Below are 115,343 nucleotides of genomic sequence, written 5' to 3'. Positions count from 1 at the left end.
TCATTCCTTTATCACTAGGTTCGAGACGGTATTCTACGCTGACACCATCATTTAGGGCTTTGAACCCGTCCATTTTGATGTTTGACCAATGAACAAAGGCATCTTGTCCGTCTTCACCAGTAACAAAACCGTAGCCCTTTTTGACGCTGAACCACTTAACCGTTCCCTTTGTCTTCATTTCTCCCTCGTCCCCTTCTCTTTGCGATTTAATAACGATGGTATGACATATCGCCGCGTGTATCGTAAATTAATATCCCTGCCGAATGTGAAGAACCGTACGCATCCGTACGCATAAATGACGCGCGCCGTAATGAACTTATGCTCCGGATCATTCCGCCCTGGTACGCAAAACGTGACGCGTAGACCGTCGTCCGCTTTTCGTCCGCGCATCTGACCGCCTCCTCATATCCGTAACGTAAAGTTCGAAATACCTACAACGTTCCACTTCCTCGCGCCAATACTTGCAGCGCGGATCGGATTCGGTATGTAACGCCTGCATTAATGCGCACGTACGGTCAGTGTCGATAAAGTCGCACCGCATACACACGCGCTCTCTCATCTCGTCCATTTCTCACCTCTAACTGCTCTCACAGCCTCGCGAACCTGTCCTCGTCTAACCTCGTCCCGGCAGGTAGTGCAATACTTCTGACGGTTAGACTTGCGGACAAATGGGCACTTGCATCGAACGCAATTGTCCGATTGAATCGATGCACTACTTCCCCAATAACGCGATTCCAATAACGGCTCCGCAGGAAGGACGCTCTCCTCAAAGTAGCGGCATCGAATATCGTCTGGTTTTCTGCACTCGCGGAAGAACCGGCAAGTTAGTTCGTTGTCTAATTCGAGAAGACACCGATTAGGCTCGGTGAAGTTTGCGCACTGTTCGTGGGCGAGCTTTTGAATCCGTTTAATAGTTGACAAATAATGACCTCGCATGATAATGTATTATTGGATAATAATGACCGTTTTTCTTATAGATTAAAAAAGAAAATGCTAAGAGTATAGTCGTTCGGACATCTTAGCACGGCGGATAGCCTCTTGAACTTCATCACCAGTCACATCGTAATGTAGCGCGATTCGCGTTCTCGTGTGACGCGTAACAGGTCGTTTTCCCGTTTCAATTGCGGATAATGTTTTCGGGCTAATGCCGATTTTCTCCGCAAACTCTCTTTGTGATAATCCTTCATGCAGTCGGATAGCTAGAACCGCATTCCCATCCATCCCATTAACCTCCTTTGTAATTGATTTCCGTATTTCTCTACGTAGCCCCTAAATAAAAAGCCATGCTCGGCGTATTAAGGGCTTATACTACATACTGGAATTAAGTTCGATTACACGATCGTTTGTTCGTCTGTTTCTTTCCCTAGATAACATCCTATCGCGAGTATGTTGGCAAACTGACATCTTTTTATTTTTGGGATGATTCATCACGTCACATGCGTTTTGTCGTCCCGGTTGTTTGCTATGAGAATAAAATCCGTTGCCACAAACGACACACTTTCGCACTCTTCGTAACTCGATTCGTTCAATTGCATGACGGACGTTAATCGGAGTCCGGCGCTTGCTGTCGTTGGTACGATTCCAGGCGCTTCCGTCGGCATATCTCCGGATAAATGCGTCCGGCCGTTTCTTTATCTGTGTCAGATTGGCCGCCAGTTCCTCGACTGACATCGAAGAATCATCGAACAAAACGTCTTCGATTGAATTGTCGCGGGTAATCGAGTTTTCCGATATAATTCCCTTTGCTTTCTTCGTAGGCCACTCACCCCCATCGTTCCCTTCCGATTCTTTATCGAGGATTAGCGAAACCTCCGTTTTCTCTCGTTCTTTGTTGTCCCGATATTCCTTTTCCGCATTGTATACCGGATACTCGGCGTAGTGCTCGTCCACTTGGTCGATATCCATTATGTAGTCGGCTAGTACGTCAGCTATCGAATACATCCGCGCTCCTTTCTTCTTCAATAAGTCGGGATGCCGCATTTCCCATACGCCCAATCTATCGCGATCCCCTCCGGCTTCAACTATCTGTAGGACGATTTCCTCGGTCAAGATGCGAACGAGTTCGGGACGCTCGTCGCGTGCTACGTGCTTGTTTTCGATAACAAATTCCGCGACTCGTTTAGTGATGTCAGATTTGAGTGACAACTGATCCCCTCCTAAAATTTGCGGCTCGGATACCATTGTTACTATTACTTCTTGTATTACTCCACTGAATCCGCGACTAGATATACTCACATATACTCCTAGTTCCTCATATCCTTCCTCGCGCTTCTTTTCATCTATGATCTATTCTTTGTATAAAGTGCGCACGCGAGGTATAGTGTATTTCTATACCGAGCGTTATCTTTTATCTTTTCTTGTCCGCGAGGATATGTGATCTTCATATCCGATGCGTAATGTTTTGTTTCTCTTTTACTACTTTCTCTTTTACTACTTTCTCTTTTTACAGTAGGCGCAGGACATACTATGCATCGTATGCCCAGGACATACTATCGGTAGTAGGCGCAGGACATACTATCGTAACTACACAGCCCTCCTTCCGCGCCTGCTTTGTCGATCGTAAACGGATAGATCCGGCATAATAACCTCGCCCATTTCGTCAACAACGTATCCATCCTCTGTTATCCGCGGACAATATGAAGGGAAATACCATTTAAAACGGCGCAGTCCTTCGAATCGATCCGCCACACGAATAATTCCGTTCGTCTCCAATATACTCGCGAGTGTCTTTACACGGTTCCTATCGATTCTTAACGTATCCATTATCGCTTCATATGCTAGGAAGCACGCACCGAATCGATCATTATACGAACCATCTGCGCGCATTTTATTACCGTCGATATACGACTGAAGTAGAAAATAAAAGGCGACAACGTCTCGGATTTCAGGTTTACGTTTCTTACCGGCATACACGACGTCATACGCTTCGTTTATGATTCGCGGGAAAACTTTACGGATTAACTCGCGGTTATAAACTTCGTACCCTTTTGGACTATCGAGCAAGACTTCTTTATCGTTAGGCATCGGTTTTCTATCCTTATGCTCTGGTATTGTAGGTTCGTTCATGTTCTACTCCTCCCCTTTTAGGTTTGTTTGGCGTTCCCTTTCGCATAGTTAGGAATAGATAGCGCGGCTATTCGCACAACCGCGCCTTTACGGATCGACACGAAAATATGTCTTTTATTAATTCGCCTGATTCACAACACTTTCGAAAAACTCTCTTACCGCATCCAAAAACTTATCCTCGCCAGTTTCCTCATATCGTTTGAAGTTATCCACGACCGGGGATAGTTCGTCTATGAACTCCAATGTCAACTCTCGGAGTATAGTCGTGTGCGCTAATGCCGGGTCTTTACTTGCTTTGTTTCTCATCGCATCAATTGCGGAGTAGAACTCCTTAAAATCAGTCGATTTTTTATTCCCCAGGTTGGATACAAGTGAACTCAAGGCGTACATCTCATTAAGATAATGCACGTATCGGGCAGCTCCTTCACGAGCTAACGGAATTCCATTCTGAGCAAAAGCCTCAACCAACCATCTTTCTTTTTCCTTCATCTCTGCACGATGCTTAAAATCGATTATGTTAGTCATAAATTATTGCTCCCTTTATATTCATAGTTTTTCAATGAATTAAATAGGATTTATCGGCGCAGCTAATCGTGAAAACTGCGCCATATCCTAATTAGACAGCGTCGTTTAACTCTTCGTACTCATCGTCGCTATCTATTGTTTTGAAAACGAAGCCTAACTCCTCCATCGCGCACACTAATGAATTTGTTCGTATTGTTTGCCCATCAGCCCACGACGTAATTCGATATGTAGAGTTTCCAAGGGATTCGGCAATCGCCTTTTCTGTATTGACTGATGTGCCTCCTTTCAACTCCTTCATAGCAAACTTGAATAGTTCGTCTATCGTATCAAACTCAACCCTTCCGCTCTTTCCAAGTGCATAAATAGACATCTTGCCCGGTTCCGTCCCAAAAGCGCGAAGCATAGTAGAATCTCCAAACCTCGGCGTTGACAAAATTGCATCTACTTCCGATGATATCAAATACGGAGTGTACCCCATTTTTTCAGCGATGTTTAAAGCCTGATGCGCCGCGTCCTTCACTCTATCATAGCCTGGAATGCTAAAGTACACATGTCCACTTTCGGGGCAGTACACCTCTATAGTTCCCTCATTTAAAGCCACACCGTAATATGCTTCCTCCGAATCAACGTCATCAAGCGAAGCTACTTCTTTACGCGTTGCGCGCCACTCCTCTGCAACTTCCTGCTCAACCAAGCGCAAATACATCCGGTATCCATTTTCGATGACTCTAGCCGACCTTACGGGATTCCCCTTCTCGAATCTGCTTAATGTCGAAGGACTAACCCCGATGTTCCGAGATGCTTCCGCAATTGTCACGCCAAGTGCCTCGCGTTCTTCTTTAAGTTCTCCGCCAACTTCCGCCCATTCTCCGGCTTGCTTTACTGCTACGTATTCCTCGCGAGATACCAAGTTCGTTTCCATCGTTCATCGTCTCCTTTTATGGTTGATTTCGATAATATGGAGCAATCGTTATTAGTCCAACATTACTAAAACCAGTCACTAGGCGGATCGTTGACGAATTGCTCGCCCATAACGCGTATTTTTTGAACAATCGTAAGCTCGTAATCATTGATTCCTGGGATTAAGGCGTCCTGTGACGTTGTCTTAACGTCTAGCACCTCACCCAAAACGATGATATCTGCGAGACGTTGCATGACAAGCGGCGCTTCTTCCTCTCCAACAAACTCAGCCACGAACTTAACGTAGATACTTTTCGCCTCTTCCTCATTATTCGCGTAAATGAGAGCGGGATGTGTCGGATCGCTTAATTCCGGTATGGTATACGCAGGAACATCCACGTGCGAACCGCCGTCTAACGTCTGGAACGTGTAGGGATCGCTGCTTAATACGAGTGCATACAGCTTTTTACCTTCCGGAATTGCCGTTGTTGTGCCTTTACCACCTGTAATCACTTCGAAGATTGGTTTTGTCACTTTTCATCGTCTCCTTTTATTTAAGTTTGATTGTCGTCGCCTTGATAACGTCAGCCTATCGCCAGCTTGTCCGTTACATGACGATCACCCCTTTCGGTGGAATCGTTTTGCCCTCATATTAGATAGTGCCTCCAAGTATTAGAAATTGGGACATAAGCTTCAACTACTCAATAAGATAATTCGTGCGAGAAATATCCAATTGGGCACTCTACTATATGTACACACAAAATTTATTGATTTTGCGACATCACCCTTCTCTTTATGTATGCACACTATTTTTAAAATTTGGGACACGTTATTAATACCTGCTCAATACGCAGTTTCATGGGACATCGCGGCCTATATTATATATAGGTGTACGCGAATTAAAAATTGAGACATTGCGTTCATATATAATATCCGTTCGCACCCTCCATTTATGGGACACCGCGCCCATAATAATTTATATAAGACGGGGCGACATCGCCTCGATTGGGACATTCTCGCGATTATTTTTCGCATTCACGATGACACCCGCCAGATGTGACGGAGTATTCCGTTTGCGATTCGACTGATACGAGTTTATCTATCGTTGTCCACCTCCTACTTAATATATGGTACAGGCAAGTTCATTTTTGCGACATTGCTAGCCGGATTTATCATCCGACATTAAATAGTACCGATGAGAGAGTACGCGTTGGGCATTCGTGATAAAATTTCATGCATTTTATTTTCAGTCCCTACTATACCAAACGCAGTTTTTACACATGTGGGGCATTTTATAAAAAATAAGTGCCGACCGAAATTGGCCTCCTGTAATTACGACAGGCTCGATTCTCATTTTGTACAAACATCGCAAAAATTTTCGCCCTACTTAACATATGCGTTCAACAAATCCTATCGTGGGACATGGCTCGCGTATTTTTTCGTCATTACGATAATAGACACCTCCGGACGTTATTACGTACGCCTTTGCGGAGCATATTCGCCTCTCTACTATATATAGACCACATGAAAACGCGATTTTGCGACATCCCATCCGAAAAATCTTTCGTAGTAATATACGAGGTAAATTCGATTTTCAGACACTTCATAGCGAAATTTCCCACGTAATGCATTGTACAAACCTATTTTCGAAATCGTACACCTCTAAACTGGACTTCGTAAGGATAATAGACAATGGCTCGACTTTCGTACAAAATTTTTCTCCCTAATGTATATAACGAAGCTACTTTCAATTTCGTACACTTGCCTCTACATTACTAATCGCCAAGATTCTGCGAAGATGGGACATCGTCAATGCATTATTACAAGTAAAGGTGACAATCGTACACTCGCACTTAAATAATGTATTGCCATATTCTCGCGAGTTTGCGACATCGACTGTCCCTATTTATTACTAACAGTGAAATTTGATTTTCGTACACCTACGAGAAAAATATTTTTGGTCATATTGGTTTATACGACGGTTTTTTATTTCCGCACACTTTACCGAAAAATATAGTTGCGAACATATGTTTCCAATGATAATATGGAAATAGACGGAGAGCTGCTTGTTACCCTCCGCCTACGGATCTAGTATCACGAAGCAGTTGCCGCCACTCCGCGAGTGTGCAATCAAACGTTTGCCGCCGCTGATTGCGTTGTGACCACGTTTCGCGCCGCAGTCACGAATCTATGTGAACCGGTCGTTTCCGTTCGGGCGTTGCCGCGCCCACGACCGAGGGATTTGCGTAGTTATTACCGACGGAATGTTGGCGCAGACCGTCGGCGAATACTGTCATTTCAAATGACGGCGACTTTTAGTCTTTAAAGGCTTTTATTCGAACTCCCCTCCCCGTAGTGCGTTGGCGCGCATGAAGGTTCATCGGGGAACCTCGTGCCAAGTCTGGTACAAGGTCTAACTCACGGCTTCGACAAACTCGAAGTTGTAATCGACAGACCAATCATGGTAATGACGAATGAAATCGGAAAATGATAATTTCTGCATGAAGTCGAGGACTCGCGATATGAGCGCGGGCTCATCGGCTTCTTTTCGTTTTACCTCACCGAGCCATAATCCGGCCTTCGTAGTGACGTATACGTCGGTTCCTTCCTTCTCGCGCACATGATACATCCACATGACGTCTTCCTCGATTACGACGAGGTAGTCGTCCGCGACTAAGTACCCGTTTAGATACACGATTTCATATCCGAGATCAAGTTCGAATACTGCCCGTTTCATGCCGCGCTCACCTGCTTCACGATGAAGCCGAGTCTCACCATTTGATCGTAAGTCACCGTAACCACTCCGGCGACTTCGTCGGCCAACGTCTGCGGCGCGATGTTATGTATAACGTTTGGAAGGAATACCGCCCGTTTTACGCGAGTCCGATCGAGGCACGACTTCGACGGATCGATCCAAGACACTTCGTAGTTCCCCGTCCGGCAGTTCCGGTAATATCCGACTTCGTATCCGATACCACCGCGCAAGAGGAATCGATTACGCCAGATGTTACGGACGAGTCGAACATACCGCATTCCGCCTTTGATACTACGCTCCAGGTCGTTCAAGTAAATAGCTCGCGGATCTTCTTTATAAAGAGTGATTGCGCTGCTAATCATGTAAATGCGTGCTTCTGCGGAGCCGTATTCCTCGGCATCCACTTCGAGAACCTCGTTGAGCATTTCGACAGTTCGTTGAGCCTTTTCGAGCAAGCGTGTGTAGCGTTGGTTAATTGTTGTCATATCGTTAATCCCTCCTAATTATTTTGCATAGGCAAACAAACGTTCCATATTGTGGACGTACACTACGCATGTTATGATGTATTTACAGTTAGTCAACATGGTGACATGTCAACTACTTGTGCACCCTTTGAACCCTATTATACTTATCTTTGTCAATATGTCAACTACTTGTGCATATATTTTAGGAGGATATTTTTCTATGATTAGATTTCGCCTTGGGGATATTATGAAAGAACGTAATTTGAAGAATAAAGACGTTGTTGAGTTAACGGGGATAAGCCGAAATACCGTTACGACACTAGCGGCAAACGCGACGGCTCGGATTGATTTTGAAACTATCGATAAGTTGTGTAACGGCTTGAAGATTAGACCAGAAGTCTTGTTCGAATATGCTCCAGATAGAGAATAAAAAACTCTCTATAATGCCATGCTAAAGAAGGAGGATTGTGGTATGAAATTAAAGATGAATCTCTTGGAGAATGCACATGATTTTATCAATTCCTCACTTACATACTACAGTTATGCAGAAGATAATGAGCGGATGTGGAAAATAGCATTTATTAATATAGTCCAAGCATTAGAGCTAATGGCAAAGGAAAAATTAAGACGAGTAAATAACTTCTTAGTTTATGAAAATATAGATAACCCTAAAAATACCATTTCGTTATCCATTGCTCTTGATAGGTTGATAAAAATTTTAGAGATAGAATTAGATCCTAAAGATATAGCTAATATAAAAAAAGCGATTCAATTAAGAAATCAGATGATGCATTACGAAATAGAATATTCTGTTCATGAGCTAAAAGCAAAATATTGTAGGCTTTTTGAGTTTGCTACCTCGTTTCACACGAGATTCCTTGATTCCGAATTGCACGCTTTCATTTATGAAGATCTATGGGAGATTGAAGCCGATCTAATGACGTATTTTAGATCTCGTCTAATCTTATACAACTCAGAAGAAGTAGCCCCTAAATTTGTGAGAGAAATGTTAGATGCTCAGTATATTATTGAATATATAATCGCGGGTGAAGTGTTTCCTAGAATAAAATACGGAGATGAGCCTGATAAGCGCCATTCTAGGGGAAGATGTGAAGATTGTGCCGTCAATCATGGAGAATATCACGTTCCTGGATGTGATTGGGAGCGATGCCCTAAGTGCTTGGGTCAAGCAATCTCTTGTGGGTGCGATGATGTAGGAGAACGTGAAGAAAGCGCCGCAGACGGTATACAAGTGCAAGTAAATACTTAATGTGTGAAGCCCCGTTGAATAAAACGGGGCCTTTTTCGTGTGACTTACGTTCAATCACACACGTTATAATTTAAAGTTGTTTAGTGGCGTAAATTTATTATGTTGTTCCGTAATATCATGCGAGAACATTTCGACGTATACGCGAACCATCTCGATACATGAGTGACCTAGTATCTTTTGCAACGAGAACACGTCTCCACCGCGCATTAAATACATCTTCGCGAACGTGTGTCGGAAGGTATGCGGAGAAATTCGCACCCCTTTAATATTCGCAGAATTTGCGTAATCCAGAACAGCGTCTTGGATAGTTCTCCGTCTTAATTGATCGCCTTCGATATTAACGAAAATATAATCATGCTCTAACGTACCTCTTCGATCTAAGTAGTATTCCAGGTACATAGCTAACGTATCGCTAAACGGAACAAATCTTTCTTTACTGTATTTCCCAAGTACATAAATAGTACGCTGATCCCATAGTATGTCTGTAAGTTTAAGCTCTAGTGCTTCGTTCAATCTGACTCCCGTATCTAACAATAGCAATATAAACAAAAAATTTCTCTCACCAACAAAAGTCCCTCGATCTATAACGTCAAACATCCGCGTAATCATTTTTTCGTCAAGGGTTCTTATCACCCTTTTCGTTTCTTGCAGCCTACCAAAGCCAGCTACTGGATTTGATTTAATTATGTCTTGAACTTGCAAATATCTAAAAAATGCTTCTATTGCTCTTAAATACTTATTTATGGTCGGTGGCTTATTACCCTTTTTCTTCCTTTCCTCAATAAATTCATGAATGTCTTCTGTTATTACGTCTTCTGGCACGAGGACATCGATCTCCTCTAAGAAAGTAACAAACGGCTTTAAAGTGTGTCTATAATACTCAATTGTCTTTTCACTTACGTTCTTAGTGCTCTTGGTTCGAATGAACTTCTCAACCGCTTGATAAATCGTTATTTTGCTTAAATCCTCTTTCTCCTCGACGTAGTACATTCTACGTTCACGATAGCTGCTAATTTTGATCATCTCCCCAATCATCAATACTAGAATCATTGACGCAGATTCGAGAGAATAAACGTGATTAATGTAATACGTTAGACGATATTTCGCGTGCTCTCGCTTAAAACAAGCGGCGAATTAGGCGTCTTACTATCGAGGGAATAGAAAACCATTAGCGGGAAGTCTAACGTATTACTTGCGAGGGGACTTATCCATCGCGGACAACATCGAACGGCGGAAGCCGCGTAGGCTCAGCGGAGCCGATTTGCTTTTATCTTTGCATTCTCGATGTGCTGAAGCACTGCGTAAATGCGACGTTAATATACGATATCTGTACGATCGGTTCGCGCAGAACTGCCGATGAATACGAGAATACCTCCGACATACGCAGCGACTGTGGGCGGTACGATGCACGCTGAATTTACGGCAAATTAGCGGCTTTACATGCTCGGAGGGGTAAACGGTCAAGCGGTGCATTAGAACGCCTAGAATAACGTAGAATTGACGGGTAGCGTACGGATTATGCGGGGAATTGACGAGGGTATTGTCATTTTAATAATACGCATAAATAATGCGTGTTAAATTTCGTTATATATCTTTACATACGTAAAGCTCGGTATTATAATACTAATAAAGGTATTCTCAATACCCTTTTAGATATTAAAAATATCTTGTGCATGGTTTAGAGTAATTAATAGAGACGCCACTGGAATGACGCCTCTATAGCTAAGAGATAGAATTTTTTAAATCATAACTAAGCAACCCGCCAATCCTCCAAGATTATCAGGGTTGTTTTTTGCTGTTTTGAAGTGAAATAATAGTTACAATTGAACTTATGAGTACAACTACAAATGTTCCAAATGCGATCATTAACGTAATAGATTCGAATACCGACAATTTATAATCTCTCCTCGCGGTATCTCTTAGCTAATAAGTATTATACAATATATTCTTACAATCTCCTAATCTTTTTATTCATAATTTTGGTATCCCCTATTAGTTTGTACACCCAAATTAACCTATGAGTTATTTTGAGTATACGGAAATTTTTGCGGCATCATTTACTCCCCTGGAACCAACTGAATGGGTAAATTCAGATTTGACCTGACGTATGGATTGTATGCATCAGGTTTCGTCACGTTCCCATGTTAGTGATTCGCGAATGAGGTAACACGGTGGAAACCCATGAGTTATTTTTGGTGCTCGGAAATTGCTGACACCTGTTGAGGGGGCTTTTCGAGGTGGCCTTGGGGTGCTTTGGTACGGTGGCGCGTTAATTTCACTTGTGTTCAAAATCCGACTTTTATGTATATATTGAATCGGACACCCATCGCCCGCAACCCGCACCACTACGCGATTCTTGCCGATTAGAACTCGCGCACATGTCCGACAATGTCCGGTGAACATGCGTTTATACATCGTTTATACACGTTTCATGCATAAAAACGAGCGATTCCGAAGACACCCCCGTGAGTTTTCGGAGGGGCGTCCGGTTCGAGCCTCTTGCAGAAAAAACCGCCAAAACGTACACTTTTGTAACAGGTTAATAACGCTAATTCTCCCTTGCTGCGTTAACATAAACGGCATTTTGGACGAGGGCGACCATTTGGTTACATTAGTCCGGTCAACCGAAATACGTGCTCTATCTCACCGACTGTTCTCGGCATGTAACGCTTCTGCATCTCGCGAAACCTAACGTTCATGATTCGATTAATCTCCCGCTGTAATGTACGCTCGAAGTCCGGTCGTTGTCGCCAGCGATACAATGTCATTCGGCAGACTCCGAGTTCTCGCGCGATATCTTCGTGATTCAAGTGAGTATTCGCCAACAAATCGATCGCGCAAAGTTGTAAATCATTGAGCGGAAGACGACGCGACTTCCTCCGTTTCCTCATCTCATCATCCCCAATCGTTGGATTGTCTATGTAATAAAAGCCCCGTCAACATCGACGAGGCTTCCGGATTATATTCGTTTCTTAATAAGCGTATTAACAGGTGAATAGCTATCGTGACTTCTGCGCATATCACTCGTATCCATTTGTATGTATCTGCGCATAGTCCTGATATCCTTCCACCCGCCCATTTTTTGCAATGTGAAGGGATCACAACCATTAAGCACCATATTCCGCGCCCATGTATGTCTGTAAACATGCGCCGTCATCTTCTTACCACTAATACCTGCTTTTTCTCCATAATACTTCAATCGCTTGTTATAGTTATTGTCTGTCAAAGGCTCGCCGTTAACTGACATAAAGATTCGATCCGTAGAGAAGTGATTCTTATTTTCTGTAATCAACTGCAACAAGAGTTTCAAGGTATGGTTAGAAATCGGGATAATCCGTGGTTGACGGTTTTTGTTCATCTCTCCTGTTAACGTAATGAAACGTGTTTGAAAGTCAATATCTGCCGCGCGTAATCCTAACAACTCCGACACACGCAGCCCACTGTCAAGCATCATCACAATTGCAGTATAGTCGCGAAATCCAACGTACTCCCTCTGATTAGGTTGCGCGAGTACCGCTTTGACTTCTTCATCGGTTAGACAATTTGTCAAATCGATGTCCTGGCGCAATGTCTTTACGCCATCAATCGGATTAACTCCAATCAGATTATCGCGTTCCAATTGGTTAAAGATTGCTTTGAGTACACGCAGACGGATATTGATCGTTGTATCGGACAGTCCGGTTCCATGATCGCGATGCCCGCTATACTTGTGACCTTCGTACCTCTTCGCGTCATACTTCATCCAATTAATATGGTCACGAAAGATAGACGGTGACAGCTCGTGTACATACTTGATGTCCGGATGGTACTTACTCAACCATTTCATAAAGTACCCGAAATCCTTGGCGTAATCCCTCAATGTCCGACTACGAAGCCCCTCCGCGCGTTTGACACTGACGACCATATCGAGTGCTTGATTAAGCTCGATTTCCGGATACGCTGTTTTTCCAATCGTGATCTTTTTCCTTTTTTTCAACGACAAAACAAAAACCTCCTGTAACAGTAGTTAACGAGTGTCTACCATACAAGAGGTCGTTATTAACAGTACTAAAATGCCGAAATTAGGGTTGTTATTGAACCGTTTCGGGATTGTTAACGCTCAAAATCACCACGTGATCCGCAACCCTATCGAGAGTTTCGCAATTAGCTATCGTGAAGGCTACCGTTCAGATCCACGAATGGAAAATCCGCGTAACGACGCTAGTTCTAGTCGTCACACTTCTCTGCTTTTCCCGCATCTGTAGCAGTACGGAAGCTGGAGCCGCAGCCGCATGTCGCTACCGCGTTCGGGTTGTCGATCGTGAAGCCGCCAGACATGCCAGATTCCTTATAATCGATGACGAGTCCGCTCAGGTGAGGCACACTCTCTTTGTCGATAACGACCTTCATGCCGCCAATCTCCGTGTGCACATCTTCCTCCGTTTCCTCATCATCAAATCCCATACCATAAGAAAACCCGCTGCATCCGCCAGGGCGAACACCAATACGCAGGAACAAATTTTCATTTTCTTCTTGTGCAATCATTTCCTTTATCTTTTCAATCGCTTCATCGCTGATTGTAATCATTCTAATCACCCTCCTCGTATTACTAAGTATAACCATCCCTTTCGGCATATACAAGAGAACATGCAATGCTGGTAATTTGCACCTTTACTTCCTGTAGACGTATTGCCCCACCTCTTATGCGAATGTATAATGGTACTGACATCAATTATTGTGATTCGTTTCACTGCAATCTCCGACGGAACTTATCCGCCGCGGAGTTTTTTATTTGTCAATAACAGCATTTTGGTGCTGAAAATGACATGATATCTACCTGAAGGGGGCCTGTTTATGACTACAGTCATGACACGTCATGCCGATCCACGTATGGCCGAAATCGCAGACAAAGTCGAACGCGGCGAACGCCTGACACTCGAAGATGGCATTTATTTGTATGAAACAGACGACCTGTTGACTTTGGGTCAATTGGCGAATCTTGCGAATATGCGCAAGAACGGCAAGAATGTTTATTTTATTGAAAATATGTCCTTATATTTCACAAACGTATGTGAAGCGCATTGCGCCTTCTGCAACTTCCGTAAAGATCAAGGGGAAGATGGCTCTTACACCTTGTCCGGCCAAGAAATGATCGACTATGTGGAACAGCATATTCATCCGGGCGTACGTGAGTTCCATATTGTGGGGGGTCACAACCCTCATGTACCGTTCTCCTATTATGTAGATTCGCTCCGCGCGCTTAATGAAAAATATCCGGATGTGACGCTGAAAGCCTACACAGCGGCAGAAATCGATTTCTTCACGCGCATCAGCGGCTTGAGCATTGAAGAAGTGCTCAGAGAACTGATGAATGCCGGTCTTGAATCCTTGACTGGTGGGGGCGCAGAGATTCTGTCTGATGAATATCGGAAGAAAATGCGCGTCGAAAAAGCAGGCGTTGAGCGTTATCTCGAAGTTCACCGCACCGCCCATCAGCTTGGCATGAAGACACATACAACGATGCTGTATGGCGCAATTGAATCTCATGAGGATCGCGTTCGCCATATGATCTCGATCCGTGAACTTCAAGATAAGACGAATGGCTTCCAAGTCTTCATCCCATTGTCCATGCAGCCAAAAAGTCCAAAGGCCAGCATCAAGCGGCGCAATTCCGCTTATGAGGACTTGAAGACAATTGCAATCAGCCGTCTCATGCTGGACAACATTCAACATATTAAAGCGTACTTCATCAATATCGGAACACAGTTGACGCAAGTCGCCCTTACGTTCGGCGCTTCTGACGTGCATGGCACGCTTGTGAAGGAACGCATCAGCCATGCGGCTGGCGCACTTACACCAGAAGGCTTAACGCGCGACGAGCTTGTATGGCTCATCAAGGGTGCAGGACGCACGCCAATCGAGCGTGATACGTTCTACAACCCGATAAAAATATATGAATAATTCGTTGTAATCAATCATGGACCACAATAGAGAGATAGAGGTATTGCATGACCCTATTGGATACGACAACCCAGAATCAGCAACCGTTGGCACGATTCATCTCACTGGAGACTGAGCTTCAAGCCGGCTTCATTGAATCGCGTCCCAGACAAATGAGTGGACCCATACGACGTAATCGCCGCTTGCGGCACAGCACCTACCATACTTAATCATTCGGCAACATGGGGGGAGTCGAACAGATGAAACGATACGTCATACTCGGTGGCGGCTACGGAGGATTGGCCATCATTAGTCGGTTGTTGGAGGGCGAGCTGCCTTCCGATGTACAGCTTGTATTAGTTGACCGCATGCCCTATCAGGGACTCAAGACGGAATACTACGCATTAGCAGCTGGAACAGTGTCGGATATGGATATTCGCGTTTCCTTTCCGAACGATCCACGCGTGCATCTGCACTATGGCAATGTTCAATCTATTGACTTGGACGGACAGCTCGTCCATTTTACGGATGGCGATACACTAGTCTACGATCACTTGGTCATAGGGCTAGGTTGTACAGATAAATATCACGGCATTCCAGGGGCCGAGCAATTCGGCAATAGCATTCAATCACTCGCCAGCACAAGACGCACCTACCAACTGCTTAATGACATCCGGCCATACGGTCAGGTGAGCATCGTTGGCGGCGGACTGAGTGGAGTTGAAATGGCAGCAGAGCTGCGTGAGAGCCGTCCTGATATCAACATCCGAATTTTGGATCGGGGATCACGCGTGCTGTCAGCGTTCCCGGAGAAGCTCTCTCACTTTGTCTCCGGCTGGTTCCTTGAGCACCATATTGAGCTTCGTTCCTTTGTAAATGTAAGCCATCTGGAGGAAGGGGTCATCTATAACCGGAAGGAAGACAACGAGGAAGAAATTTTGTCTGACGTAACGGTATGGACTGCCGGCATTCAGCCTGTGATTCCTGTACAGCAACTCCAAGTTGCTAAGGATCAACAGGGTCGCGTTATCATTAATGAGTACCATCACATTCCGGAATATCCGAATGTATACGTTGTTGGTGATTGCGCGAGCCTTCCGTTCTCGCCAAGTGCACAGGCTGCTGGAGCCCAAGGCGAGCAAATCGCTGATGTGATACGAGCTAGATGGAAGGGTGAAACGCCTCAACTAGGTAAAATCAAGCTTAAGGGTGTCCTTGGAGCATTGGGCAAAAAATCCGGCTTCGGCGTCGTTGGCAAGCGTGCCGTTGTAGGCTATGTGCCTCGCGTCATCAAAAGCGGTGTATTATGGATGTCTAAGCACCATTTCGGATAATATATGCAATGATTCTCCTCTATAACAAAGCATGGGAGCAGCGGCATCAATCGATGTCCAACTGCTCCCATGCTTTTATTTCATCTATTTTGTTCATAATCTTGTCATATAACTCATCTGCCGATTCCCCAGCCACGATTTCGCCATTTACGAGCGCAAACGGAAACATGTAGCACTCCCCGCAATTCCCTAGACATCCATACTCCAGCACATCATACTCTGGATTGCCTTCCAGGCGCTTCATGACCTTGTCTGTTCCATGATGCATATTATTCACGCAAAATTCTATGATTGGTCGCATTGACATTATCCCCCGCTTTCATGTAATGCCTTTGAATTCGGATAGCTTTATAATATAATAAAATCAGCATGGATGAAAGGAGTTGTCATAGATGAGCGAAAATGCACAAAGCAGCATTTACGATGAAGTGCTGGAAGTGTTGGATAAACTGCGCCCGTTCTTGCAGCGCGACGGCGGCGATGTCGAATTGGTTGATGTTGAGGACGGCATCGTTAAGCTTCGCCTGATGGGCGCTTGCGGCAGCTGCCCAAGCTCCACAATCACTTTGAAAGCGGGTATTGAACGCGCTTTGGTGGAAGAAGTAGAAGGCATTACAGAAGTCGTCCAAGTATTCTAATTGAATCATTCGGCTTCCTAAGACAAAAGGCTGTCCGCCAGCAGTTCGTTCTGCCGGCGACAGCCTTTTTTCAATCCGAATTGAAAACGATAATTGCCGCTTCCGCATCCAGCTACCGCTACGATTTCAACAGCTTCCCGAACTTTAATGCCATTCCAATATTATAGGCGGTACGCTCCATATTTGCCGATGCATGCTGCATGGCATCCTCTAATGTTGTTACCCCTGGCACAATCGTGAATACCATATCAATTCCATGCTCATGAACTGATTCATATCCTGCTGCAAGTGTACCTGCAATTCCGATAACGGGTATATCATGCAGCTTGGCAGCTTTAGCTACGCCAATAGGCGTCTTGCCGTAGATGGTCTGTCCATCAATTTTGCCTTCTCCGGTAATCACCATGTCCGCACCAGCAGCGTGTTCCGCCAATCCAGTGGCATCGACAACAATATCTACTCCGCGCTTTAATTCCGCTTGCAGGAAGGCTACAACTCCTGCTCCAAGCCCACCTGCAGCACCAGCGCCAGGCATATGGGCCACATCACAGCCTACGTCTGCCAGCACCTGCGATGCATAGTGAGCTAGGTTCGCATCAAGCTGCTTCACCATGTCCGCTGTCGCCCCCTTCTGTGGGCCAAATACAGCCGAGGCTCCGCGTTCTCCGACAAGCGGATTGTCAACGTCACAGGCTGCAATGAATTTTACCCTTGCGAGCCGTGGATCCACACCACTCATTTCGATATGCGCGATACGGCTAAGCTCACCGCCGCCATACCCGATTTCCGTACCGTCTTCAGTCATTAACCGTATCCCAAGCGCCTGCGCCATACCAGCTCCACCATCATTTGTAGCGCTGCCGCCAAGTCCAAGAATAATGGTCTCTACTCCCTCGTTCAGTGCAGAAAGAATCAGTTCTCCCATTCCTCGCGTCGTCGTTACAAGCGGATTCCGTTGTTCTGGCGGTACAAGAGCCAGTCCCGACGCCGCTGCCATCTCAATGACCGCTGACTTGCCATCACCGAGAACGCCATAGAATCCTTCCACTGGTGTTCCAAGCGGCCCAGTCACTGTCGTTCGTACAATTCGACCACCTGTCGCGTCGACTAATGACTGTACCGTTCCTTCTCCGCCATCAGCCATCGGCACATGTACCAGTTCCGCTTCTGGGAATACTCGTTCCAAGCCACGGCCAATCGCCTGGCATGCCTCCCATGCGGACAAGCTTTCTTTAAACGAGTCTGGAGCAATTACAATTTTCATGCTGATCCACTCCTATCCATGCAATCTGACTTTTTGCCTGGACGAATACGTCCATCTATCTGTCTATATCTTAATTAGAGCCTATTCACGATCCAGTGAACTTCTCCGTTATTTCTATCATTCGCTATTACCATTCAATTGGATGCCGTACGCTGCTTACAGGAACCAGCCGAAGACACCGAATACAAGCGTTGATACAATGGCGAGCACAAGACCGATTAGCGTTTCATATGGGATAAGACGAAGACGTTCCTTCATCGCCATATTTACGCTGCCACCGGTAGCATGGAAGAAGCTTCCGTGCGGCATATGGTCGAATACGGTTGCCCCTGCATGTATCATTGCTGCTGCCCCTAAGGAAGCAACACCAAGCTCCATAATGGTCGATCCGAATACCGAGCTGGCTACAGCAGTACCTGCTGTTGTGGAAGCTGTTGCTAAAGACATCAAGGCGCCGCTGATTGGTGCGAGCAAATATGCTGGCAAGCCAGAAGCCGTTAAGCCGTCAATAATGACATCCTTAAGCTGCGAATTGGAAATAATGCCAGCAAGTGTCCCTGTACCGATGAGCATAACAGCAACACCTGTCATTTTGCCAAGACCGGAAGTCGCATATCGATTAATATGCTTGAGACGTCCCATACAGAGCGCTCCTACCAAGCCTCCGACCGGAAGCGCGATAATCGGGTCAATGACAATCCCTGCTATCGGACGCAAAGCCAGCAGCGCAATTGCGGTAATTGGAGCCATCATCGCGGCTAAGAAGCTAGGAAGCTGCTCCTTGCTTTCTTCGACCTGATCAGCCAATGCGATTTTAGTCCCTTTATTCGTCAACTTCTTCGCAATCCAATAGGTGACGAACAAACCAATCAAGGCTGGGATAATACCAGCTGCCATTATGGAAGTCAACGGCACATGGAAAGCATCTGCCGCCGAAATCGCATTCGGGTTCGGCGACATAATGTTGCCGGCCTTGCCGCCCCCAATCATCGCCAGCAATATCGCCATGCGGGACAAATCTGCACGCTGTGCAATTGCAAGAGCGATCGGAGCTACCGTAATAACCGCCACATCAATAAATACGCCTACCGCCGTCAATACCATCGTTGCAAAGGCTAGTGCGAACAAGGCGCGAGTCTCGCCTACCTTGCGCACCAAGGTTTCCGCAATGGTCTTTGCACCGCCGGATTCAATCAATACTCCGGCCAGAATACCTGCTGCTAAAATCCGCAGCACCGCCGGAATCATCGTCTTCGCCCCATCCATCATCAGCGTAACGGAATCCACCAAACCAATTCCTCCGACTACGCCCCCCACCAGTGCACCAATCATCATGCCGTACGCCGGCGGGACTTTCCGCAAAATAAGCACGATAGCAACCGCCAAAGCCGCCAGTGCGCCAAGTACAGATACCGTAACTGTCATAGTCCCCATCCTCCTTGAAGATGCAGTGTTTCGTTGTTGTACTTTTACTTTACTTCTAAAATGAAAGCGCTTCATCATGCATTGACATGAAATAAAGCGCTTTATAAAGTCGGTTTTTGTTCAAATGCACAATCCAACGATCTGCGATCGACTCCTTAGGAGTAGAGGTACCACTTGAGAAAACTACCTCCTTAATGCTCAGGGCGCTGGACTTCGCGGCTGGGTCTCATCTCGTAAAGCCATCCGGCGGTCATTAAGGTAAATAGGTCGCGATAGCTCTTCGGATCCTTGCCGGTCACATCAGCAATCCGCTGAAGACGATATCGAAGCGTATTGCGGTGAATTGCCAGACGCTGTGCGATCCGCTGCTGCTCTCCACTTTCCACGAAGTACACCTGCAGCGTCTGCCGCAGCTCCCCGCTTCGATCCTCCTGTATAAATTTCTCCCACATCTGTTCCAACTCATCCGTAATCCAGCTGTGACTCACATTTGCCAGTACAGTTTCATTAGGCATATCATCACTATAATATACGGTCTGCTCTGGCAGGATCGCCTGCCCTGCCCGCATTGTATCTTGGGCAGATCGATAAGAGGCTATAAGACCGTCAATCCCTGAATAAGCTTTGCCTACAGCTATTCTTAGCGGAGCAATCTGCCTCTCTTCCAGCAGTTGCCGAATGTGCCGAATGCCTTCGCATATATCCATATTCGGCTTGCGCGGATGAAGATGCGGCTTGAAAAGAACAATTTGCCGTGTATTGCGTATGGCGATAAGCTCAATAGTTGGGCGGCCCTCTAACAGCTCAACAACTCTCCGCAGTGTCGGTACAGAATCCGCATCTTGTTCATCTGTAAGCTCCAGAATACAAGCGACACGCGGCTTGTCCGGCTTCAATCCAATCCGTTCCGCCTGCAGGCGAAGCATAGCCTGATCCCCTTGCTCCGCATGAATGACCGATAGCAGAAAATCCTCCTTCATCCGCTTGTCCCAACGCGCCTTCTCTAATAAATCTGCCTGCTCCAAATACATCTCGGCCGTCATCTTGACGAGCTCCCCATACTTTGTCACTTCCGCTGGATCGCCGGTAATCCCGATCACACCAACAACCTCGCCGCGAAATTGAATAACGAGATTCGTCCCTGGCATAACACCATGAAGATTGCGTGCGCTCTCTTCGTCGATTTCGAACCGGCCCTTGCGCTCTATGGCAATGAGTGCCCCTTCATGCTTCTGGTTCATACGAGATGGATCGCCTGAACCAATAATGCGTCCGCGCTCATCCATCACATTTACATTGTAGCCAATAACCTGCATCGTCCGCGTGACGATTTCTTGCGCCAATTGCTTTGTCAGCCAACTCATGTCTATCTACCACCCACCACGCTAAAATCGCTGGAGCATAGTCTCCTCAGAATATGAAAACGCCCTCGTTCCAACCGAGCACAGCATGCGCTGTGCCAGTCAGCCAACGGGGCGTACATGCAGCATTAAGATTTCGAGCTTATCGTTGTACGAATCGGGTCGAGTCCACCTGAGACATTAATAATATTGCCTGTAACAAAGTCCGATGCATCCTCACATAGGAACCGAATAACTCGCGTTACATCTTCCCCGCTGCCAGGACGGCCGCGCGGCGTTTCCTCATCTGTCAAATGAAGCACTTCTTCGATCTTCCGCTCCTTGTTGTCGCCCCGAATGTCGCCTGGGCAAATCATATTTACCGTAATGCCATTTTGCGCTTCCTCTACGGCCAATGTCTTCGTGAAAGACACTAACCCCACTTTAGCAGCAGCATACACGGCCCTATGCGGCCAAGAGCGAGCTTCGGAGGCATGACCAAAACCATAATGGATGATGCGCCCCCAGCCTTTTTCCCTCATCGATCCAAGTAACAAATGATCAAGCAAAATGACACCGCTTAGATTTCCATTCAATAAATACATGATTTCTTCTTCCGAATATTCGGCGAACAATCGCCGCTCCCTAATGAAAGGCCCTGCATTGTTCACCACAATATCAGCTGGACCTATGCGCTCATTCATTTCCTGAACGAGCCGCTTGACTTCCTCCGGCTTGGATATATCAGCACGAATGGCAATACAGCGTATTCCTGTTTCCTCAAGCTGGTGACGCAGTGCTTCAGCCTCTGTCTCACTATGTACGTAATTCAGAACAATATTATGCCCGGCTTCGGCCAATGCCATAGCTGTCATCTTCCCGAGGCCTTTGGCGCTCCCCGTAATAAGAGCAATTTTACGCTGCTGTTCCACGTCATAATCCTCCTTCTGAGCGCTTCAAAGAACTTCCACGTTCAGTATAAGTCATTTGTCTTAACAGAACAACTTTGCGTTAGGAACGGATCGAAGCTTCCTTACAGGAATCAGAAATACGACGCTTCCCATCTATCAGAGTGAAATAAAAAAGCCCTGAAAACACCACCTTTCTCAAAAGGCAGCTTACTTTCAGGGCATTTGTTCATGGATTACTGAATCGACGCGCCATCATTAGAAGGCAGGGACGATTGCACCTTTGTACTTGTCTTCGATAAATTTCTTCACATCATCGGACTGCAAAGCAGCAAGCAATTTTTTCATTGCGTCGCTATCCTTGTTGTCATCGCGAGAAGTCAGGATGTTCGCGTATGGGGAATCTTTATCTTCAATGAACAACGCATCCTTCGTAGGATTCAAATTTGCTTGCAATGCATAGTTCGTATTAACAAGCGCAAAGTCTACTTCATCAAGCGTACGCGGCAGCATTGCAGCTTCCAACTCTTTAAACTTCAGATTTTTTGGATTTTCCGCAATATCGTTCACTGTCGCTTCAAGACCTACGCCATCTTTCAGCTTGATAAGTCCTTGCTTCTCCAGCAACAGCAGCGCACGCCCCCCATTTGTTGCGTCGTTCGGAATCGATACCGTTGCGCCATCTGCAATTTCGCTAACCGATTTAATCTTTTTGGAATAAGCGCCGAATGGTTCTACGTGAACATTGCCAACACTCACCAAATTATATCCCTTTGATTTCACTTCATTGTCCATGTACGGCTTATGCTGGAAGAAGTTCGCATCAAGCTGCTTCTCATGCACCTGTACGTTAGGCTGTACATAATCCGTAAACTCCTGAATTTCCAGATCAATTCCTTGTTCAGCCAGCTTTGGCTTAATATGATTCAAAATTTCCGCATGAGGTACCGGCGTTGCGCCTACGACAAGCTTCACTTTCTCCGTGCCAGACTTGCCTGCCTCACCAGAAGCGTTCGTGTTATCGCCAGTATTCTTGTTGCCGCAAGCAGCGAGCACCGCTACGAGCGTAATAAGCGTCAATACAAAAGTCCACTTTTTCATGTGATTCACTACTCCTTCCAAAATCCCCGTTTTGATTATATATTTGGTGTAAGTTGAAGCTCCCAAGAGCATGCTTCCATTAAGTATTAGGTATTGAGATGCAATTTATCATGTCATCCCGCCTAAAAATGATGAACACTCCCGATAATTCCAATTGTATTACTTGGATTATATCATACTTTGTGCTGTCGGCGACCACAAAATGACCGCCTCAGCACAATAATTTTTTATTATTTTCTCGTAAAGCGGCGAACGAACGCATCACCGATCCATTGCAGCACTTGCACGAGCACAATCATAATGATGATAGCAACAATCATCATTTCGAATTCATAACGATGGTATCCATAGCGAATCGCGAGATCACCGAGACCACCGCCGCCGATGAGACCTGACATTGCCGTATACGATACAAGTGTTACCGCAGTAATCGTTGTTCCTGCAATCAAGCCCGGCATTGCTTCTGGCAGCAGAACTCTGCATACAATTTGCCATGTAGATGCACCCATTGCCTGAGCCGCTTCAATCACGCCGCGGTCGACCTCGCGAAGCGAAGTCTCAACTAGCCGTGCGAAGAACGGTGCAGCCGCGATAACAAGCGGAGGAATGGTTCCTTCTACGCCGATAGATGTGCCTACAATAATACGCGTAATCGGTATGATAGCAATCATGAGAATAACGAACGGCACCGAGCGCAGCACATTTACAATGAACGACAGTACACTGTATACCAGCTTTCCACCAACACTCTTCGTGCGGCCTGTTAAATACAGGAGCACGCCAAGCGGCAGGCCGATGAGAAACGTGAACAAAACAGAGAAGAGCATCATTTGCAGCGTCTGTCCGGTTGCGGAGGACACATCGCTCCAATTGACAGTAGAGAAATCGAGCTTCATTACGCGATCACCTCCACTTCAAGACCTTGTGCCCGCAAAGATTGCAGCGATTGCTCCACAGCATCCGTGTCGCCGTCTAGGCGAACGACCAACTGCCCGTATGGAATATCCTTCATGCGAGAAATCGTCCCTTGCAGTATTGCGAAGCTGACTCCCGCTTCCGTTAGAATACGGTGCAGTACCGGTTCATACGTAACATCGCCAAGGTAGTTGATTTTAACAACACGGGAATGAGCCGCAGCCTGACTTTTGAAGGCAGCCCAAGGCTGAATATCTGCATCGCTGCGCTCTTCAAGAATGAACTCTCTCGTGACGGCATGCTGAGGCTTCAAGAATACGTCTACAACCTTGCCTTCCTCTGCAATCTTACCGCCATGGATGACTGCAACCTTGTCGCATATTGCCTGTATGACATGCATTTCGTGAGTGATCAGCACAATTGTAATCCCGAATTTGCGGTTAATATCCAGAAGCAAATCCAAGATTGCATTGGTCGTCTGCGGATCAAGCGCCGACGTAGCTTCATCACAGAGCAGTACCTTCGGATCATTCGCTAGCGCACGTGCAATGCCTACGCGCTGCTTTTGCCCCCCGGACAACTGGGACGGGTATTTGTTCTTGTGCTCCTCGAGCCCAACAAGCCGGATTAGCTCATTCACCTTTTCTTCCACTTTCCCCTTGGCTTTTCCCGCCAAGCGCATCGGGAAGGCAATATTGTCATATACCGTCGCTGAACTAAGCAGATTAAAATGCTGGAAAATCATCCCAACCTTGCGACGCTGCTGCTGAAGTGCGGACTTCGACAGCTTCGTCAAGTCAACTCCATCGACCTCAACTAGGCCAGTTGTAGGTCTTTCCAGCAGGTTAATGCTGCGGAGCAGCGTACTCTTACCTGCACCTGAGTGCCCAATAATACCATAGATTTCGCCTGCTTCAACAGTCAGGCTTACATCATCCAGCGCCAACAGGCCTTGTGCCTTGCCGCGCGAATCATATCGCTTGCTTATATGTTCCAAACGAATCAACGAATCGTCACCTTCCTCCATGCTTGCAATTCTTGAATAGGTAGGAGGGCAATTGCAATCTCCTATATCTATTCGTCTGCTGTATCCTCTCATGAACTGTGGCCGAATATACCATTTTGCTTAACTTTCTTCTTGGTGAATGTATCAGAAGCGGTTTGGCCTGCTATGCAAAAAGCCCCCTCTTGGCAGATGCCAAAAGGGGGCGGATACTCGGTATTCTGTAAAGAAACCAGATGGAAAATCGACTCTCCCTTTCTTATCTGCCAGAACATCATGTTCTGAAGGAATTAGCACCATTGACATCTTGCAATCGTATAACATTGTTATACATCCGGGTTGCAAGATCGGTTGCCGGGCTTCGCAGGGCCTGTCCCTCCGCCACTCTTGATAAGAACACAGTTATGAAATTAAATTGAGTATATAGCAGCAGGTGAAAGTTGTCAATTAACTTTTATTCCCTTTTCAATTCCATTACTTAACGGGAAGCAACCGAAATACAAGGGTCAGTGCCCCACACACCATCTCCAGGCCATGCTGCAAATCAGCTACGTTCGCCTGAATGTCCTCCAGCTGAATCTTGCCATTCAAACTGCGATGACGCTGCCATAAATCATCTTGCATTTCTGGGTTCATATGATGAATCTCCATATTGCGCCGCTTGCGCAACCGCTGAAGCGCATCCCCATGCCCCTCCTTCAGAGCCGTGAGAGCATGCTCCAACTCAGGATGCTGCCCCTTGAAGCGCAATTGGCGGAGCACCGTAAAATAAGAGAAATGATGCTTCACCTTCTCCGTTTCCAGTGCAAGAACATTATTCAGAAGCATTCCAAGCTTGTCCAAAATCGAAAATACGCGAATAAACCCATTTTTATAAAAATAGACATACCGGTAATAATCGTCCTGTTCGGCTTGCGTCATCTCTGCTTCATAATGCTTCGATACCCGATCGGCAAATTTGTCAGATGCGTATACGCTTTGCTCCAATTCGTCTAAGGAGGTCTTAATTCCGACCGTCCACACTTCCACCTTGCGCCAGAAGTGATCAGGATCGCCTGTACCTTCCATCTGACTGTGTACGGCTTCCAAATAATTGTCCATCTCTGCCATGGCATCCTTCAACATTCCACTGTCAACACGGGGCGGCTCCCCGAACAAGCTGCGCAGCATGGAATTCACCCCCGCTTAATTCCGTTTGGGAAATAGTCTTTCCAACGACGGTCGACCAATTCCACAATATCCTCACGCGGGAATAGTTCATCTGGATACCCCGGCTTCATGCGGGCATCGATAACGATTGGCAATTTATATGAGAGATGGTGATTACGGACTTCCATTGCCGCGTATATATCAGATGCGGGGTTAAATCGCGTAAACACTGTCCACAAGAATGACAATTGAGTATTTGCCACCTGAGCATCGTCAACAAGGAAGACGAGCGGCCATTTCGTCTCTTGTGCAGCGAGACGCTGAAGCAGTCGTTCCGCCAGTTGCGGCTCTGCTTCATACGAAGCGCCGGACATCGTCAAGCAGCCGCGGCAAAATACAGCCACATCGTTAATTTCGTCGATCGGGCCTTCTTCGTACGAGCCAGGCAATTCACGAACGACTTCACCAACCCCAAGCATGATGCCCTTGCTGCCATGATTCAGCTTATGCCCCGTATAGTCAAGTGTGTCATGGGACGTATTATTAATGACGTACAAATCCGTTTCTGGCTTGAAACGCTCCAGAACCGCTTCTGTAAGCTCTGCAAAGTTCTCCAAATCGACCGGCTGATCGGTCAGCATCAAGAACTTCGTCAAGCTGAGCTGGCCCTCGCCAAGAATGCGGAAGCCTGATAGTAGCGCTTCGCGAGAGTAGCTCTCCCGAACGACAGCTGCCGCCAGCGAGTGAACGCCTGTTTCTGGATATGGATGTACCTTGCGCACCGTTGGCATGACCATCGGGAACGCCGGCGACAACAATCTGACCAGGTACTCGCCTAGGTAATAATCTTCTTGACGCGGCTTGCCAACGATTGTAGCCGGGTAAATTGCATTTTTACGGTGATACATGTGTTTCACATTTAAGAATGGAAATTCATGTGCCCACGAGTAATAGCCGTAATGGTCGCCAAATGGCCCCTCCATGCGGCGTTCATGCGGTGGAACATAGCCTTGGATAACAAATTCTGCTTCCGCTGGGATACGATGTCCTTCGAAACCGCTGTCCACAACTGGAAGTCGTTCACCCATAACGAAGGATGCCATTAACAGCTCAGGCAGCTTCTCAGGCAATGGCGCAATTGCTGCCGCAATAAGAGCCGGCGGGCCGCCGACTATAACGGATACCGGAAGCGCTTCATTGCGCAGCTCTGCCTCATGATGATGGAAGCCGCCGCCCTTTTGAATCTGCCAGTGCACGCCAGTAGTCTGGTCATCATAAATTTGGATGCGATACATGCCGAGATTGTGATCGGCGCTCTTCAGAACCGGATGTTCCGTATATACAAGCGGAAGCGTGATGAACGGTCCGCCATCCAGCTGCCAGCTCGTTAAGGCCGGCAAACCGTGCATCGGCTTGTCCGTACGCTTCACTGCCATAATCGGGGCTTGGGAGGCAGATACATTCTTCATGCCGACCTTCATCAGGCTGAACAGCTCCTTAACCGTTGAGCGCTCTTCCCACAACTTTTTCGGAGACGGGGGCATAAGACGGTTTACGGCTTCTACGCACTTATTGGCGAATTGTTCTGGACGCGTTCCGAAAGCCATATCTACCCGGCGCATCGTACCGAACAGGTTCGTCGTCACTGCAAATGGGCTGCCCTTCACATTCGTGAACAAGAGCGCAGGGCCAGCCTCTTCTATGACGCGCCGATGAATTTCTGCTATTTCCAAATACGGATCTACTTCCGTTTCAATAACGACTAGGTCATTCTCACGCTTCAGTGTGTCGACAAAGTCGCGAATATTCGTAAATGACAACTACGAGCCCTCCTTGAAAAAATAAGCATATCTGTGCTGCTGTTCATTAACAGTTACGTGGATGCCGCACGATGTCTGCAAAAAATTGCATTTACAAACGAAACGGCATTTATGAAATTGAAAACTTCCTCTCCTGTAGTATAGCTGTTTTTGAAGTGAACCTAAAGCCTGACTGGACAGACAACTTGCAACATTATTACGACATTGTAAGATAGCCGTAAGCCGATTGCATGGTACGAGCGGGATATTGCATGTACAATGAGGACATCAAAGGGAACACAAGCAAAATTAACAGGAGGTAGATTGACATGAAAAACAACAATACAGCGGTCGTAAGCAAGCCTTGGAATGTTCGCTGGTTGGCAGCAGCAAAAGCAGCAGCATCCATCGTATTGCTTGGTGCGCACTCCAATGAAACTCAGCAAGTGAAGGAAGGCGCTTAATTCAATGAATGTGTATCTGAGAAAAAGAAGCAGCTCGCTTATCCCTCGCTGACAATCCGCATTGTCCACCATTAAGCGATCTGCTTCTTTAATTTATACACACAATTCAAGCTGCTAACTCACTTGTACTTTTTCTATTTCCCTACAGAAGCGGAAGCCCCGCCATTTGTCCATTCCTGCTTACGACGCAATTGCCATACACGCACACTCATATAACACAACACACTGAACAAGCCGCAAATTAATACCGTATGTAATAAGCTTGCAAAGAGGAATAAATCTGGGTTCGTGATCGTGCTGGCCACGACTGCACCGCTTGCAATTTGGGCTGCGCATAAAATAAGCGCCCATATGCCGCACAGTTGAATCTCTCGATTGTCCTTGTGACTATGGTAAGCAAAATGAGACATAATCGCGATGACGACAAACAATAATGCTGCGGCGACACGATGCATGAAAGCAATCCCCGTTCCCCCCGACAGCTCCGGAATCCATTCGCCGTTGCATAGCGGCCATCCCATACACGCCCCCGAAGAATCCGTATGTCTGACAAATGCGCCCACATAAATCACGATGTAGGTATACAGAAGAGTAAACCATACTCCATATCGAAACTCTGCACGAATAAAGCTGTCGGCCGACACCGACCCACTGCCTCGTTCATAACGCCGTGCCACTACGCTCATCATAAAGGAAGAGGCGAAGGCCAGCAGTGAGAAGCCGAAGTGAAGCGCCATAACAGGCGGAGACTGAGTATAGACTACCGCAAGCGCTCCCATAATTGCTTGGATAACGGTGAATAACAAGGTGAGTGAAGAGTAGCACAGCGCCTCACGATGATGCTTCGCATAGCGAATAACGTAAATGAACAAGGCCAGAACAAGCAATCCCACAACACCTGTCACAGATCGGTGAGAATATTCGATCATGGATTCGATCGTATATGCCGGAACAAACTTGCCATTGCATAGTGGCCAATCCGTGCCGCAGCCACTTCCGGAGCCTGTCTTCGTAACAAGCGCTCCGTTTAACACTACGATAAACATACCGATGCAAACCGCGTAAGATAACCGCTTCAATATACGGTAGATGTTCCCGTTCACTAGTTTCACCTGACCCGTTGTTCAATTTTTTACCATTACAAATTATGAAAACAGTTCCAATCGTCCTCCATTATACAAGATTTCCTAGCTGAATGTACGGCTAAATTGTGACAAATATTACATCTTCCTTATGAAAAGCTGCCTCTAGGTTTTTCCACAAAGAACACAGATAGCTGATGAGCTCGGATACCGGTTTCATTTTTTCGGAATTACCCGCCTTCTTACGATAAGAAAAACCGTCCCAATCAATGAAGATGGGACGGTTCTTATATGTGCACTATTGACGATATTTTGTTATATTGCAGCAGATACAGCTATTGCCCGATCAACGAACTGCTCGATTTCTGTACGAGTCTTGCGCAGCTTGTTCACAAAGCGAATGGTTTCCTTGCCGCCTTTAAAGGCTACGAAGCTTGGGATACCCAAAATATGATATTGCTGTGCAACATCAAGAAGCTTCTCGGAATCGATTTCAACGAATGTCACCTTACCTGCGTAGTTGGCCTCAACTTCAGGCATGAAAGGATCGATAAAATGGCAATCTGGGCACCAGGATGTTTTAAATACGGCTACAACCGGCTCCTCTTGCGAGATGACCTCATTGAAACGCTCAACTGTTTCTATTCTTTCCATACACGCTTCACTCCCAACTAATTCACGAAATCAAACATAGAACTTCTATTTCCTACTCCCAACAGGTGCACTTCGAATACTTCCTGCTTTCTTGAACTTATAACATTTGGAGAATAGAAAAGTCAAACTGCACACATGAACGTCTACGCCTGTTTTTGGGCATACTATGAAGAAAATCATTGAATTCGGTCACGTATCGTCGTCTCGAAATGGAGGGGAACAATCGATGCTGTCCAACTTTTCCAAGCGGATGCGCCATGCGGTAGAGCTTATGCGCCACACGTTCGATACGGCATACAGTGTCGTTCGTTCAACTTGGAATGAACTATATCAACAAGTTGTACATTGGCGGGAGCGCCCATCCCTTGATTGGAATCGCGCAGCAGCCAAGCGAGCAGAAGAACAGGCCAGCAGACTGCTGAATGAGAAGATTCGCCAACATGGAACTGTCAGTGTCTTCCGAGATCGAGGAGATGCAGAATTTTCACCGGAAGAATGGAAACTCATTCGGCAAATTCAAAACTCCGTGCGTACATCCAACCGCAACAACATTTCTCGTACTGCAGCCTATGGACGGATCTATCAATCCTACCCCGAATTGCATTGGGCTTTGCTCGCACATATGGTCTCTCGTAATGGTGGCTGGAGCATGACCGATCTGCAGGGCGAATGGCTGCCGCGCATAATGAATGCGAACCATAGACTATGGACGTATCGCGTGCTGGAGCGCTCAAATGCGCTCATTTTTCACGATGCATATCCACAGTTGCTCCTGTATGCAGCGAGCCGCCGTGCTGGGAAAAGCCTGTTCCACCTCCTCCCGGCCTTCGGCGTATCTTCGTTCATGACCCCATTCTGGGATGGCTTTTGGGTGCAGCAGACAAGTTCGCTGCTCACGACGGCACTTATCATTAACGAACAGAACGTAATTGAAGGCAGAGTGATACAAAACCCTACATATCGCGCACACGTACTTAATGAATGGGACTTTCAGCTGCATGGGTGGATGCAAATGAATCAGGTTATTTTCCCGCTCGGCGTGCCTTCGCCGCGAGAAGAGGAGGCGGTTCCGCTCGTCGGGTTAAATCTTGGAAACTTTACGGACTTGGATGAACGGATTACCTTTGGCAAAAAGCTGTATGCGCTATTGCTACACACCCCTCATATTTATAACGGTGCTGTTCGATTTATGAGAGCTGTTCCGCATACTGGATCACGGGCAGATTATTGGCCGCATCGCTTTGTCAAGCATACTGCCCCATCTGACAAACCTGAACTGTCTCGTTTACACCGTGCATACAGCCCAACCTTAATCGATGTATGGAAGGACGAACCTGCCCGGCAAATTGAAGAGGGCGATTGGTTCATAGATGAGCGTATGTACCAGCATCTTCAACCGATACAGCCTCCTATGCAGGCTGATATGACTAGCTCACATGATCGGATGTGGCGGGAGACCGCATCGCTCGCTGGCTTCATTCATCCGGGTAAGAGCTGACGAAACAGCTTCCTTTCGATTGCAGCAATAAAGGACACTTCCCCAAAAGTGTCCTTTTCTGTTCATACCGCTGATTCCACGTATTCATCCGGTTTAATGCCTTCATACCGCGCAAATGCACGTTTGAAAGAATATACGTTATACGGATCGTTAAAGAATTCAACAAAGTGTGGGAAACCAACCCGTTCGCATCCTTAAATGAGAAAAAGAGCTTTCCCGGGAAATAATCCTGAAAAGCGATGATTATCCCGTACATCGAACTATAACTAAATATAAAAATATGAAGTAGAACGGGAAGCTTTATAAGGTAAAGCTGAGCTGAGGGCAGTAAATTATGAGCAAAAGATCGAGTTTGGGCACAAATGGTCCCCCTAACTCGACCTTTTCAAATCCAGATATCATTTTATAGATAATAGCCAACTTGCTTGTGAGACTTCACTGTTGAAACAAGCTCTCCTCCATCCACTTTAGCTGTGGGCTTATACGAGGCACAATGTCCATGTTGGCTAAGAGATCCTTTTCCAACGAGATGCCCTTTGCGATCTCGATAAGTTCCAATTCACCCGCATGCAAGCGGAACACGGCTCGTTCTGTTACATACAGCACTTCAATGCCGCGTTGTTCCGCATAATCTGCACAAAATGTAAGATGCTCAACCTGTTTGACGAACTTGCGGAATCGCCCTTCCTGTAGAATACGCAGCCCCCCATCAGCCAATTCCACCTTAAGCCCGCCAGCGGTAAAGGTGGAGCAGAAGACAAGCCGCTTCGCATTTTGACTAATATTAATAAAGCCACCGCAGCCGGTCAGCTTGCCGCCATACAGACTGACATTCACATTCCCGCATCCGTCCGCCTCTGCCATTCCCAGACAGGCTACATCAATACCGCCCCCATCGAAGAAATCGAATTGTGCCGGCTGATCGATAACCGCTTCTGCAAAGGCTGATGCACCGAAGCTCAAGCCTCTGGCGGGGATTCCCCCTACAGGTCCTGATTCAAGCAGCATCGTCATATCCGTCCGACCGAATTCAAGCGCTGCATAGCCGACTCCCTCCGGGAGTCCAATGCCAAGGTTAACAACGCTGTGCGGGGGTATTTCCATTAGGGTACGCCGTGCAATAACAAGACGCTCGTCTCGCGCCATCGGAGTCACATATGCAGAGGATGACTCGGGTACAGCATCGCCCGCATATGCAGGATTGTATCCCTCAGCGAACGTCATCGCATGTTCCTCTGGAGCAGCAACGACAACAGCATCGATCAGCATGCCTGGGACCACTACCTGCTTCGAATGGAGGGCTCCTTTTGGCACTACGCGCTCTACTTGGGCAATCACAATCCCTCCGCTATTCCGTGCAGCTTGTGCAAGAGCCAGCATCTCCAATGTTACCGCCTCTCGCTCCATCGAAATATTGCCCCGCTCGTCTGCCGAAGTGCCGCGTATGAATGCACAATGAATCGGGAAGGCTCGATAAAAAAGTTGCTCTTGTCCCCCGAGCTGCACCACCTCTACCAGTTCCTCCTCCGTCCTCGCATTCAATCTTCCTCCGCCATTCCTTGGGTCAACGAAGGTATGAAGCCCGACATGAGTTAACGTTCCTGCCCGGCCTGCGGCAATATCGCGATAGAGATGCACGATTACACCTTGCGGAAGATTGTATGCTTCGATGCGGTTATCGAGCGCAAGCGCACCCAGACGCGGTGCGAGCCCCCAATGCCCTCCAATAACCCGCTTCACCATTCCTTCATGCGCAAGATGATTAGCACCGCGCACAGCACCATCGCCTTGCCCTGCTGCATAGACAACCGTAAGCCCAATTGGTGCAGCCTCGTTCAAGAAGCGGCGCTCGAGCGCTGACGTCAGCGCTTCAGGATTCGCGCATCCGGCAAAGCCGCCTACCGCAACTGTTGCATGATCAGCAATGAGCGCCACTGCTTCATCTGCACTCATGACACGTGTCCCGCAACGTGAAGCGCGCTGTTGATTGCCTCCTTGATCGATCCTATTACCTGCCAAGCTGAGATGAGCGTCTACTCCATTCAAATGGACAACCCTCCGTTCACTTCCAGCACCGTTCCGTTCACATAATCAGCCGCATCTGACGCCAGGAACAGATACGCCTGTGCAACATCAACTGGCTGTCCTAGACGACGCAGCGGCACTTTATCGCGCATACCTTCAATGATTTTTTCAGGCATTTTTGCCACCATTTCTGTAGCAATGAAGCCCGGTGCAACTGCATTGACGCATATGCCTTTATAGCCTAGCTCGCGGGCCCATGTACGCGTCATGCCAATAACGCCTGCTTTCGTTGCTGCATAGTTGGTCTGCCCAATATTGCCTTGAACGCCAACGATTGATGAGGTGTTAATAATCTTGCCCTTGCCTTGCGCAGCCATATAAGGGGCGGCGTGCCGGGTACATAAGAATACTCCGTTCAAATTCACATTAATTACATCCTGCCATTGCTCGGGAGTCATTTTCAACAGCATCGCATCACGCGTGATTCCGGCATTGTTAATCAATATATCGATACCGCCGAACTGCGCAACCGTCTGCTTCATCAGTTGTCGCACACTTTCCTCATCAGCTACATTGGTCTTTACGAATAATGCGCGATCACGCTGTTCGCTCGCCAGTCCTTCAATCACTTGCTGTCCTGCCGCCTCATTGAAATCAGCGATGACAACATTCGCCTCTTCTTCTAGAAATAAGCGGGTCGCCGCAAGTCCAATCCCATTTGCTCCGCCTGTAATAATTGCCGTTTTCCCTGTAAGCTTCATGATTAATCTCCTCTCTCCCTTTATTCTGTTTGGCCAACTGAGGCAGCTGGGGCAGTTGAAGCTTCCGGTGCTGCATCTGATGTTGATGTCAAGAAAGACTCCATCTCATGCAACAGCTGTGCAGAATCATCAACTAACGGAGAATGTCCACATCCCGATAAGGAAATGAACTCCGCTATGTCTCCCAAATCGGCCAGCGTCTCTTTCGTCATCGCCTCAGTAATGACGAAATCATGCACGCCCCGCAGAACTAAGACAGGGACTTTTATTCGCTTCACTGCCCCGCTTCCCGCTGATGCCTCGTGATCGAATACGCTTACGTTAAAGGTGTTCAGAGCATGATACACGTCCATCAGATTGCGCTGCGTCAAAATATCGTCTAAATAGGTTTCGTATCGCGTCTCATCCGGCTGATTGCGATCATAGATGACAGCCTCATACAGCTGCTTCATAAACTGGCGATCCCGGCGCATATTCGCAGATTGAATAAGTTTATTGCGAGTCAGTGATCGAATGCCCTCTATCGTCGTAATACGACGTGTAACATCAGGCAAGCCGTTCGCTCCATCCTCATAGAATGGATAACCGCGCGTCGAGACACTTGCCAGCAGCACCAGCCGTGATATATCTTCTGGATAAGCGGCGGCATATTCCATTGCCACCCCGCCGCCAGTCGACCAGCCGACAAGAGCAAAACGAGTTAAACCGAGCATATCAGCCCATTGCTTCACATCTGCTGCGAAATCAGACAGGGATTCAATCGGTGTATGATAGGTGGAAATCCCAAATCCACGGAGGTCGACTGCATATAGCTTATATCCCGGATCCATCTGTTCCAGCACAACGTCCCAGTGGCAGGAAGAATTCATATTGCCATGAATCAGCACGACAACTTCATTGCCACCGTCTCGTTCACGGTATCCGAGCGTTTCCCCATTCGGCAATTCAACAGATTTCAATTGAACCTTCATGATGCTTGATCCCCCCATCGTAAAGTAAGTGCCCCCCATGCATAGCCGATGCCCGCAGCTGCCAGTACAACAATGCTGCCTGGTTGAATCAACTTGCGGTTTACGCCTAATTCAATACATACTATCGGATCGAATTGACCGATATGTCCATAGTCCTCTAAATAAACGGAACGGTCTTCGGGAATCCCCAGGGAACGCAGCACGAATTCATGCGCGGATCGCTTCATATGAAGCAAGCCGATGAAATCAATATCCGAGATCAGGTATCCGCTTCCCTGAATCGACTGCTCCACCACTTGGGTGAACCGCTGCATCGATACCGCATCAAGCCGAGATTTCATTTGCTCTGGATCAGGTACACGGAAACAAGCCTGCCCTTGAGCCAGAAGCTCTGCCGTCAATGGCTGCTTCGTTCCTCCGGCTTGAATAATGACATCCTTCGCAAATGATCCGTCCGTAATCATTGCCGAATCCAACACCTCAGGATACGAAGACCCCGCCCCCCGCTGCAGCAGCATCGCCCCGCCGCCCGCACCTAGATTCGCCATAAAGCGTGTGTTCGGATCCGTTAAGTCAATCAGGTCGCCATTGCGATAACCGCCTGCAAGCAGCACAGTCCGAATGCGGGAATCTCCCAGCATCATCGACTTCGCTGTCTGAACAGCCATAATTGCCGTACAGCATCGTGAGCCCATATCGAAGCCCCACGCCTTGACAGCTCCAATCTCATGCTGCAGATGAAGGGCTGCCGTCCATACTGGGTATTCCTTATATTCTTCACCGATATAAATAATGAGATCAATATCCTCAGGTGCGATATGGGCACGTCGTATCGCTTCCTTCGCTGCTGCCACCCCCATTGCGCAGGGATGGTCATCAGGCCCTGGAACAGGCTTCTGCCTAATTCCCAGCTTCGACTCCACAATATGCTGCGGGATGCCTGATGCTTCCGCGATGTCGCCACTGGTCATTTTCTGCTCAGGGATGTAAGTCCCTACAGACAACAGTCGGATGATCGACTGTTCATTCATTTCGCTTTCCTTCATTTCATTCTCGTTCATGCGCTTCGTTCCCCCGCTTCATCATCAGTTGCATAAAGCCTACCGCTTCCTCCCATGAAGCAACGGTCTGCTCTTCCTGGCCTTGCACATAAGTAATCCGGATGCGCCAGTCGCCTGCCCCATCCGCATCCTGCCGTACCCGGCAGCGGACGACAAAAGAACCGACGGTCGATGTATCCTCTAGCAAGCGGCTGCAACAATGGAGGCTGCTTCCATCGTGAGGCTCTAGATGCATATTCTCGTTGGAATGTCCAGCAGATGCTCCATTTCGATTATGAGAAGTCACCCTGTCCCCTCCTTCCCATACTCAGCTGCTGTCTCTGTATGAGACGATGAGACTCTCCTTCCCTTTCGCTTCATCCACCATAAGCGGAGCGTGCCTGTAATACCGGCTGGGAAGATGAGCACCACAACAATATAGAGAAGGCCAAAGAAAATGATCCATCTCTCGAATATGGGATGAAACTTGGCCAACTCGGTTAAACCATGATGCGCCCATTCAATAATTGCGGAGCCAATAATCGCTCCGAATAATGTGCCTACCCCGCCGATAATCGTCATCAGCAGTGCATTCAAGGTCATATCCATCGCAAATACTGTCGTATTTACGAATCGCAATGTCAGCACATACATCGAGCCGCTAATGCTGGCCACAATACCTGCGACTACACTCGCAAACACCTTGTAGTGAATAATCTCATAGCCGAGTGAGGCGGTTCGCTGTTCATTTTCACGAATCGCAACCAATACTCGCCCGACCGGTGATTGTGTAAATCTGCGGAGCAGCATGTAAATGACGACCATCACCACCAGCGATACCATATAAAGCACCGTCCGATCCTTCAGCTCCGCTGGTATTGGAAATGTGAAGCCGTCATTTCCTCGCGTCAGAGTCCGCCACTTCTCCGCCAGAACAAGCAGCAAGCCCGAAAAAGCCAACGTAAGCATCGCATAAAAGTGGTTTTTCAAACGTAGAGAGAGCATTCCTACTATATAACTGAGCAGCGCCGATAGGACTACACCTGCAGCAATCGAAAGCAGCAATACTCCGATGTTGGCTCCCATACGATCCAGCATGATACCGCTCGAATAAGCGCCAATCCCGAAGAACATACAATGACCGAATGAGACAATCCCTGTGTAGCCTAGTAAAATATCGTAGCTCATCGCAAAAACCGCAAATATGCAAATTTGCGTCATCATAATGAGAAAGCTGCGAGAATCATTGATCCATGGCAGAACGGCAAGTACGACAACGAGCAGAAGGAACCATCTCGTTCCGATATTGGTGCTTCTCATTACGTTCCCCCCTTCGCCCCGAACAAGCCTGACGGCTTAATGAGCAGGACAATTACCATTAACAGCATATTGCCCGCAAGTGACAGATCCGGTACATAATAAGCCATAAATGCCCCAGACAACCCGACCAGCAGCGCCGCAAGTGCAGAGCCTTGAATGCTTCCCATACCGCCAATGACCACGACGATGAAGGCGAGAATCGCAAATTGCATGCCCATCTCGGCAAATATCACGCCTGAATAAGGAGCGAGCAGCACCCCTCCCAGGGCGGCTAAACCAGCCCCAACCATAAATACAAGCGTGAATACGCGCCGAATTGGAATGCCGAGTGCTTGAACCATTTCCGGATTCATGACGCCTGCACGAACAATTAGACCTATCTTCGTACGTTTTAATATAAATAGAAGTCCACCATAGACAAGCGCGCCTACAACAATGATAAAAAGTCGGTATTTGATGAAAATGATCCCTTGGACTTCCCAGCTTCCACTGAGTAGGGGCGGAGCGTCTGCCTTAAGCGGATTCGGTCCAAACACGACCTTAAGCAGCTCGCTCAACACAAGCATGACGCCTAACGTGACCAGAATCTGCTGCACATGATTGCCGTACACAGGACGGATGACAATGCGCTCCATCAGGAAGCCTAGCAGCATGCCAGCTAGTATCGCTCCCACAATCGCTAGGACGAATGATCCTGTAGCGGCGTACAGCCACACTCCCGTATAGGCCCCCCATGCAAACAAGCCTCCATGTGCAAAATTGAGCACGCTCATAAGTCCAAATATTAATGTCAATCCCGACGCAAGCAGGAAGACGAGCATTCCGGTCGCTAGCCCATTGACAATCAGATTGATGAACCCGTTCAATACATACTCCCTCCTCTCTAGCGATCGGTTATGCGATGCCCAAATACTTCCGTCGCGTCTCCTCATCGTGCCGCAGGTCATCCATCGTGCCCGCCTTCACGATCCGTCCTTCATCCATCATGTAATACGCACTGCCAATTCGGCTCGCCATCAGGAAATTTTGCTCGACTAGAAGCACAGTCGTCTTCTCCTTCATCTGCTTGATGGCTTCCATGAGCTTCTCCACCATAATAGGGGCAAGCCCTTTGCTGGGCTCATCAATGAGGAGCAGTTCATTGTCGTTCACATAGGCGCGCGAGATGGCCAGCATCTGCTTCTGTCCCCCGCTCAACAGTCCGCTCTTGCGGTTCCAGAAACGCCGAAGATCCGGGAATAGTTCAAATGTCCATTCGAGCCGCGCAGCAGCCTGATCGCTGCTTCCCCGCAATGCAATTCGCATCGTCTCTCCCACGGTCAAATCGGCGAATATTCCCTGATCTTCGGGAACGTAGCCAATCCCTTTGCGGGCAATTAGATGTGTCGGAAGCCGATCTACACGCTCGCCCTTATAATGAATCTCTCCTCGCGATGCCGGATTCAATCCCATAATAGAGCGAAGAGTAGTCGTTTTGCCTGCTCCGTTGCGGCCAAGCAGAACCGTAATATCGCCAGCTTGCACTTGAAAGGTCACTCCTTGCAAAATGTGAAACTGTCCAATATACGTTTCAATTTCATTCACCTGCAGCAGCGTCATCATACAACCCTCCCAAGTAAGCCGACTGTACCAATTCATTGTTCATAATCTCATCCGGATGCCCGTCTGCAAGCAGCTTGCCATTGAACAGAACGGCGATTGAATCCGACAGATCAAGCACCATGTCCATCTTGTGCTCGATCAGCAGTATCGTGCGATCCTTGGCATCCTTAACACGACGGATAACCTCCATAATCGCGGGCACCTCTTCTACCGATATGCCAGCCGTAGGCTCATCCAACAGCAGAATAGAGGGTTGAAGCGCCAGAAGCATCGCAAGCTCGAGCTTGCGCTTCTCTCCATGCGCCAAATGCTTCGCCGTGGAGCCGCCCCTTCTCCCGAGCAGCACCATATCCAGCCAATGCTGTGCTTCTTCCTCGAACTGTCGGTATGCTCGAAGCGACCGATACCAATTCATCCGTACGCCATGTCTGGATTGGACAGCCAGCCGGACATTTTCCATAACCGTCAAATTGGGAAATACATTCGTAATCTGAAAAGAACGGCCCATCCCCAGTCTCGTCCGTTCAAACGGGGGCAGCGACGTAACATCGCGCCCCTCGAATCGAACTTGACCTGACGTTGCCCGCAGTTCCCCGCTTAACAAATTAAATAACGTCGTCTTGCCTGCCCCATTCGGTCCTATAATGGACTTAAAACGATTGCGCTCGACCGTTAAATCTACTTCCTGCACAGCGATATGCCCGCCAAACGCAATCGTCAGTCCTGTCGTTGCCAAAATCGTATCTGCAGCCGGGGACGAATGGGAGCCGCCAGCTCTATTCGTCCCTTTTTCAAGCAGCGAATCGGCTGTATGGCGCTTGTTCTCCGCTCCGCTCATGTCCCGACCTCCTTGTTAATGTTTGTTGTGAATCGGCGGTGCCGTCTCTTCCGGTAATAATTCACGGATAAGCACAGGAGCCGGATAATCGGTTCCGTCCTTCATCTCCAGCTTTACTGCGTACAGTGTCTGCAGCGCTTGATGATCTTCCGCACGGAATGTCATTTTGCCCTTAGGCGCATCAAATGTCATTCCCTCCATCGCTGCGATCATCTTGTCGGCCGAAGTATCTCCGTCTGTCTTCTTAACTGCTTCCACGATTGCGATCGCCGCAGACATGCCGCCAGGCGTGAACAGATCAGGCAATTCGCCATTAAATCGCTTCGTATGCTCTGATACAAGCCATTTGTTCACCTCATTGTTAGGCAGGGAATGATAATACACCGAGAAGCCTTCCATACCCTCCAGCTCATGCATCGTTTTCAGAGCCGCAATATCTGGAGCACCGGTTGACAGCTTAATGCCTTGCTCAGTAACTTTCATGTCCTTGATCTGCTTCCACGGGGTATTCGCTCCGGCCCATACGACGAACAAATAATCCGGCTTCGCACTAACAATCTTCTGGATGTTCGCTGTAAAATCCGTAGCTGTTGCATCAGCGTATTGCTCTTCTACAATTTCCGCGCCAAGCTTAATCGCAGCTTCCTTAAACGCCTTTATTCCATCTCGGCCGAACGCTCCGTCAGGTGCAAATGTTGCAATTTTAACGCCCTGTTTCGCAATTGCTGCAGCGCCTGCGATCGCATCCTGCGAGGAATTGCGAGCTGTGCGGAATATATATTTGTTCCACATCTCGCCTGTGATGCTGTCTGCAACAGCAGGTTCTACGATCATGACCTTCTCATATTCCTCAGCAAGCGGCAGAACCGCGAGCGTATCTCCTGAACTGGATGATCCGACAAGGAAATCCACCTTATCCGTTTCTAGCAGCTTGGTGGCCTTTTTCACTGCCACATCCGGCTTCGTTTCAGTATCTTCCACAATAAATTCGATGGATCGTCCATCGACCGTCTTCGTTCCCTGTGTTGCGTAGTCGATGCCCAACTCGAATCCGCGCACGGTCTGCTTACCGTAGCTCTCCAGCGCTCCCGACATCGACGCAAGCACGCCGATCTTAATCGGAGTCTTGTCCCCATCCGATTTCTTCTTTCCCCCTTGATTGTTCTTATTTTCGGACGAAGCTGCTTCATTGCTCTCCTGCTTCACAGTCTTCCCGCCTGCCTCACTGCCGCTGCTTCCGCATGCAGCCGTCAACAGCAGGAGAAAAGACATAAAACTGAGCAGCAGTAGTCTTGTCATCTGAATGCGAACCGCTGGCTGCTTGCCATGAATGCGCTGCGATTGTTGCTTATGGTTGCCTGTTTCACGATTGAATAGTTGTTTCATAGACACACCAAAAAACCCCCTTACGAGTCATTTTCATTCATCATAAGAGGGTATAGTTGCAAATGAGTTGCATCGGGTAACCATTCGCTGCACATTTGCTGTTCGCTTTATCTAGTCATGTAAAACAAGCAGTATTCAGCAGCAGTACCCTCTTATTCATAGGGAAGCCCGCCCGATATTTCCAGAATAAGCGCTTGGATATCCTTCATCGGCTCAATGCCAAGTTCTTCTTCCAGCGCCTTGCGGCACTTCTGATACCAGCGCAAAGCTTGATTGCGATTGTTCATCTGCAAATAGCAAGCTATCAAAATCCGATATGCCTCTTCCCAGCAGCGATCCTTACCTACCATCGACTCTGCCCATCGGATGGCCTTGTCGAACGTGTGCATGGCAGCATAATGGCAGGACAATCTTTCTGCCCCGCGCATGAACAGCACCTGAAGCCGTTCTCGCTCCTCGATGCACCAATCCTCATATCGCCGTTCAGGCATATAGTCTCCTTCATAGAGAAGGAGCCCTTCTTCGAGCAGTCCAATCGCCTGCTCTGCTTCATCCGCTTCAAGTCCTTGCTCGATTAATTGCTCGAAACGAGTCGCATCCATTATCCACCCTGCGTTCGGATTCAGTTGGTAGGTCGTTCCTCGCCTAATGATGTAATACGGGGTTGAACGAACGCGACGATGCGGCTCCAAGGCGGTATTCAATGCATTAAGCGCTACCTTGAAGTCCCGATTGGCCGCCTTCTCTTCCGCTTGGGGGAATAACGACTCCAATAATTCCTCCTTCGTCAGCGGGCGATTACGTCTAGTCACAAGAAGCTGGAACAACTCCTTTGCTTTCCCTCGCTGCCAGTCCTTGTCGGATAATTCAATATCGCCAAGCTGAACCGCGAAGTTGCCAAGCGTGTGGATATACAGTGTATATCCAGGATGGTACGTAAGCTGATCCAATCCCAGTTCTGTCAGCAGCATAGATGCATAGGAGCGGCCTATATCAAGCCGAACCGCCTCAATGAGCAGTGGTATAAGCTGCTGCGTGTCACTAGGCCCGAACAAAGTACGACGCGTAATAAGAAAAGCGTAGCCTTCTCGCTCCGTCCGTGCCAAAAAACGCTCCATTGCGACCGCAAACTTACTGTTCTGCCCTGTCCGATACGCACATAAGGCCAGCCACATCTCTACGGCGGCACTGCCGAATCCATCCCCGCAAGCAAGGAAGCGCTCGCTGCACTCACGGAATACATCCTCTGCCTCTGCATACCGATTCGCATTGAACAGTCCCATGCCCATGCTTAGCCGAATGAGCGAAGTAAGCCAGCCATCGTTGGCATATTGTGTCTTTTCCCACGCGTGATGTCCGTACCGCAGTGCCGTATCGGCGGAACGGGCCCGGCCGAACAACAGACACAGCCCCATGTACGGTTCTGCACTGCCGCGCTTTACATCAAGTCGTTCCATAATGGACAATGCCGCTTGGTAGCAGTCTGCAGCCACTTTTGCATCATACTTGCCGGTCAATTGTGCAGCATGCCCCATTCGCATCCACCCGCAGGCTTCAACGAAGGGCGCCTTGAGACGAATGCCCTGCATCATCCCCGCTTCCGCAGTCTGCTTCGCCGCAATCGGCTCGCCGCATATACTGCTAATCAGCGACAACAGCAGGTCGATCTCACGATGTGAGCGGGACAGCGTCTTCGAATGGTAGCTTAGACCACGGAACAGCGAGCCCTGCTCCTGCTCCATCGCCTGGGCCTGCATCAGCCTCGCCTTCGCCTTATGCAGCCTGCCTGTACGCAGGAACAGCCTTGCCTCCAGCAGCCAGTCCCTTCCCTCTGTGTGAATATGAATGGCACGGTCATACCAGAGCTGCGCCTCCGTACCTCTGCCCGCATTAAGCATATTTTCAGCCATCAGTGTATATAAACGACCTAAACGCTCACACTCCCCGGTTCGCACTTTCCTGCCTGCTTCATGGATAGAAGCTCGCAAGTGAACACTTTCAATTCCATTTATTTGCGCAGCACGCCCTCCATAAAGCGACTCTGCAAGTGCAATGGCTCGCTCCAGCAGCGGCTCTGCCTTGCCAGGCTGAATCGTATCCAAGAACAAGAGAGCCTGCCCTTCAAGCGCCATCATCTGAACGATACGATTCCCGGCACTATCCGCCTCATACTCCGCTATGCGATATTGGACAGAGGCCTCCTCATACTGGCAGCGGTAACGCAGGATGTCCCCATGGAGCACATGCAAATAAGGATGCCTGCGCATCGTACGCTCTGGAATCGTCAGCAGGGATGCATGGACAAATTCCAAATGACCTCCCTGAATCAGCTCTTCGCCCCCATCCTGCAGCAGAAGCGCCGTCTCCTCGGCATCCTGTAGCACCATTGCCTGCGCCATCGCCAAATCATAGCGGCTGTGCGACGCGAAAATGTGGATCGCCTGCTTCGCCAGTGATACGTATCGGTCTTGCTGTCTTCTGAGTTGATCCAGCAGGAATTCACGGAACAATGCATGGTAGCGAAATTGTTTGTCGTCGACTGCCGTCAGGAAGCCGCCTCCGCATAGATCGGACAGCAGCGCGTGCGACCCGCTTCTTCCGCATACAGCATCACACCACTCGCCTGTAAGCTCGTCAAAGATGCTCGTCTCCAGCATGAAGGCGCGCATCGATAAGGATTGCTTTTGGAACAGCTCCAAGGCAAGGAATTGGAACAACTCCTCCATCGTATCTCTTGGCGCCCGCAGAAGCTCTTCCAGCGAGCCATTGGAAGACAACTGCCGCTGCCATATGAGCTGCACTGCAATAATCCAACCCTCCGTCTGTCTATATATCCGCTCAAGCTGCCGCTTAGTAAGCGGGTATCCATAATAATCACTATAGAGTACATCAATTTCTTCTTCATTGAATGCAAGCTGTTCCTTGCCGATTTCCAGCACATGACCTCGGATGCGCAGTGCTGCAAGGCCATCCCACTGCGGTCTAGCGCGTGAAGAGATGACAATGCCCAGCTTGTCGCAATCCGGCAAATAGGACACGACATACTGCATCCACTCGTCAACGCTTGTATTCGGCTCGACAAGGTGGTAATCATCAATGATAAGCACCGTTTTCTTTGTAAGCGATACCAATTCATTCAAAAAAATATCCGCCAATGCAATGATGTCCTCACTGCTGTTCCGATTTCCGCCGCTATGCAGCTCAGCAAGCAGCGATTCCCCAAATTCAGAAACCGACTGCCGCAACGTATAAATGATATGGGAAACAAATGGGATGAAGTCGTTATCTTGAGGAGATGCTCCGTACCATGCATACGTCATGTCCGAGGAGCGCAGATAGGCAGAGAGCGCCGTCGTCTTGCCGAATCCCGGGCCAGAGGTCAATATTGTAAGCGGGAAGTCCATGATGCGGGATAATACCTTGGCAAGGCGAGGACGATGGAGCAGCTGCTTCTTCAGAGGGGGCGGCATTAATTTCATTTTCAGCACGCGGCCTTCTTTCATGCAGAACCTCCAATTCCTCCATTTTCCAATGTTGTCCTGACTATTGTATCATAGTTGCATTCGCTTCAAGCATTTTTACAAAAAAATGAGCGGCTGACCTCGGTCAACCGCCAAACCATACCTTCATTTCCTTTTTGTCAAGCTTGCCAACCACCGTCTTCGGGAGCTCTTCCGCGAGAACGAATCGCTTAGGCACCTTATATTTTCCAATTCTCGCTAGACAGAATTGCTTGAGCTCTTCCTCCGTCAATTGCGCAGCTTCTCCCGTACCGACCGCAGCCACGACAACCTCGCCCCATTTCGGATCTGCGATCCCAAGCACCGCAGCCTCCAGCACCTTCGGGTGACTTTCGAGAATCTGTTCTACTTCAAGCGGATACACATTCTCGCCTCCAGTAATAATCATGTCTTTCTTTCTGCCCACAATATAGTAATAGCCTTCCTCATCCCTTCGGGCCAGATCCCCAGTCAAGAACCAGCCATCCCGCATCGCTGCCTCTGTAGCTTGGGGATTGTTCCAGTAATGAGAGAACAAGTGACCACCCCGGAGTGCAAGCTCACCCACTTGCCCCTTTTCCAGCACATAGCCGCCATTGTCTATAATTCGGGCTTCTCCAAGCAGCATCGGCATTCCGACCGATCCCGGCTTTGCCCGCGCTGCTCCCGGTTCTATGACGAAATTGTTCGGGCCAGTTTCTGTCGCGCCATATCCTTCTTTGAAGGGCAACCCTCTGGCATGGAATGCTTCATACACCGGGAGCGGACATGGAGCTCCGCCAGAAAGGAAGGTGCGCATATTCGGGAACGTCTCATTTTGAAAAGAGTCGCATTGGACAAGTAGATGATACATCGTCGGTACCATCAACACGATCGTACAGCGCTCTTCTCGGAGGAGCCGAACCATATCATTCGCTTGAAAGCTTCGTACAAGCACAACCGTCCCCCCAGCCATAAGCATAGGGAGAGTCAGCGCATTAATCCCTCCTGTATGGAACATGGGCAGGATGGTTGCCGTGACGTCCAATTCGTTCAATTGCCAGCTGATCACGGTATTCGCCGCATTCCAAAATACAGAGCCATGTGAGAGGACAACCCCCTTTGGCTTCCCCGTTGTCCCTCCGGTATAGATCATGAGCCACGGATCGGCAAGGCGGATCGCGGCCTGCGCAATTGCCTCGCCAGGCTGTACATGCTCAACTGTTGAGACTCCGACGGCAATCTCTGCCGCAGCTTCATCCATAGTCTTGTCCCCTGCATTTACACGCTGCTCGTAACTAACGTCGGACTGTGCATACAACGGAATCGATACATCCAAACGTTCAATTGTATCCCCCTGAATAGCTTCAGAAATGACAGCAAGCGAAGGATCAGTTCCGTCATAGAGCAGCACCTTGGGAGAGCAATCGCGTACAATTTCATTAAGCTCTGATTCGGCAAGCCTCCAGTTCATCGGAACGGCAATCGATCCAAGCAGCCGGCAGGCAAGCAGTGCATCCACCATTTCCACTTGATTCAGCAGCAGCACAGCGACGCGATCTTCTGCACCGACACCATGATGCTGAAGGACAAGAGCCAGCCGCCTTGCGCGAAGGGCAAGCTCCCGATACGTGCACCGCTCCCCCGTATGAACATCTACAACTGCGATTTTATTCGGCGTCTTCTCACATCGATGCTCGAACCAGTATGCGGCGCTGTCTCCTTGTTCAAGGAATCGCCCGAGAACTTGACGTTCATGTTCAGCCCCGTTCGACGATGACTGCGACACCATGACCGCCTCCTACGCAGAGCGCAGCCGCGCCGTATTTCACATTTCTCCGTTCCATCTCATGAAGCAGGCTCACGAGCACTCTTGTTCCACTGGCGCCGATCGGATGGCCGAGAGCAATCGCCCCGCCGTTCACATTGAGGTTCTCTGTATCAATGCTCAGTTCCTCGGCAACAGCCAGCACCTGTGATGCAAAAGCCTCGTTAATCTCGAACAGTTCAATGTCCTGCATGCGAAGTCCCGCCTTCGCAACTGCCTTTTTCAGAGCCGAGACAGGCCCCAACCCCATCCATTCCGGCTCCACGCCAACTGCCGCGTAGCCGCGAACAATAGCAAGCGGGGACAGGTTCCGCTTCACACCTGCTTCTGAGCTGCACAATACAACTGCCGCGGCCCCATCATTGATACCTGATGAATTGCCTGCCGTAACTGTTCCATTCGCGATGAATGCGGGCTTCAGCTTACTTAACGCCTCAAGTGTCAGCCCATTGCGAGGGTGTTCATCTGTGTCCACTATCCGGTACGTTCCCTTGCGTTCAGGCACACGAACATGAACCAGTTCCGCCTCGAATTTCCCTGCACGCATTGCAGCTTCTGCACGCTGTTGGCTGCGCAGCGCATAGTCATCCTGCATGTCGCGCGTAATCTGATAGCGCTCAGCAAGCCGCTCCGCTGTAACGCCCATCGGCTGCTTTAAGAAAGCACAGGTCAGCCCATCATGCAGCACGGTATCCAATAGCTCGCCATGCCCATACTTATATCCCTGTCGCGCTTGCTTCAGAATGTAAGGGGACTGCGTCATATTTTCCATGCCGCCGGCTACAACGATGTCCGCATCTCCTGTCCGGATATTCTGCACGCCGAGCATGACTGTCTGTAAGCCGGAGCCGCAGACAAGGTTCACCCCTGCGGCAGGCGCATGAATCGGGATACCTGCCTGCAACGCAGCTTGACGTGCTCCATTCTGCCCAACGCCAGATTGCAGCACCTGTCCCATCCACACTTGATCCACCTGTTCCCCCGCTACGCCAGCGCGACTGCAAGCTTCTTGAATCGCAATGGTTCCCAATTCCACTGCGGTAACCTCTCGATAACTCCCTTGAAACGATCCAATCGGGGTGCGCGCTGCACCCGCTATCCACACCTCATTCATCTGTTCCACCCCACGTTCAGGACTTGGATTGACGCTTGCTAGAGCAGGTCAACAACATATTCACAACTCAGAATTACATGCCATTAGTCATTAGACCGTGCATGAAACCTGATTTTGGATCGTGCACCCGCAAGCCTGTATATCCACCATTTCCAGTAAACGCGATAGCAGTTACAAATCAGTTGCATGGAACAGATTTCCCATTCGAAATAACAAAAAGCACCTGACCCGCAAAAGCGAGTCAGGTGCCGTATCAATGCAGTATTTCATTCTCGTTCCAATTATCAGGGGATCCCCATATCAACAGTTATGCCTTGAATCTAGCAGCAAGCTGCTGCAAATCATCGGCAATCGTAGCAAGATGGTTGGCGTACGAAGCCATTTCCTGCATGGCTGCATTTTGCTGCTCGCCCGCCGTCGCTACATTTTCCATCTCAAGCAGCGTCGTATTTGTCATTTCACTTGCTTCATCGAACGAAGACACTATTGTGCCATTAGCTTGAGCAAGCTGTGTGCTCATTTGAGCAATATGAGTTAACTGAACGTTCATTTCATCGACTGCTGCGAACATATCGGCAAAGCTGCTCGTCACTGTCTTCGTGACCTGCTGACCTTCCTCTACGGAAGCTGAACCGTTCTGCATCGCAGACCATACTGCTTCAGAACGCTCATGCACATGCTGAATCATGCCTGTAATTTGTCCTGCAGCCTCATTGGTCTGCTCTGCCAGCTTGCGGACTTCGTCAGCTACTACCGCGAAGCCCCGTCCATGTTCGCCCGCATGCGCAGCCTCAATGGCTGCATTCAAGGCAAGCAGCTTTGTTTGCGCGGACAATTCTTGAATGAATACGACAATGCGGCGAATATGCTGCGATTGCTCCATTAGCTGTTCTGTCTCATTTTTAGCCAGCTCTGTATGCTCCGTGATGGCATTCATTTGCGAGCGTACATTGCTCAATGCCTGCTCGCCTCGCACTGCCCATTCACTCATATCATTAGCAGCCTCGGAGGACAGACTTACCAGCTCAACAACTTCCTTCAGTTGTCTTCCTGATTGGTGGGCATCGGATCGTACTACCTTCAGTCTATCATTCAATAGTGACGATTGGGCTGACACCTCTTGATAAGAAGCTGCAACCTGCTGCAGGGAAGCTACATTTTCCTCTGTATTAGCAGAAAGCTCCTCAGCAGAAGCGGCAACTGTCTCGGATACTTCGCGAATACGCAGCAAGACATCGGTCAAAGACTGCGCCATTCGATTGAAGTTTTTCTCCAAACTGCCAATCTCATCACTGCGATTCGATTCTTTAATCCGCTCTGTAAAGTCGCCTGCTGCAATTCGTTCCGTCAATTGCTGCACACGTACAACTGGACGAATTATGCTCGTTACAAATCGCCATAAAAATAATCCCATTAAAGCAATAAGCACCGCAAGGAAAATCGAAGCGATGAGAAAGATGTTATTCGCTTGACTGTTAATTTCCGACAATGCGACAACAGATACGATGTTTAATCCCATTTTGTTCCGTTTATCGTAGCTGACGAACTCATTGCGGCCGGCCGCATTCGACTTATAAGAACCGTGGTCGTTTGCCGTTACCAATTCACCATATGTTGCTTCATCTAGAACCGTTCCCTGCTTGTATACCGGATGCGTTACGACCTGATTATCCTTGTCAACAAGGCTGATATAACCGCTTTTTCCTACTTTGTATCTCTCTACGGCCTTGTTAATCCGATCGATTGCCACATCAATGGCAACAACCCCGTTCTTCTGTGGGAGCTCCTGAGCGAACGTAACGACCAAATCATTCGTTATCGCATCGCGATACGGCTTTGTTACAATGACTTTGCCGCCGTTATTCATTGCCTGCTGATACCAGCCCCGCTTCTTCGCATCAATCGTCTCATCACTGTCATTAGAACTGTGTATGTATTGATTATTTACGAAGACATATGCCGCATAGATATTGTCAATATCTTTGGCAGTATCCAGCATCCGCTCACGGATCCAGTCCTTCTGTTGCGACTTCTTGCTAATGCTTTCAGCCAGACTGTTCACCGTATAGGCATTCGAATCATACATGTCATCCAACATGCCGACAATAGATTCGGTAGCCTCATTCACTTGATTGTAGAACATGTCCTTCGTATTGCTAGCTGCCGTTCCTGTTAGGATAATAATAAGAATGATCGTCGGAACGACAATAAATAGTGCAAGCAAGCATATTATCTTTTTGTGCAAGGAACGTTGTATTCCTGCAGTCCATTGAAAAGTCCTCTTCATGCTGACTCTCCTTTACCGATTCTCGTTGGCAAAATACGTTTGGTATATCGGTATAAAACGGTAAAAGATTAATACATTGTTACAAAATCAGCGCATGGTAATTCACACCAAACTTCTTTTGGCTTAAAATAGCAGGGTTTGCAATCTCGTGAACAAAGCCAAATATAAAAAAGCCCATTGGGAGCGATGTACAAAATATGCACATTCCTCCCAATGGGCTTATCATGCTTTTATAAATGAATATGGACTATCCTCGTTCTCCCTGCAATCTCATTAATGGTCGCAGTACCTTTTGAACCGCACGCGGATACCCAGACAATTCATCATGTCGAATTACACGGAAGGCAACTAACCCAATTACAAATAAGGCCACGACCACGACAGCTACGATTCCAGCGGTAAACATAAAGGCCAGCTTAGCCGGCAATATGCTTACCAACTGCTCTCCCAGCCATTCGCAGGCATACCCGACTCCACCTGACAGCATAATTGTTAGCAGGAAGCCTATCCAGCTATTGCCCAGCACGGAAAACGGAACAACCTTCTTCATGACACGAAGATTGAGCCACGTAATGAGCAGGAAGCTTAATGCAGTTCCCCCAATAATTCCGTAAATGCCGAAGAAATGAACAAGCGAGAAGCTGGCAATAAGCTTGATAATAATACCTAATGTTACACTGATCATGGCGATATAAGGTTTGCCAAGACCAATTAGAATCGAGCTTGACGTCATCATCGTTATCTGGAAAATCGTGCCGAGCGTTAATGCCGCGATAATTCCTGCGCCGTCCAACGTACTGAACAGGAAGCCGTTCACGGAGTATGCCGCTACCGATAATGCCAATACGATCGGCATGCCGCTCAATACAGAAATTCGCATCGCCAGAGTTGTCTGCCGCTTCAAGTGAACCATATCCCGCTTTGCGAAAGCCGCGGAAATAACCGGGATGAGCGACGTGCTTAACGCTATCGCCAGTATTGGCGGAATGCCAGCGATCGACTGTGCGCGCTGACCCAGGATACCATACAGATGCTTCGCCTCATCTAATCCTACTTCTGGATTCAGCAATGGGATCGTTATGGAAGTATCAATAAAGTTAACAGCCGGCACGGCAAGCGATGATAATACAATCGGTACGGACATGGCAAAAATGGAACGGAAAATATCAGTAAGCGGTACTTTCTTCGCACCTCTGCGCCGCGCGCGCACGCCCGCTTCGCGATCTGCCTGCCGCAGCTTGCGCAAGTAATACAGCATAATGACGAAGGCACCAATGCTTCCCAATACTCCGCCGAAGGAAGCTCCAGCTGCGATCCAATCTTGGGTCTGCCCCGTACTCATCAATATATAAGCAAGGCCAATCGCCGTAAAGACACGCAAAATCTGTTCTACAATTTGCGATACACCGCTTGCCTGCATCATATTGCGTCCTTGTGTATAGCCGCGCATCATGGCAATGACCGGGAACAGCAGCAGCGCTGGGGCCAGTGCGCGAATAGCAAGTGCGGCTTCCGGCAATTGAATCATGTCCGCATACACGCCTGCAAACGCGATGAGCAGCAAGGTTGTGATCACACCAGATATGAGACCGAACAGCAGTGCAGCATAATAGACTCGCTCTGCTTCGCGCACCTTGTTCAGCGCATAGCGTTCGGATACCATCTTACTTAATGTGCTCGGGATACCCGCTGTCGCTATTGCAAGTATCATCAAATAGACTGTCTGTGAGGCAGCAAAAGAGGCGTTACCCACAGAACCGAGCATATGCTCAAGCGGAACGCGCTGGAATAGCCCTAAGACGCGAGCGACGAGGGTAGCCGCTGCAATAATGAGCGTTCCTTTAATAAATGATTCCTTTGCCAAACGTTTCCCTTCTTTCTGTATGCTAGCCCGCATCCTTATCAGTCCGAACATACTTCATTCATTTCTATTCATCGTGGCAGCTGCCACTATACCTTCACCATAAAGAAGGAAAAAGCTGCTCCATAAGACAAGCCCTGTCTCATTCAGACAGCAGCCGTCTTATGGAACATTTACTATTAGAACACAAACAACCAGAGGAAGAACAGGACAATCATCACGATTTGCAGCGCAAATTTGACGACAATACTTGTAAATAGACCGACAACCGCCCCGATGGCTGATTTTGTCGATCTTTCCATACTCGCTCCTGTTATGATCTCTCCGATGAACGCGCCTAAGAGAGGCCCGAGAATAAGACCGAACGCCGGAATGACGAATGGGCCAATGATGACCCCTATCGTACTTCCGATGATCGATGCTCTTGAGCCTCCGAACCGCTTGACGCCCCAAGCATTGACAACGTAGTCGGCAATAAACAGCACGGCTACAATCAGCGTCTGAATCGTCCAGAACCAGAATCCGAATGGTTCAAAGCTAATGCATAGTCCATACACAAAGAATGCTGCATAAATTGCCAGCGCACCAGGCAAAATCGGATAGATTGCCCCTGCCATCCCGACAAGGAACAACACAATCACACTAATCCAACCAAAAATAACCATCCGTTCCACCACCTTGCACGAGGATAACCGCTCGTGAACAACCTTTTACAGCAAATACTCTTTAATCACTTGAGCAACACCATGCTCGTTGTTCGTTCGTACGACGACATCCGCAGATTGCTTTACTTCGTCCTGCGCATTTCCCATTGCTACACCAAGCCCAGCGGCTTGAATTGCCGCCATATCATTCAAGCTATCCCCTACAGCAACCGCTTGGGATATGTCGCAGCCTATAAGCTCGCATACTGTCTGTATCCCTGTCGCCTTATTAACGCCGGCAGGGTTAATCTCAATATTATGCGGCGAGGAATTCGTCAATTCCAAGCCTCCCATGGCACGCAGCTCGCGCCAGAGTATTTCGCGCACATGATCGTCTTTTGTAAAGTAACCGAACTTGAGCCATTCCTCCGCTTCAATATCCGCTCCCCAATTCTCCTTGTTGTACAGCCGTTCCGTCGAATATGCCCAGAACCAGACATCATGCTCCTTAGACATCGCGTACATGCGCTTGATGGCCTCGCGATCCAAAAGATGGCGCAAGTGCAATTCACGAGGATTTTTCCACACTTCACTTCCATTCACTGTGATCATGGGAGAATCCAATCCCAGTTCTGTCGCATAAGGAAGTGCGTTAACGAACGCACGGCCAGTGGAGAACATAACCGTTATTCCCGCATCGCAAGCACTGCGAATTGCATCGGAATTTTCCTTCGAAATTCGCTGATCATCATCCAATACCGTTCCATCCATATCGAGAGCCAATAGTCTATATTTAGTCATCTCATCCGTCACTCCTGTCCCTGATGCGTTCTGCTTCAGACGAGTTGTGATTCGTTATTTGTCGAAGCTTGTAACACTAATGTCATTCATTGTCATGCACAAAATTTGCATAACGACATTGTATCATACGGAGGCATTTACAACAAAGAATTCCTTTCCTTCACCTGTGTCGATTCAGGCACTCTTTTTCTTGCGAATATAACAAAAACACCCCCATCTCCGAATTCAGGAGCAAGGGGGTGTCTACAGGCAGCTACATTGCCGTCATCTCAGCTATGCGGCGGCGCTTCAGCAGTCGAGCAAGCATGCCGTGAGACGGGGACAACACAAAGGCAAGCACGAACAATGCACCAGCCACCGTTACCATCATCCCTGCAATTGAGGCATCCAACAAGGAGGACAAATAGTATCCCGCAATTGCGCATGTAATCCCAATCGCCACACTGTACATAATCATGAGACTCAGGCGCTCTGTCAGCAAGTAGGCCGTAGAAGCCGGGACGATAAGCATGCCGACGACAAGGATAGCACCCACACTTTCAAATGAAGCCACCGTCGTCATGGACACGAGCCCCATCAGTAAATAGTGGAACAGCGCGACCGGAATGCCGCAGGCAATGGCCATCGCCGGATCGAAAGCACATATTTTGAATTGCTTATAGAACAGCCCGATAACGAGCAAAATCACAAGCAGTGTAAAGCCGAGTATCCACACTGCCTTTGGCACAATGTCAATGCCGAACAAAGTCATCGTATTCCAATGAACATACGCAATTTCACCAAAAAGGACACAATCCAAATCCAGATCCACATTGCGTGCATTCAAACTTACGAGCACCACTCCAACCGCGAACAATGCGGTAAACACCACACCGATCGATGCATCGGATTGGACACCGTTATGCTGGAACAGCTGAATAAGAAATACAGTTAGTAATCCTACTGCGGATGCGCCAAGCAGCATGATGAATGAGTCACGCGAGCCGCTCATTATGAATGCAATGACGATGCCCGGGAGAACCGAATGACTAATTGCATCCCCAATCATCGACATTTTGCGAAGTACAAGGAAGCAGCCCAATATGCCGCAAGTTGCAGCCACTAGCGCTCCGGTTAGTATAATCCATAGGTCTGTCACAGAGACGCCTCCTTTCGCAATCGAGGTTCCGTCTCCTCCAGACGGATTCGCTCCTCCATCCGAATCGTTTGATGATTGCGGATTCGACGAATCCATTTCGCAAGCACACCGCGGCGCGGTGCGATTATTACCGAGCAGCAGAAAACAAAGGTAGCAGCCAATACACTGAGCGGGCCAGTAGGCAAATTGCTCGTCGTCGTACTAACTAGCGTACCGATAATACCACTGACCGCTCCAAACAACCCGCTTAGCAGTACCATCAATCCGAGCCGATCTGTCCAATAGCGCGCAGATACCGCAGGCGTAATCAACAGTGCCGCAACAAGCACAACGCCAACCGCCTGAATGCCAACAACGACAGCAATTACGGTAAATAACATGAGCAGCTGCTCCAGTACGCCGACCGGAAACCCAAGCCCGCGCGCAAATCCTGGATCGAAGCTAAGCAGCTTGAACTCTTTAAACAACAGGCTGCATGCAACAATGATTAACACCGACACACCCGCCATTGTGTACACATCACTTTGTATCATAGAGGCCGCTTGTCCAAAAAGGAACTTGTCGAGTCCGCTTTGGTTCCCATAGCTGGAATGCTGAATTTGCGTCAGCAATACAATGCCTACACCGAAGAACACCGACAGCATGATGCCCATTGCCGCATCCGCTTTAATGCGCGTATAGCGCGTCACAACCGAAATCCCCGCTGTCGCCAGCATCCCGGACAAAAAAGCGCCGAAGAAGAATAATGGCAGTGACTTGACCCCTGTCAGCATAAAAGCAATACATATGCCCGGAAGGGCAGCATGGGCGAGTGTATCTCCAACCAAGCTCTGCTTCCGCAAGTAAGCGAAGCTGCCGACGATGCCACTCATCAGACCGAGCAGCAAACAGCCAACGAGTATCCATTGCGTATTCGGATCGCGCAGTATATCCCAAGATATTCCGAACATTGTACTCACCTCGATCCTACCATGACGGCGCCCGCATTTTGATCCAGCACGGTAAGTCTGCCGCCATAGGTTTGCTGCAGCATGCTTGTGTTAAATATTTTCGCTGTTTCTCCACATGCAACCAATTCCACATTCAGCAGCATCACCCAGTCGAAATATTCCTTCACCGTTGCCAAGTCGTGATGAACAACGAGAACGGTTTTTCCCTGACGCTTCAATTCATTTAATAACGTAATGATTGCCTTCTCCGTCATCGCATCCACACCGACAAACGGCTCATCCATAAAGTATAAATCCGCATTTTGGGCAAGCGCCCTTGCTAAAAATACACGCTGCTGTTGACCGCCGGACAGCTGGCTAATTTGCCGATCCGCAAAGTCCGCCATCCCTACCTTTGCTAAACAATCCAGCGCGATCGCCTTCTCCTTCGCCCCTGGACGCTTGAACCATCCTAAGTGACCGTAGCGGCCCATCATTACGACATCAAGTGCATTCGTCGGAAAGTCCCAATCCACAGATTCACGCTGTGGGACATAGCCTACCCGTTTGCGGCTTTCCGAATAAGGTTTGCCGAATATGCTCACCTCTCCGCTAACTCTAGGAATCAGACCGAGGACGGATTTGATAAGTGTCGATTTTCCTGCACCGTTCGGTCCAATAATACCGATCAAATTGCCCTCCGGTATCGTAAAGCTCACATTGCGTAAAACTGGCTTCTTCTGATAGGCCACAGTCAAGCCGCTCACGCGAAGCGGCGAGTTCCCCTTCTCTTTCATTCTTATTCGCTCCTCTCCTGCTGCGTTATCCAATTGAAGTTATGTACATTACTTCAGCGCATCCACAATCGTGTTGACGTTAAAGCGAACCATGCCAATATAAGTACCCTCTTCTGTTCCAGGCTCGCCCATTGCATCCGAGAACAATTCGCCGCCAATGGCGACATCATGTCCCTTTTTCTTCGCTCCTTCAATGACCGCTTCAATCGCCTTCTTCGGCACGCTGGATTCAATAAATACGGCCTTAATCTTATTGTCTATCAGATAATCGCGAAGATCGGATACATCCTTACTTCCATACTCAGATGCTGTACTAATTCCTTGAAGCCCCATAACCTTCATACCGTATGCCTTGCCAAAATATCCAAACGCGTCATGTGCAGTAACGAGCACACGGCTGCCTTCCGGAATTTCTGCTATCCGCTTGTGCACATACGCATCAAGCTCCTGCAGCTTGTTTACGTACGCCTCTGCCCGCTGCTTATATGCTTCAGCATGTGCTGCATCGTATTCAACTAGCGTGTCACGGATGACCTCGGTCGCCTTGATCCAATTTTGTACGTTGAACCAAATATGCGGGTCATGCGATTGAGCTAATGTCGGATCCGCCAGCAGCTCAGTTTCTGGAATCGTTTTGGAGACAGGAACCGTCGTCTTGCTGCCGCTCATTTTCTCCAAAATATCGACCATCTTGCCTTCCAAATGCAAGCCATTGTAGAATACGATATCCGCATCATCTAGCTTCTTAATGTCCCCTTGCGATGCCTTGTATAAATGAGGATCAACCCCTGGCCCCATCAGACCAATCACATCAACGCGCTCACCGCCCACTTCCTTCACTGCATCGGCGATCATTCCAATTGTAGTCGTTACCTGAATCGGCTGATTTGTATCCTGCTTATTTACATCTTCCTTCTTGCCTTCGCTTGTACTGCTGCACGCAGCCAGACCTAAAGCGACGCTCAAAAACAATATGGTCATCACCAATCGCTTTAACGCCGAGTTCATTTTGAATTTCCCATTCGGTCTTACCACTGTCTTCGCCATCTTTTGTCCCTCCCATATGATAACCTGCCACTTTTTGTAATGATTACGTTTATCAATGATCATGTTTAATATACACAAATATGTTTCCTCAATGCAACTATTTTTGTATAAAAAAAATTCTTTCCCCAAATAATCATTTTTGCAAAAAGAAAAGACTTTTCCTTATCGTATGCAGTGTATGCCTCCATCGGTGACACCATGTACGATATGAAAAAGTCTTAAAAAAAAGGTTCAATACGTTCGGACTTCTAGCTCTTGTCCAAACGCATGAACCCCATTTCGTTTATTGATTATTTCCGCTCTCATCCGTAGACTCATTAGCTGCATTATGATTCTTCGGCTTCGGCGTTCCAGTCAAACCGTATACTTCATCGTACGCATCGAACATAGCACGCGCGATCGGCGCTGCTCCGTAGGAGCCGTATCCACCTTCTGGCACGACAACAGCAACCGCAAGCTTCGGCTTATCTGCCGGCGCATACGCGATGAACACCGCATTTTCCAATGTTTTGCCCGCTATACTTTGCTGCGACGTACCTGTCTTTCTGTAAAACGGGTAAGGGAAACCATCGAAGCCATGAACGTTAACCTTGGACATCCCTTCTTCGACAACGCGCCAGTTCGTATCGTCGAACTTTGTTTCGTTCAACACTTCACGTCCGAAGGTTTTTACTACCTTGCCATCGCCATCCGTAATTTTGCTTACGAATTGCGGCTTAATGCGCTGGCCATGGTTCGCTAAGGTAGCAGCATATTGAGCAAGCTGCAAGGTTGTATACTTCCCTTGCTGTCCAAAGGAGGCATATACGAGTGCGGACTGTGCGTTATTGCGCTCCGCCTCCACCAGATAGTCCTTCAATCCGGCGGATTCACCAGGCATACCGCTTTCCGTCTTCACGCCGAGTCCGAAGGCATCCATATATTTATCCCATAACTCTAATCCATTCCGGTCAGAAAGGGAAAATAGCTTTTTACCGATCATATCGACCATAAAGGCGTTGGAGGATACCTTAAGGGCCTTAGCAGCATCCATATAACCGTAAGAAGTTCGACTCGAGTTCCATACCTTCGTCTCATAACCTCGGCGACCGAACTCCCCGTAGCCCTTATCATAGTATTCTGTCCATGGGCCAAACAGGTTTTCCTTCAGACCAATGAGAACGGACAATGGCTTCATTGTAGAACCCAGGTATACAAGTGACGTAGGATGGCGTCCGCGCTCCTTGTCATCATTGTATGGTCCATAAACCTCGCGAATAGCTCCGTTACCCATGAAATACTGAATCTTTTCATAGTCCTCACTGCTAATTTGACCGTTCCGCCATACGTTCGGATCATAATCCGGCATACTAGCGATCGATACAATATTACCTGTGTCCACTTCCATCGCCACCGCATAGCCAGTGCGTGCATTTGGTGCATACTCGGTACGGTTTGAGGAATTGCGAATCTTCTCCAGCGTTTTAACGATGGACTCTTCTGTTGCCTTTTGAATGTCGCGATGAACCGTTAGATGTATATTATTGCCACGTTCCGGCTTCGTCAGCTGCATCGGCCCGATAATACGGCCCGCCACGTTGACCGGGAACTTCTTCACCCCGTTTAAACCGCGCAGCTCGTTCTGATACATCAATTCGATGCCATCGACGCCAACATCCTCGTACTCCAGATATTCCTTTTCTGTAGGAAGTTTTTCCTGATTCTCGTACTGTTCCTTATAGAACGGCATCCGCTCGCGAACGCCCTTGAACTTCTTCAAGTAACCGACCGTCTGCACGGCTATTGTATCCTTATCATAGTTGCGGACACTATCCTCGACGATGTCGATTCCTTTGAATTGCGCCTTATGCTCTAAGAAGTAGGCGACTTCTTCCTTCGTCAAACCCGTCTTGATCAGTCGAGGAACGAAGACAAAGTTCATTCGTCCACCCAAGTCCATTCGTTTTAAGATTTCCTCTGCCGTTAATGGCTTATCCTGCGGACTGCCCAGCTTTTTGAAAATCTCCTCAAGATCCTTTGCAAGCTGTTCTACTTCAGTACGGTTCTTCTTCTGCTCATCCGTCATGTTCTTGCTCGGATCCCCATAATTCTTAACCACATTGAAGTAGAGCGATTGTGATGCAGTGGAATAGGCAAGTCGCGTATTCGAAGCATCATATATGGTTCCCCGAAGCGGCGGTATCGCGGTTTCCCGAAATCCCAACTGAGACTCCTTCTCCTTCAGGGCGGGGCCTTCAACGAACTGCAAAATAGCCAACCTTACAATAAGCACGGTAAATATTAAAAACGTAATAAAAAAGAATAAGTTCAACCGAAACGAAAAGGTACGTCGGTTCTGTACTTCCCGCTTCTGCGGATCATCCGCATGTGGATGACTCAATGCCAATCATCCTTTCTTGCTAACTTTTGCTGTACAATCTCATTTATTTTACCATACTAATTTGCCTATATTCAAAGGCTCTGCAGCTTCAATTTATATCGCAATGAATTATCTTATCGTCAAAGGCTTATCGGGAATGTGAGTGGCATCGAATTTAGGAGGATTGAACCAATCTCCTGATGATGCCCATGTCGCATCGAGCGGTATCCATTTTTTCTTTTCACTCAACCACACCTCATTCCAGGCATGTGGACCGTAGCCGCCATTTCCGTTATATCCGAGACCGGTAACTACCTTGACTTGGAGACCTGACGAGCGAGCCATAACCGCATATAGACGCGCATAATCGATGCATACGCCCTGCTTGGTTGCAAAGGTATCCTCTGGCGTCTGCTCCTTCCATATTCGCTTCGTCTCATACTGCTTGGCCTTGTCCCAGTCGTACTGAACCCGGGAACCAACCCAATCATACAAGCGCCGGGCCTTCTCTTCATCCGAGTCAGCTCCCGCTGTCACTTGACGCGCAGCCTGCTTCACATCAGAAGAAATCTGATTATCAATCACTTCATATCGGCGCTGCAGCAGTTCGCCCAGCTCCTGCCCCATTTGAGAAGTGAACACAGGCAGGCTCTCTGTAATCAACGAACCAGCAAGCGGCTCGATCACTTGGTTCGCCACTGTCCGATAAGCGGAAGAGGATTGAATGATGTCACTGGCCTTCGTAGCCGGCTGCAGCGCAACATAGACGAACAAAACCATAATGATAATAAAGGCACGTACGCCGCCAATTAAAGCGCCAATGGCACCTCCCGTTAACCAATTGGCCACGCGGCTTATTGCCAACATGACACCAGAGCGAGAAGATGAGCTGCCTTCCTCTTGCACAGAACCAGAAGTCCCATCCCATAACACTGCCATGAGCCAACCTATAAGTCCTCGGACAACCATGTAGACAATACCAAACAAGATCGCAAATCGCAGAAGTGCGAAGTCCCTTATCCCTGTTACTAACGTATAATAAATTCGCTCCCACCAAGCCAATGCATGGGAGGGGATTTCAATACTCCATTCTATGAATTGACGCTGTACAATAGGCGACAGCCACATTGCTGCTGCGAAAGATACCATGAGCGAAACAATTGTGCAGACCGACTGAGCAACAAATAGAAAGAGGTGACGCATGGACCCCGAAGCGCCTCTCGCCACCCCTTGAACTGCGGATAGAAGCACGACCGCAAGCAGCACCAGCGTTATCGCGTTCCATTCCCATTGCAATCCGGTACTCATTTGTTCTGCTTCGCTTCCTTCACGAACTGGCGAATCGTTTCGTTCATGCTCCACTCTCCTAGAGAGACTCCATTGAACGACAGCTTCACCTTATCACTATTGGGTGTTCCTGTAAGCTCCAAATTCGGCGACTTTACCGTATAAGTACCATCCTCATTGCTCTTGAACGTCGCCTTCTTCGCTTCTTCCATCATGGAGGTGAGCGCTTGATCCTTCAGCTTTTGCACCGTTTCATCCTTCACAGTTGTTACTGCGTTATTCACATCATCCCACGTAATTCCGCTGTATACAGCAACAGCAGCGACAATCACGACAACAAGCGCCCATTTGATCATCGTTTTCACGAAGCTAACAATTACGAGCAGTACGATGAGTGCAATAAGGAAAACAAGCCAATTTTGCTTAATAAATTCAAACCACATTTCGAGTTGACTCACTTCTTCGATCACCCTTTCCAAAGCGTATTATACATCATTCCCATATGATGTAACAGTCAGACCCGCCAGCATCATCAGCCAAATTCGGGTACTAAGTTCGTCCGATATGACGTACAAGTATACCATAGCGATCTGGAGGTGACTGGCTTGCGTTCTGTCTTTTGGCTCTACTTGTTTTTATTCGTTGCGTTTTTTGATTTGCATGCGCAATACCCGATTCTGACCCCATTTGCAATTTCGCTTGGTGCCGCTCCATCCTTCATCGGGTTAATGATGGGCATGTATTCATTCACCCATCTTCCTGGCAACGTCATGGCCGGTTATGGCGTCGACCGCTTTGGCAGCCGTATCTTCATCGTGTTCAGTCTCATTGGAGCCGGAATCATCCTCATGTTGCAGGCTCATGTCGTCAATCCGTGGCAACTGCTGATTCTGCGCTCGATTAGCGGATTTGTACTCGCGTTCCTCTCCCCTGCCTGCTTATCCTTGCTTGCACGCATGGCACGCGATCATGTTCATCAAAGCAAGCTAATGGCTGGCAACGGGCTTGTTCATACACTTGCCTCTGTGGTATCTCCTGCCGCTGGTGCTTATCTCGTGTCCAAGATTGGCTTCGTCATGGCATTCCAAGCACTGGGGATTGGCCTTATTCTTGTAGGAGCAATGGCATGGCTGTTTATTCGGGATGTACAGGAGAACTCCTTCTTTAAGACGACAACACCAAGCGTCCCTACGTCAACAATAGCCCCATCACCTGCTATTCCATGGCGCTTTTACTTTATGCCGCTTGCCATCGCCTGTTCGCAGGGCATTTTATTTTTCGAACTGCCATTTATGACTGACGCACTTACCTCCATTATGAAGACAGGCGTACTATTCTCGGCTGTCAGCCTCGGTGCGCTGCTTACGTTAAGCATGCTGTTCTTGAATCAATACTCGGCTTATATGCGCACATGGATCGGCTCCTTTTCATTAGCGCTTCTGTTCTTCGTCCTTGCGGTGCACTGGCCTGTTCCTCTTCTTGTCACCTTATTTCTGATCGGCATGACGAAAGGAATTATTTTACCCGCTTTGTCTGCACACCTCCTGCTGTTGAGTGGCGGTGCCAGATATGGAAGGATCTTTTCCATCTTATCGATTGCTTCTTCCATCGGATCCTTCATTGGACCTATGGTTGCCGGTCAGCTTCGCGGTCATGTATCCCCTTATTTCATAGCCTTTCTCGTGCTCATGCTGGCTGTAACGCTGCTACCTCCAGGCAAGCAAACAACTATTGGCAAGCCTATCCATAGCAGCCGACCGCCAACAACACGTCCAACTATATAACGAATCGAGTAAATGGAGCGCTTCACCCTGTTGCAGCTTGATTACTTCATACAGCATTCGCCCATATTCTCATATATGGGTGAATGCACAGAACAGGATTGTTCCGCTAACATACAATGATTATGAGAAATGACTACCGACGAAAGCGGGTGAATCAAGATGGGTAATTATGTTGAGCCTTACGGTGGCCCAGGGCTGAGATTCAGTTCATGCTTCTGGACAGCAACCACCGTAATTCTCGCCCTATTCATCCTGCTCGTCATCATTTTGCGTGCTCCTCTGCTGTAACCCCCCATCTCGCTCTCTCCTTATACGGCTTGCCTACGGGCAAGCCAATTTTGTTATGCGGCATTCCTCATGGCACTGCAACGGATTTCATCTTTCGTGGTACACTACTGTTAGCCCGAAATCATCCGGCTGATCTTTTCCTTTATCAGACTCGGATATTTTCCGTACCGCTTTATGGAAAGAAGGTGAACACGATGGAAATCGCCCTCATCGTTGAAGGCAAAAACGACCGCAGCCGCCTACGCAGGCTGTTGGCTAACGAGGTGGACATCATGTGTACATTTGGAACACTGAATACCGAACGAACGGAGAAGCTGCGAATGCAGGTTGGGGATAAGCCCGTATACTTATTTATGGATAATGACTCCTCCGGGAAACGCATTCGTGCTGTGCTTCGAGAAACATTTCCTGATGCAGAGCATCTATATACGCGCCGAGGTTATGCAGGGGTAGAAGGAACACCTGATGATTATTTGATTCAGCAATTAGAAAAAGCGGGATTAGACGAATACATCGTGTATCCGGATCTCCCCCCGCTTAGCTAACCAATTATTTAATTAAATTCATAACATCTTCTGCAATCACTTCAGGCGTTGTTCGCTCACGATCATTTGCATTGTACGCTTTGCGAATGTTGCCCTTCTGATCGACAAGTGTGATGACATTCAAATGCGTGAAATTACCGTCCTGATCCTTCATAACCGCAGAGTCCAACGCTGGCATCATGTTCGCTACGTCCGCTTCTTGACCACGAAGGAAGTACCAGCCTGAGTAGTCAGCGTTGAATTTCTGCGACCATTTCTTAATTGCATCCATCGTATCTCGCTCCGGATCAAATGAAATGGATACAATGCTTGCGTCTTTACCAAACACGCCTTTGTCCTTCAGCAAAGTCTGGACTTCGGACAGCATGAACGTTGTCGGTGGACAGACGTCCGGACAATTCGTGAAATAGAAATAGAAGAGCCTAACCTTTCCGTTCGTACTATCAAGACTTACTGTGCTTCCATCCACATTTTGCATTGAAAAATCCGGTGCCTTTTTGAAATCTTCACGCGGCCAATATAACCATGCGGCAATGACCGCAAATACCACAACCAATGACATTAAGAAGATTTGCAAAGAATATTTCTTCGCCCATTGAGACATCGTCTGTTCCTCCCGGTATGCTCCCATATTGGTCAGGCTGAATTCAAATTTATGAAGTTCGTGATCAAGCTTTCCCCATTGTATCCAAGACAAGAATGAACAAGTGCAGCAACAGCCAATTAATGGAGAATAAGAAATTTCGTTTCGCCCAAGCTTCATCGTCCTTCGCCTTGAAGCCTGAGATGCAGATGTACAACCAAACTAGATTGAGAATTGTTCCTAACGCACTGTAAATCCAGCTAACATATCCATACGCATAGAACAACCAAGTAACGGGTAGCAGAAGTGCCACATATGGGATCATCTGCTTCTTTGTCCGCTCAATTCCTTTGACTACCGGCAGCAAAGGATAGCCTGCAGCTCGATACTCTTCTACCCGGCGTATACCAAGCGCCCAGAAGTGAGGCGGCTGCCACAAAAATAGGATGAGGAACAGCAGTATTGCCCCGATATCCACTTGACCGGTCACTGACGTGTAGCCCATAACAGGAGGCATTGCTCCTGAAATCGCACCCACGGACGTGCTCCACGTAGATGTCCGCTTCAGCCACAATGTATAAATAACTACATACACAAACATGCCGAGAACGCCAAACCAGCCTGTCAACGGATTCGTCAGCAGGAACAAGACGGATAGACCCGCAATGCCGAGAATAATGGCATACCAGAGTACAACATTTGGCTTCAAGCGTCCTGTCGGAAGCGAGCGGTTGCGCGTTCGCTCCATTTTCATATCGAAGTCTCGATCAAAATAGTTGTTGAACACGCATGAGGATGACATGGTGAGTGCCGTACCAACCATCATCCACAGCAAGGTCACCCATGGAATATCCCACTTGGCGGCCACCCAAAAACCTGCAAACGCAGCCATAAGATTAGAGCGAATAATGCCCGGCTTTGTTAACTGAACAAACTCTTTCCATAAATCCACCCGCATCGGTTCTGGCGACATCGGAACGGAATCGGAAGAAGCCTGATAAGTATATTGTTTATCCAAAATGACCTTATCCTCCTTGTGTAGTACAAACCAAAGCAGAAACGAAGTGTTTCCGCTGTAATTTTCATCATATCAAAAACGTCCAATTGCTGACAATGTATTGCAGCATCGTTCATCATTTTGACAATCTATTGGATCTTCCTCACATTCGAGTAATTATCCTTGCGACGAAATAGATGCAAACTCCCATATATGCAGCTTAGACTTGCCGCCAGGAATACATGCTGTAATCGCATCCCATTCGCTGGAATCCTCCAGTCGAATCCGTTTCAGACGCTTATAATCTTCGGGCGTTGTATTCATCCACTGCTCCACAAAAACGTTCGGTTGATCAGTCCCTTCATATAATACAACTTGTGGAAACTGTTTCAGACGCTCCGTAATTTGCTCTAGATATTGTGCTCGTTGATCCGGATCAACTCGATACTCGACGAATATAATGTTCATTGTTGAATTCCCCCTTGTTTATTAGGTTGCCCCCACTGCATTTACTTGTAAATTGAATTCATGAGTCATATTCTGGTACATAATTGCTCACAATACAAGAGGGTGATTACGAATATGGATACAAGCACACACGCTGTCATTGGATTAGGGCTTGCCGGACTTTCTCATATTGATCCAGCCGTCATGACCCATCCGGCTACGGCTACAGCCGTTTTTTTCGGCGTTCTCCTTGGGTCGCAGGCTCCAGATGCAGATGTAGCGCTCAAGTTAAAGAACAATACTGCCTATATCCGTCAGCATCGAGGCATTTCGCATTCAATTCCAATGATGCCGATATGGGCGCTGCTAATCTCAGGACTTACTACTTGGTTGAGCAAAGGTGCCCTGTTCTGGCATGTGCTGCTGTGGACAGCGCTGGCCGTAGTCATACACGTCGCTACTGACCTGTGCAATGCTTATGGCACTCAGGCTGCTTGGCCCATTACAGACAAGTGGCTGTCCTTTGACTTCATCTCCCTGTTTGATCCAATCATTTTTTCCTCCCACCTCGTTGCTGTTGCCTTGTGGGGGCTAGGTATCGCATCGCCAAGAATTGTGTTTCCCGTTCTGTATGCGCTGCTCGTTGTATATTTCATATGGAGGGCCTCAGTGCACAAGAAGTTGAAGGATCAGATGCTTCTCTTCGATGAAGAATACGTCCCTTCTCAAACGTACACACTCATTCCAACTGTATCCCTTTCCAGATGGAATGTGGTCAAGCCGCTGCCAGAGGGCACATTTCGAATCGGGAATTGGAATCACAACCGACTCCATTGGACGGAGACAGCCTACTGTGATCAGCACCCTGCGGTAGAGGCATCAAAAGAGCATTCTGCTGTCCAGGCACTGCTCTATATTTCGAAATATGCTTGTGCGACAGTAGAGCCAACGGGCTATGGGTATGCCGTCCGCTGGGCTGACGTCAGGTATAGGCATCGCAAGCAGTTTCCTCTTGTAGCAGTTGTCATGATGAACGCCAAGTATGAGACGCTTGATTATTTTGTCGGGTGGTTGAACAAATCCCATACCGGCAAGCGGTTTGGATTGGAGTACGAGTAAAATAAAGTTTTTGGTAAATCAATGTGAGGTGCAGAGTGCTCTGTGTAGACAGAAGGCTATGCACTTTCTTTTTGTACTTGTGTTTTACGATTCCGATGTTTTCAATTGTTCGCAAATAATAAAAGGCTACCCCGCACGCGCGCAGGGTAGCCAAATCATTAGTGCATTTCGATTAGCGGGAACCACCGGAAAGCGATTGTTGTGCCATTTGCACCAAACGCTTCGTCATGTATCCCCCGATAGAGCCAGTGTCACGGGAAGTGTAGTTCCCGTAGTAGCCGTCTTGTGGAATTGGAACACCCAATTCCTGAGCAATTTCGAATTTCATTTGCTGCAATGCAGCAGTAGCTTGAGGAACAACCAAGTTGTTGGAGCCAGAACGATTAGACATAGGTGAATCTCCTTTCGCAATTAGGCGCTTCTAGTTGTGCAAGCTTGCAAACTTATTTTATCCGGCCTTCAAAATGTTATACTTATCTGTAACATTATTTTGCGAAAAGGAGTCATCCCTATGAACAAATGGTTATCTCTATGGTTCGCCTGCTCGTCAATCGCACTGCTAATCGCAACAGCCATATCCATCAGCCACAGTGTCTGGCTTGCTCTCCTCTTTACTGCGCTAGCCATCATCAATATGGGATTAGGCTTCATTGTAAAGGCTAAGCTTCGTCGTCGAGGAGCCGCTCAACAAGAGCGTACAGCAAACCAGTAAGGCTTCAAGGCCGTTAGTCCGTTCACATTTACTGCGGGAGAACAAAGCCCATCCGGCGCTTCACTTCCGTCAAAGTCTGCTCTGCCGCTTCACGTGCTCGCTCAGCACCACGACGCAGCGCCTCGTGATGTTCACCTGTGCGTCTTACCTCATGATAGCGGGCTTGAAGCGGCTCGATGAGCGCAGCTACATGCTCTGCCAAGTCTTTCTTGAAAGGACCGTACATTTGCCCTTCGTACTTCGCTTCAATTTCTGCAATAGACATACCAGCAGCGTGAGCATAAATGCTCATCAAGTTGCTGATTTCCGGCTTATTCGCAGGATCGTACTTCACAAGCGCTTCAGAGTCCGTCTTCGCACGGCTGATCTTCTTGCGAATGACAGCTGGATCATCTAGCAAGGCAATAAAGCTTCCAGGGTTAGGATTGCTTTTGCTCATTTTCTTGGAGGCATCATCCAATGACATAATACGCGCCCCTACTTCTGGAATATAGGGTTCAGGCACCGTCAGGAACTCGCCGAAACGCCCATTGAACCGGGCAGCCAAATCTCGTGTAAGTTCCAAATGCTGCTTTTGATCATCGCCAACAGGAACAAGGTCAGCTTGATATAACAAAATATCTGCAGCCATCAATGCCGGATATACGAATAACCCCGTACCTACTGACTGCTTGCCTTCCGACTTATCCTTAAATTGCGTCATTCGCTCCAGCTCACCCATATAGGAGAGTGTCGTCATCAACCATCCAAGCTCTGCATGCTGATGAACATGAGATTGCAGGAAGATGTTCGATTTGTTTGGATCCAGGCCAGCTGCAATATACAAGGCAGCGACAGCCTCTGTCTGCTCCCGCAGTTTTTCCGGCTCCTGTGGAACAGTTATCGCATGCAGGTCTACAACCATAAAGAAACATTCATGCTCATGCTGCAGCTTCACAAAATTTTGGATTGCTCCAATGTAGTTACCGAGTGTCAGTTGACCGCTAGGCTGAATACCCGAGAGTACGCGTTTCATCACGCAACACTTCCTTTTCTACAAATATCATTCTTCCTAGAACGCAAAAAAGGCCCTTCATCCGCAAGGGACGAAGAACCGTGGTGCCACCCTAATTCGCCTGCATATTCAATAATACTGCGCCCTATCTTACGAGCACAACAAGGAAGCATTCATCAGCAATTGCCGACTTCCTCTCTGCAAGCCTTATACTCAGTAACGCTGAGTTGCGGCCATGTCTACTTCATGTATTTCACAGGTTCAACATAGCTTTCCGAGGCCCATTCCACCTATGCATTCGCGTCGGTTCACAGCAACCACCGACTCTCTGGAGCTACCGCATAGCGTACTTGCCCTCATCATCAATTTCTTTGTTTTCGATTTCGATCCTCACTTATGCGAGCTCTACATAACTAAGAATTAGCCATAAGAATAGCGAAGATTTATCGATTTGTCAATCAATCTCTAGTCTATGCCATGTCTTTGGCAATTCTCCACCCTAATTTAGCTTCAATGACTTTCAAGCATGAATTTGCTATCATGAAAAGTAACTAATCATTACATAACTCCACGAGTAAAGGGGCAAAACGCATGTACCAAATAACGAAAGGCACATGGAACGAGTATGAAACCGTCATTTTGCATAGCGACACACTTGAGGCAACCTTGCTGCCATCGCTAGGCGCTAATCTCATTCGGTTATGGGACAAAGTGCTTGAACGCGACATACTGCGTACACCAGCCGAAAGCGATCTAGATTATTATATGACGAAGCCTTATCACTTCGGCATTCCGATGCTTATGCCTCCAGGACGAATCCGCCGCGGACAATTCCAGTATGCTGGCGTCTCCTATCAATTCGATCAAAATACAGCCAACAACAACCATATCCATGGACTCCATCGCTTGCAGTCTTGGCAAGTTGTCCGAGCTGAAGCCTTGGAGGATCGCGCTATGGTCACCGTTCAATTCCACTCCTCTGATGACAAGCACTGGATGGAGCAATACCCTACTCCGCTCCAGTTCGAGCTTACTTATGAACTAAAGGGGAGCCAGTTGACTCAGCAACTGCAAGTCACCAATGTCGGCGGTCAGGCTGCACCATTTGGCTTTGGGACACATACCTGGTTCCAGCTTGACGGTGAACCGGAACGTTGGAAACTGCAGGTTCCTGTTACAGGTGTGTACGAACTTGACGAGGAGCTCATTATGACAGGGAATACATTGCCGCTTGGCGATAATGAACAACTGATTGAAGGAATGAACTTAGAGGGGACCGACTTCGATACCGTGTTCAGCATTGGGGAGCATAAGCCTGAGGCTTGGCTGTCCCGCGAAGATGGATACCGCATTCGTTATACAGGCAACGAACCATGGTTTAAACATTGGGTGCTCTATACGCGAGGCAATGCCAATGAGATTATTTGTGTGGAACCATATACATGGCTTCCTGATGCACCTAATCTTCCGTTCAGCAATGATGTTACAGGCCTAATAGAACTCGAACCGAACAAGCCGATTGTTCTTCAATTGGAACTTGAAATTCAACACCCATAAATGGGAGCGTGTCCGAATATCAACTCACTTTCCGCCATAATGCCAAGTCATCCAGACTTGGCATTATTTACATTCCAAAACGATCACTTCCTCTCGCATATTTCACCTCTATCTCTCCATAATAACTATCACAAGGAGGTGAACAACATGCCAAATCAACAACAAGGAAGCGGAAGCCGCAGCAACAATCTCGTTGTTCCTCAAGCAACTGCAGCTCTTCAACAAATGAAATTTGAGATTGCTCAAGAATTGGGTATTCCAATTTCCCAAGACGGTTACTACGGTAACTATACATCTCGTGATATGGGCTCCATCGGAGGCTACATCACAAAGCGTCTTGTGCAAATTGCTGAACAGCAATTGGCTGGTCGCGCTCGCTAATTATAGCTGTTGAGATTGTAAAGCTACACCCATACTTAACGAAAAAGCAGGAGCGTCCTACTTACAGTAAACTGTCGGAAGGTACTCCTGCTTTGTAGTTGAATAAGCATTTGTTTTTTACTTTTTATTTCATTAGGATACATTTCTGTAAGTATGTAAACTATCTTCCTTCTTCTCCAAAATATGAACCATATTGTAGTTGGATTCAAACCATGTGCTAACTTGCAACTCACCATGCTTCACCGTAAAGTCGTACACAATCTCGCCGTGCGTCCAGTTCTTCTTATGCTTCAAACTCTCAATAGCTGTTTGTAAAAATTGGGATACTTGCTGTCTCGTTAATCCTTGTCGAACCGGCTTAAGCTCCCCACCGCAGCTTTCTAAAGCATCGTGCTTGACTCCGAATTTGCCCACAATATCATTGCGAAGGCATACTACAATTGTCCCACCTGTCAGGCCAATCAGTTCTGATTCTAATTGGTCAAAAACTAGGCTGATTTGCCTAGCCAATGGCATTGAAACAGATTTCATTGATTGATTCCTCCCTTTCTCACAGAAGACGAGCTTCAAATTTTTGGTTCTTTAGTCACAGTATACAGGATTATTTTCCCTTAATCAACACATTCTTACATATCCTTATTTGAACGTTGACGAATTTCGTCTAATCGTGTTGAAATTGCTAACATTTTCATAGACCATCCTTTCCGCCGATGCTATAATAATTCCAAATTCTATATTATGGAATGACAGTGAAAAAAGGAGCGGTCTCATGAACTGGTTCTATCGGTTAAACTTCAAACAAAAGCTGTTGTTCGGCTGTTACGGTATCGTTGGTCTATTCGCATTGGCGACAATAGTCCTACTCCTAGCTGATGTAAGTGTTGCAACCGGCATAATCATTATTGCTATCTTAATCGGCATCAGTTATCCCATCATAAACCTTCTCGAAAACTCATTGAGTGCTCCAATCAAAGACATCGCCCAGTCAGCCCTTCAAGTATCCAAGGGCGACTTCTCCCAAACCCTTACCGTTACGACCAATGATTCACTTGGAGAACTTGGGCATGCATTCAATTCCATGATCATTAAGCTTCGTGAAATTTTGCGGCAAACAACCGATATTACTCGCCACGTATCCGAATCGAGCAGAGAGATGTACCATATGAATCAAAATTTGAGGCTCGTAATGGAACAAGTGACATCTTCATCAAATGAACTTGCAATTGGTGCGGCTGAAATATCTGAGGATATTGCATCAATGTCAAATTCCGTCAAGCAAATTGAGCAGAAGGTGGAGTCTTATACACATTCCACGAAGGAAATGAACGATCGCTCCGCTTTCACTGTAGGGCTTGTTACCAAGGGAAGAACCGCAGTAGAGACGCAAAGTGCCGGCATGCAACGCAATATTGAAGCAACTGATCAGGTTGCCTCAACAATCGAAGAACTAGCGAGACAGGCAGAGGGCATTTCCAAGATTACACGAACCATCTCGGATATTGCGGAACAAACCAATTTATTGTCTCTTAACGCATCCATTGAAGCAGCACGTGCAGGTGAACATGGACGCGGATTCGCGGTCGTCGCCCAAGAAGTTCGCAAGCTGGCTGAGGAATCGTCTGCTTCGACTAAGGAAGTATTTCAACTCGTAAAAAGCATTGAATCCGGCATCCGCCAAGCAATAACGAATATTCATATCAACGAAGAAGTTGTACACGCTCAAACTGATCTGATTAAAGAAACGGAACGTATATTCCTGGAGATCGTAGACAGCATCCAATTCATCACCGAACGGATCGCAACCTTTGCCTATGAGAGCGATGCGATGCTTGAAGGCGCTGTTACTATTTCGAGTGCCGTTGAGAACATTTCAGCCATTACCCAGCAATCTGCTGCTGGAACGGAACAAGTATCCGCTTCAATGAATGAACAGATTACATCCGTACAAGCGATGGCCGACGCTACTGAGCAAATGCAGCAAAAGGTCATCCAACTGCAGCGCACCATCCAAGTATTCAAATTCTAATTTACCCCAATCTATCCGGTAAATATAACAAACGGGGCAGCCTTAAGTAGCATTCTACTCAGGGCTGCCCCGTTTTTATTATGATTCCATTTTCCTGCCCTATCGCCATCAGCCTGTTAGGGTAATTTCCTGTCCATTTACATCAATGTTAAATTGCTGCTTCTTGTTCAATTGCAAGTCTACGCTGGCGATCCTTGCGGATCCATAACATGAACCCCACCGTTCCAAGAAGGGCAAGAATGAAGCCAATGCTGTACATGACGCCACCGCCATACGACTCCTGCAATGCTCCCCCAACAACTCCTCCTGCCAATCCGGACAAGCCAAAGAACACCATACCAAGCATCGATTGTCCTGTAGCTGCTAATTTCTGCGGAAGAAGCTGCACTACGAATTCGATTGCCAAAGCCCAGAAGCAAGCATACGTAATCGAATGCATTCCTTGCAGCACGATTAGCATCACCGGCTCAGTCGTGATCGAATACAACAGCCATCGAAGCGCATATAACATGCTGACAACGGAAAGCAATGTCAGCATTCGGTAGCGCTTCATGATTCGACCCATAATGAGGAAGCCAAAAACTTCACTGAATCCTGCAACGGCCCACGCAATCGAGATCTGCCCGGAGGTTGCGCCCAAATCGCTCATATGCAGCGACAATAGCGCATCGTTCATCCGGTGAGGCATCCCAATGACAAAAATAAGAGCAAGCAATACTAGCAAGGATGGAATGGTGAGCGCCTTTTTCAAAATGGTCATATTCACCACTTCATCAGTCTCACTATCCTCATATCTCGGTTCCTTCAAAAAGAACATGCCGATAAAAAAGCTGGACCAAACTGGCAAATACATCCAGAATAGCGAATCCACTCCACCCAGCAAATCGAATACCTGCGCTAGCGTTACAGCCGTAATGGTAAAACCAACCGATCCCCAAAGGCGAACGGCTCCATACGATTGCTGCATTGAATTGGCTATTTTAACTGTTAACGTATCAAGCAAGGAAATCGATGGAAGATAGCAAATATACAAAATCAGAATACTAACCGCGACAAGGATACGATCCGTTGTCAAAAAAGCTAATGACGCTGATATTCCCAATACAATCCACAGGCCGATCAATAGGGGGCGAACCTTTCGGATGCGGTCACTAATCAGACCTGCGGCAGGCTGTGCAAACATCGCCAGAAAAGGCCCCAACATTAATAAAGTGCCTACTTCAAACGGTTCGAAGCCCCGCTCCCGCAATAGGAGCGGCAAATAAGAAAGCAGTACGGCATTCGTTGAGTAAAACAAAGCATGGAACAGCTTAAGAAGCCTAGTTGATGTCACCAAGTTGTTTTCCTTTCTATTTAAGCCTCATTTAACTTGCACGGTCTATCCATTGTCACTCTAATTTATTCAGTCATTTGCAGGAACAATTCCACGTCTTGCAATGTTACATCTATCGCCGATTGCCAGAAATCTGGCTTCGTCAAATCCACGCCAAGGTGCTTCTGTGCAAGATCTTCTACCGTCATTACCGCTGTATCTCTCAGCAACGCATCATATTTCGCTGCGAAGGACTCACCTTCCTGCAATGCACGCGCGTATAATCCCGTACTGAACAAATAGCCGAATGTGTATGGGAAGTTGTAGAACGGTACACCAGTCATGTAGAAATGCAGCTTGGACGCCCAGAAGTGCGGGTGGTATGAATCCAATGTACCACAGAACGCTTCCTTCTGTGCTTCTTCCATAAGTGAGCACAGTTCCTCTGAGGACAATACGCCTTGCTTGCGCTTCTCATAGAAGCGAGTCTCGAACAGGAAGCGCGCGTGAATATTCATGTAGAACGCAATCGAGCGTTGAAGCTTATCTTCCAACAGCGCCAGCTTCTCCTTCTCGTCCTTCGCCTGCTTCACCGCTGAATCTGCTACGATCATCTCTGCAAATGTGGAAGCCGTCTCTGCCACATTCATCGCATATTCCCGTGCAAATGGAGGCAAGCCTTCCATCACATGCGTATGATAACCATGTCCAAGCTCATGTGCAAGCGTGGACACGTTCGATGGTGTGCCAGCATAAGTCATGAATATACGCGTTTCCTTGCTTACAGGCATTGATGTACAGAACCCGCCTGGGCGCTTGCCAGAGCGATCTTCTGCTTCAATCCAGCGCTTTTCGAAAGCATTCACTGCGAATTCAGCCATGCGTGGACTGAATTTCTCGAATTGCTCTACAATTGTACGCGCGCCATCATCATAAGAGATTTTCGATTGCGTGCCGCCAATTGGCGCTTCTACATCACACCATGTGAGTTTTTCCACACCAAGCAGCTTAGCCTTGCGCTCCAAGTACTTCACAAACGCTGGCTTGTTGCGTGTAATGGTTTCCCACATAGCATTCAGCGTCGCCTGCGACATCCGATTGTATGCAAGGGGCTCCTTCAACACATCTTTCCATCCGCGGTTCTCATACAGTTTCAAACGGAAGCCTGCAATGCGGTTCAATGCGTCTGCACAGTAGTCTGCACGCTCTCCCCATGCCTCTTCCCACTTCATAAACATGTCCTCACGGACCGAACGATCAGCATCGGACAGCTTGTTGTCAGCTTGTCCTGCTGAAAGATGCACCGTCTCCCCATTCTCTTCATGCGTGATACGGAAATGGGATACAATTGTATTGTAGTTGGCACTCCATCCATGATATCCGTCCGTTGCCAAATCGCCTACAAGCGCTTCCTTCTCCGGCGACATTTTCTCTTTTGCCCATTCACGGCGTTCAGTCAAATTGAAGCGAATTCCTTCAATTTCAGGCAGTACAACGAATTCAGACCATACTTGCTCATCCATGCCGCGCAATAGCTCATCATACAACGTATTTAAAGTTACCATTCGGGCACCGATGGAACGTACACGATCCGATAATTGAATCGCTTTCTTATCCTTCACATTTTGTGCCGTCAAACAGCCTATGTAAGCACCAGCCTCACGCAACTCTATAATCAATTGCTGCAGTTGCTCAGTCAATTTGGCAAGCTGTTGCGCCTCTTTAACAGATTGAGGTATCGCCATTGCCTTAAGCTCATTCGTGATCGAAGCAATCTTTTGCTCACTGGATGATAATGAAGCCTTCAGTGCTTCAGATTCTGATCCACCTTCAAAAAAGACATCCAAATCCCATGTTTGACTTAACGGTTGTTTCATCGTGCACACACCTTTCATTTGGCTTAATTTGTCCACCCTATTCAACCTTGCAAAGTTTGAGTTTTGCATCTTGACCGTGTATAACTAAACTATATCAAAATCATATGAACTCGCATAGGGAGGATCGTGAGATGAGACCATTACCAATCTCCGCAGACACCGCTGTCAAACTGTCTAAGGCACTTCATGTTCCCTTAGAGCAGCTCATGCATATGCCGCAGCACATTCTATTGCAAAAGCTTGCTGAACTTAATAAAGCACAACAGAACCCTTCTGATACAGACAAATCACCGGAGAATACCACGGAATGATACCATTTGAAAACACACTGCCGTATGATCATGTCATGGGTGACCTGTACGTGTCTTCCTGTCCATTCTGTCATAAAGACAATGTCCTTCTCCCAATCAAGCCAAGTGAGCTTCCGGATATCCATGACGGCAAGAAAAGGCTCCTTGTATTCCCATGCTGCCGCAACCGTCTCGTTATTGTTGATGCAGACAGCGATTATTTACTTGCAGATCGAGCTATTCGTTAATTTCAGACGCTGAGAACAAGACAAAGACGCGTATCCATGCCAGTTGTGCCGGATACACGTCTTTTTGTCTATTCATCCATTCGGCGATCAATTATGTATTTTGTACGTCTTCGGTTCCTTCTCTCATTTCCTCGCGGATAAGGGTCCATTGCTCTCTGGCAGCTCGGATCATTGCCGCATCCATGATTCGTTTGTCGTGGATAATTCGACTGAAACATTTGACTGCCTCATTAAATTCACCTAATCTGCGATGCAGCTCTCCAATGATATAAATAAGCCGCGCATCATTTTGATCCCGCCATTCCTGTTCAAGCACTGCAACGTAGGCTTCAAGCGCGAATTGCAAATATCGTCGTTCTTCCACCACATCATTCCGATATCGATACAACCAAGCAATATGATGAAGGATGCCCGCGACCACCCGATGGCTCTCCCCAATAGTCTGGGCAGTTAACAGCGCAAGCTGGTACGTTGCAAGCGCATCCTCCCAAGTACGTTCGCCACCGTAATCGTGAGTTGTCCACTGCTTCGCAATGCGTTCCTCGAATTTCTTGCGCTGCGGTTCATACCAGTGCTTTAAAGAATTTTCTGTGGATGCACATCCACATGAAGGACATACCCGAACCACATAATAGTCCGGATTTACCTTCCCGTTATCATAGTGCGTACAAAAGTCACTGTCGATGAGTGTAGGCTTCTTGAAGCGAGGCCGTACACGCGAGGTGACAAATACTTGCTCACAGTAAGGGCATCCTACCTTTACCGTAAACAGCGGTTCAACCTCCATAAATCGTTCCTCTTTTCTGCTGATCGATTATGTCGAGTCATACGAAGTCCATTGAAAACGACACCATTATGGAATACATGAGCCGTTCTGTTAAGAAGCAACAAATCAGGCCTCGTCATTCGTATTAATAAAATGATAGGCTGGTCCTGACAAGCGATCTATGACCATTGTCGCAAGCCCTGGCTCCATATTTATTTCATGAAGCACTTCCCGCATGCAGCCTAACCATGCATCTGCACGCTCACGCGTAACCGGAAACGGCAAATGCCGCGCCCGCATCATCGGGTGCCCGAACTGATCTGAATAGATCGGAGGTCCTCCAAAAAACTGCGTCAAGAACATAAACTGCCGTTCCATTACAGGTTCAATATCCTCTGGGAATAAAGGCGCAAGCAAAGGATGAGCCTGAACTCGTGGATAGAAAGCTTCAACCATCTTCCGCACCGTTGCCTCTCCACCGATTGCCTCATATATCGATTGACTATACCGTTCCATAATCGCTCCTATCTATTCCATGATGCGGCTGCAACCAGCAGCCGGTACATAGGCAATGAAGTAGTCCATGTTCAACACTTTATTACAAACGAGCAGAAGTTTCAATCAATTGAGCGATGAACACATAAATAAGAACACAAAAAAACGCTGAGCATCTGTTCAGCGTCTGGACGTAGCGGTATTATATTTTCTTACTTAACATTTACCAATCTTCTTCTGGAGATCCCATTAACGACTCTCGAATGACATATACAAAAGCACATACGAGGATGCCTGCGATAATGCTCATTCCAATCACCCCTAACGATCGGATACGCATAATTCATCTTTCTTTATTTTAGTGTACCATAATGTTTCCCAAAAAAACACGGAGAAATGCAAGCGTTTCCTTTACGTTTTGATTACAGAATGAAGACAAAATTGTATCACGGCCGCAGTGTTCGAAAGGAGAACTGCATGATTGTTGCCCCTTCATCATATGTTGGTATAGCAGTGGTCGTCCCATTGACTGAACATAACAGAGGGAGTGAATTAGCAATGAGCCGCCCGCGGACAAGCTCCTCCATGCTTATCACGTTCATCGCAGCAGCAATTAGCATGTTTATTTTATTGATGATGATATATCCAAATACCGTTTTAACCGCTTCTACACGGGGATTGGCCATATGGTGGGACGTTTTGTTCCCTTCCCTGCTCCCATTCTTTATTATATCCGAGGCATTGCTTGGTTTCGGCATTGTACACTTCATCGGCACGCTGCTCGATCCAATTATGCGCCCAATGTTCCGTATTCCTGGAATTGGCGGCTTCGTGGTTGCGATGGGGTTCGCTTCCGGGTATCCTGTTGGGGCTAAGCTAACGACGCAATTGCGGCTGCAAAAGCTAATCTCCCGTGAAGAAGGAGAACGTCTCGTTGCCTTTACTACTTCATCCGATCCTATTTTTCTGATTGGTGCCGTCTCCATTGGCTTCTTCGGCGACGCTCGGCTCGCCCTCACCATCGCCCTTGCACATTATGGATCCGCATTCGTCGTTGGGCTGCTGATGCGATTTCACGCTCCGCAAGCTCCAATGACTCCATTAACATCATCAACCGAACTTACTGCACCTGGCGGCCAGTGTACAAAGAGAGCTTCCATACTGATTAGAGCGTTCTGGGCCATGCATGTGGCGAGGCAGAAGGATGGCCGCTCCCTAGGAACGTTATTGCAGGAGGCTGTTACCTCTTCCTTGAAGCTTATGATCGTAGTGGGTGGTCTCGTCGTATTCTTCTCCGTCGCATTGGACTTATTAACTGTGATTGGTGTTATGCATACATGGGAGGCAGTGCTCCAATGGTTCCTTCGAGCCGTTCACCTGCCCCCTTCTTTATCCTCTGCCTTCTCCGGCGGAATATTCGAGGTTACACTTGGGGCTAAGGGGGCTGGAGCAGCAGGCTCTGCCGGTATGCATGCACAGGTGGTTGCTGCTGCATGGATACTATCATGGGGCGGACTGTCTGTGCATGCACAAATCGTCAGTATTATGAACCAGTGTGATTTAAGATATATGCCGTTCTTGTTGTCTCGGCTTGTCCACAGCTTACTTGCAGCACTTGCCGCCTGTATTTTATATCCGCTGCTGCATTTAAGCACCGTGCAGTCTCTGCTGCCTGCTTGGCTTTCGAGCTCCCGCCACTCCATGCAAACATTGAAGATATGGGATATAGCATGGTCAGCTACGCAGACCGGACTTATGACTGCAACAATTTTGATCGGCTTATTAAGCGCTGCCTCTGCAGCTATCGTACTGCTTCGATATATGCGCCGAACCAGCAAATAAGATGACCTTGGCACTGATTAGATGAAATGGCGATTGTATTCCCGCTGTAGAACGTATAATATGGAATTGGATATACTCGTTATAAATCTTAATGAATAGCAGTGCAAAGGAGCCAACGCCTTGAAGTACGCAGTAATGAACCGGGGAGACGACGTATCAGCCGCATTGGCCGATACGTTCCACCAACTGGCCAACGCTCGGGGCCTAGTCCGTGATGATGACGAACCGAATATTGTATTGTCTATAGGCGGAGACGGCACGATGCTTCAAGCGTTCCACCGATACATCAATCAGCTTGATCAGCTGGCATTCGTGGGCATACATACCGGCCACCTCGGATTTTACGCCGATTGGAAGCCAGATGAAATTGAGATGCTCGTACAGTTGATCGCAGAAAATCGATCTCAAGACCAAATCTCACCGCGCATCGTCAAGTATCCGTTAATTGAATTGCAGTTAGACGCAGATGACGCCGAATACTGCAAGACATACATCGCCTTAAATGAATTTACGCTTAAAGGGGTAGAAAACACGCTCGTCGCACAAATTGATATTAATGACGAGCTGTTCGAAATGTTCCGCGGAGATGGGATATGCGTGTCTACCCCATCAGGAAGCACAGCATACAATAAGAGTCTTGGCGGCGCTATGGTGCATCCTTCTATCGCATCGTTACAGCTTGCTGAAATTGCGTCCATTAACAACCGTGTGTACCGTACACTCGGTTCATCGCTCATTTTGCCAAAGCACCATCATTGTGACATCCATTCCCGAAAGAAGCAAAAGCTGCTCCTTACGGTCGATCATATCAACATACCGCTGGAGCAATTGCACTCCATCCGCTGCCGGGTCGCTGATCAGAAGGTGACATTTATCCGATATCGTCCGTTCCCATTCTGGAATCGGGTAAGAGAAGCCTTCCTCGGTTATGATGAGCACGGCTGCTATAACGTATAGATCTCGACTTCGATTCCCGCTGTTCTGTTGGAACGGTGGGGCATATTTGTATTCTAACTTCGTTGAAATATAAACGGCACCCCTATTCATTTCTAATGAATAGGGGTGCCGTTTATAGCTATGATCTTCTTCGTTTTTAGGAACGCACTTCTTTAGGCGTGCGTTCTCCCCGCTCTGCCCGCTCCTTCGGTTCCGCAGCCGCCCTAGGCTGCTGACCAGAAGGATTCGCTGCGCCGCCCTTGCCATTATTCTGCTTGTTGCGGTTGCGAGAATGACGAGGCTTGCGCTCAGATGAGGATGGCTTTTGTACAGGATCTGTCACCGCATCTTGATTAGATTGCTTCGGCTGCAGCGCGATTCCTTGCTTCGGTTGCTGCGGCAGATCCTCAGTAGGCGCTTCCAATGCTGCTGCACCTTCCTGTTCTGCTTCATCTCCTAGCTCGCCAGCCGTTCGCACACGGGCATCCTTATTGCCTACCTTCTCCAATATGAAATAGGCACAGCCAAAATTGCAGTATTCATTAATGTAATCCATCATTCCGGACAGGGCCGTATCCTTTGTGGATTTCGCATGAGTGTCACGGAAGAAACCTTTGAGGCGAAGCTGATTGTAGCCCCAATCCCCTAGAATGTAATCATACCGTTCCAGTACTTCACTATAACGCCCCTTGAATGCTTCTGGATTCCATGCGTTTTTGTACTCATGAATGACTTCGTACGATCTGCCTCCAATTTGAATCACGTCCGTGATTCCCCCTTCCCCTGCCATAGCAGGCTCAAGCACGAACGGAGGAGCGCGCTTTATCGAGGTTGTTTCGAAGAGGCCTGCATGCTCCTCTCATCCCGATTGCCACTGCCTTCTCCTTATAAGTATCGCAAGCAGCACTCATAAGGAGTCAGGGTGTTTCGAGTAGATCCAATCTTCTTGCTGCTGGACATCGGCTTCTCGAACGGGCACTCATTAGGCGAACTCCGTCTCATACCCATCGACTCGCCGCTGCTTATGCTTGTGCGGTCATTGACTTATGAGCGGACTGGACTTGTTCATGCGCATGGTAGGAACTGCGTACGAGCGGTCCCGATTCCACATGGCTGAACCCACGCTTCAATCCTTCGTTCTTCAGCTCTGCAAATTGTTCTGGAGTGTAATATTTCTCGACGTACAAGTGCTTCTTCGTCGGCTGTAAATATTGCCCAATCGTCATGATGTTGCAATCAACGGCACGAAGATCGTCCATTGTCTGCAAAATTTCATCCCATTCTTCTCCTACACCAAGCATGATGCTGGATTTTGTAGGAATGTTCGGCTGCATTTCCTTTGCACGCTTCAACAATTCGAGTGTACGCTCATACTTCGCCTTCGCACGTACACGGTCGGACAACCGTTCAACCGTCTCGACGTTATGATTGAGTATGTCTGGCTTCGCATCCATTACCAGCTTAAGCGCATCCCAATTGCCCATGAAGTCGGGGATCAGCACTTCCACACTGCAGAGTGGCAACCGGCGACGAATCGCACGTATCGTCTCTGCAAAGATCGATGCTCCCCCATCTTTCAAATCGTCTCTGGCTACGGATGTAACGACACAATGGCGCAAGCCCATGCGCTCTGCAGCTTCTGCTACGCGTTCTGGCTCCTGCAAGTCCAATTCCGTCGGCATGCCGGTATTAACCGCACAGAAGCGGCAAGCACGAGTGCAGATGTCGCCCAAAATCATAAACGTCGCCGTGCGGTTCGCCCAACATTCATAGATGTTCGGACAACGTGCTTCCTCGCATACAGTGTGCAACGTTTTGGAGCGCATCATGTCTTTGATCTCGGAATAGTTCTCTCCCGTAGTCAGCTTGATGCGTATCCAATCTGGTTTCTGCTTCTGCTCTCTCGTTTTCATGGAGTCTACCTTCCTTCTTGTTCGCTTAACCTTGACCTAATTCTGTATTATACCATGAACCCTTCAAAATCTATACCTGCGTGTCCATTGCTTGGATAAAAAGGCCATTTACGCACATTCTAACATTAAATCGACCTTTTCAGGTATGGAATAAGGAGGAAATTTGCGTCATGAGACAAGCTCCACCCTATATATGTGCAGGACTTGCCTTGTGGATAGGGCTAATAGCACCATTCTCAGCAATTGTAACTCACGCAGCTCCGTCTAATTCAGAGCAGCTGAAAAAGCAATCCGGACAGCATTCAGGGATTGAAAAAAATTCTAGTCAATCATCGGCTCCAGAAGGGGCTGTATGGAAAGAAAGACGCGATTTGTACGAGCAAATATCGATACTGACCGGAATCCCTTGGTACCGCTTAGCTGCCATCGATCAGTATGAGCGTGCATTGACGAAGGCAAACCCAAAGCAGCGCAAGCATCCGGACAGACTCACAGGCATATATGTTGATCCGCTTAAATGGGTTGGCATGATGAATCCAGACATAAACGATAACAATCCTAAATCCATCTCTTTATTCCGTGGAATCGGGCGTGATGGTTCCGGTGACAAGCGTGCGGATTCCACGAATGATGTGGACTTGCTGTATAGCGTCGCTTCGCGAATTGGCGCTTATGGACCGAATGACGAAGATTTTGGCAATGGACTGTGGAATTATTATACAAATCCACGCGCGGTTCAGCGTGTCCAGCAGTATGCGCGAATTTTCGAGCATTTCGATAAATTGGATTTGTTCGAGTACACCTTCCCATTGCCTCTTGGAAGCTCCTACTCTTATCGAAGCACCTTTGGAATGGGACGGCATTACGGGGGATACCGTATTCACGAAGGCACCGATATCTTTGCCGGGTATGGTGTGCCTGTGCGCAGCACCTGCTACGGCATTGTCGAGGTGAAGGGCTGGAACCGTTACGGCGGCTGGCGGATCGGCATACGCGATCTGAATAACATTTACCATTACTACGCCCACTTGTCTGGCTATGAAAAAAACATTAAGGTCGGCGATATCGTTACCCCTGGACAAACGGTAGGGTGGGTCGGCAGCTCAGGCTACGGCAAGCCAGGGACATCTGGCAAATTTCCTCCCCATCTCCACTATGGGCTGTATCGGGATCGAGGGCTTGTGGAATATGCATTCGATCCATTCCCGCTTCTGTATCAATGGGAACAGTCAGACAAACGCAAGCGGATGAAATCTAATCGGCGTTAATGAAACACCTTATATGGAAGCAAAAGGGCACACCTGTCGACTGATGCCGATGGAACGTGCCCTTTCTGTTAGTGATTTCACTTCACCATATGTCGCGATGTTCGCAGCCGCCATTTTCTCCGATATCTTATACGTTTCTTCATTTGGATGCACCAATGTTTCAAGACTAGCCTTCGTGACCGCCTTGCTGTACCTCACCGGTATCAGCAGGAGCTGGCGGGGCATGTGGTTCTATTTGTGCAGGAACAGTTATTCCTCCCTGTTTGCTTCCTAAGCTGCTACCGCTCCCTACACTGTTTGGAATCGACTGCATAGGCAATGACAAGGCAGGAGCCTTCTCTCGATTCGCTCCCACCGGCTGCCCCTTTCCGTCATAATAGTACATCGGAACATCACCTACGACGAGCAGATAAGAAATAGGGATTTGCGTCTCAACCACTTCTGGTTCCAAATCAAAAGGAATAACGATCGCAACTTCTTCCGTTACTTTAATATACACCTCAACCAATACCATATTGATGCCAACATCCATTGGGCGGGTATTCAGTTCCACCTTAACCGCACCTTGCGGCTCCATCTTAACCGGAATCCGCGGGCCAAAGGATGCGATCAACGGGCTGCCCAACGCTTGACCCAGCGGAATCTTGTCACTAATTTCATGGATGTTTTTTAGAGATGATTCTACGATATCCACTGTTTCTGAGGTAATTCGCATATGCTCGTTGTAATTGAGAACAAAGCTCGTCACCTTGCCGCGAGAATCTGTCTTCCACTCAATAAGCTTATCCAGCTCTCTTCCCCGCATCACTTGATCAGTAATCGCTCGATTAATGGCCTGCGTCGCAATTTGCTTCACACGAATTTTGGCCAAATGCATAAGCGGCCCCTTTACATTTCGATCTACATAGACGAATAATTGCACCGTCAACAGTGTAAAAATCACGAGCGCAATAAAAAAGGCTCTACGCTTCCGCTTCGGCTTCGATTGTCTGCTGCTCCATCCTGAAGCGCTCTTTGCATCTACTTGAACCGCTGTAGACCTGCGTGGGCGCCACCCCGATGCTTTCCATCCTGTGCGACGTCTGCTCCAGGAAATTTTCGGCCATCTCCATCGCCGTGCGCGGAACCCGCTCGAACGCCACCTGTTCACATCCGATTCCCCCTTCCGGTCGGTGCAACGAGCAGCCTGTACGTTTTCAGTGTATGCTTGCCCCGAGGAAAAAAGAAGAAGCCGTCCGAGCGAACACGCCTATTTCAACTGTTTATTGATCTCATCGCATATCTTTTTATAACGATAGTGATCAATCGACCAGAATACTGCAAAAATGAGCAGCCCCACTCCTAAGTTGCGGACAATAGCCTGCCACTCCGAAGTTAGAATCAACGAAGCTCCAATAAGGATACCTATAATAAGGAATATTTGAAGCGCACTCTTCCACATATACGGTATTTTCTGAATCGAATACACATAGGAAGTGAGGCCGGAGCATATACCAATGCCTATACAAGCTGTCCAATATTTCATAAACTCAGCAAACGCATAGGCTACAAGCTCATTCTCCATGGTTGTAAACTGCCATGCCTGTACATACATCACCAGACTGCCCATCAGCATTCCTAACATCATAATCTTCCATATTTTAGGCATCACTTATCCCCCCATAATTTTGTGCCGAAGTGCCTTAATGTATTGTCTTGAAATGTATACGGACTCCGCACCATCCCTCAGCTTAGCTAGAAAAGGGGTGCCCAATGTCGGCTCAATATGCGCAATATTGCCGATGTTGAGAATGACCGATTTGGAAATGCGCATAAATCGATCCTGCGGGAGCTGCTGCTCCAACTCATACAGGCGAAAGCTAAGTCGGTACTGCTTCCTGCCTTGAACCGCATACACATAGTCACCCTGTGTCTCGAAATAGGAGATATCTTTTACATCCAGCACATATTGCCGATCCTCATCTGTTCCGATCATGTGCCGAAGCGTGGACTGCTGCAGCAACTGAATTTGTTCGAGCAGTCGCTGTATTTCTGCATCCAGCACACGGCTTCGAATGATGATTTCATCTTCTTCAATGCTCTCATCGATTTGAACCCTAATTTTCATCTCGTCCCCCCTTCGAAATCATTATATAACGGGGATCTGGGAAATTGAGGATAACAAGGGTTACTGATTACATTCCTTCGATAAGTGGTTAAAGTAAAGGGGTGATCCTATGCCTGCATTTATAAAAAAACAACCTGTAAATGGATCATTTTCGTAATCCATCATGCAGGTCGCAATTTCACTTTATATTATTTCATCTTGATAAATGCATATTTGTACTCTATCTGGCCTTATGTATCATAATCCGATGAATAACACCAAAAAGAGAGCGTATATTAGTACGCTCTCTCCTTACTAAAAATAAATATTTTCTCATTTTCTAAAATTGCAAATTAGAGTATCTCCACTGATTATCTAGGGCCTTCCATACATCATTCGTTTCAGCTCCCACATACCAGTAAGCGAACCCAGCCACATTGCGGCTGCTTGCCATTGCATACTTTGCAGCAAGCGAACGGCTGTCCTCCGCCCAAACTTGATGTCTTGCCCCGCGCTCTATGAAATCTGCTACGTATTGCGATGTCCGGTCATCCCACTTTGTCTTGCGCGTGCGCAGTAACTCTCCTTGCTCAATTAAGGTTAGTTCACGGGAGGTTACGCTTTTTCCGCTTACCGTCCAGTCCCGTGAATAGAAGGGGAAGGCGGTTATCACTTTATGAGACGGCACTGATTTCAACAGCTTGTCGAGTGCTCGCTGCAGCCATGGCAAAGAAGACACAGAACCCGCCGTTGGCGCTCCGTCCCAATGCTCATCGTACCCCATTAGCACCATGTAATCCGCTGAATTGCCGAGAGCAGCATAATCGAACGCCTCCGTCCAATCTGTACCCAAATCAGGAGACACATCGATAGACAAAACCGCATTATTTTGATGCAGCTTAGCAGCCAATTCCGACACAAATGCAGTTAAGGCCTGTCTGTCCTCCGGACGAACATTTTCAAAATCAAGATTCAAACCATTCAGTTTATACGTCTTCACAAAACCGATAAGCTTCGTAATAACTGAGGTCTTCTTCGTCGGATTGGTAAGCACTTCATGTGTCAGATCCGCATTGAAACGGTTCCCCACAAGCGCCCACACCTGCTTGCCATTGTTCTTGGCCCATGTCAGAAGCGTCTTATCTGTCTGATCAGTCACCGACTCCTTGGCATCGAGGAAATACCATCTTGGTGAAAGGGTATTAACGGTTGATCCGGACACTTTCGAGATATATTGCTGAGTCGTCAGCTCATGCTTCCACCCCATCTCAATTCGCTTCGGCGGAGCTTTTGTCAAAGCTTTCGACCAATCCGGTCGCTGAAGAGCTCGATTCAATACAACAGCCGTTTCTTGACGGGTCAATGAATCGTTCGGTCGAAATCCTTCCTCGTCACCATTCATCAGTTTCAGCTTTTGCATGACGCTAACATACGGTTTCGCCCATTTCGCAATTTGAGAGGCATCTGGATAGGACAACACCCCAGAATCAGTCTTTGCAGATTGCTTAAATGCACGTACGATAATCGCTGCGGCTTCTTGCCGGGTTACGGCCTGCTGAGGCTGGAAGCTCCTCTCTCCTGTTCCCTCCACCAAATGCAGCAATGAACCAGCTTGCACAGCCCCATAATACCAAGCGCCGCGCGTAACGTCATCATAGGCTGGAATATCGCTTGCCACGGGCTGCAGGTTGAACATTCGATTGACCATCGTGATGAATTCTGCCCGGCTCACAGATCTCTCCGGCTCATATAATCGGTTACCGGAACCCGTCACAATGCCTTTCTTATACAGATTGATGATATCTTGCTGTCCGTAAAGCCCAGTAATATCATCGAAGGGCAGTCCTGTGCTTTTCGACTCTCCCCATGCCAGACCTCCGGTTATAAACATAGCGGCAATAGCTGTTAATATGACAATTTTACGTCGTAGAGTCACTTCCATAGCCTCACTTTGCTAGAGATAAAAGATGATATAATGCGCTATCTTCCATCCTAGCAAAAAAAGACTTTTTCATAGATACTAAAATATTGGAAATTCAATTACATATTTGTATGTTTATAGGACTATACTGCGTGTGAATACGTATTTCCTACATAGAAAACAAGGAGTAGATCTCATATTAAACAAAAAGAGCCACTCGGGAGATAGTCTCCTTACATGGCTCTGTCACTATACAACATTCACTATTGAATTATATAAACTAAGTATTATTAATATTCTTCTTCTGGATAATGCGGCTGCGGCTTATTTTCATTCTGATTTCCAGTTTCTTTGTCTGGGGTCGATCCGTCAGTGTCATATCCATTGACTTCAAATGTAATAATCTTGTCGAAGAAGACATAATCTTTCCGGTTCTTGAATGGCCCTTTATTATTGTTATGCTTGTCAAATGCGAACATAACCTTTCCGTTTCCAGAAGCACGTCCTTCGTACCAATTGATGAATGCTTCTACTTCCGCCATCGACAGGTCGTATTCCTTTTGAATACCGTTGTTTAGCGTAATGAAAAGCAATGCACGGCTGCCAGGTTCATTGTTACCTGGATCAGGATTTGTAGGATTTGTAGGATTTGTAGGCGTTGTACCGCCAGACTTCGGAGTTGCAGATGCTTCATTGGATACTGAACCTTCAAATGTTCCGTATAGCGAAGCAACGATATAATAATATGTTGTTCCGTTGGTAACAGATGTATCTGTATACGTGTACGTACTGCTCGTAACAGTAGCAATTGATGCATACGAGCCACCTGCAGTTGTACTCCGTTTTACATTATAGCCCGTAGCGCCTTTAGCGACGTTCCAATTCAGAACAACTTTTTTGTCGCCACCAGATGCAGTTAATTGAATTGGATCAAGAGTAGGCTCCTCTTCGCCTGTACCGAAAACGTTCCATTCGTAAGGATAAACAGTAGCCCCTGTTTTTGACTTTAGAACGACTGTTGACACATTTTTAATTGGTTCAGGAAGAGTTTCTACTTCCTTATTTTTAGTGGCATCGTAGGCAAGTAGAATATTATTTTGCTCATCATACAATTCCAGGGTCACTTCACCTTGAGCATTCACAATAAATGAAGATATTTCCTTAGGCATTTTAAATGTATACCAAACATGTTTACTCTTACCCAGTGATGTATAGGTGGCTTCCTTGTTATCTGTTATTTCTCTTATTTTTTCTTTTGTATCTCCAATAACTGGACCTGCGTTAATTACTAGACTATCCAACAAACCACCGGTGTATTTTGTTGCTGACGGCATGATGCTGCTTTCCGGAGAGTTTTTACTTTCGCCAGCTTCATTAACTGCTGACACAACATAATAGTAGGTCGTTCCGTTTATTACAGACTTATCCGTATAAGTTGTACCACTAATATTGGCTACAAGTAATGCATACGGGCCACCTGATGATGTTGCTCTTTTCACATTGTAGAATTTTGCAGCTGTTGTATCCCAATCTAGCTTAACAATTTGATCTCCACCGTATATCCAGTTAATCTTCGTTGGTACTGGTGGGGTCGAAGGCTTTCCAAATAAATTCCATTCATAAACATAAGCAGTCCCCGGTTTCCCTTTCACTACTACCGTTGACACGTTTTTAACTGGTGTAGGCAGTGTCTGAACACCGTTAATATGTAATGGAGTATAGGAATATAACAAATTGTAGTTGTTATCATAAAATTCAATATCGACACTATTATCATACTTTATTACGACTGAATTTATTTCTGTTGGCTTGTTAAAAGTATGCCAAACGAAAGTCTTATTGTTAATGCCAACATATGTTGATTCATTGTTATCCGTGATTTCTTTTACTGTGCTTGTTGGATTGTTAATGCTTGTCCCCATATCGATTGCAAGTCCGTCAAGATAGCCACCGGTATATTGCGTCGCATTTGGTTTAATATTCTTCTGCGGTGAATTAACACTTTCTCCCGCTTCATTGGCTGCAGTCACTACATAAAAATATTCAGTTCCGTTAGTCACTGTGTTATCGGTGTACGTTGTATCAGCTATATTACTTGCCAACAAGGAATACGGGCCACCTGATGATGTGGATCGCTTTATATTGTAAGACTTCGCTGCAGTAGATACCCAGTCCAATCGAACAAACTTATCCCCACCCTGAATCCAGGAAATCGTTGTAGGTGAAGGAGGTGCTGATGGTATTTCGAATAGATTCCACTCATAGACATAAGCAGTAGCAGCAGATTTCAATACAACCGTAGAAACATTTTTAACTGTTGCAGGTAGTGTTTGAATACCATCAATTTTTAACAGGCTATAATTTGAGATCAGATTACTTTGATCATCATAAAATTCAACAGTAATTGCACCGTCATATCGCAAAACTAGTGCATTTATATCCTTCGGAGAAGGGAATGTATACCAAGCTAAGTTTTTCCCCCCCATCGAAATATATGACGAGAGATTATTATCTGTCGCTTCCGTTACTGGTTTCCCTTGCCCAATTGCAGGCCCGACCTGAACTGGCAGACTATCCAATAGTCCACCCGTAAATTGATTCGCTGCTGAAGCTTTAACAGGACTTAATACAACGAGTCCGATGATAAAAGCTAGCATGAGAATTGGCAATCTCATTTTTCTCATTTCTGTTCCCCCTAGTTATAAATAAGTTAGCTCCATCCTCCATCCACCCATAGCCATGTTATTTGTATTTTTATGTATTTGTTTTGCTATGAATTTAACGAATGGGATTAGCAGGAAGAATATATCACAATTTTTCCTCCCTACACCAAACAGTAATTAACAATCAAGGGGGATAATTCATATTTATTATTCTTGTTCTCAAATTCTTCAAATTTTTCACTCTCATTTCACTTACTATGTGTAAAAGAAGAACAAAAACCACAGAAGGTATAATTCTGTGGTTTTTGTGATTTGTTAGCAGCAAGATTATATAAGACTTGTGTATCAATCACGGAACAAAATAATTAGTAATGAGGCAAAAGCAGCTATGCCGTCACACTGACTATGCTCGTTGGATCGCCGATTTTAGACCAACGAGGTGCTAGTCGACACTTCAACAAGAAAGGAAATGACAGCCTCATTAAATGCTGCAGCGGAATCCGCACTGAAAATATGTGCGGCGCCCTGAATCTCAACATAACGCGCATTCGGAACACGATTCGCCATGAGCCGGTAAACAGCAGCTGGAGGCGACATAAGATCCCCGCTATGAATAAGACGGGCATGGAAAGGGAGCTCATGTGCATGAATGCATCAAAGCCGACAATCCCCTCTGCCACATCTGTGAGCGATTGTCCATCGGCCGTTGCTGCTAATCCGTGCCATATCTAATAAGTCTTCAGTCTTTTCCGCCTTTTGTTTTTCAATAAAAAAGGTTCACTCAATCCGTTTTTACGGCTTGAGTGAACCCTTATCTATTGTCGCTGTTATAAAAGGTCTTATACTATCTTAAAAAAGTGTCCCGTAACTAACAAATTTAATGACTGGTTACCCCGAATAATGACGCTGTCGCATTGCCTCATACAACAGAACAGTGGTAGCCATCGCGACATTCAGCGATTCCGCTTGTCCGCGCATCGGAATAATAATCGTGTCATCCACTAGTGTTTGCACCTGCTGTGACACTCCCTGTCCTTCATTGCCGACGATTAGCCATGACGCATGGCGATAGTCGTAGCTATAGCAAGAATGCGTTGCCTGTAAGCTGGTGCTGGCTAGACGAACTCCATGTGCTTGCGCCGCAGGAAGCAGCTCCGTCAAGTCACCTTCCACCACTGGCAAATGAAACAGCGAGCCCATGGTCGAACGAATCGTCTTCGGGTTATAGAGATCGACGGTTCCTTTGCCAATGACAACACCGTCTGCACCAACTGCATCTGCAGTTCGAATAATCGTTCCGAGATTGCCTGGATCCTGTACGCCATCAACAACCACCACCAACGAATTGGGCGACGCCAGCAAGCTATCTACAGAAGCGGAGGGTTTGTGCGCGATTGCAATGACAGGCTGCGGAGTTTCCGTATCACTGCATTTGCGGATAATGGCATCCGTCACCGCAATCCATTCGGTATTGTTGCCTAGACCTAAGGGAGACGCATTTTCAGCATGATTATGGAACGACTCCAGCTCCTGCGGTATGCCTTTCTCCAAATCATAAGCAACAACATCCACCTGCAGCCCAAAGCGCAGCGCTTCTTGAACAAGGTGGATCCCTTCTACGATGAACAAGCCTTCACGGTTGCGGTGCTTCCGTTCTTTTAGTTGTACCCAGCTTTTCACCTTATTATTTTGTATCGAAGTAATGCTCAATGATTCTCTCATGATTCCGAAAATGCCAGCTCCATCGTATTCAAATGATCGTTCTGTCCGATAATGACAAGCACATCTCCTTCTTTTATGCGATCCTCTGCATATGGAGAAATGTTCGTCTTGCCATTATTTTTAATCGCCATGACGTTGCATCCATACTTTGCGCGGATATCAAGCTCCTTCAAGTTCTTGCCGATCATGAGCGGCGTCGCGCGAATCTCGACGATGCTGTGATCATCCGACAGCTCGATATAATCCAAGATGTTAGGCGATATCAGATTGTGCGCAACGCGCATCCCCATATCTCGCTCAGGGAATACAACCTTATCGGCGCCAATTTTGCTTAATACTTTGCCGTGCAGCTCATTTTGAGCTTTGGCTACAATCGTCGGCACACCCAAATCTTTCAAGATAAGGGTAGTCAATATGCTCGCCTGAATATCTTGCCCAATTGCAACGACGACAACATCGAAATTGCGGACGCCAAGCGCCTTTAACGCATCCTCATCTGTAGACTCTGCAGATACCGCATGTGTAACCATATTGGCAACATCCTGTATTTTTTGTTCACTTGAATCAATCGCCAGCACTTCAAATCCCATCTTGCTTAAGCTTTTCGCAACACTAGTGCCGAAACGCCCCATACCGATAATGGCAAATTGTTTTTTGGCAGCCATAGGTTCACCTTCCCCATTTTCCGACAACATTCTTATAACCTCCATTATAGCATGCCCATCTCTGCAGGTGAAACGCCAATCCTTCCACGTATGAGTGTCCTGTACTCAGGGAACGTTAAAATATGAAGCTGGCATGTTCCGCAATGTATGCTTAGTGGCGATCTGGATGAGCTAAGACATAACTGCCTATACGCCATTCTATACAACGGCGGAATAATGAACAGCAGCACGCGAAGGAAGGAGAACTGCCAATGGCTGTCACATTGAATTTGCGTCAAGCAATTGTACAAAAAGTAAAAAATAAGCCAGATGAAGATATCGTCGATATGATTGAAGGCTCCATCGATTATGACGAGCGCGCATTGCCCGGACTTGGCGTATTGTTCGAAATGATCTGGAAAGCAAGCAGCAGCGAAGCTCGTCAACAGTTAGTCGACACACTTCAGAGCAAGCTGAAAAGCGACCAAGCTGCAAAATAATTCATCAGCATCATATTTTCTATTTTTCGACAATTCCATTATGCATGCCCCACATGAAAAAGACGCAGAATTCGTAAAGCTCATCCCCCGAGTTTTATGGTTCTGCGTCTTTTTTACATATCGCTTTACATTGACGCTGCGTCAAACGCTACAATGAATGCATATCGAAGCAAGGAGCTGATGCCCATGAAAATTCAAGAAGCCGCGGAGCAACTCGGTATGACCACGAGGGCAATACGCTTTTATGAACAAAAAGGACTGCTGCCTCCGCTCACGAAAGAACAAAATGGCTATCGCATATTCAATGAAACTGATATGAACCGGCTACGAACAATAGGGGCTCTTCGCGAGATGAATTTGTCAATTGAGCAAATTCGTTGCTGCATTGATGATGCGATTCTAGGAAATATGGAATCAGTCCGTCCCTTCTTATTAGAAAAACGACAAGAGCTGGCTCTGCAATATACCGAGCTAAAGCGACTCATTAATCAGATTGACAAGCTTCTCAATTATGAAAATGAAAATTCGAATCAAGGAGAGATGATGATGGGCAGACTGCATGCAATTGGCGAGCAATCACGACAATACCAGAAACTACGCAGTGATTGGAGCGATCGTTGGAATTTTGATAAGCAAGCAACACATTATGATAAGCTAGTGGCGAATGGTACTGGGCCGTTGGATGTACATGCAAATTATGAAGATATCCTTGATCGGGTCTGCCTAGAAGCCAAGCCGAAGCCAGGCGCACAAGGGCTGGAGATTGGCGTCGGCACCGGCAACCTTGCAGGCCGCTGCGTCAATCAAGGGGCGGAGATGACGGGAATTGACCAATCAAGCGCCATGCTGGAGCGATGTCGGGAAAAATGGCCGAACATTCGGCTGCTGCAAGGCAATATGTTAGCATTGCCGCTGGCGGATGAGGCATTCGACTTTATTGTGTCAACCTATGCGCTGCATCATGTAACGGATGAACAGAAGGAAATTGTTCTGGCGGAAATGTGCCGTGTGCTGCAGCCAAGCGGGCGCATCGTTATCGCAGATTTAATGTTCCGGGACGACGCGCATCGCGCCTCCTTCATTGAAGACTTGAAGGAAGCAGAAGACTTTGAAGGCATTGAGGCAGTTCATGATGAGTATTTTGCCGATCTTTCCAGACTGATTGCTTGGTTGGAAAACCATTCCTTTGAAGTAAAGGCAGAGCAACTGAATCATTTAATTCATTTGCTTGTTATTTCGAAAGGAGAAGCATAAAGTGCCTACCAATCCGTCAAAGGATCATATTCCTAACCCAAGCCAACAGGATGCAGCCTTACAACAAACGAACAATAAGCAGATTCAATCCGCCATGTCTAATAACCCCGATCATAACAACATTTATGCACAGCAAGCAGCTGATTATGACCGCATGATCCATTACGAGGACGATGAACTCGAGTGGAAGTATTCTGTTCAACAGGTGCTTGCAACGAAGCCTTATGATCGGATTGTAGAGCTTGGTGCAGGAACAGGAAGATTTACGCGTGTTGTATTAACAGAAATGTCCAACAAGGAATGGCCAAACGGTTCCTATATCGCGCTGGACGCCTCTACGGCAATGCTAGAGCAGTTGAAGAGCAATATAGAGTGCGATGCATTTTTAGGTAAAATTACCGCTCCTACAGCCGCTAAGTTGCACATACAAGAGGCTGTGCACCACAAGCTGCCTCTAGCTAACCATTCTGTTGATCTGATTGTAGCTGGCTGGACGGTTTGCTACGGGGTTTGTGAACTCAATGATCGTGAGCAGCAGGTTGAGGCTATTGCCCGCATCATGAACGAACTGACTCGCGTGCTGTGTCCCGGTGGCCGTATCGCAATATGGGAGACACTTGGGACGGGTGTAGCCGCTCCTGCTGTTCCAGCTTCTCTGCAAGTCTATATACAAGCATTAGAAGAACAGTACGGGTTCCATCGTACAGAATTGTCCACTTCCTTTCGCTTCCCCTCGATGGAGGAGGCCAAGTACATCACGAATTGGTTCTTCGGCTCCACTGCCTGCGATCTGCTTACACCAGATATAGATGGCAGTGTCGTACTTCCATCCTACACAGGCCTTTGGGTCTGGGATAATAATATAGCCCGCCATTGATTTGGCGGGCTTTCACTTTATTCTCTTTAAGGAGCTGTCTCCATAAACTTCAAATCTGGCATTTTATCCATAGCCGTACGCATCGCATACTCATTTTCGAACAACGCGACAAAGTTGCCGTTCTTGTCCTTGACGAGCTGTGAATTGATACGGAACTTCGCAGGATCAATATCCTTTGGATTTCCCGTTACCCATCTTGCAAACTGATAAGTGAGGCGCTGCAGCAACACATCAACACCGTACTCCGCCTTCATCCGATATTCGAATACCTCGAATTGGAGCTGACCGACTACGCCCAGTATCGTCTCGTCGAATACACCCGTGGAATGGAATACTTGAATTGTACCTTCCTCAGTCAACTGATCGACGCCTTTTTGATACTGCTTATGTTTCAATGCATTTTTAACCGTCACTCGGGCAAAAATCTCAGGAGAGAAGGTTGGCAGCTCATCGAACACCACTTCTCCGCCTTGACTCAGGCTATCTCCAATCCGGAAAATGCCCGGGTCGAACAGACCAATAATATCGCCTGGGAATGCCTCCTGCACGATATCCCGATCCTGGGCAAGGAATTGCTGCGGTTGCGCAAGCTTAATATCCTTGCCTGCCCGTACATGCTTAACGGACATCCCGCGCTCGAATTTGCCGGAGCAAATGCGCAGGAAGGCAATGCGATCCCGATGTGCCGGGTTCATGTTTGCTTGAATTTTGAAAATATAGCCCGTAAACTTCTCGTTCGTTGGATCAATTGAACCTGTTGTCGACTGACGAGGCGCTGGCTTCGGAGCCAACTGCAAGAAGTTCTCCAGGAAAGTCTGCACGCCGAAGTTATTTACGGCACTTCCGAAGAAGACTGGCGTCAACTCACCGCGTTTTACTTTCTCGTAATCGAACTCATCGCCCGCTACATCTAATAGCTCCAGTTCTTCGCACAATTGATCATGCAAATAGTCACCTGCAATTTGGCGAATTGCCGGATCGTTATAATCCTCTACCTTCTTCACACTGATCTTCGTGTTATCGTCCTGGAACAGCTCGACTTGGTTCTTCATGCGATCATATACACCGCACAAGCCGCGTCCCATGCCAATCGGCCAGTTCATCGGCACAGAGCGGATACCAAGCACTTGCTCGATTTCTTCCATCAATTCGAACGGGCTGCGACCTTCGCGGTCGAGCTTGTTAATGAATGTGAAAATCGGGATACCACGCTTCGCACATACTTGGAACAGCTTAATCGTCTGTGCCTCAACACCCTTCGCTACGTCAATCAACATGACAGCAGCATCGGCTGCAGTCAATGTACGATACGTATCTTCACTAAAGTCTTGGTGACCCGGTGTATCCAAAATATTAACGCGATGTCCGTTATAATCAAATTGCATAACCGAAGACGTAACCGAGATACCGCGCTGCTTCTCGATTTCCATCCAGTCACTCGTTGCATGCTTGCTCGCTTTGCGAGCCTTGACCGTACCTGCGAGACGGATGGCGCCCCCGAACAGGAGAAGCTTCTCTGTCAATGTCGTCTTACCAGCGTCTGGGTGAGAAATAATCGCAAAGGTACGACGCTTCTCTACCTCTTGCGCTAATTGTTCGGATAATTTACTCATATCGTTAGCCCTCTCATCACAAAATCACGTAAGTCCTATTGTAACACAAAATACGCCATCCTATAAATGGGTTGAAGCGAACAACGTGCAAAAGAATATGAGATTTTCCCATAGTGCTCGTCCTCGTCGTCTTACATAGACCATTGCGACCCCTCATTTTTTCCTGCCCTTCCCATATAAAAAACCGCCTTCCTCTCCCATGGAGAAAACAGGCGGCTCTGATTTAATAAATCATTTTTTTACATTATGATTGCGCAAGCAAAGCACGGACGGCAAGCGTTACGATGTTCAAGCCATCTGCTGCTTCTCCCTCATCCACGACCGTCCAATTCAAGGCCAATGAGGAGCGAAGCGACTTTATATCTTCCATACTCAGCTTCAAACCCGAAATTCGTCCCATTTCTTTCGTGTAATGCTCTCCCTCTTGCAAGCCAAATCGCTCCTGCAGCCATACCGATAAACCATTGTTCGTATTAAATGTCATCCGATATCCCACTGCAATTGCTTGAGCGAGAGGCTCATCATGCTCGTTCGCATAGGATACAAAATCGTCAAACGTATACCACTCTTCATTAATCGCTATAAGTTCGCTGACATCCCCTGTACGTGCTGCATGCAGCAGTTGATCATCGGTAATGCCTTTACGACGAGCGCGTTCTATCATAATGGCCGTATTTTGGGATACCCGATTTTCCATAGACATCTATTCCACTCTCCCTCATCGCAAATTGGCGCCAATTAACAAATATTTCACATTATACCATACTAGCTAGGGGATACCTATTGCCTATCGTAATTGCTATACGAAAACTAACTTCAACACTATTTACGCTTGACCATCATTTAAATGGCAAGCCGCGTAGTGCCCAGGAGAAATTTCGCGCCATTTTGGCTCCTCCTGACGGCAGCGTTCAGTAGCAAATGGACAGCGTGAGGCAAATTTGCAGCCCTGTATCTCTGCCAACGGACTTGGCAAATCACCTTGTAACATCGAGATTGATGATCCCGCCTGTTTCGGATCTGGAATAGGAATTGCTGACAAAAGCGCCTGGGTATACGGATGCGCAGGATGGTTGTACAGCTCATCGCTAGGTGCGACCTCTACCAGCTTGCCCAAATACATCACGCCAATCCGATCAGAAATGTGTCTTACCATGGATAGGTCATGTGCTATAAACAGATATGTCAGTCCGTACTCCTCTTGCAAATCCTCCAGCATATTGACCACTTGAGCTTGTACCGACACATCAAGCGCCGAGATCGGCTCATCGCATAGAATGAACTCAGGTCGCACCGACAGTGCGCGCGCAATACTAATCCGTTGACGCTGGCCGCCGCTGAACTCATGCGGATAACGTTCTGCATGCTCCGGCTTAAGACCAACCTTCTCCAACAGCGACAGTACCGTATCACGCTGATCCTTCCGGTTTACTACGCCATGAATCGCCATTGGCTCACTAATGAGCTGCGTAACGTTCATGCCCGGATTTAGTGAGGAGTACGGATCCTGAAATATCGTCTGCATCCGCTTGCGAAACGGCTTCAACTGCTTCTCGTTCATCGTCGCGATGTTATGACCGTCGAACAACACTTCGCCTTCTGTCACATCATATAGTCTTACGATCGAGCGGCCAGTCGTCGATTTCCCGCAGCCAGACTCCCCGACCAGCCCGAACGTCTCCCCTTTATGGATGTGGAAGCTGACGTCATCCACTGCCCGCAGCACTTTTTGAGTGCGTCCAAGCAGCGATTTGGAGGCAGGAAAATATTTCTTCAATCCGCGCACATCCAGCAGTACTTCGTTCTTCTTGCTCATTTCGCAGCCCCCTTCTCCAACCGTTCCAGACGCTCCTCTTCTTCCTTCTGTACGAGCCAGCAGAGCGAGCGATGCCCTGGATCTGTCGTCACGACCGGCGGCATATGTCGGCATTGCTCCATGGCAGAAGGACAGCGTTCCATGAATGGGCATCCTTCCGGCGGATGTAGCAGATTCGGGGGCGTTCCTTCAATTGTGGCCAGACGCTCACGCGTTCCGGTCGATACTTTCGGAATCGAACGAAGCAGTCCCTTCGTGTATGGATGGCGCGGCCGTTCAAAAATATCCTCAACCGTACCCTCTTCCATAATCAATCCGCCATACATGACGATAACTCTTGTACATACTTGGGCCACAACGCCCAAATCATGCGTGATCAGAAGAATCGAAGTACGCGTTGTATCCCGAAGCTCCTTCATCAAGCCAAGAATTTGCGCCTGAATCGTAACGTCAAGCGCGGTCGTCGGTTCATCTGCAATTAAAAGCTCAGGCTGGCAGGAAAGCGCCATGGCAATCATTGCACGCTGACGCATACCGCCGCTGAATTCATGTGGATATTGATCGATCCGCTGTTCGGGAGACGGGATACCGACCTGACGCAGCAGCTCGATTGCCCGCTTTCGCGCCTCGCCCTTCGACAGCTTCTGATGGCGCTGCAGCACCTCAACGATTTGCGCGCCTACCTTTACAACCGGATTCAACGACGTCATCGGATCTTGAAAGATCATTGCGATACGATTCCCCCGAATGCGTCGCAGCTCCTTTTCCGACATATCTAATAAATCATCTCCGTGGAACAGCACTCGACTACCACTCTTAATCTGTCCCGGAGACTGTATTAATCCAATGAGAGACTTCGCTGTCACGCTCTTGCCGCTGCCCGATTCACCGACGATGCCAATGACTTCGCCTTCGTGAACATCGAAGCTGACGCCCCGGACAGACTGCACTTCTCCGTCGCGTGTATGGAACGAAGTTCTCAGTTGTTGAACGGATAGCAGTTCATTCATAAGTCTCACTCCGTTGTGTAGTATCGTTAGTCCTGCATCTGCACCGTTGGCGGCTGATTTCAGACCTAATTAGTGCATACTAGTTTACAGCCCTGCAAATTAGTTTATATCCTGCAAAATAGAAGTTTTCGGTTTCTATGGACTAACGTTGATTCGCTTTTGGCTCAAAAGCAACACGCAGCACGTCTCCGAGGAAGTTGAACGACAGCACCGTAACCAGAATAAGTAATCCCGGGAACAAGGCCATATAAGGCGCCTCCCCGATATACCCTTGCGCGCTGTTCAACATGCTTCCCCAGGAAGCATTCGGCGGCTGTACTCCAAGGCCCAGGAAGCTTAATGATGACTCCATCATAATTGCCCCTGCAATATTGATCGTTGCCGTAACGATAATCGTAGGCATAATATTCGGAATAATATGCTTCCAGATGATGCCGAACGTGCTTTGGCCTGATACACGTGCATACAAAACATATTCCCGTTCCTTGACGGACAATGTTTCTGCACGCACGATTCTCGATATGTTCATCCAGCTAAGCAGCCCAATAATGAGTACGATCGTTGTTATCCCTGGCTTCAAGTAAGCATTTAAAATAAGCATTAAGAAGAAGGACGGTATCGACATTAAAATATCAACAATCCGCATTAACGTATTATCAATCCAGCCGCCAAAATAACCGCTGACTGTTCCTACGGCTGTACCTACCAGCACCGCTATAAACATCGATAAGAAACCGACGCTAAGGGAAATGCGTCCCCCATACAAGGCCCGTGCGAACACATCGCGTCCTTGGTCATCTGTACCGAACCAATGAGATATGCTTGGCGACTGGAGTGTTTCCGTCACAATCATTTTATCTGGATCATGAGGACTTAAGAATGCCAATAGGGAAGCGGCAATGAGAACCGCGAGTAGAATCAATGCTACCAGGGCCAGTTTCTGTTCTTTCAATTGTGTGACGATATTTCGCCATATCATTCGATTCATCTGACTCACCCCGTTGTCTTAATTCGTGGATCCACTACCCCGTACAGCAGGTCAGCAATCAAGTTCCCGACAACCAGCATAACGGAAGAGATCATCGTAATGCCCATAATCACAGGGTAATCCAGTTGAAATACCGAAGTAATCCCTAATGCTCCCATCCCTGGCCATGAAAATACTGATTCAGTAATAAATGCTCCCGCAATCAGTTCAGGGAAGGACATGCCGAGAATCGTAACGACAGGAAGCAGCACATTTTTCAGCACATGGCGCCGCAATACCGTGCCCTGGGTAGATCCGTAGGCATACTGGATTTGGACATAGTCCTCTTCCAGCTGACTTATGGTATGTGAGCGGATGTATCGCATATAGACAGACACATTCATGAAGGTCAGCACCGTACAAGGCAGAATCCCGTGTTTCAGAATGTCAAGCGTCGAATCCACTCCGATTGTACGCATTCCCATACTTGGGAGCAGGTTTAATTTCAAGGCAAAAATATAAATCAGCATAATACCGAACCAGAAGCTTGGGATCGAAATCCCGATATATGACAGTAAACTCAGGCCGCGGTCGCTAAGACGATTTTTACGTGACGCAGCGTACATGCTAAGCGGTACCGAGATGAAAAGTGACAGCAGCATAGCCGAGCCCATAAGACCGATCGTTGCGGGAAGCCGCTCTAAAATTAATTCCGTTACCGGCCTGTGGCTCATCAGTGAGTAGCCTAAATCCCCTGAAAATACATTTTTGAGCCAATTCCAATACTGCACGATGATTGGTTCCGTCAATCCAAGGTCATGACGTATTCGCTCTATATCCTCCGCGTTCATGTTCGGTGTGACGAACGAAAGCACCGGATCTCCCGGTGCTAGTTTGATGAGCGCGAATGATACGATTGAAATAAACCAGAGCAGTGGAATGGCTTGCAGAATGCGTCGTAAGATGTATTTCTGCAATTCAATCCCCTCCGTGCAGGTGCCAGCTCTTGCTGGCGCCTGTATTCTGGATGTATACGTTCGTAATCGAGTGATCCGTGCTTATTTCATATAAATTTTGGACAAATCTTCGAACATGAAGACCGGCTTCGCAACCGCTTCTTCAAGACCGCCATAACGCTTGTCTACCGCAATAATTGCTTTGTCGTTCGCAATTGGATATATAACCGCTTCATTCGCAATCGTTTGTTGGATTTGTTTGTACAGTTCTCCACGCTTTGTGCCGTCCATTTCTACTGCTGCTTGTTCCCACAGCTTATCAAGCTCTGGATTATTGTAGTGGCCGTAGTTGTACAATTGATTGCTCAAGTAGAGCGATTTGTACGAATCCGGTTCAGTTCCCATAACATAACCATTGAAGGACAGATCGAATTTCGTGTTGTCTGGATCAAGCGCCATATTGGAGAATGTACCAGACTCAAGTGGCATCAATTCAACTTCGATACCTACTTCTTTCAGCTTTTGTTGAATATACAACGCTTGGCTTGTTTGAATCTTGACGGCATTTGAGTATGCAAGCTTCAGCTTCAGGTTGCTTACGCCCGCTTTTTGCAGCAATTCCTTCGCCTTTTCCGCACTATAGTCATACTTCTCAACATCTGCTGTGTAGTACGTCGTATCCGGTGTAAAAATCGATGAAGCCGGATCTGCGAACTCTGCCGAACCATAAGCCAATTGAATCAGCTCTTCCTTGTTAATTGCATATGAGATCGCTTGGCGAACTTCCTTCTTCTTCATTGCATCCACGTTCATGTTGAATACGAGGTAATTCAAACGGCCCTCAGGATATACGACCATGTTAAGCTTGCCGCTTGCATTCAACTTATTGTAATCGGCAGGATCAACCTTGCGCATATTCAACTCGCCATTTTGCAACGCCAAGTTCGCTGCGTTCGGATCTTTCGCAATGCGGTAAATGATTTGATCCAAATGTCCCTTGCCAGCGAAATAGTTATCGTAGCGGTCCAATGTTACATATTCGCCTGGGCGATATTCTTTGAACTTATAGGCGCCAGAACCGATTGGATTCGCATTTTTACTGCTCTTCTCAATGTCAGCTTCGCCTTCGAAAATATGCTTCGGAATGGGCTTAAATGATGCGAATATACCCTCAAAGGAAGCAGAAGGCTGCGGAAGAACGAAATCAACTGTCAGGTCATCTACCTTCTTCGCTTGCAGCGGCTTGCCATTAAAGATGTAAGATTCACGATCCGTACTGTGCTGCTTCTCATCCAAGATGCTGTTCATTGTGAAGACGACATCGTCTGCTGTGAGCGGCTTGCCGTCATGCCATGTCAAGCCTTTGCGCAGCTTCAGCGTGTAAGTCAAGAAATCCTTCGATGGAGTCATGCTCTCCGCAAGTACGAACTTCTTCTTGCCTCCGTCTTCAACCGTATACAACGGTGCATACAAGGTTTGATTTATCGTCAATGTAACGCGGTCATTCGAATACATTGGGTTCAATACACGAGGATCCTCGTGTACTGCAATAATAATATTGCCTCCATCCTTCGGTTGGCCTGACCCTTCCGCCGTAGTGGCTGTTGAATCCTTCGCAGGAGTCGTATTATTACCGCATGCACTCACCACGAGGACGATGAGAGTGAGCAGCCCGATGATCCATAGTTTGTTGCGTTTCATGTTGATTCCTCCCGATTGATGGTTAACAAGCTATAGAATCTAGTATAACTATATTTTTTTCAGAAAACAATAGCTTTTCCGAGTTTTTTGATAGGAATTAAACCATCCCCCGTCATAGCCACGAGACCGGCACTTTAAAAATGAAGCATATTCTCCAATAAGCAGACTTCACAAAAACTCCACAAAAAAGCTGTGCCTGTACAGGGCACAGCTCGTTATCATTCTATTCTATACGAACGAACTACTTCGTCCAGACAACTTCACTTTCTTCCTGTCCATTGACAGGCCACCAGTGGAAGCCATCTTCCTGCAGAAGCTTGTCTGCTTGTTCAGGGCCCCAAGAGCCTGCTGGATAAGTAAACAGATCCTCATCGGATTTCTTCCATGCTTTTGCGATATTATCAACGAATGACCAGGCAGTAGCCACTTCGTCCCAACGTGTAAAGTACGTAGAGTCGCCGCGAGCAGCATCAAAGATCAGACGCTCATAAGCTTCAGGCGTATTGATGCCAACCATGCAGCTTTGACAGAAGTCCATTGCAAGCGGTTGAACGCCGCCTTCCGCACCTGGCTTCTTACCATTAAGCTTCACATAAATGCCTTCCATCGGATTTACGCGGATTACGAGCAAGTTTGGCTCCAGCTTATGCTTCTGACCGAGATATACGTTCGTTGGCATGTTCTTGAATTCAACCACGACTTCAGTCGTCTTCACCGGCAGACGCTTGCCTGTCCGAATATAGAACGGTACACCCGCCCAGCGGAAATTATCTACGTATACGCGTGCTGCAAAATAAGTTTCCGTTACGGAAGCCGGGTTCACCTTATCTTCCTCGCGATAGCCCGGAAGCTCTTTGCCGTTCAAGGAACCGGAAGAATATTGGCCACGCACAACGTTTCGCTGTACATCCTCTTGCTCAAGGTATTGGCGCAGCGAGCGAAGAACCTTCACTTTCTCATCACGGATATCTTCCGGATGCAAACGGCTAGGCGGCTCCATTGCAATCATCGTCAGCATTTGCAGCATATGGTTCTGCGCCATATCACGCAATGCTCCTGCATGATCGTAATAGCCTCCGCGTTCTTCAACGCCAACTGTCTCAGACAGGGAAATTTGAATATTCGCAATATGCTTATTGTTCCAGAGCGGCTCGAAGAAAGCATTCGCGAACCGTAGCACTTCAATGTTCTGTACCATTTCTTTGCCAAGGTAGTGGTCGATACGGTACACTTCTTCTTCCTTAAACACCTGACGGATTTCTTCGTTCAGCTTCTCTGCTGACGGAAGATCGTAACCGAATGGCTTCTCGATTACGAGACGGTGCCAGCCCTTACTTTCCAGCAATCCGCCTTCACGAAGATTGTGCGATACACTTCCGAACAATTCCGGAGCCAGTGCCAAGTAGAACAGACGGTTGCCTGGGATATCATACTCGTGTTCGATATTCTCAGATTGCTCACGCAGCTCGCGGAAGCCGTCAACATTATTAATATCCAACGGCTTGTACTCAAAATGCTTAGCAAACCGGTTCCATTCCTCATCATTTTGAACCGGATAACGGCAAAATTCGTCGATTGACGCACGCACATCCTGACGGAATTCCTCATGCGTACGAGCACGGCGGGCTAGTCCGATAACTGCGAAGCGTTCTCCTAGCTTGCCTTCGCGATACAGACTATATATAGCCGGGAACAATTTGCGGCGAGCTAAGTCGCCGGTAGCACCGAATATGTAGAAGACGGCACCTTCTGCCAATTGGGATTCATGATTTTGCATCACAGTCATCTCTCTCCATCATCCTTACACTCGTTTATAGATCTGATATAGTTCCTATTTCGGATGTGATGCCATTTTAGCATACTTACCGAGCAGATTCCATTCTTTCCTTGACGTCAAGTATTATTCTCATAGCTTGGCACCACGGCAATTCTCATTCCATTCTCACTAATATTCGCCTGCAATCAGCGGTGTTCCAAAGGATATTCGCGTTTCTCCCTTATCTCTATTTTCATGAATAGCGAGCTGCAAATTCGCTGTGCCTTGCTTCATCTGCACCCCTGCTCCCATATAATCAGTCTGGTACGATATACTAATCGTGCGCTCATCCTCATAGCGATCGAGCGGTTCAGCCTTTCCCCATTCCTGCAGCGCTCGCTCCGCACGTTCAAAACTATCCTTAAGCGAATGACTCGTTATCGTTTGAACGGTAGCTGTCCATTCCGCCCCATAGCGCGCTGGCACCCTCTTCATAATCCGTTCCCCTTCCGCCGCCGCCTGTGTCATTCCGGTTCTGGCTGAACCTTGTATGGATATCGTATAGTATGCACGCCCATCATCTTCTTGAAACCATAGTACTGCTTCTTCAATTGAATCCGAGACGAATTTCCCGCGATACACGTTTTTACCCTGCTCCTGCTTTTGAATCAGCTGTACCGTGATCCCCGTATCCTTCTGCCACTGCTCGATCTTCTTTTCTAGATTTCCGCCGGCTGCATAATTTCCTTGGATGAGCACTGTAGTGCGTGCTTTCTTTGATCCGACCAATTCAGCAAGCACCCAGAGCATGTTCACCCGCTTCACAAGATCAATATTTGCATCCGTCCCGTTGCCTCCCGTCCACTGCCATTGATCACTGCTTCCAATGATCGCAATTGCGCCGCAAAACGCTAACAACACCAGCCCTACTGTTGCAATGACTGAACGACGTACTGCATGCATCATCCTTCCATCACCTTACCTTATCGGAGAATTATACCTCTCATAATTAGGCGGGCTTCTTCTAGGTGAATGACCATACGTAACATTTATTCCTGGAATAGACTATTGACATAGACAACCGACAAGAATGGAGGCTTATCCCCCGTGATTCCCGTTCCTCTGGATGAGACATTCATCCGACAATTGTGCGGTCGACCCGTGTGCGTTGTCATGCAAAATGGAGATCAATACATTGGACGACTGACCTCATGTGAGAGAGGGAAAATCATACTAAATGGCGATATTGCTACTAACTCCCATGTTCCCTCTATCTCTGCTGAGCCCCCCCAGACTAAAACACGTAAAGGGAAAAAGAACAACAGCAAGCTTCAAACTGCAGATGCATCGAATCAAGTGCACACAAGCGCATTTGAAACCTACAGAGCCGGCCCTTTCTTCCCTGGTGGACGCATTGCCCTTGATTTGGCTTTAGTTTCCTTATTTTTTCTGCTTTTTATTTAGAAATCCTGCATCTACTCCTCCATCCATTAAAAAAAACCCGAACACTTTCCTAAGAAAGCGCTCGGGTTTTTGCTATTCAGCCAATCCGTTCTTATACGCGTAAATTGCAGCCTGTGTGCGATCCTCGACACCAAGCTTGGCCAAAATATTTGTAACATGAAATTTTACCGTCTTAATTCCGATGAACAGATCATCAGCGATATCCTGATTGGACTTTCCTTGGGCTAATAAGCGCAACACGTCCATTTCACGCTCTGTCAATTGCTCATGCGCTGCAGATGGCTGCGCAGGCTGGCGGAAACGATTCATCATCTTGGAAGCGACCTGCGATTCCAATACAGATTGTCCTCTGGCCGCTGCCCGGATTGCTTCTGCAATTTCGGTAGCGCGGGACGTCTTTAATAGATAACTAAAGGCTCCGGCTTCAATAACTGGATACATCTTTTCATCGTCCAAATAACTCGTAAGCACAATTACTTTGCAGTCAGGATACAACTGCAGTAGCTTGCGGGTCGTCTCTATGCCATCCATGCCATCCATCACAAGATCCATTAAGACAACATCAGGCTTATATTCTTGGGCGAGACGTATTCCGTCCATCCCATTGCTTGCCTCTCCTACAACCTCAATGCCATCTTCTGTATTCAGCACTGCAGCAAGGCCGATGCGAACCATTTCATGGTCATCTACCAACAATACTTTAATAGGATTGTCCATCATTGATGCTTCCATCTCCATCGTTCAACTCTTCCTCCTTCAAACCAGGCTCTTCTCTCATGACAGGAACTCGAATCTCGATCCGGGTTCCTTTGTCAGGCGCAGTGATGAACTGAATGGAGCCTCCCACCTCATTCACCCGTTCCTGCATCGTGCGAAGGCCATAGCTCGCTTGCTTCTTATCGTCCCAATCAAATCCTATCCCATTATCGCGAAGGTATAAACGAACAAAGTCACCTCGATTTTGCAGCTTGATCTCCATTCGTGATGCCTTGGAGTGCCTCAATGTATTTGAAAGCGCCTCCTGGACAATTCGGAACAGATGGTTCTCTACACCTTTCACTAACCCAATATGATCATCCATTTCGCAATGAATTTCAATTGGAATTTTGGACTGAAGCTCACGGATCAGCTCCGACAAGCCTTGGGCCAAGCCCTTTCCTTCCAAATGTACAGGACGCAAATGAAGCAGCAGCGCACGCATCTCGGACTGGGCAACAGAAGCCATTTCCTCAATCAGCTCCACCTGTCGCACCGCCCGATCAAAATCAACATCCAGTGTTCTCCTTACAGCGGTAGCTGTCATGGATATTGCAAATAATTGCTGGCTTACTGCATCATGCAACTCCCGCGCCAAGCGTTGCCGCTCTTCAATAATCGCAGAAATCCGAGCCTGCTCTGCTAATTGAGCATTATTCGTGGACAAGCGCTGCATCGATGTCACTTGCTCTTCCCAACGCTTGCTTACCCGCTCCAACTGCTCAGCGAGCTGTCCTATCTCATCATCCCCGAGATCCGGCATCGGCCGCGATAAATTTCCCTTCTCCAAGAGCAGCATCGATTCGCGCAGCAGTTCCACCCGCCGCTTCATCCGATAACCTTGAAAGAACGCAAATATCGACGTAATAATTGCGACGACAAACAATACGGACAATGTGGCCTTTACGCCTGCGATCCAGCTTTCAAAAGGCTGCACATAACCATATGATTGCATTAAATAAATGATGACAAAGAATAGTATGATAGAAAGGAGAAGCGTCTCGCCCATTAATCGTACTACCATATTCACATGCTTTTTTGGTTCCATGCCGGCCTCTGCATCTCCTTTCTCCGCTAACCTGTCCTACCTACATGTGCAACCTGATATCAATATCTCCTACGATGTAAGAAATATGGAGTCTCACTCTTTGTTCCATGAACTCGTAATTCGGCGATCGCCACGTCCACTTGTTCAAAAATCCAGTTTCTTTATCGCGTCCCACATCAATTTGTCCAAAAATGACCGTAGCTTCGATATACACACCAATGTCGTCTGGAATCGTAATGTCCATGTCACCTAATACGCCTTGAAAGATGAGAGTCGTTTCCGGCTCTTCCAGTATTGCCAAGGACAAATCAATATCACTTTCCCCAATCAAATGCCACATGCTCTGGCTATGCAAAATATATGGAACTCGATCCCATTTCAAACTGGATGTAATGTTTTGGCGCTTTTCAACATGCTCATGTTTCTGATCTTTACGAGTTCGCGAATAGAATATCCCTAACGATATCAAGATGATTCCGACGAACAGCATTAAATGTTCCAAGAGCAAGAGTGTTCCACCTATACCAAGCAAGGTGTACCCTACACGCAATTCTGCAGCACGAACTTTGCGCATGCCGAAATACAGCATAACAAGGGCGACAAACGTTACGAAACTAAGCCACTTGCCGATTAATATGAGCAATCCGAAAAAGATTAGAATATACGCAAGCAATCGGTTGTTTTTATTCATGTCGCACCTCCTGTCACAAACATTCGCGGATAGCACTTACGGCGATGCTAGCGCATCGCCGTAAGCTACCTATGTTAGCATATCATAACCTAGGACATCTCCCAAGGATTTATTGTTCCGTTTGGCCCAATTTTTGCTTCAATGCTGCCAATTGTTCGTTGACCTTCATTTCCTTCTCTACATCTACAGGCGGCTGGTAAGTAGATGATGTACCTGCATATCCGCCGTAAGGTACACGCATCACTTCAGCTTCTGCTTCCAATTGCATAATCTTCTCTTCCATACGGTGGAAACCGCGGGATGCAGAACCTGACTCGATGGCATGGTTGCTTGAAATGGAAGACATTTGCTTGCGTGCCTTCGCCATTTGCGCACGAGCAGCCAATTCATTGCGCTTGTTGCGCAGCTTGTAGAATTCATCCTTCATGGAACGCAACTGATGCATCAATTCTTCCGCATGTCCTTGTGCTTGGGCATGCAGGTCACCGTATTCAGCAACTTTTTGATCGTAGTACAGTTTTTCTTCCAGGAATTTGCGCGCCATCTCTTCTTGTCCAGACTTCAATGCGCGTTCTGCCTGTGCTTCGCGATCAGCCGTGAAGCGAATAGCCTCATCATAACGATGTTTAATTTGGCGTTCATTTGCCATTTGCTTCGCAACGGTTACTTCTGCATCATGGATTTCTTCTTCCATGTCGCGCAAATATTGATTCAACATTACTACTGGATCTTCAACTTTGTCCAACAACTCATGTACAGAAGCCTTAGTCATGTCTTTAATACGTTTAAATACACCCATCTTATTTGTCCCCTCTCTCGTACTTCGCTACCTTTTGGCGAAGTTCTTCGATTTCTTTTTTCAATGCTTTTTTCTCGATATCCATCATCATCGAATCAATGGAAGAATCATTAGAAGATGCGTAATCCGCATCATAACTGTTGGTTTGCTTCATTCCTCCAAATGTGGAAGAACCGTATGGATTCGTCGGGCCTGCTGCTCGAGGTCCGTTGTAATAGTTCGGATCGTTGGAGTAGCCGCCTTGGTAACCCTGATGGCCTTGATAGCCGCCTCCGTATGGGCCTGCACCGTAACCGTTAGGCCCATATGGCTGGTATGGATCCTTAGGTACTACTAGTGATACCACAAAGTATACGGCGATTAATGTAAACGCCGAGAAGAAAACTCCGATTACAAACAGGACACGCAGCAGAGTGACATCGAATCCAAGCCATTCACCTAAGCCGCCGAGGAGACCGCATACTTTACGATCCCGTGTCGAACGGTACAACTTTCTGTTCATGGCTTATTTCACTCCTTTGCCGAATCTAATTTTTGTTTCAGGCGCTCCATTTCGCGCTTCAAAGCCATATCCCGTTCCGGGTTGATATTGCCCATTGTTTGCCCGCTCATGCGGCGCACATCTTGAATGCCTTGCGTTTCCCATTCCATTCCTGATACACGATCCTCGAGTCTTCGGAACATACTATCCACTTGCCCAACACCATACTGTCCAAAACGTTCGTTCATTTGCTGCTGCAAACGAACCGTCTGCATTCTTGCGATGTAATATTGGCGCTTGTCATATACAGCTTGATATTCGCTCTTCAACATGTTCAATTGCTCTTCCAGCTCAAGAATCGCGTCCTTGCTCTTTTCGTACAATTCTGAATACTGCTGTACCTTATCCTCATGCATCAGCTTCTCTTGCAATGCAATCTTGGCTGCGAACTCCTCCCCCGCCTTCAAGGCCAGCATCGCCTGCTGTTCTCTGCGAGTGCATAATTCCTGTGCTTGATTCATTTGATTTCTCATTTGATTCGCATGCATGACATATTGTTGATAGAGACGGTCTGCCTCCGTGATATCATGTCGTGTACGCATCAGGAACTGGTCAATCAGGCGAACAGGATCTTCTGCTTTGTCCAACCGTTCATTCAGCGTAGCCATTGTAATGTCGCGAACCCTTTTCAAAATGTTGCTCATTCAGTCTTACCCTCCTTGAACCGACTATTTGCTTTTATTAATTATCGCTTCTGTTAAAATGGATGGCTCTTGTTTCGCTTGCCTCCCAACATCGATATTCCGAAACCAATCATTGCTACGGCAACGATGATACCGATGATCCAGGACAATTTCCCAAGAAGCGATATCGCTCCGACAATGATAAAGATCCACCCGAAGAATGAGTTTCCTGCCTTCACTCCATAGTAGCCGAGTGCAATCAAGATGAGAGGGAACAAGTAGCCAAACCAGCTGCCAAGATGTATCCCGAACTTGCTAAGCAAAATGAATCCTCCCAGCGCGATCAGTACAAAAGCGAATGTGTTACCTTTGTTCGTTTGCATTCGGTTCGTCACCACCTTTCGTCGTGTCTTGCTTATGTCTTTATTTTAGGTGGAAACGTGTTTTGCCAAAACAGGCCGGGGACGGTTTTTGATCCTAGACTCAAGTCGGGGGTCCTGACCGACCTTTGATCGAGCCTATACTGGACTGTCGAGATCGGGCATGAAACAAAGTTTCGCTATCTACGTATATATTCCCATAACTACCCACTCGCTGCAGGCGTCACTTCCTTCAAGCGATGAGAAAGGAGCGCATCGTCATGCAAACGTTATATTGGGGCTTGCTTATATTCGGTGTTCTGTACGCTATCGTTTCGCTTCTAATTGGAGAAGTGTTAAGTCACGTATTCGATGGTTTGGTTGGAGACAGCCATCTAACTGTGCTGCAGCCTACCATTCTTGTGAGCGGCTTATCCACACTTGGAGCAATCGGCATTCTGCTCGGCCGTTATACGGCTTGGCAGCCGACAACTATTCTCCTCACCGCGCTTGCTGGTGCTATTGTAGTATCCATTAGTGTTTACTTTCTATATGTTCGCCCGATGGAGAATAGTGAGAATTCGATTGGGTTCTCGATTGCTGAACTGGCCGGCAAAATTGGTGAAGTAAATGTTGCGATTCCGGCTGCGGGTTATGGTGAAGTTATCGTTCGAATTGGCGCCGGAGTTACAAATCAGATTGCAGCCTCCTTCGATAAAGAGGCCATTCCATCTGGTACGACTATCGTCGTTGTTGAAGTAAAGGAAGACACCCTGTATGTATCCCCGCTTACCGAGGAAATGCTCCGTCCCGAACATTAAATTGAGTTATCCTGCAATTAGCTGTAGACATATGATTTTGCCTCATTATATGTAACCAACGTGTATTCAGGCTTTGCCTATACAAATATATAAAGAGGGAGCTGTATTTCATGGAGTTTAGTGAAGCATTGTTCATTCCATTAATCCTGATTGGCGTCATACTCGTACTTGGTCTTGCATTTTGGGCTCGGTACAAAACCGTCAGCCCAGACGAAACCATGATCGTTACTGGATCCTACCTAGGACGCAAGAACGTATCGACTGATGAATCAGGCCGAAAAATGAAAATTGTTCGAGGCGGCGGTGCATTCATCCTGCCGATCTTTCAGCAATCACAGTTTTTATCCTTACTCTCACACAAGCTGGACGTAACCACACCAGAGGTGTATACCGAGCAAGGCGTACCAGTCATGACAGATGCGGTTGCCATTATTAAAGTTGGCGGTACCGTAGAGGACATTGCAACGGCAGCAGAGCAATTCCTCGGCAAGCCGACAGAAGCCTTAAAGAGTGAGGCTCAAGAAGTCCTAGAGGGTCATCTACGCGCTATTCTAGGCTCTATGACCGTAGAAGAGGTATATCGCAACCGTGATCGATTTGCTCAGGAAGTGCAGGGTGTAGCTGCTAAAGATTTGAAGAAGATGGGTCTGCAAATTGTATCCTTTACGATTAAAGACGTGCGAGATAAGCACGGATACTTAGATGCACTCGGCAAACCGCGTATCGCAGCCGTTAAACGTGATGCAGACATTGCTGAAGCAGAAGCTGTTCGCGATTCACGAATTCAGAAGGCAAAAGCTGAAGAAGAAGGAATGAAGGCCGAACTGCTTAGAGATACAAACATTGCTGAAGCTGCTAAAGAGAAAGAGTTGAAGGTCGCTGCCTTCAAAAAGGATCAAGATCTTGCTCGTGCGGAAGCAGACCAAGCATACTTCATTCAAGAAGCACGTTCCAAGCAAAGCGTTGTTGAGGAACAAATGCGCGTGGAAATTGTCCGCAAGGAACGAGAAATTGATCTGGAAGCCAAAGAAATTCTTCGCCGCGAGAAGCAATATGATGCGGAAGTGAAAAAAAAGGCAGATGCAGATCGCTACGCAGTTGTCCAATCTGCCGAGGCTGAAAAATCACGCAAAGTGCTCGAAGCGGATGCGCTGCAATATCGCATCGAAGCAGAGGCAAAAGCTCTTGCTGAACAAAAGCGCCTGGAAGGCCTTGCAATTGCTGATGCAGAGCGTGCCCGTGGTACCGCTGAGGCTGAAGTCATCCGTCTGCGCGGTTTAGCGGAAGCAGAAGCAAAGGAGAAGCTGGCTGAAGCGTTCGAGAAGTTTGGCGAAGCTGCTGTACTCGATATTGTCGTTAAGATGATGCCAGAACTTGCTGGCAAAGTTGCAGAGCCGCTCAAGTCCATCGATAAGCTCACTGTCGTTGACACAGGAAATGGTGAAGGTGCAGCACGGGTAAGCAACTATGTCACACAACTTATGGCGACTGCTCCCCAAATGTTAAAAGATGTGTCTGGTCTGGATATCGAGAAAATGATTAAGCGATTCACCAATAGTCCTGAACAAATAAAGCAAATTACTAAACAAACACTTGATTCATCCGTTGAGGAAAGGGCAACGACTGAACTACTTCCTGAAAATCAATAATATGCATTCGAAACAAAACAGCCTTGCCATTCATACGAGTTATCTTCGTGTGACCCTGCAAGGCTCATTTTTTATTCATTTCCAGCCACCCTTTTATTAAGAAAAACGACTAGCGGCGAGATGTTTTTCAATGAAGTCCACAGTCCGCTCCAGCCCGTAATGATGATTCCCCTTTGCCCTGTTTGATTTAATGCTTTCCTAATCATTCCAAACACTTGATCAGGTTGTTTTAAGGGCATACTGCTAAAACTAATTGCAATAGGCGGCGTACCTGCAGAGATAAAGGATTCCTACGACTGTGAAGGAAGCCATTCGTCCACTTCAGGTGCAAACCAGCTCCCCTCCATACATACTCTGTCTTTCCATTTTGGATCATACGGTACCACGGTAGGACTGCATCCATACAAAACTGGAATTTCACGCCCGTCAATACACAGTTCATTTTTACTTAAGCTTCGAGGTGGCAAGTTTAATGTTTCACGCCTCCACTTATTCATCATGCTTATAAATGATAATATCATCAGTCGATTCAACTGATAGCTTATTTTATTTAACCATCGAATACGTAAGGTGAAGGGAAGGATAGGATTAGTAAAAGTACCGGTCGGTACAATGATAGGTGTAGGATGTGCTATAAATGCAGGTATTTTGCGCTTTTGGGCAATGTCGCATCCACCAAACACCTTCGGATGATAGATAATGGCATCTGCAATAGGAGTTCGATATTTATTTGACTATTTGTCTTTTTAGGGGCACTGACATTAACTGAAGATTTAAAGCATAAACAAAAAAATCCTATAGGATTTTTTCCTAAAGGATACTTTGTTCATTAATGGTGCCGGTGAGAGGACTCGAACCTCCACGGTTTCCCTCACGATTTTGAGTCGCGCGCGTCTGCCAATTCCGCCACACCGGCATATGAAATTAATGGCGTGCCCTGAGAGATTCGAACTCCCGACCTTTTGATTCGTAGTCAAATACTCTATCCAGCTGAGCTAAGGGCACAAAAGATGTTTGGAGGCGCCACCCAGATTTGAACTGGGGAATAAAGCTTTTGCAGAGCTTTGCCTTACCACTTGGCTATGGCGCCACATCTGGAGCGGACAACGAGATTCGAACTCGCGACCCTCGCCTTGGCAAGGCGATACTCTACCACTGAGCTATGTCCGCAAATGGCTGGGGATATAGGATTCGAACCTATGCATGACGGAGTCAAAGTCCGTTGCCTTACCGCTTGGCTAATCCCCAATGTGATAATGGGGCGATCGAAGGGAATCGAACCCTCGAGTGTCGGAGCCACAATCCGATGCGTTAACCACTTCGCCACGACCGCCATATTGTATTAAATATTCTTGGCAGGGGCAGCAGGAATTGAACCCACACCAACGGTTTTGGAGACCGTTGTTCTACCTTTAAACTATGCCCCTACATGGTGGAGGATGATGGATTCGAACCACCGAACCCGGACGGGAACAGATTTACAGTCTGCTGCGTTTGGCCACTTCGCTAATCCTCCGAGCTAAGTGTCCATATGTCCTTCGACCAAACTCGGACATCTCTCCATGGCTCCCCGAACAGGACTCGAACCTGTGACAACTCGATTAACAGTCGAGTGCTCTACCAACTGAGCTATCAGGGAATATGATGTTTCAGGCTATACCCTGAAAACTGAATGCGAAAGTTCGTGTTTTGAATCAAATAGGATAAGCCCTCGACCGATTAGTATTGGTCAGCTCCAC

At 47.4% G+C, this 115,343-nt stretch carries 112 protein-coding genes, 9 tRNA genes, 1 pseudogene, 1 riboswitch and 1 other annotated feature (1 of these 124 running past the window's edge); of the genes and pseudogenes, 25 read left to right on the top strand and 97 right to left on the bottom strand.

Features of this window, described 5'->3' with window-relative positions; all coding sequences use genetic code 11:
• The 11 genes from NO352_RS01925 to NO352_RS01880 form a co-directional block, all read right to left on the bottom strand.
• On the bottom strand, positions 1-178 hold the 5' portion of the coding sequence (locus NO352_RS01925) for a cold-shock protein (protein ID WP_289354812.1). 35 nt of this gene lie to the left of the window's left edge; the window shows 178 of its 213 coding nt (coding positions 1-178); it begins with the start codon at positions 176-178; the stop codon falls past the left edge of the window.
• Complete coding sequence (locus NO352_RS01920) at positions 175-390, bottom strand: hypothetical protein (RefSeq protein ID WP_289354811.1); 216 nt, start codon at positions 388-390, stop codon at positions 175-177. Before NO352_RS01920 ends, NO352_RS01925 begins: the two co-directional genes overlap by 4 nt.
• Before the next feature lie 165 nt (positions 391-555).
• Entirely contained in the window at positions 556-936 is a 381-nt protein-coding gene (locus tag NO352_RS24990) for a cysteine-rich VLP protein (RefSeq protein WP_353961217.1), read from the bottom strand.
• Positions 937-993: 57 nt separating this feature from the next.
• The gene (locus NO352_RS01915) at positions 994-1,221 is read right to left on the bottom strand and encodes a helix-turn-helix transcriptional regulator (RefSeq protein WP_289354810.1); all 228 of its coding nucleotides are present in this window, start codon (positions 1,219-1,221) and stop codon (positions 994-996) included.
• An 87-nt stretch (positions 1,222-1,308) separates the two neighbouring features.
• The gene (locus NO352_RS01910) at positions 1,309-2,145 is read right to left on the bottom strand and encodes a hypothetical protein (RefSeq protein ID WP_289354809.1); all 837 of its coding nucleotides are present in this window, start codon (positions 2,143-2,145) and stop codon (positions 1,309-1,311) included.
• Between the two features lie 378 nt (positions 2,146-2,523).
• Positions 2,524-3,066: a hypothetical protein gene (locus tag NO352_RS01905; RefSeq protein WP_289354808.1), complete on the bottom strand. Its 543-nt coding sequence runs from the start codon at positions 3,064-3,066 to the stop codon at positions 2,524-2,526.
• A gap of 117 nt (positions 3,067-3,183) precedes the next feature.
• Positions 3,184-3,591 (bottom strand): hypothetical protein, encoded by a 408-nt coding sequence (locus NO352_RS01900; protein WP_289354807.1) that lies wholly within the window; start codon positions 3,589-3,591, stop codon positions 3,184-3,186.
• A 91-nt stretch (positions 3,592-3,682) separates the two neighbouring features.
• The gene (locus tag NO352_RS01895; protein ID WP_289354806.1) at positions 3,683-4,513 is read right to left on the bottom strand and encodes a helix-turn-helix domain-containing protein; all 831 of its coding nucleotides are present in this window, start codon (positions 4,511-4,513) and stop codon (positions 3,683-3,685) included.
• Positions 4,514-4,578: 65 nt separating this feature from the next.
• A complete protein-coding gene (locus tag NO352_RS01890) occupies positions 4,579-5,025 on the bottom strand; it encodes a hypothetical protein (protein ID WP_289354805.1) in 447 nt (148 codons plus the stop codon).
• 1,879 nt (positions 5,026-6,904) lie between these two features.
• On the bottom strand, positions 6,905-7,228 hold the full coding sequence (locus NO352_RS01885; RefSeq protein ID WP_289354804.1) for a hypothetical protein: 324 nt from the start codon (positions 7,226-7,228) through the stop codon (positions 6,905-6,907).
• Positions 7,225-7,731 (bottom strand): hypothetical protein, encoded by a 507-nt coding sequence (locus tag NO352_RS01880; protein WP_289354803.1) that lies wholly within the window; start codon positions 7,729-7,731, stop codon positions 7,225-7,227. Before NO352_RS01880 ends, NO352_RS01885 begins: the two co-directional genes overlap by 4 nt.
• Positions 7,732-7,930: 199 nt before the next feature.
• On the opposite strand from NO352_RS01880, the gene NO352_RS01875 reads away from it, so the two are divergent.
• Together NO352_RS01875 and NO352_RS01870 are read left to right on the top strand one after the other, a co-directional pair.
• Positions 7,931-8,140: a helix-turn-helix domain-containing protein gene (locus NO352_RS01875; RefSeq protein WP_289354802.1), complete on the top strand. Its 210-nt coding sequence runs from the start codon at positions 7,931-7,933 to the stop codon at positions 8,138-8,140.
• A 42-nt stretch (positions 8,141-8,182) separates the two neighbouring features.
• Complete coding sequence (locus NO352_RS01870) at positions 8,183-8,980, top strand: hypothetical protein (protein WP_289354801.1); 798 nt, start codon at positions 8,183-8,185, stop codon at positions 8,978-8,980.
• 63 nt (positions 8,981-9,043) lie between these two features.
• Here NO352_RS01870 and NO352_RS01865 read toward each other — a convergent pair whose 3' ends face one another.
• The 5 genes from NO352_RS01865 to NO352_RS01850 form a co-directional block, all read right to left on the bottom strand.
• Positions 9,044-9,970, bottom strand: coding sequence for a tyrosine-type recombinase/integrase (locus tag NO352_RS01865; protein ID WP_289354841.1), 927 nt, complete (start codon positions 9,968-9,970; stop codon positions 9,044-9,046).
• Positions 9,971-10,759: 789 nt separating this feature from the next.
• Complete coding sequence (locus NO352_RS24985; RefSeq protein WP_353961216.1) at positions 10,760-10,873, bottom strand: putative holin-like toxin; 114 nt, start codon at positions 10,871-10,873, stop codon at positions 10,760-10,762.
• Between the two features lie 713 nt (positions 10,874-11,586).
• The gene (locus NO352_RS01860; protein ID WP_289354800.1) at positions 11,587-11,871 is read right to left on the bottom strand and encodes a phBC6A51 family helix-turn-helix protein; all 285 of its coding nucleotides are present in this window, start codon (positions 11,869-11,871) and stop codon (positions 11,587-11,589) included.
• A gap of 68 nt (positions 11,872-11,939) precedes the next feature.
• Complete coding sequence (locus NO352_RS01855) at positions 11,940-12,962, bottom strand: tyrosine-type recombinase/integrase (RefSeq protein ID WP_289354799.1); 1,023 nt, start codon at positions 12,960-12,962, stop codon at positions 11,940-11,942.
• A gap of 224 nt (positions 12,963-13,186) precedes the next feature.
• Positions 13,187-13,546, bottom strand: coding sequence for a HesB/IscA family protein (locus NO352_RS01850; protein WP_171416896.1), 360 nt, complete (start codon positions 13,544-13,546; stop codon positions 13,187-13,189).
• A 267-nt stretch (positions 13,547-13,813) separates the two neighbouring features.
• Here NO352_RS01850 and mqnE point away from each other — a divergent pair, with 267 nt between their 5' ends.
• Genes mqnE through NO352_RS01835 form a run of 3 tightly spaced genes read left to right on the top strand, consistent with a single transcriptional unit; the run spans position 13,814 to position 16,233 of the window.
• Complete coding sequence (mqnE, locus tag NO352_RS01845) at positions 13,814-14,920, top strand: aminofutalosine synthase MqnE (RefSeq protein ID WP_005551078.1); 1,107 nt, start codon at positions 13,814-13,816, stop codon at positions 14,918-14,920.
• A 47-nt stretch (positions 14,921-14,967) separates the two neighbouring features.
• Entirely contained in the window at positions 14,968-15,129 is a 162-nt protein-coding gene (locus tag NO352_RS01840; protein ID WP_005551079.1) for a hypothetical protein, read from the top strand.
• A 30-nt stretch (positions 15,130-15,159) separates the two neighbouring features.
• Positions 15,160-16,233: an NAD(P)/FAD-dependent oxidoreductase gene (locus NO352_RS01835; RefSeq protein ID WP_005551080.1), complete on the top strand. Its 1,074-nt coding sequence runs from the start codon at positions 15,160-15,162 to the stop codon at positions 16,231-16,233.
• Between the two features lie 46 nt (positions 16,234-16,279).
• On the opposite strand, the gene NO352_RS01830 is transcribed toward NO352_RS01835, so the two are convergent.
• Complete coding sequence (locus NO352_RS01830) at positions 16,280-16,534, bottom strand: YuzB family protein (RefSeq protein ID WP_005551081.1); 255 nt, start codon at positions 16,532-16,534, stop codon at positions 16,280-16,282.
• A gap of 91 nt (positions 16,535-16,625) precedes the next feature.
• On the opposite strand from NO352_RS01830, the gene NO352_RS01825 reads away from it, so the two are divergent.
• Positions 16,626-16,871, top strand: coding sequence for a NifU family protein (locus tag NO352_RS01825; RefSeq protein ID WP_005551082.1), 246 nt, complete (start codon positions 16,626-16,628; stop codon positions 16,869-16,871).
• 118 nt (positions 16,872-16,989) lie between these two features.
• Here NO352_RS01825 and NO352_RS01820 read toward each other — a convergent pair whose 3' ends face one another.
• The 9 genes from NO352_RS01820 to NO352_RS01780 all read right to left on the bottom strand — a co-directional run bounded on the left by NO352_RS01820 (position 16,990) and on the right by NO352_RS01780 (position 27,796).
• Entirely contained in the window at positions 16,990-18,135 is a 1,146-nt protein-coding gene (locus tag NO352_RS01820; RefSeq protein WP_005551083.1) for a glycerate kinase, read from the bottom strand.
• Positions 18,136-18,291: 156 nt separating this feature from the next.
• Entirely contained in the window at positions 18,292-19,560 is a 1,269-nt protein-coding gene (locus NO352_RS01815) for a GntP family permease (protein ID WP_005551085.1), read from the bottom strand.
• A gap of 191 nt (positions 19,561-19,751) precedes the next feature.
• A complete protein-coding gene (locus NO352_RS01810; protein WP_005551086.1) occupies positions 19,752-20,924 on the bottom strand; it encodes a sugar diacid recognition domain-containing protein in 1,173 nt (390 codons plus the stop codon).
• Positions 20,925-21,049: 125 nt separating this feature from the next.
• Entirely contained in the window at positions 21,050-21,832 is a 783-nt protein-coding gene (locus NO352_RS01805; RefSeq protein WP_163978914.1) for an SDR family oxidoreductase, read from the bottom strand.
• 234 nt (positions 21,833-22,066) lie between these two features.
• Entirely contained in the window at positions 22,067-22,909 is an 843-nt protein-coding gene (locus NO352_RS01800) for a MetQ/NlpA family ABC transporter substrate-binding protein (protein WP_262866865.1), read from the bottom strand.
• Between the two features lie 230 nt (positions 22,910-23,139).
• Positions 23,140-23,805 carry a methionine ABC transporter permease gene (locus NO352_RS01795; protein ID WP_005551092.1) on the bottom strand — a complete coding sequence of 222 codons (666 nt, stop codon included), beginning with the start codon at positions 23,803-23,805 and terminating at the stop codon, positions 23,140-23,142.
• Positions 23,805-24,830 (bottom strand): methionine ABC transporter ATP-binding protein, encoded by a 1,026-nt coding sequence (locus NO352_RS01790; protein ID WP_040736976.1) that lies wholly within the window; start codon positions 24,828-24,830, stop codon positions 23,805-23,807. Before NO352_RS01790 ends, NO352_RS01795 begins: the two co-directional genes overlap by 1 nt.
• 253 nt (positions 24,831-25,083) lie before the next feature.
• Positions 25,084-25,224: riboswitch (SAM riboswitch) on the bottom strand.
• Between the two features lie 77 nt (positions 25,225-25,301).
• Positions 25,302-25,997: a Cthe_2314 family HEPN domain-containing protein gene (locus NO352_RS01785; protein WP_268620007.1), complete on the bottom strand. Its 696-nt coding sequence runs from the start codon at positions 25,995-25,997 to the stop codon at positions 25,302-25,304.
• Positions 25,998-26,002: 5 nt separating this feature from the next.
• The gene (locus tag NO352_RS01780; RefSeq protein WP_262866866.1) at positions 26,003-27,796 is read right to left on the bottom strand and encodes a UbiD family decarboxylase; all 1,794 of its coding nucleotides are present in this window, start codon (positions 27,794-27,796) and stop codon (positions 26,003-26,005) included.
• A gap of 308 nt (positions 27,797-28,104) precedes the next feature.
• On the opposite strand from NO352_RS01780, the gene NO352_RS01775 reads away from it, so the two are divergent.
• Positions 28,105-28,239: a hypothetical protein gene (locus NO352_RS01775; RefSeq protein ID WP_005551097.1), complete on the top strand. Its 135-nt coding sequence runs from the start codon at positions 28,105-28,107 to the stop codon at positions 28,237-28,239.
• A 134-nt stretch (positions 28,240-28,373) separates the two neighbouring features.
• Here the strand turns inward: NO352_RS01775 and NO352_RS01770 are convergent, their stop codons facing one another.
• Together NO352_RS01770 and NO352_RS01765 are read right to left on the bottom strand one after the other, a co-directional pair.
• Complete coding sequence (locus tag NO352_RS01770) at positions 28,374-29,342, bottom strand: COX15/CtaA family protein (protein WP_268620006.1); 969 nt, start codon at positions 29,340-29,342, stop codon at positions 28,374-28,376.
• Between the two features lie 294 nt (positions 29,343-29,636).
• A complete protein-coding gene (locus tag NO352_RS01765) occupies positions 29,637-29,975 on the bottom strand; it encodes a thioredoxin family protein (RefSeq protein WP_005551100.1) in 339 nt (112 codons plus the stop codon).
• Positions 29,976-30,201: 226 nt separating this feature from the next.
• Here NO352_RS01765 and NO352_RS01760 point away from each other — a divergent pair, with 226 nt between their 5' ends.
• Positions 30,202-31,473 carry a DUF2515 family protein gene (locus tag NO352_RS01760; RefSeq protein ID WP_289354798.1) on the top strand — a complete coding sequence of 424 codons (1,272 nt, stop codon included), beginning with the start codon at positions 30,202-30,204 and terminating at the stop codon, positions 31,471-31,473.
• Between the two features lie 435 nt (positions 31,474-31,908).
• Here NO352_RS01760 and NO352_RS01755 read toward each other — a convergent pair whose 3' ends face one another.
• The 24 genes from NO352_RS01755 to NO352_RS01640 form a co-directional block, all read right to left on the bottom strand.
• A complete protein-coding gene (locus NO352_RS01755; protein WP_289354797.1) occupies positions 31,909-33,519 on the bottom strand; it encodes an acyl CoA:acetate/3-ketoacid CoA transferase in 1,611 nt (536 codons plus the stop codon).
• The gene (gene fabG / locus NO352_RS01750; RefSeq protein WP_289354796.1) at positions 33,516-34,259 is read right to left on the bottom strand and encodes a 3-oxoacyl-ACP reductase FabG; all 744 of its coding nucleotides are present in this window, start codon (positions 34,257-34,259) and stop codon (positions 33,516-33,518) included. The genes NO352_RS01755 and fabG overlap by 4 nt, the downstream gene beginning before the upstream one ends.
• Positions 34,260-34,279: 20 nt before the next feature.
• A complete protein-coding gene (gene phaZ, locus NO352_RS01745) occupies positions 34,280-35,230 on the bottom strand; it encodes an intracellular short-chain-length polyhydroxyalkanoate depolymerase (RefSeq protein ID WP_289354795.1) in 951 nt (316 codons plus the stop codon).
• Positions 35,227-36,291, bottom strand: coding sequence for a 3-oxoacyl-ACP synthase (locus tag NO352_RS01740; protein WP_289354794.1), 1,065 nt, complete (start codon positions 36,289-36,291; stop codon positions 35,227-35,229). Before NO352_RS01740 ends, phaZ begins: the two co-directional genes overlap by 4 nt.
• The gene (locus NO352_RS01735) at positions 36,278-36,577 is read right to left on the bottom strand and encodes a hypothetical protein (protein ID WP_005551106.1); all 300 of its coding nucleotides are present in this window, start codon (positions 36,575-36,577) and stop codon (positions 36,278-36,280) included. Before NO352_RS01735 ends, NO352_RS01740 begins: the two co-directional genes overlap by 14 nt.
• The gene (locus NO352_RS01730) at positions 36,574-37,590 is read right to left on the bottom strand and encodes a branched-chain amino acid ABC transporter permease (protein ID WP_005551107.1); all 1,017 of its coding nucleotides are present in this window, start codon (positions 37,588-37,590) and stop codon (positions 36,574-36,576) included. The genes NO352_RS01735 and NO352_RS01730 overlap by 4 nt, the downstream gene beginning before the upstream one ends.
• The gene (locus NO352_RS01725) at positions 37,590-38,456 is read right to left on the bottom strand and encodes a branched-chain amino acid ABC transporter permease (protein WP_040736928.1); all 867 of its coding nucleotides are present in this window, start codon (positions 38,454-38,456) and stop codon (positions 37,590-37,592) included. Before NO352_RS01725 ends, NO352_RS01730 begins: the two co-directional genes overlap by 1 nt.
• Before the next feature lie 28 nt (positions 38,457-38,484).
• Positions 38,485-39,189: an ABC transporter ATP-binding protein gene (locus NO352_RS01720; protein ID WP_289354840.1), complete on the bottom strand. Its 705-nt coding sequence runs from the start codon at positions 39,187-39,189 to the stop codon at positions 38,485-38,487.
• Positions 39,167-40,030 (bottom strand): ABC transporter ATP-binding protein, encoded by an 864-nt coding sequence (locus tag NO352_RS01715; protein WP_005551112.1) that lies wholly within the window; start codon positions 40,028-40,030, stop codon positions 39,167-39,169. The genes NO352_RS01720 and NO352_RS01715 overlap by 23 nt, the downstream gene beginning before the upstream one ends.
• Before the next feature lie 15 nt (positions 40,031-40,045).
• Positions 40,046-41,422, bottom strand: coding sequence for a substrate-binding domain-containing protein (locus NO352_RS01710; RefSeq protein ID WP_483311810.1), 1,377 nt, complete (start codon positions 41,420-41,422; stop codon positions 40,046-40,048).
• 146 nt (positions 41,423-41,568) lie between these two features.
• Positions 41,569-44,919 carry an AfsR/SARP family transcriptional regulator gene (locus tag NO352_RS01705; RefSeq protein WP_262866868.1) on the bottom strand — a complete coding sequence of 1,117 codons (3,351 nt, stop codon included), beginning with the start codon at positions 44,917-44,919 and terminating at the stop codon, positions 41,569-41,571.
• A 103-nt stretch (positions 44,920-45,022) separates the two neighbouring features.
• Complete coding sequence (locus NO352_RS01700) at positions 45,023-46,687, bottom strand: class I adenylate-forming enzyme family protein (protein ID WP_289354793.1); 1,665 nt, start codon at positions 46,685-46,687, stop codon at positions 45,023-45,025.
• Positions 46,656-47,837 (bottom strand): acetyl-CoA C-acetyltransferase, encoded by a 1,182-nt coding sequence (locus NO352_RS01695; RefSeq protein WP_268619997.1) that lies wholly within the window; start codon positions 47,835-47,837, stop codon positions 46,656-46,658. The genes NO352_RS01700 and NO352_RS01695 overlap by 32 nt, the downstream gene beginning before the upstream one ends.
• Before the next feature lie 307 nt (positions 47,838-48,144).
• Positions 48,145-50,124 (bottom strand): methyl-accepting chemotaxis protein, encoded by a 1,980-nt coding sequence (locus NO352_RS01690; protein ID WP_005551119.1) that lies wholly within the window; start codon positions 50,122-50,124, stop codon positions 48,145-48,147.
• Between the two features lie 247 nt (positions 50,125-50,371).
• The gene (locus NO352_RS01685; protein ID WP_268619996.1) at positions 50,372-52,021 is read right to left on the bottom strand and encodes a putative polysaccharide biosynthesis protein; all 1,650 of its coding nucleotides are present in this window, start codon (positions 52,019-52,021) and stop codon (positions 50,372-50,374) included.
• Between the two features lie 143 nt (positions 52,022-52,164).
• On the bottom strand, positions 52,165-52,650 hold the full coding sequence (locus tag NO352_RS01680; protein ID WP_005551121.1) for a DUF456 domain-containing protein: 486 nt from the start codon (positions 52,648-52,650) through the stop codon (positions 52,165-52,167).
• 45 nt (positions 52,651-52,695) lie between these two features.
• Positions 52,696-53,430, bottom strand: a complete 735-nt coding sequence (locus NO352_RS01675; RefSeq protein WP_268619995.1) for a Cof-type HAD-IIB family hydrolase — start codon at positions 53,428-53,430, stop codon at positions 52,696-52,698.
• A gap of 253 nt (positions 53,431-53,683) precedes the next feature.
• Complete coding sequence (locus NO352_RS01670) at positions 53,684-54,568, bottom strand: metal ABC transporter permease (RefSeq protein WP_289354792.1); 885 nt, start codon at positions 54,566-54,568, stop codon at positions 53,684-53,686.
• The gene (locus NO352_RS01665; protein ID WP_289354791.1) at positions 54,565-55,518 is read right to left on the bottom strand and encodes a metal ABC transporter permease; all 954 of its coding nucleotides are present in this window, start codon (positions 55,516-55,518) and stop codon (positions 54,565-54,567) included. The genes NO352_RS01670 and NO352_RS01665 overlap by 4 nt, the downstream gene beginning before the upstream one ends.
• Positions 55,519-55,523: 5 nt before the next feature.
• Positions 55,524-56,294 (bottom strand): metal ABC transporter ATP-binding protein, encoded by a 771-nt coding sequence (locus NO352_RS01660; protein ID WP_005551128.1) that lies wholly within the window; start codon positions 56,292-56,294, stop codon positions 55,524-55,526.
• A gap of 48 nt (positions 56,295-56,342) precedes the next feature.
• On the bottom strand, positions 56,343-57,341 hold the full coding sequence (locus NO352_RS01655; protein WP_289354790.1) for a metal ABC transporter solute-binding protein, Zn/Mn family: 999 nt from the start codon (positions 57,339-57,341) through the stop codon (positions 56,343-56,345).
• A gap of 283 nt (positions 57,342-57,624) precedes the next feature.
• Positions 57,625-59,721 (bottom strand): peptidoglycan D,D-transpeptidase FtsI family protein, encoded by a 2,097-nt coding sequence (locus tag NO352_RS01650; protein ID WP_163979446.1) that lies wholly within the window; start codon positions 59,719-59,721, stop codon positions 57,625-57,627.
• 108 nt (positions 59,722-59,829) lie between these two features.
• The gene (locus NO352_RS01645) at positions 59,830-61,008 is read right to left on the bottom strand and encodes a transglutaminase domain-containing protein (RefSeq protein WP_005551133.1); all 1,179 of its coding nucleotides are present in this window, start codon (positions 61,006-61,008) and stop codon (positions 59,830-59,832) included.
• Positions 61,005-61,445, bottom strand: a complete 441-nt coding sequence (locus NO352_RS01640) for a hypothetical protein (RefSeq protein WP_040736937.1) — start codon at positions 61,443-61,445, stop codon at positions 61,005-61,007. The genes NO352_RS01645 and NO352_RS01640 overlap by 4 nt, the downstream gene beginning before the upstream one ends.
• A gap of 147 nt (positions 61,446-61,592) precedes the next feature.
• Between NO352_RS01640 and NO352_RS01635 the strand changes: the two genes are divergently transcribed.
• Both NO352_RS01635 and NO352_RS01630 read left to right on the top strand, forming a co-directional pair.
• Positions 61,593-62,771 carry an MFS transporter gene (locus NO352_RS01635; RefSeq protein WP_268619992.1) on the top strand — a complete coding sequence of 393 codons (1,179 nt, stop codon included), beginning with the start codon at positions 61,593-61,595 and terminating at the stop codon, positions 62,769-62,771.
• Between the two features lie 482 nt (positions 62,772-63,253).
• Positions 63,254-63,604: a toprim domain-containing protein gene (locus tag NO352_RS01630; protein ID WP_040736939.1), complete on the top strand. Its 351-nt coding sequence runs from the start codon at positions 63,254-63,256 to the stop codon at positions 63,602-63,604.
• Positions 63,605-63,608: 4 nt separating this feature from the next.
• Here the strand turns inward: NO352_RS01630 and NO352_RS01625 are convergent, their stop codons facing one another.
• The 3 genes from NO352_RS01625 to NO352_RS01615 form a co-directional block, all read right to left on the bottom strand.
• Positions 63,609-64,208 (bottom strand): SCO family protein, encoded by a 600-nt coding sequence (locus NO352_RS01625; RefSeq protein WP_005551138.1) that lies wholly within the window; start codon positions 64,206-64,208, stop codon positions 63,609-63,611.
• 64 nt (positions 64,209-64,272) lie between these two features.
• A complete protein-coding gene (gene cyoE / locus NO352_RS01620) occupies positions 64,273-65,205 on the bottom strand; it encodes a heme o synthase (protein WP_289354789.1) in 933 nt (310 codons plus the stop codon).
• A 156-nt stretch (positions 65,206-65,361) separates the two neighbouring features.
• The gene (locus NO352_RS01615) at positions 65,362-65,652 is read right to left on the bottom strand and encodes a hypothetical protein (RefSeq protein WP_005551141.1); all 291 of its coding nucleotides are present in this window, start codon (positions 65,650-65,652) and stop codon (positions 65,362-65,364) included.
• Positions 65,653-65,766: 114 nt separating this feature from the next.
• Between NO352_RS01615 and NO352_RS01610 the strand changes: the two genes are divergently transcribed.
• On the top strand, positions 65,767-66,750 hold the full coding sequence (locus NO352_RS01610; protein ID WP_289354788.1) for a metal-dependent hydrolase: 984 nt from the start codon (positions 65,767-65,769) through the stop codon (positions 66,748-66,750).
• Positions 66,751-66,922: 172 nt separating this feature from the next.
• Here NO352_RS01610 and NO352_RS01605 read toward each other — a convergent pair whose 3' ends face one another.
• Positions 66,923-67,141 (bottom strand): alpha/beta-type small acid-soluble spore protein, encoded by a 219-nt coding sequence (locus tag NO352_RS01605; RefSeq protein ID WP_005551143.1) that lies wholly within the window; start codon positions 67,139-67,141, stop codon positions 66,923-66,925.
• 120 nt (positions 67,142-67,261) lie between these two features.
• On the opposite strand from NO352_RS01605, the gene NO352_RS01600 reads away from it, so the two are divergent.
• Complete coding sequence (locus tag NO352_RS01600) at positions 67,262-67,462, top strand: DUF5325 family protein (RefSeq protein ID WP_005551144.1); 201 nt, start codon at positions 67,262-67,264, stop codon at positions 67,460-67,462.
• Positions 67,463-67,490: 28 nt separating this feature from the next.
• Here NO352_RS01600 and trpS read toward each other — a convergent pair whose 3' ends face one another.
• The gene (trpS, locus tag NO352_RS01595; protein ID WP_005551146.1) at positions 67,491-68,477 is read right to left on the bottom strand and encodes a tryptophan--tRNA ligase; all 987 of its coding nucleotides are present in this window, start codon (positions 68,475-68,477) and stop codon (positions 67,491-67,493) included.
• Positions 68,478-68,540: 63 nt separating this feature from the next.
• Positions 68,541-68,828, bottom strand: a binding site (T-box leader).
• Positions 68,829-69,047: 219 nt separating this feature from the next.
• Between trpS and NO352_RS01590 the strand changes: the two genes are divergently transcribed.
• Together NO352_RS01590 and NO352_RS01585 are read left to right on the top strand one after the other, a co-directional pair.
• Entirely contained in the window at positions 69,048-70,013 is a 966-nt protein-coding gene (locus NO352_RS01590) for an aldose 1-epimerase (protein WP_289354787.1), read from the top strand.
• A 147-nt stretch (positions 70,014-70,160) separates the two neighbouring features.
• On the top strand, positions 70,161-70,394 hold the full coding sequence (locus tag NO352_RS01585; RefSeq protein WP_005551150.1) for an alpha/beta-type small acid-soluble spore protein: 234 nt from the start codon (positions 70,161-70,163) through the stop codon (positions 70,392-70,394).
• A gap of 132 nt (positions 70,395-70,526) precedes the next feature.
• Here the strand turns inward: NO352_RS01585 and NO352_RS01580 are convergent, their stop codons facing one another.
• On the bottom strand, positions 70,527-70,925 hold the full coding sequence (locus tag NO352_RS01580) for a hypothetical protein (protein WP_005551152.1): 399 nt from the start codon (positions 70,923-70,925) through the stop codon (positions 70,527-70,529).
• A gap of 238 nt (positions 70,926-71,163) precedes the next feature.
• On the opposite strand from NO352_RS01580, the gene NO352_RS01575 reads away from it, so the two are divergent.
• Positions 71,164-72,420 (top strand): methyl-accepting chemotaxis protein, encoded by a 1,257-nt coding sequence (locus tag NO352_RS01575; RefSeq protein ID WP_268619988.1) that lies wholly within the window; start codon positions 71,164-71,166, stop codon positions 72,418-72,420.
• A gap of 148 nt (positions 72,421-72,568) precedes the next feature.
• Here the strand turns inward: NO352_RS01575 and NO352_RS01570 are convergent, their stop codons facing one another.
• Together NO352_RS01570 and NO352_RS01565 are read right to left on the bottom strand one after the other, a co-directional pair.
• Entirely contained in the window at positions 72,569-73,753 is a 1,185-nt protein-coding gene (locus NO352_RS01570; RefSeq protein WP_268619987.1) for an MFS transporter, read from the bottom strand.
• Positions 73,754-73,818: 65 nt separating this feature from the next.
• A complete protein-coding gene (locus tag NO352_RS01565) occupies positions 73,819-75,609 on the bottom strand; it encodes a M3 family oligoendopeptidase (RefSeq protein ID WP_268619986.1) in 1,791 nt (596 codons plus the stop codon).
• 131 nt (positions 75,610-75,740) lie between these two features.
• Here NO352_RS01565 and NO352_RS01560 point away from each other — a divergent pair, with 131 nt between their 5' ends.
• Together NO352_RS01560 and NO352_RS01555 are read left to right on the top strand one after the other, a co-directional pair.
• Positions 75,741-75,920 (top strand): YycC family protein, encoded by a 180-nt coding sequence (locus tag NO352_RS01560; protein WP_005551157.1) that lies wholly within the window; start codon positions 75,741-75,743, stop codon positions 75,918-75,920.
• A complete protein-coding gene (locus NO352_RS01555) occupies positions 75,917-76,147 on the top strand; it encodes a hypothetical protein (protein WP_005551158.1) in 231 nt (76 codons plus the stop codon). The genes NO352_RS01560 and NO352_RS01555 overlap by 4 nt, the downstream gene beginning before the upstream one ends.
• A 91-nt stretch (positions 76,148-76,238) precedes the next feature.
• Here the strand turns inward: NO352_RS01555 and NO352_RS01550 are convergent, their stop codons facing one another.
• Positions 76,239-76,934 (bottom strand): DUF2225 domain-containing protein, encoded by a 696-nt coding sequence (locus NO352_RS01550; protein ID WP_005551161.1) that lies wholly within the window; start codon positions 76,932-76,934, stop codon positions 76,239-76,241.
• Positions 76,935-77,039: 105 nt separating this feature from the next.
• The gene (locus NO352_RS01545) at positions 77,040-77,429 is read right to left on the bottom strand and encodes a globin domain-containing protein (RefSeq protein ID WP_289354786.1); all 390 of its coding nucleotides are present in this window, start codon (positions 77,427-77,429) and stop codon (positions 77,040-77,042) included.
• 537 nt (positions 77,430-77,966) lie between these two features.
• Between NO352_RS01545 and ylbJ the strand changes: the two genes are divergently transcribed.
• On the top strand, positions 77,967-79,250 hold the full coding sequence (ylbJ, locus tag NO352_RS01540) for a sporulation integral membrane protein YlbJ (protein ID WP_289354785.1): 1,284 nt from the start codon (positions 77,967-77,969) through the stop codon (positions 79,248-79,250).
• A 120-nt stretch (positions 79,251-79,370) separates the two neighbouring features.
• Positions 79,371-80,207 carry an NAD kinase gene (locus tag NO352_RS01535; protein ID WP_289354784.1) on the top strand — a complete coding sequence of 279 codons (837 nt, stop codon included), beginning with the start codon at positions 79,371-79,373 and terminating at the stop codon, positions 80,205-80,207.
• 136 nt (positions 80,208-80,343) lie between these two features.
• Here NO352_RS01535 and NO352_RS01530 read toward each other — a convergent pair whose 3' ends face one another.
• Positions 80,344-80,949, bottom strand: a complete 606-nt coding sequence (locus NO352_RS01530) for a YutD family protein (RefSeq protein WP_289354783.1) — start codon at positions 80,947-80,949, stop codon at positions 80,344-80,346.
• Positions 80,950-81,208: 259 nt separating this feature from the next.
• A pseudogene (gene lipA, locus NO352_RS01525) lies at positions 81,209-82,111 on the bottom strand (lipoyl synthase); the annotation flags it as partial.
• 158 nt (positions 82,112-82,269) lie between these two features.
• Here lipA and NO352_RS01520 point away from each other — a divergent pair.
• The gene (locus tag NO352_RS01520) at positions 82,270-83,367 is read left to right on the top strand and encodes a M23 family metallopeptidase (RefSeq protein WP_005551172.1); all 1,098 of its coding nucleotides are present in this window, start codon (positions 82,270-82,272) and stop codon (positions 83,365-83,367) included.
• 166 nt (positions 83,368-83,533) lie between these two features.
• On the opposite strand, the gene yunB is transcribed toward NO352_RS01520, so the two are convergent.
• The 8 genes from yunB to NO352_RS01480 form a co-directional block, all read right to left on the bottom strand.
• Positions 83,534-84,517: a sporulation protein YunB gene (yunB, locus tag NO352_RS01515; protein WP_005551173.1), complete on the bottom strand. Its 984-nt coding sequence runs from the start codon at positions 84,515-84,517 to the stop codon at positions 83,534-83,536.
• Positions 84,518-84,616: 99 nt separating this feature from the next.
• Complete coding sequence (locus NO352_RS01510) at positions 84,617-85,015, bottom strand: DUF3021 family protein (protein ID WP_005551175.1); 399 nt, start codon at positions 85,013-85,015, stop codon at positions 84,617-84,619.
• 3 nt (positions 85,016-85,018) lie between these two features.
• Positions 85,019-85,474, bottom strand: a complete 456-nt coding sequence (locus tag NO352_RS01505; RefSeq protein ID WP_005551177.1) for a LytTR family DNA-binding domain-containing protein — start codon at positions 85,472-85,474, stop codon at positions 85,019-85,021.
• Between the two features lie 319 nt (positions 85,475-85,793).
• Positions 85,794-87,395: an S-layer homology domain-containing protein gene (locus NO352_RS01500; protein ID WP_353961215.1), complete on the bottom strand. Its 1,602-nt coding sequence runs from the start codon at positions 87,393-87,395 to the stop codon at positions 85,794-85,796.
• Positions 87,396-87,664: 269 nt separating this feature from the next.
• The gene (locus NO352_RS01495; protein ID WP_262866869.1) at positions 87,665-90,058 is read right to left on the bottom strand and encodes a fibronectin type III domain-containing protein; all 2,394 of its coding nucleotides are present in this window, start codon (positions 90,056-90,058) and stop codon (positions 87,665-87,667) included.
• A gap of 405 nt (positions 90,059-90,463) precedes the next feature.
• Positions 90,464-90,634, bottom strand: coding sequence for an alpha/beta fold hydrolase (locus NO352_RS01490; protein WP_238555926.1), 171 nt, complete (start codon positions 90,632-90,634; stop codon positions 90,464-90,466).
• A 291-nt stretch (positions 90,635-90,925) separates the two neighbouring features.
• Entirely contained in the window at positions 90,926-91,759 is an 834-nt protein-coding gene (locus tag NO352_RS01485) for a TrmH family RNA methyltransferase (protein ID WP_289354781.1), read from the bottom strand.
• A complete protein-coding gene (locus tag NO352_RS01480) occupies positions 91,756-92,424 on the bottom strand; it encodes a potassium channel family protein (protein WP_040736995.1) in 669 nt (222 codons plus the stop codon). Before NO352_RS01480 ends, NO352_RS01485 begins: the two co-directional genes overlap by 4 nt.
• A 251-nt stretch (positions 92,425-92,675) precedes the next feature.
• On the opposite strand from NO352_RS01480, the gene sspI reads away from it, so the two are divergent.
• From sspI to NO352_RS01465, 3 genes are all read left to right on the top strand, one after another.
• Positions 92,676-92,903 carry a small acid-soluble spore protein SspI gene (gene sspI / locus NO352_RS01475; protein ID WP_163979489.1) on the top strand — a complete coding sequence of 76 codons (228 nt, stop codon included), beginning with the start codon at positions 92,676-92,678 and terminating at the stop codon, positions 92,901-92,903.
• 186 nt (positions 92,904-93,089) lie between these two features.
• Complete coding sequence (locus NO352_RS01470) at positions 93,090-94,157, top strand: MerR family transcriptional regulator (protein WP_289354780.1); 1,068 nt, start codon at positions 93,090-93,092, stop codon at positions 94,155-94,157.
• Position 94,158: 1 nt separating this feature from the next.
• Positions 94,159-95,034, top strand: coding sequence for a class I SAM-dependent methyltransferase (locus NO352_RS01465; protein WP_289354779.1), 876 nt, complete (start codon positions 94,159-94,161; stop codon positions 95,032-95,034).
• 26 nt (positions 95,035-95,060) lie between these two features.
• Here NO352_RS01465 and NO352_RS01460 read toward each other — a convergent pair whose 3' ends face one another.
• The 16 genes from NO352_RS01460 to NO352_RS01385 all read right to left on the bottom strand — a co-directional run bounded on the left by NO352_RS01460 (position 95,061) and on the right by NO352_RS01385 (position 111,158).
• The gene (locus NO352_RS01460) at positions 95,061-96,647 is read right to left on the bottom strand and encodes a peptide chain release factor 3 (RefSeq protein WP_005551188.1); all 1,587 of its coding nucleotides are present in this window, start codon (positions 96,645-96,647) and stop codon (positions 95,061-95,063) included.
• A gap of 244 nt (positions 96,648-96,891) precedes the next feature.
• The gene (locus NO352_RS01455) at positions 96,892-97,350 is read right to left on the bottom strand and encodes a hypothetical protein (protein WP_268619979.1); all 459 of its coding nucleotides are present in this window, start codon (positions 97,348-97,350) and stop codon (positions 96,892-96,894) included.
• A 123-nt stretch (positions 97,351-97,473) separates the two neighbouring features.
• Positions 97,474-98,463, bottom strand: a complete 990-nt coding sequence (locus NO352_RS01450; protein ID WP_289354778.1) for an ABC transporter ATP-binding protein — start codon at positions 98,461-98,463, stop codon at positions 97,474-97,476.
• Complete coding sequence (locus NO352_RS01445; RefSeq protein WP_005551194.1) at positions 98,460-99,473, bottom strand: ABC transporter ATP-binding protein; 1,014 nt, start codon at positions 99,471-99,473, stop codon at positions 98,460-98,462. Before NO352_RS01445 ends, NO352_RS01450 begins: the two co-directional genes overlap by 4 nt.
• A 142-nt stretch (positions 99,474-99,615) precedes the next feature.
• On the bottom strand, positions 99,616-100,461 hold the full coding sequence (locus NO352_RS01440) for an ABC transporter permease (protein ID WP_040736943.1): 846 nt from the start codon (positions 100,459-100,461) through the stop codon (positions 99,616-99,618).
• A 5-nt stretch (positions 100,462-100,466) separates the two neighbouring features.
• Positions 100,467-101,417, bottom strand: a complete 951-nt coding sequence (locus NO352_RS01435; protein ID WP_005551198.1) for an ABC transporter permease — start codon at positions 101,415-101,417, stop codon at positions 100,467-100,469.
• Between the two features lie 81 nt (positions 101,418-101,498).
• Positions 101,499-103,097, bottom strand: coding sequence for an ABC transporter substrate-binding protein (locus tag NO352_RS01430; protein WP_268619976.1), 1,599 nt, complete (start codon positions 103,095-103,097; stop codon positions 101,499-101,501).
• 241 nt (positions 103,098-103,338) lie between these two features.
• Positions 103,339-104,883 carry a glucose-6-phosphate dehydrogenase gene (gene zwf, locus NO352_RS01425; protein WP_262866870.1) on the bottom strand — a complete coding sequence of 515 codons (1,545 nt, stop codon included), beginning with the start codon at positions 104,881-104,883 and terminating at the stop codon, positions 103,339-103,341.
• Between the two features lie 159 nt (positions 104,884-105,042).
• Positions 105,043-105,819: a YwmB family TATA-box binding protein gene (locus NO352_RS01420; protein WP_040736947.1), complete on the bottom strand. Its 777-nt coding sequence runs from the start codon at positions 105,817-105,819 to the stop codon at positions 105,043-105,045.
• 570 nt (positions 105,820-106,389) lie between these two features.
• The gene (locus NO352_RS01415; RefSeq protein WP_171416987.1) at positions 106,390-107,034 is read right to left on the bottom strand and encodes a response regulator transcription factor; all 645 of its coding nucleotides are present in this window, start codon (positions 107,032-107,034) and stop codon (positions 106,390-106,392) included.
• Complete coding sequence (locus NO352_RS01410) at positions 107,018-108,121, bottom strand: sensor histidine kinase (protein ID WP_005551208.1); 1,104 nt, start codon at positions 108,119-108,121, stop codon at positions 107,018-107,020. Before NO352_RS01410 ends, NO352_RS01415 begins: the two co-directional genes overlap by 17 nt.
• Positions 108,122-108,161: 40 nt before the next feature.
• The gene (gene liaF, locus NO352_RS01405) at positions 108,162-108,812 is read right to left on the bottom strand and encodes a cell wall-active antibiotics response protein LiaF (protein ID WP_268619974.1); all 651 of its coding nucleotides are present in this window, start codon (positions 108,810-108,812) and stop codon (positions 108,162-108,164) included.
• A 109-nt stretch (positions 108,813-108,921) separates the two neighbouring features.
• Positions 108,922-109,611 carry a PspA/IM30 family protein gene (locus NO352_RS01400; protein ID WP_005551210.1) on the bottom strand — a complete coding sequence of 230 codons (690 nt, stop codon included), beginning with the start codon at positions 109,609-109,611 and terminating at the stop codon, positions 108,922-108,924.
• 1 nt (position 109,612) lies between these two features.
• Complete coding sequence (locus NO352_RS01395; protein WP_005551211.1) at positions 109,613-110,113, bottom strand: PspC domain-containing protein; 501 nt, start codon at positions 110,111-110,113, stop codon at positions 109,613-109,615.
• A gap of 8 nt (positions 110,114-110,121) precedes the next feature.
• Positions 110,122-110,796, bottom strand: coding sequence for a PspA/IM30 family protein (locus tag NO352_RS01390; protein ID WP_268619972.1), 675 nt, complete (start codon positions 110,794-110,796; stop codon positions 110,122-110,124).
• Positions 110,797-110,849: 53 nt separating this feature from the next.
• Entirely contained in the window at positions 110,850-111,158 is a 309-nt protein-coding gene (locus NO352_RS01385) for a LiaF transmembrane domain-containing protein (RefSeq protein ID WP_005551219.1), read from the bottom strand.
• Between the two features lie 257 nt (positions 111,159-111,415).
• On the opposite strand from NO352_RS01385, the gene NO352_RS01380 reads away from it, so the two are divergent.
• Together NO352_RS01380 and NO352_RS01375 are read left to right on the top strand one after the other, a co-directional pair.
• On the top strand, positions 111,416-111,955 hold the full coding sequence (locus NO352_RS01380; RefSeq protein ID WP_289354776.1) for an NfeD family membrane protein: 540 nt from the start codon (positions 111,416-111,418) through the stop codon (positions 111,953-111,955).
• Between the two features lie 110 nt (positions 111,956-112,065).
• The gene (locus NO352_RS01375; protein ID WP_268599805.1) at positions 112,066-113,604 is read left to right on the top strand and encodes a flotillin lipid rafts scaffold protein FloT; all 1,539 of its coding nucleotides are present in this window, start codon (positions 112,066-112,068) and stop codon (positions 113,602-113,604) included.
• A gap of 833 nt (positions 113,605-114,437) precedes the next feature.
• Here NO352_RS01375 and NO352_RS01370 read toward each other — a convergent pair.
• The 9 genes from NO352_RS01370 to NO352_RS01330 all read right to left on the bottom strand — a co-directional run bounded on the left by NO352_RS01370 (position 114,438) and on the right by NO352_RS01330 (position 115,243).
• Positions 114,438-114,520, bottom strand: a tRNA-Leu gene (locus NO352_RS01370).
• 12 nt (positions 114,521-114,532) lie between these two features.
• A tRNA-Arg gene (locus NO352_RS01365) sits at positions 114,533-114,609 on the bottom strand.
• 10 nt (positions 114,610-114,619) lie between these two features.
• Positions 114,620-114,694, bottom strand: a tRNA-Cys gene (locus NO352_RS01360).
• Between the two features lie 5 nt (positions 114,695-114,699).
• Positions 114,700-114,774 (bottom strand) — tRNA-Gly (locus NO352_RS01355).
• Positions 114,775-114,777: 3 nt separating this feature from the next.
• A tRNA-Gln gene (locus tag NO352_RS01350) sits at positions 114,778-114,852 on the bottom strand.
• Positions 114,853-114,861: 9 nt separating this feature from the next.
• Positions 114,862-114,937: transfer RNA gene (locus tag NO352_RS01345), tRNA-His, on the bottom strand.
• A 20-nt stretch (positions 114,938-114,957) separates the two neighbouring features.
• Positions 114,958-115,031, bottom strand: a tRNA-Trp gene (locus NO352_RS01340).
• Positions 115,032-115,034: 3 nt separating this feature from the next.
• Positions 115,035-115,120, bottom strand: a tRNA-Tyr gene (locus NO352_RS01335).
• A gap of 47 nt (positions 115,121-115,167) precedes the next feature.
• Positions 115,168-115,243, bottom strand: a tRNA-Asn gene (locus tag NO352_RS01330).
• Positions 115,244-115,343 lie beyond the last annotated feature (100 nt).

The sequence above is a fragment of the Paenibacillus sp. S-12 genome, assembly GCF_030363895.1.
Classification (GTDB): domain Bacteria; phylum Bacillota; class Bacilli; order Paenibacillales; family Paenibacillaceae; genus Paenibacillus_B; species Paenibacillus_B alvei.
Note: the sequence above shows the minus strand (reverse complement) of the source record. Positions and strands in the feature narration are given on the sequence as shown.

Bases quoted from the DNA above. Each gene is read 5' to 3' on its own strand.
- NO352_RS01920 (WP_289354811.1), bottom strand. From the start codon at position 390: ATGCGCGGACGAAAAGCGGACGACGGTCTACGCGTCACGTTTTGCGTA.
- NO352_RS24990 (WP_353961217.1), bottom strand. From the start codon at position 936: ATGCGAGGTCATTATTTGTCAACTATTAAACGGATTCAAAAGCTCGCC.
- NO352_RS01915 (WP_289354810.1), bottom strand. From the start codon at position 1,221: ATGGATGGGAATGCGGTTCTAGCTATCCGACTGCATGAAGGATTATCA.
- NO352_RS01905 (WP_289354808.1), bottom strand. From the start codon at position 3,066: ATGAACGAACCTACAATACCAGAGCATAAGGATAGAAAACCGATGCCT.
- NO352_RS01900 (WP_289354807.1), bottom strand. From the start codon at position 3,591: ATGACTAACATAATCGATTTTAAGCATCGTGCAGAGATGAAGGAAAAA.
- NO352_RS01895 (WP_289354806.1), bottom strand. From the start codon at position 4,513: ATGGAAACGAACTTGGTATCTCGCGAGGAATACGTAGCAGTAAAGCAA.
- NO352_RS01885 (WP_289354804.1), bottom strand. From the start codon at position 7,228: ATGAAACGGGCAGTATTCGAACTTGATCTCGGATATGAAATCGTGTAT.
- NO352_RS01880 (WP_289354803.1), bottom strand. From the start codon at position 7,731: ATGACAACAATTAACCAACGCTACACACGCTTGCTCGAAAAGGCTCAA.
- NO352_RS01875 (WP_289354802.1), top strand. From the start codon at position 7,931: ATGATTAGATTTCGCCTTGGGGATATTATGAAAGAACGTAATTTGAAG.
- NO352_RS01870 (WP_289354801.1), top strand. From the start codon at position 8,183: ATGAAATTAAAGATGAATCTCTTGGAGAATGCACATGATTTTATCAAT.
- NO352_RS01865 (WP_289354841.1), bottom strand. From the start codon at position 9,970: ATGTACTACGTCGAGGAGAAAGAGGATTTAAGCAAAATAACGATTTAT.
- NO352_RS01860 (WP_289354800.1), bottom strand. From the start codon at position 11,871: ATGAGGAAACGGAGGAAGTCGCGTCGTCTTCCGCTCAATGATTTACAA.
- NO352_RS01850 (WP_171416896.1), bottom strand. From the start codon at position 13,546: ATGATTACAATCAGCGATGAAGCGATTGAAAAGATAAAGGAAATGATT.
- mqnE (WP_005551078.1), top strand. From the start codon at position 13,814: ATGACTACAGTCATGACACGTCATGCCGATCCACGTATGGCCGAAATC.
- NO352_RS01840 (WP_005551079.1), top strand. From the start codon at position 14,968: ATGACCCTATTGGATACGACAACCCAGAATCAGCAACCGTTGGCACGA.
- NO352_RS01835 (WP_005551080.1), top strand. From the start codon at position 15,160: ATGAAACGATACGTCATACTCGGTGGCGGCTACGGAGGATTGGCCATC.
- NO352_RS01830 (WP_005551081.1), bottom strand. From the start codon at position 16,534: ATGCGACCAATCATAGAATTTTGCGTGAATAATATGCATCATGGAACA.
- NO352_RS01825 (WP_005551082.1), top strand. From the start codon at position 16,626: ATGAGCGAAAATGCACAAAGCAGCATTTACGATGAAGTGCTGGAAGTG.
- NO352_RS01820 (WP_005551083.1), bottom strand. From the start codon at position 18,135: ATGAAAATTGTAATTGCTCCAGACTCGTTTAAAGAAAGCTTGTCCGCA.
- NO352_RS01815 (WP_005551085.1), bottom strand. From the start codon at position 19,560: ATGACAGTTACGGTATCTGTACTTGGCGCACTGGCGGCTTTGGCGGTT.
- NO352_RS01810 (WP_005551086.1), bottom strand. From the start codon at position 20,924: ATGAGTTGGCTGACAAAGCAATTGGCGCAAGAAATCGTCACGCGGACG.
- NO352_RS01800 (WP_262866865.1), bottom strand. From the start codon at position 22,909: ATGAAAAAGTGGACTTTTGTATTGACGCTTATTACGCTCGTAGCGGTG.
- NO352_RS01795 (WP_005551092.1), bottom strand. From the start codon at position 23,805: ATGAAGCTCGATTTCTCTACTGTCAATTGGAGCGATGTGTCCTCCGCA.
- NO352_RS01785 (WP_268620007.1), bottom strand. From the start codon at position 25,997: ATGCTGCGCAGCTTGTTCGGGGAGCCGCCCCGTGTTGACAGTGGAATG.
- NO352_RS01775 (WP_005551097.1), top strand. From the start codon at position 28,105: ATGAAAAACAACAATACAGCGGTCGTAAGCAAGCCTTGGAATGTTCGC.
- NO352_RS01765 (WP_005551100.1), bottom strand. From the start codon at position 29,975: ATGGAAAGAATAGAAACAGTTGAGCGTTTCAATGAGGTCATCTCGCAA.
- NO352_RS01760 (WP_289354798.1), top strand. From the start codon at position 30,202: ATGCTGTCCAACTTTTCCAAGCGGATGCGCCATGCGGTAGAGCTTATG.
- fabG (WP_289354796.1), bottom strand. From the start codon at position 34,259: ATGAAGCTTACAGGGAAAACGGCAATTATTACAGGCGGAGCAAATGGG.
- phaZ (WP_289354795.1), bottom strand. From the start codon at position 35,230: ATGAAGGTTCAATTGAAATCTGTTGAATTGCCGAATGGGGAAACGCTC.
- NO352_RS01740 (WP_289354794.1), bottom strand. From the start codon at position 36,291: ATGAACGAGAATGAAATGAAGGAAAGCGAAATGAATGAACAGTCGATC.
- NO352_RS01730 (WP_005551107.1), bottom strand. From the start codon at position 37,590: ATGAGAAGCACCAATATCGGAACGAGATGGTTCCTTCTGCTCGTTGTC.
- NO352_RS01720 (WP_289354840.1), bottom strand. From the start codon at position 39,189: ATGACGCTGCTGCAGGTGAATGAAATTGAAACGTATATTGGACAGTTT.
- NO352_RS01715 (WP_005551112.1), bottom strand. From the start codon at position 40,030: ATGAGCGGAGCGGAGAACAAGCGCCATACAGCCGATTCGCTGCTTGAA.
- NO352_RS01705 (WP_262866868.1), bottom strand. From the start codon at position 44,919: ATGAAAGAAGGCCGCGTGCTGAAAATGAAATTAATGCCGCCCCCTCTG.
- NO352_RS01700 (WP_289354793.1), bottom strand. From the start codon at position 46,687: ATGGTGTCGCAGTCATCGTCGAACGGGGCTGAACATGAACGTCAAGTT.
- NO352_RS01695 (WP_268619997.1), bottom strand. From the start codon at position 47,837: ATGAATGAGGTGTGGATAGCGGGTGCAGCGCGCACCCCGATTGGATCG.
- NO352_RS01690 (WP_005551119.1), bottom strand. From the start codon at position 50,124: ATGAAGAGGACTTTTCAATGGACTGCAGGAATACAACGTTCCTTGCAC.
- NO352_RS01685 (WP_268619996.1), bottom strand. From the start codon at position 52,021: ATGCGGGCTAGCATACAGAAAGAAGGGAAACGTTTGGCAAAGGAATCA.
- NO352_RS01680 (WP_005551121.1), bottom strand. From the start codon at position 52,650: ATGGTTATTTTTGGTTGGATTAGTGTGATTGTGTTGTTCCTTGTCGGG.
- NO352_RS01675 (WP_268619995.1), bottom strand. From the start codon at position 53,430: ATGACTAAATATAGACTATTGGCTCTCGATATGGATGGAACGGTATTG.
- NO352_RS01665 (WP_289354791.1), bottom strand. From the start codon at position 55,518: ATGTTCGGAATATCTTGGGATATACTGCGCGATCCGAATACGCAATGG.
- NO352_RS01660 (WP_005551128.1), bottom strand. From the start codon at position 56,294: ATGAAAGAGAAGGGGAACTCGCCGCTTCGCGTGAGCGGCTTGACTGTG.
- NO352_RS01655 (WP_289354790.1), bottom strand. From the start codon at position 57,341: ATGGCGAAGACAGTGGTAAGACCGAATGGGAAATTCAAAATGAACTCG.
- NO352_RS01645 (WP_005551133.1), bottom strand. From the start codon at position 61,008: ATGAGTACCGGATTGCAATGGGAATGGAACGCGATAACGCTGGTGCTG.
- NO352_RS01630 (WP_040736939.1), top strand. From the start codon at position 63,254: ATGGAAATCGCCCTCATCGTTGAAGGCAAAAACGACCGCAGCCGCCTA.
- NO352_RS01625 (WP_005551138.1), bottom strand. From the start codon at position 64,208: ATGTCTCAATGGGCGAAGAAATATTCTTTGCAAATCTTCTTAATGTCA.
- NO352_RS01615 (WP_005551141.1), bottom strand. From the start codon at position 65,652: ATGAACATTATATTCGTCGAGTATCGAGTTGATCCGGATCAACGAGCA.
- NO352_RS01610 (WP_289354788.1), top strand. From the start codon at position 65,767: ATGGATACAAGCACACACGCTGTCATTGGATTAGGGCTTGCCGGACTT.
- NO352_RS01605 (WP_005551143.1), bottom strand. From the start codon at position 67,141: ATGTCTAATCGTTCTGGCTCCAACAACTTGGTTGTTCCTCAAGCTACT.
- NO352_RS01600 (WP_005551144.1), top strand. From the start codon at position 67,262: ATGAACAAATGGTTATCTCTATGGTTCGCCTGCTCGTCAATCGCACTG.
- trpS (WP_005551146.1), bottom strand. From the start codon at position 68,477: ATGAAACGCGTACTCTCGGGTATTCAGCCTAGCGGTCAACTGACACTC.
- NO352_RS01590 (WP_289354787.1), top strand. From the start codon at position 69,048: ATGTACCAAATAACGAAAGGCACATGGAACGAGTATGAAACCGTCATT.
- NO352_RS01585 (WP_005551150.1), top strand. From the start codon at position 70,161: ATGCCAAATCAACAACAAGGAAGCGGAAGCCGCAGCAACAATCTCGTT.
- NO352_RS01580 (WP_005551152.1), bottom strand. From the start codon at position 70,925: ATGAAATCTGTTTCAATGCCATTGGCTAGGCAAATCAGCCTAGTTTTT.
- NO352_RS01575 (WP_268619988.1), top strand. From the start codon at position 71,164: ATGAACTGGTTCTATCGGTTAAACTTCAAACAAAAGCTGTTGTTCGGC.
- NO352_RS01565 (WP_268619986.1), bottom strand. From the start codon at position 75,609: ATGAAACAACCGTTAAGTCAAACATGGGATTTGGATGTCTTTTTTGAA.
- NO352_RS01560 (WP_005551157.1), top strand. From the start codon at position 75,741: ATGAGACCATTACCAATCTCCGCAGACACCGCTGTCAAACTGTCTAAG.
- NO352_RS01555 (WP_005551158.1), top strand. From the start codon at position 75,917: ATGATACCATTTGAAAACACACTGCCGTATGATCATGTCATGGGTGAC.
- NO352_RS01550 (WP_005551161.1), bottom strand. From the start codon at position 76,934: ATGGAGGTTGAACCGCTGTTTACGGTAAAGGTAGGATGCCCTTACTGT.
- NO352_RS01545 (WP_289354786.1), bottom strand. From the start codon at position 77,429: ATGGAACGGTATAGTCAATCGATATATGAGGCAATCGGTGGAGAGGCA.
- ylbJ (WP_289354785.1), top strand. From the start codon at position 77,967: ATGAGCCGCCCGCGGACAAGCTCCTCCATGCTTATCACGTTCATCGCA.
- NO352_RS01520 (WP_005551172.1), top strand. From the start codon at position 82,270: ATGAGACAAGCTCCACCCTATATATGTGCAGGACTTGCCTTGTGGATA.
- NO352_RS01510 (WP_005551175.1), bottom strand. From the start codon at position 85,015: ATGCCTAAAATATGGAAGATTATGATGTTAGGAATGCTGATGGGCAGT.
- NO352_RS01505 (WP_005551177.1), bottom strand. From the start codon at position 85,474: ATGAAAATTAGGGTTCAAATCGATGAGAGCATTGAAGAAGATGAAATC.
- NO352_RS01500 (WP_353961215.1), bottom strand. From the start codon at position 87,395: ATGGAAGTGACTCTACGACGTAAAATTGTCATATTAACAGCTATTGCC.
- NO352_RS01495 (WP_262866869.1), bottom strand. From the start codon at position 90,058: ATGAGAAAAATGAGATTGCCAATTCTCATGCTAGCTTTTATCATCGGA.
- NO352_RS01490 (WP_238555926.1), bottom strand. From the start codon at position 90,634: ATGTCGCCTCCAGCTGCTGTTTACCGGCTCATGGCGAATCGTGTTCCG.
- NO352_RS01485 (WP_289354781.1), bottom strand. From the start codon at position 91,759: ATGAGAGAATCATTGAGCATTACTTCGATACAAAATAATAAGGTGAAA.
- NO352_RS01480 (WP_040736995.1), bottom strand. From the start codon at position 92,424: ATGGCTGCCAAAAAACAATTTGCCATTATCGGTATGGGGCGTTTCGGC.
- sspI (WP_163979489.1), top strand. From the start codon at position 92,676: ATGGCTGTCACATTGAATTTGCGTCAAGCAATTGTACAAAAAGTAAAA.
- NO352_RS01470 (WP_289354780.1), top strand. From the start codon at position 93,090: ATGAAAATTCAAGAAGCCGCGGAGCAACTCGGTATGACCACGAGGGCA.
- NO352_RS01460 (WP_005551188.1), bottom strand. From the start codon at position 96,647: ATGAGTAAATTATCCGAACAATTAGCGCAAGAGGTAGAGAAGCGTCGT.
- NO352_RS01455 (WP_268619979.1), bottom strand. From the start codon at position 97,350: ATGTCTATGGAAAATCGGGTATCCCAAAATACGGCCATTATGATAGAA.
- NO352_RS01450 (WP_289354778.1), bottom strand. From the start codon at position 98,463: ATGAGCAAGAAGAACGAAGTACTGCTGGATGTGCGCGGATTGAAGAAA.
- NO352_RS01445 (WP_005551194.1), bottom strand. From the start codon at position 99,473: ATGAATGAACTGCTATCCGTTCAACAACTGAGAACTTCGTTCCATACA.
- NO352_RS01440 (WP_040736943.1), bottom strand. From the start codon at position 100,461: ATGAATCGAATGATATGGCGAAATATCGTCACACAATTGAAAGAACAG.
- NO352_RS01430 (WP_268619976.1), bottom strand. From the start codon at position 103,097: ATGAAACGCAACAAACTATGGATCATCGGGCTGCTCACTCTCATCGTC.
- zwf (WP_262866870.1), bottom strand. From the start codon at position 104,883: ATGACTGTGATGCAAAATCATGAATCCCAATTGGCAGAAGGTGCCGTC.
- NO352_RS01420 (WP_040736947.1), bottom strand. From the start codon at position 105,819: ATGATGCATGCAGTACGTCGTTCAGTCATTGCAACAGTAGGGCTGGTG.
- NO352_RS01415 (WP_171416987.1), bottom strand. From the start codon at position 107,034: ATGGACAATCCTATTAAAGTATTGTTGGTAGATGACCATGAAATGGTT.
- NO352_RS01410 (WP_005551208.1), bottom strand. From the start codon at position 108,121: ATGGAACCAAAAAAGCATGTGAATATGGTAGTACGATTAATGGGCGAG.
- liaF (WP_268619974.1), bottom strand. From the start codon at position 108,812: ATGAATAAAAACAACCGATTGCTTGCGTATATTCTAATCTTTTTCGGA.
- NO352_RS01400 (WP_005551210.1), bottom strand. From the start codon at position 109,611: ATGGGTGTATTTAAACGTATTAAAGACATGACTAAGGCTTCTGTACAT.
- NO352_RS01395 (WP_005551211.1), bottom strand. From the start codon at position 110,113: ATGAACAGAAAGTTGTACCGTTCGACACGGGATCGTAAAGTATGCGGT.
- NO352_RS01390 (WP_268619972.1), bottom strand. From the start codon at position 110,796: ATGAGCAACATTTTGAAAAGGGTTCGCGACATTACAATGGCTACGCTG.
- NO352_RS01385 (WP_005551219.1), bottom strand. From the start codon at position 111,158: ATGCAAACGAACAAAGGTAACACATTCGCTTTTGTACTGATCGCGCTG.
- NO352_RS01380 (WP_289354776.1), top strand. From the start codon at position 111,416: ATGCAAACGTTATATTGGGGCTTGCTTATATTCGGTGTTCTGTACGCT.
- NO352_RS01375 (WP_268599805.1), top strand. From the start codon at position 112,066: ATGGAGTTTAGTGAAGCATTGTTCATTCCATTAATCCTGATTGGCGTC.